Annotated in this window: 102 protein-coding genes and 2 pseudogenes (1 of these 104 running past the window's edge); 57 read left to right on the top strand and 47 right to left on the bottom strand. The window is 45.4% G+C overall.

The features are described from left to right. Both OSC7112_RS31520 and OSC7112_RS31515 read right to left on the bottom strand, forming a co-directional pair. A protein-coding gene (locus OSC7112_RS31520; RefSeq protein WP_015211690.1) for a hypothetical protein crosses the window boundary here: on the bottom strand, positions 1–125 show its start. It extends 415 nt beyond the left edge of the window; only the first 125 of its 540 coding nucleotides appear in the window; it begins with the start codon at positions 123–125; its stop codon lies off the left edge, out of view. A 47-nt stretch (positions 126–172) separates the two neighbouring features. Then, positions 173–424, bottom strand: coding sequence for a ribbon-helix-helix domain-containing protein (locus OSC7112_RS31515; RefSeq protein WP_015211689.1), 252 nt, complete (start codon positions 422–424; stop codon positions 173–175). Positions 425–592: 168 nt separating this feature from the next. Between OSC7112_RS31515 and OSC7112_RS31510 the strand changes: the two genes are divergently transcribed. After that, on the top strand, positions 593–937 hold the full coding sequence (locus OSC7112_RS31510) for a hypothetical protein (protein ID WP_190274464.1): 345 nt from the start codon (positions 593–595) through the stop codon (positions 935–937). A gap of 122 nt (positions 938–1,059) precedes the next feature. Here the strand turns inward: OSC7112_RS31510 and OSC7112_RS31505 are convergent, their stop codons facing one another. The 3 genes from OSC7112_RS31505 to OSC7112_RS31495 are packed head-to-tail and all read right to left on the bottom strand — an operon-like array spanning position 1,060 to position 2,390. Continuing rightward, positions 1,060–1,416, bottom strand: coding sequence for a hypothetical protein (locus OSC7112_RS31505; protein ID WP_051041626.1), 357 nt, complete (start codon positions 1,414–1,416; stop codon positions 1,060–1,062). Then, positions 1,404–2,144, bottom strand: coding sequence for a hypothetical protein (locus tag OSC7112_RS34900; RefSeq protein ID WP_015211687.1), 741 nt, complete (start codon positions 2,142–2,144; stop codon positions 1,404–1,406). The genes OSC7112_RS31505 and OSC7112_RS34900 overlap by 13 nt, the downstream gene beginning before the upstream one ends. Before the next feature lie 12 nt (positions 2,145–2,156). Then, positions 2,157–2,390: a ribbon-helix-helix domain-containing protein gene (locus tag OSC7112_RS31495; protein ID WP_015211686.1), complete on the bottom strand. Its 234-nt coding sequence runs from the start codon at positions 2,388–2,390 to the stop codon at positions 2,157–2,159. Between the two features lie 171 nt (positions 2,391–2,561). On the opposite strand from OSC7112_RS31495, the gene OSC7112_RS40440 reads away from it, so the two are divergent. The 8 genes from OSC7112_RS40440 to OSC7112_RS31460 all read left to right on the top strand — a co-directional run bounded on the left by OSC7112_RS40440 (position 2,562) and on the right by OSC7112_RS31460 (position 7,728). Then, the gene (locus OSC7112_RS40440; protein WP_015211685.1) at positions 2,562–3,098 is read left to right on the top strand and encodes a hypothetical protein; all 537 of its coding nucleotides are present in this window, start codon (positions 2,562–2,564) and stop codon (positions 3,096–3,098) included. A gap of 2 nt (positions 3,099–3,100) precedes the next feature. Continuing rightward, a complete protein-coding gene (locus OSC7112_RS40435) occupies positions 3,101–3,277 on the top strand; it encodes a hypothetical protein (RefSeq protein ID WP_015211684.1) in 177 nt (58 codons plus the stop codon). A 4-nt stretch (positions 3,278–3,281) separates the two neighbouring features. After that, positions 3,282–3,662: a hypothetical protein gene (locus OSC7112_RS31485; RefSeq protein ID WP_015211683.1), complete on the top strand. Its 381-nt coding sequence runs from the start codon at positions 3,282–3,284 to the stop codon at positions 3,660–3,662. Between the two features lie 62 nt (positions 3,663–3,724). Continuing rightward, positions 3,725–4,444 (top strand): hypothetical protein, encoded by a 720-nt coding sequence (locus tag OSC7112_RS31480; RefSeq protein WP_015211682.1) that lies wholly within the window; start codon positions 3,725–3,727, stop codon positions 4,442–4,444. Between the two features lie 18 nt (positions 4,445–4,462). Next, entirely contained in the window at positions 4,463–5,017 is a 555-nt protein-coding gene (locus tag OSC7112_RS31475; protein ID WP_015211681.1) for a hypothetical protein, read from the top strand. Then, positions 5,017–6,954, top strand: coding sequence for a hypothetical protein (locus OSC7112_RS34895; protein WP_015211680.1), 1,938 nt, complete (start codon positions 5,017–5,019; stop codon positions 6,952–6,954). The genes OSC7112_RS31475 and OSC7112_RS34895 overlap by 1 nt, the downstream gene beginning before the upstream one ends. A gap of 4 nt (positions 6,955–6,958) precedes the next feature. Continuing rightward, positions 6,959–7,219 (top strand): hypothetical protein, encoded by a 261-nt coding sequence (locus tag OSC7112_RS31465; protein WP_015211679.1) that lies wholly within the window; start codon positions 6,959–6,961, stop codon positions 7,217–7,219. Continuing rightward, positions 7,219–7,728: an ASCH domain-containing protein gene (locus OSC7112_RS31460; RefSeq protein WP_015211678.1), complete on the top strand. Its 510-nt coding sequence runs from the start codon at positions 7,219–7,221 to the stop codon at positions 7,726–7,728. The genes OSC7112_RS31465 and OSC7112_RS31460 overlap by 1 nt, the downstream gene beginning before the upstream one ends. A 193-nt stretch (positions 7,729–7,921) precedes the next feature. Here OSC7112_RS31460 and OSC7112_RS31455 read toward each other — a convergent pair whose 3' ends face one another. Genes OSC7112_RS31455 through OSC7112_RS40425 form a run of 4 tightly spaced genes read right to left on the bottom strand, consistent with a single transcriptional unit; the run spans position 7,922 to position 9,454 of the window. After that, positions 7,922–8,116, bottom strand: coding sequence for a hypothetical protein (locus OSC7112_RS31455; RefSeq protein ID WP_015211677.1), 195 nt, complete (start codon positions 8,114–8,116; stop codon positions 7,922–7,924). Positions 8,117–8,155: 39 nt separating this feature from the next. After that, on the bottom strand, positions 8,156–8,317 hold the full coding sequence (locus tag OSC7112_RS40430) for a hypothetical protein (protein ID WP_015211676.1): 162 nt from the start codon (positions 8,315–8,317) through the stop codon (positions 8,156–8,158). Next, positions 8,317–8,622, bottom strand: a complete 306-nt coding sequence (locus OSC7112_RS31450) for a hypothetical protein (protein WP_015211675.1) — start codon at positions 8,620–8,622, stop codon at positions 8,317–8,319. Before OSC7112_RS31450 ends, OSC7112_RS40430 begins: the two co-directional genes overlap by 1 nt. Continuing rightward, positions 8,612–9,454, bottom strand: a complete 843-nt coding sequence (locus tag OSC7112_RS40425; RefSeq protein ID WP_015211674.1) for a hypothetical protein — start codon at positions 9,452–9,454, stop codon at positions 8,612–8,614. Before OSC7112_RS40425 ends, OSC7112_RS31450 begins: the two co-directional genes overlap by 11 nt. Before the next feature lie 310 nt (positions 9,455–9,764). On the opposite strand from OSC7112_RS40425, the gene OSC7112_RS40420 reads away from it, so the two are divergent. The 3 genes from OSC7112_RS40420 (at position 9,765) to OSC7112_RS40415 (ending at position 11,703) form a co-directional block, all read left to right on the top strand. Then, positions 9,765–10,025 carry a hypothetical protein gene (locus OSC7112_RS40420; protein ID WP_041623817.1) on the top strand — a complete coding sequence of 87 codons (261 nt, stop codon included), beginning with the start codon at positions 9,765–9,767 and terminating at the stop codon, positions 10,023–10,025. 618 nt (positions 10,026–10,643) lie between these two features. After that, positions 10,644–10,988 (top strand): hypothetical protein, encoded by a 345-nt coding sequence (locus OSC7112_RS31435; RefSeq protein WP_041623816.1) that lies wholly within the window; start codon positions 10,644–10,646, stop codon positions 10,986–10,988. A 556-nt stretch (positions 10,989–11,544) separates the two neighbouring features. Then, a complete protein-coding gene (locus OSC7112_RS40415) occupies positions 11,545–11,703 on the top strand; it encodes a hypothetical protein (RefSeq protein ID WP_015211671.1) in 159 nt (52 codons plus the stop codon). 91 nt (positions 11,704–11,794) lie between these two features. Here OSC7112_RS40415 and OSC7112_RS31425 read toward each other — a convergent pair whose 3' ends face one another. Both OSC7112_RS31425 and OSC7112_RS42015 read right to left on the bottom strand, forming a co-directional pair. Beyond that, the gene (locus OSC7112_RS31425; RefSeq protein WP_015211670.1) at positions 11,795–12,046 is read right to left on the bottom strand and encodes a hypothetical protein; all 252 of its coding nucleotides are present in this window, start codon (positions 12,044–12,046) and stop codon (positions 11,795–11,797) included. A 192-nt stretch (positions 12,047–12,238) separates the two neighbouring features. Then, the gene (locus OSC7112_RS42015; RefSeq protein ID WP_263053638.1) at positions 12,239–12,364 is read right to left on the bottom strand and encodes a hypothetical protein; all 126 of its coding nucleotides are present in this window, start codon (positions 12,362–12,364) and stop codon (positions 12,239–12,241) included. A 29-nt stretch (positions 12,365–12,393) separates the two neighbouring features. Between OSC7112_RS42015 and OSC7112_RS40410 the strand changes: the two genes are divergently transcribed. After that, the gene (locus tag OSC7112_RS40410) at positions 12,394–12,606 is read left to right on the top strand and encodes a hypothetical protein (RefSeq protein ID WP_041623815.1); all 213 of its coding nucleotides are present in this window, start codon (positions 12,394–12,396) and stop codon (positions 12,604–12,606) included. A 554-nt stretch (positions 12,607–13,160) separates the two neighbouring features. Here the strand turns inward: OSC7112_RS40410 and OSC7112_RS31415 are convergent. Next, a complete protein-coding gene (locus OSC7112_RS31415; RefSeq protein ID WP_015211669.1) occupies positions 13,161–14,111 on the bottom strand; it encodes a tyrosine-type recombinase/integrase in 951 nt (316 codons plus the stop codon). Between the two features lie 1,164 nt (positions 14,112–15,275). Here OSC7112_RS31415 and OSC7112_RS31405 point away from each other — a divergent pair. The 4 genes from OSC7112_RS31405 (at position 15,276) to OSC7112_RS40405 (ending at position 17,630) form a co-directional block, all read left to right on the top strand. Continuing rightward, positions 15,276–15,998 (top strand): ParA family protein, encoded by a 723-nt coding sequence (locus tag OSC7112_RS31405; RefSeq protein ID WP_015211668.1) that lies wholly within the window; start codon positions 15,276–15,278, stop codon positions 15,996–15,998. After that, the gene (locus OSC7112_RS31400) at positions 15,995–16,378 is read left to right on the top strand and encodes a hypothetical protein (protein WP_015211667.1); all 384 of its coding nucleotides are present in this window, start codon (positions 15,995–15,997) and stop codon (positions 16,376–16,378) included. The genes OSC7112_RS31405 and OSC7112_RS31400 overlap by 4 nt, the downstream gene beginning before the upstream one ends. Positions 16,379–16,470: 92 nt before the next feature. Then, positions 16,471–17,463, top strand: a complete 993-nt coding sequence (locus OSC7112_RS31395) for a DEAD/DEAH box helicase (RefSeq protein WP_041623813.1) — start codon at positions 16,471–16,473, stop codon at positions 17,461–17,463. After that, entirely contained in the window at positions 17,463–17,630 is a 168-nt protein-coding gene (locus tag OSC7112_RS40405) for a hypothetical protein (protein WP_015211666.1), read from the top strand. Before OSC7112_RS31395 ends, OSC7112_RS40405 begins: the two co-directional genes overlap by 1 nt. A gap of 101 nt (positions 17,631–17,731) precedes the next feature. Here OSC7112_RS40405 and OSC7112_RS31385 read toward each other — a convergent pair whose 3' ends face one another. The 3 genes from OSC7112_RS31385 to OSC7112_RS31375 form a co-directional block, all read right to left on the bottom strand. Next, the gene (locus OSC7112_RS31385) at positions 17,732–18,442 is read right to left on the bottom strand and encodes a hypothetical protein (RefSeq protein WP_041623837.1); all 711 of its coding nucleotides are present in this window, start codon (positions 18,440–18,442) and stop codon (positions 17,732–17,734) included. 114 nt (positions 18,443–18,556) lie between these two features. Next, entirely contained in the window at positions 18,557–19,174 is a 618-nt protein-coding gene (locus OSC7112_RS31380; RefSeq protein WP_015211664.1) for a hypothetical protein, read from the bottom strand. A gap of 73 nt (positions 19,175–19,247) precedes the next feature. Next, positions 19,248–40,511 carry a putative Ig domain-containing protein gene (locus OSC7112_RS31375; RefSeq protein WP_015211663.1) on the bottom strand — a complete coding sequence of 7,088 codons (21,264 nt, stop codon included), beginning with the start codon at positions 40,509–40,511 and terminating at the stop codon, positions 19,248–19,250. A gap of 325 nt (positions 40,512–40,836) precedes the next feature. On the opposite strand from OSC7112_RS31375, the gene OSC7112_RS38870 reads away from it, so the two are divergent. The 3 genes from OSC7112_RS38870 to OSC7112_RS31360 all read left to right on the top strand — a co-directional run bounded on the left by OSC7112_RS38870 (position 40,837) and on the right by OSC7112_RS31360 (position 42,588). Next, positions 40,837–41,016 (top strand): hypothetical protein, encoded by a 180-nt coding sequence (locus tag OSC7112_RS38870; RefSeq protein WP_041623812.1) that lies wholly within the window; start codon positions 40,837–40,839, stop codon positions 41,014–41,016. A 303-nt stretch (positions 41,017–41,319) separates the two neighbouring features. After that, positions 41,320–41,520 (top strand): hypothetical protein, encoded by a 201-nt coding sequence (locus OSC7112_RS38865; protein WP_150111723.1) that lies wholly within the window; start codon positions 41,320–41,322, stop codon positions 41,518–41,520. A gap of 537 nt (positions 41,521–42,057) precedes the next feature. Next, a complete protein-coding gene (locus OSC7112_RS31360; RefSeq protein ID WP_223300935.1) occupies positions 42,058–42,588 on the top strand; it encodes a hypothetical protein in 531 nt (176 codons plus the stop codon). Between the two features lie 101 nt (positions 42,589–42,689). Here the strand turns inward: OSC7112_RS31360 and OSC7112_RS31355 are convergent, their stop codons facing one another. Continuing rightward, entirely contained in the window at positions 42,690–44,615 is a 1,926-nt protein-coding gene (locus OSC7112_RS31355; RefSeq protein ID WP_015211659.1) for a type IV secretory system conjugative DNA transfer family protein, read from the bottom strand. Positions 44,616–45,018: 403 nt separating this feature from the next. Between OSC7112_RS31355 and OSC7112_RS31350 the strand changes: the two genes are divergently transcribed. Both OSC7112_RS31350 and OSC7112_RS31345 read left to right on the top strand, forming a co-directional pair. Further along, entirely contained in the window at positions 45,019–46,710 is a 1,692-nt protein-coding gene (locus OSC7112_RS31350) for an IS1634 family transposase (protein ID WP_150111640.1), read from the top strand. A 406-nt stretch (positions 46,711–47,116) separates the two neighbouring features. Then, positions 47,117–47,830, top strand: coding sequence for a hypothetical protein (locus OSC7112_RS31345; RefSeq protein ID WP_223300934.1), 714 nt, complete (start codon positions 47,117–47,119; stop codon positions 47,828–47,830). A gap of 40 nt (positions 47,831–47,870) precedes the next feature. Here the strand turns inward: OSC7112_RS31345 and OSC7112_RS31340 are convergent, their stop codons facing one another. Continuing rightward, positions 47,871–48,143, bottom strand: coding sequence for a transposase (locus OSC7112_RS31340; RefSeq protein WP_051041625.1), 273 nt, complete (start codon positions 48,141–48,143; stop codon positions 47,871–47,873). 28 nt (positions 48,144–48,171) lie between these two features. Here OSC7112_RS31340 and OSC7112_RS31335 point away from each other — a divergent pair, with 28 nt between their 5' ends. Together OSC7112_RS31335 and OSC7112_RS31330 are read left to right on the top strand one after the other, a co-directional pair. Then, positions 48,172–49,584 carry an IS200/IS605 family accessory protein TnpB-related protein gene (locus OSC7112_RS31335; RefSeq protein ID WP_015211657.1) on the top strand — a complete coding sequence of 471 codons (1,413 nt, stop codon included), beginning with the start codon at positions 48,172–48,174 and terminating at the stop codon, positions 49,582–49,584. A 409-nt stretch (positions 49,585–49,993) separates the two neighbouring features. Continuing rightward, positions 49,994–51,016 carry a DUF5895 domain-containing protein gene (locus OSC7112_RS31330; protein ID WP_041623810.1) on the top strand — a complete coding sequence of 341 codons (1,023 nt, stop codon included), beginning with the start codon at positions 49,994–49,996 and terminating at the stop codon, positions 51,014–51,016. A gap of 222 nt (positions 51,017–51,238) precedes the next feature. Here OSC7112_RS31330 and OSC7112_RS31325 read toward each other — a convergent pair whose 3' ends face one another. The 3 genes from OSC7112_RS31325 to OSC7112_RS34890 all read right to left on the bottom strand — a co-directional run bounded on the left by OSC7112_RS31325 (position 51,239) and on the right by OSC7112_RS34890 (position 53,508). Then, positions 51,239–51,943, bottom strand: coding sequence for a hypothetical protein (locus OSC7112_RS31325; protein WP_015211655.1), 705 nt, complete (start codon positions 51,941–51,943; stop codon positions 51,239–51,241). 183 nt (positions 51,944–52,126) lie between these two features. Further along, the gene (locus OSC7112_RS31320) at positions 52,127–52,645 is read right to left on the bottom strand and encodes a hypothetical protein (RefSeq protein WP_223300933.1); all 519 of its coding nucleotides are present in this window, start codon (positions 52,643–52,645) and stop codon (positions 52,127–52,129) included. A gap of 50 nt (positions 52,646–52,695) precedes the next feature. Beyond that, a complete protein-coding gene (locus OSC7112_RS34890) occupies positions 52,696–53,508 on the bottom strand; it encodes a M23 family metallopeptidase (RefSeq protein ID WP_051041624.1) in 813 nt (270 codons plus the stop codon). 74 nt (positions 53,509–53,582) lie between these two features. On the opposite strand from OSC7112_RS34890, the gene OSC7112_RS31305 reads away from it, so the two are divergent. Beyond that, positions 53,583–54,649 (top strand): ISKra4 family transposase gene (locus OSC7112_RS31305; RefSeq protein WP_150111641.1). Its coding sequence is split into 2 segments (ribosomal slippage): positions 53,583–53,751 and positions 53,751–54,649, totalling 1,068 coding nucleotides; the frame shifts between segments, so codons are not numbered across the junction. Here OSC7112_RS31305 and OSC7112_RS31300 read toward each other — a convergent pair. Beyond that, the gene (locus OSC7112_RS31300; protein ID WP_223300932.1) at positions 54,641–56,194 is read right to left on the bottom strand and encodes a M23 family peptidase; all 1,554 of its coding nucleotides are present in this window, start codon (positions 56,192–56,194) and stop codon (positions 54,641–54,643) included. The genes OSC7112_RS31305 and OSC7112_RS31300 overlap by 9 nt on opposite strands. Positions 56,195–56,458: 264 nt before the next feature. Further along, the gene (locus tag OSC7112_RS31295) at positions 56,459–56,797 is read right to left on the bottom strand and encodes a hypothetical protein (RefSeq protein WP_015211653.1); all 339 of its coding nucleotides are present in this window, start codon (positions 56,795–56,797) and stop codon (positions 56,459–56,461) included. 361 nt (positions 56,798–57,158) lie between these two features. Between OSC7112_RS31295 and OSC7112_RS31290 the strand changes: the two genes are divergently transcribed. From OSC7112_RS31290 to OSC7112_RS31270, 5 genes are all read left to right on the top strand, one after another. After that, positions 57,159–57,839, top strand: coding sequence for a hypothetical protein (locus OSC7112_RS31290; RefSeq protein ID WP_015211652.1), 681 nt, complete (start codon positions 57,159–57,161; stop codon positions 57,837–57,839). A gap of 55 nt (positions 57,840–57,894) precedes the next feature. Beyond that, entirely contained in the window at positions 57,895–58,479 is a 585-nt protein-coding gene (locus OSC7112_RS31285; protein ID WP_041623832.1) for an SAM-dependent methyltransferase, read from the top strand. A 193-nt stretch (positions 58,480–58,672) separates the two neighbouring features. Continuing rightward, positions 58,673–60,469: a bifunctional 3'-5' exonuclease/DNA polymerase gene (locus OSC7112_RS31280; protein WP_015211650.1), complete on the top strand. Its 1,797-nt coding sequence runs from the start codon at positions 58,673–58,675 to the stop codon at positions 60,467–60,469. 127 nt (positions 60,470–60,596) lie between these two features. Further along, positions 60,597–64,046: a serine/threonine-protein kinase gene (locus OSC7112_RS31275; protein WP_015211649.1), complete on the top strand. Its 3,450-nt coding sequence runs from the start codon at positions 60,597–60,599 to the stop codon at positions 64,044–64,046. Continuing rightward, positions 64,043–65,554 (top strand): phospholipase D-like domain-containing protein, encoded by a 1,512-nt coding sequence (locus OSC7112_RS31270; RefSeq protein ID WP_015211648.1) that lies wholly within the window; start codon positions 64,043–64,045, stop codon positions 65,552–65,554. Before OSC7112_RS31275 ends, OSC7112_RS31270 begins: the two co-directional genes overlap by 4 nt. A gap of 102 nt (positions 65,555–65,656) precedes the next feature. On the opposite strand, the gene OSC7112_RS31265 is transcribed toward OSC7112_RS31270, so the two are convergent. Further along, complete coding sequence (locus tag OSC7112_RS31265; protein ID WP_015211647.1) at positions 65,657–67,243, bottom strand: AAA family ATPase; 1,587 nt, start codon at positions 67,241–67,243, stop codon at positions 65,657–65,659. Between the two features lie 322 nt (positions 67,244–67,565). Here OSC7112_RS31265 and OSC7112_RS42010 point away from each other — a divergent pair, with 322 nt between their 5' ends. The 4 genes from OSC7112_RS42010 (at position 67,566) to OSC7112_RS38845 (ending at position 71,372) form a co-directional block, all read left to right on the top strand. Further along, positions 67,566–68,267, top strand: a complete 702-nt coding sequence (locus OSC7112_RS42010; protein ID WP_015211646.1) for a hypothetical protein — start codon at positions 67,566–67,568, stop codon at positions 68,265–68,267. A 297-nt stretch (positions 68,268–68,564) separates the two neighbouring features. Then, entirely contained in the window at positions 68,565–68,999 is a 435-nt protein-coding gene (locus tag OSC7112_RS31255; RefSeq protein ID WP_015211645.1) for a hypothetical protein, read from the top strand. A gap of 231 nt (positions 69,000–69,230) precedes the next feature. Continuing rightward, complete coding sequence (locus OSC7112_RS31250) at positions 69,231–70,649, top strand: RNA-guided endonuclease InsQ/TnpB family protein (protein ID WP_041623809.1); 1,419 nt, start codon at positions 69,231–69,233, stop codon at positions 70,647–70,649. A 531-nt stretch (positions 70,650–71,180) separates the two neighbouring features. After that, entirely contained in the window at positions 71,181–71,372 is a 192-nt protein-coding gene (locus OSC7112_RS38845; protein ID WP_150111721.1) for a hypothetical protein, read from the top strand. A gap of 575 nt (positions 71,373–71,947) precedes the next feature. Here the strand turns inward: OSC7112_RS38845 and OSC7112_RS31245 are convergent. The 3 genes and pseudogenes from OSC7112_RS31245 to OSC7112_RS31235 form a co-directional block, all read right to left on the bottom strand. Further along, a pseudogene (locus OSC7112_RS31245) lies at positions 71,948–72,655 on the bottom strand (IS1 family transposase). Between the two features lie 74 nt (positions 72,656–72,729). Further along, positions 72,730–74,547, bottom strand: a complete 1,818-nt coding sequence (locus OSC7112_RS31240; protein ID WP_015211643.1) for an N-6 DNA methylase — start codon at positions 74,545–74,547, stop codon at positions 72,730–72,732. Between the two features lie 189 nt (positions 74,548–74,736). Then, positions 74,737–75,240, bottom strand: a complete 504-nt coding sequence (locus tag OSC7112_RS31235; RefSeq protein ID WP_015211642.1) for a DUF4258 domain-containing protein — start codon at positions 75,238–75,240, stop codon at positions 74,737–74,739. 118 nt (positions 75,241–75,358) lie between these two features. On the opposite strand from OSC7112_RS31235, the gene OSC7112_RS38840 reads away from it, so the two are divergent. After that, entirely contained in the window at positions 75,359–75,568 is a 210-nt protein-coding gene (locus tag OSC7112_RS38840) for a hypothetical protein (RefSeq protein ID WP_150111720.1), read from the top strand. A gap of 160 nt (positions 75,569–75,728) precedes the next feature. Here the strand turns inward: OSC7112_RS38840 and OSC7112_RS31225 are convergent, their stop codons facing one another. The 10 genes from OSC7112_RS31225 to OSC7112_RS31185 all read right to left on the bottom strand — a co-directional run bounded on the left by OSC7112_RS31225 (position 75,729) and on the right by OSC7112_RS31185 (position 88,097). Continuing rightward, positions 75,729–76,427 carry a M48 family metallopeptidase gene (locus tag OSC7112_RS31225; protein ID WP_015211641.1) on the bottom strand — a complete coding sequence of 233 codons (699 nt, stop codon included), beginning with the start codon at positions 76,425–76,427 and terminating at the stop codon, positions 75,729–75,731. Beyond that, a complete protein-coding gene (locus OSC7112_RS31220) occupies positions 76,424–79,603 on the bottom strand; it encodes a type I restriction endonuclease subunit R (protein WP_015211640.1) in 3,180 nt (1,059 codons plus the stop codon). The genes OSC7112_RS31225 and OSC7112_RS31220 overlap by 4 nt, the downstream gene beginning before the upstream one ends. Beyond that, the gene (locus OSC7112_RS31215) at positions 79,584–80,765 is read right to left on the bottom strand and encodes a hypothetical protein (RefSeq protein ID WP_015211639.1); all 1,182 of its coding nucleotides are present in this window, start codon (positions 80,763–80,765) and stop codon (positions 79,584–79,586) included. The genes OSC7112_RS31220 and OSC7112_RS31215 overlap by 20 nt, the downstream gene beginning before the upstream one ends. A 1-nt stretch (position 80,766) precedes the next feature. Beyond that, complete coding sequence (locus OSC7112_RS34885; protein WP_015211638.1) at positions 80,767–82,107, bottom strand: restriction endonuclease subunit S; 1,341 nt, start codon at positions 82,105–82,107, stop codon at positions 80,767–80,769. Continuing rightward, positions 82,100–83,167, bottom strand: a complete 1,068-nt coding sequence (locus OSC7112_RS31205) for a hypothetical protein (protein ID WP_015211637.1) — start codon at positions 83,165–83,167, stop codon at positions 82,100–82,102. Before OSC7112_RS31205 ends, OSC7112_RS34885 begins: the two co-directional genes overlap by 8 nt. Beyond that, positions 83,167–84,708, bottom strand: a complete 1,542-nt coding sequence (locus OSC7112_RS31200; protein ID WP_015211636.1) for a type I restriction-modification system subunit M — start codon at positions 84,706–84,708, stop codon at positions 83,167–83,169. Before OSC7112_RS31200 ends, OSC7112_RS31205 begins: the two co-directional genes overlap by 1 nt. A gap of 765 nt (positions 84,709–85,473) precedes the next feature. Beyond that, entirely contained in the window at positions 85,474–85,845 is a 372-nt protein-coding gene (locus OSC7112_RS36530) for a ubiquitination-like system serine protease family protein (RefSeq protein ID WP_015211635.1), read from the bottom strand. Between the two features lie 3 nt (positions 85,846–85,848). Continuing rightward, positions 85,849–87,267 (bottom strand): ThiF family adenylyltransferase, encoded by a 1,419-nt coding sequence (locus OSC7112_RS31195; protein WP_015211634.1) that lies wholly within the window; start codon positions 87,265–87,267, stop codon positions 85,849–85,851. After that, positions 87,264–87,644, bottom strand: coding sequence for an E2/UBC family protein (locus tag OSC7112_RS31190; RefSeq protein WP_041623807.1), 381 nt, complete (start codon positions 87,642–87,644; stop codon positions 87,264–87,266). The genes OSC7112_RS31195 and OSC7112_RS31190 overlap by 4 nt, the downstream gene beginning before the upstream one ends. Before the next feature lie 3 nt (positions 87,645–87,647). After that, the gene (locus OSC7112_RS31185) at positions 87,648–88,097 is read right to left on the bottom strand and encodes a multiubiquitin domain-containing protein (protein WP_041623830.1); all 450 of its coding nucleotides are present in this window, start codon (positions 88,095–88,097) and stop codon (positions 87,648–87,650) included. A 110-nt stretch (positions 88,098–88,207) separates the two neighbouring features. On the opposite strand from OSC7112_RS31185, the gene OSC7112_RS31180 reads away from it, so the two are divergent. Genes OSC7112_RS31180 through OSC7112_RS31170 form a run of 3 tightly spaced genes read left to right on the top strand, consistent with a single transcriptional unit; the run spans position 88,208 to position 89,598 of the window. Then, entirely contained in the window at positions 88,208–88,570 is a 363-nt protein-coding gene (locus tag OSC7112_RS31180; protein ID WP_015211633.1) for a helix-turn-helix domain-containing protein, read from the top strand. Continuing rightward, positions 88,570–89,121: an ImmA/IrrE family metallo-endopeptidase gene (locus OSC7112_RS31175; protein ID WP_015211632.1), complete on the top strand. Its 552-nt coding sequence runs from the start codon at positions 88,570–88,572 to the stop codon at positions 89,119–89,121. The genes OSC7112_RS31180 and OSC7112_RS31175 overlap by 1 nt, the downstream gene beginning before the upstream one ends. Positions 89,122–89,130: 9 nt before the next feature. After that, positions 89,131–89,598: a PIN-like domain-containing protein gene (locus OSC7112_RS31170; protein WP_015211631.1), complete on the top strand. Its 468-nt coding sequence runs from the start codon at positions 89,131–89,133 to the stop codon at positions 89,596–89,598. On the opposite strand, the gene OSC7112_RS31165 is transcribed toward OSC7112_RS31170, so the two are convergent. Further along, positions 89,587–91,158, bottom strand: coding sequence for a hypothetical protein (locus tag OSC7112_RS31165; RefSeq protein WP_015211630.1), 1,572 nt, complete (start codon positions 91,156–91,158; stop codon positions 89,587–89,589). The two genes, OSC7112_RS31170 and OSC7112_RS31165, sit on opposite strands and share 12 nt — an antisense overlap. Before the next feature lie 392 nt (positions 91,159–91,550). Between OSC7112_RS31165 and OSC7112_RS31160 the strand changes: the two genes are divergently transcribed. The 8 genes from OSC7112_RS31160 to OSC7112_RS42255 all read left to right on the top strand — a co-directional run bounded on the left by OSC7112_RS31160 (position 91,551) and on the right by OSC7112_RS42255 (position 97,963). Beyond that, positions 91,551–92,180, top strand: coding sequence for a hypothetical protein (locus OSC7112_RS31160; RefSeq protein ID WP_015211629.1), 630 nt, complete (start codon positions 91,551–91,553; stop codon positions 92,178–92,180). 323 nt (positions 92,181–92,503) lie between these two features. Further along, positions 92,504–93,265 (top strand): ParA family protein, encoded by a 762-nt coding sequence (locus tag OSC7112_RS31155; RefSeq protein ID WP_015211628.1) that lies wholly within the window; start codon positions 92,504–92,506, stop codon positions 93,263–93,265. Continuing rightward, positions 93,255–94,181: a ParB/RepB/Spo0J family partition protein gene (locus OSC7112_RS31150; RefSeq protein ID WP_015211627.1), complete on the top strand. Its 927-nt coding sequence runs from the start codon at positions 93,255–93,257 to the stop codon at positions 94,179–94,181. The genes OSC7112_RS31155 and OSC7112_RS31150 overlap by 11 nt, the downstream gene beginning before the upstream one ends. A 752-nt stretch (positions 94,182–94,933) precedes the next feature. Next, positions 94,934–95,509 (top strand): hypothetical protein, encoded by a 576-nt coding sequence (locus OSC7112_RS31145; RefSeq protein ID WP_015211626.1) that lies wholly within the window; start codon positions 94,934–94,936, stop codon positions 95,507–95,509. Continuing rightward, complete coding sequence (locus OSC7112_RS31140; protein WP_015211625.1) at positions 95,506–96,585, top strand: hybrid sensor histidine kinase/response regulator; 1,080 nt, start codon at positions 95,506–95,508, stop codon at positions 96,583–96,585. Before OSC7112_RS31145 ends, OSC7112_RS31140 begins: the two co-directional genes overlap by 4 nt. Before the next feature lie 191 nt (positions 96,586–96,776). After that, positions 96,777–97,511, top strand: a complete 735-nt coding sequence (locus tag OSC7112_RS31135; protein ID WP_041623806.1) for a response regulator — start codon at positions 96,777–96,779, stop codon at positions 97,509–97,511. A gap of 95 nt (positions 97,512–97,606) precedes the next feature. After that, entirely contained in the window at positions 97,607–97,801 is a 195-nt protein-coding gene (locus tag OSC7112_RS42260) for a hypothetical protein (RefSeq protein WP_317623967.1), read from the top strand. A 12-nt stretch (positions 97,802–97,813) separates the two neighbouring features. After that, on the top strand, positions 97,814–97,963 hold the full coding sequence (locus OSC7112_RS42255) for a XamI family restriction endonuclease (RefSeq protein WP_317623966.1): 150 nt from the start codon (positions 97,814–97,816) through the stop codon (positions 97,961–97,963). A gap of 100 nt (positions 97,964–98,063) precedes the next feature. Here OSC7112_RS42255 and OSC7112_RS38835 read toward each other — a convergent pair. Both OSC7112_RS38835 and OSC7112_RS31125 read right to left on the bottom strand, forming a co-directional pair. Further along, positions 98,064–98,423: pseudogene (locus OSC7112_RS38835) on the bottom strand (IS4-like element ISSysp3 family transposase); the annotation flags it as partial. A 640-nt stretch (positions 98,424–99,063) separates the two neighbouring features. Next, entirely contained in the window at positions 99,064–99,309 is a 246-nt protein-coding gene (locus tag OSC7112_RS31125) for a hypothetical protein (RefSeq protein WP_041623805.1), read from the bottom strand. Positions 99,310–99,500: 191 nt separating this feature from the next. On the opposite strand from OSC7112_RS31125, the gene OSC7112_RS31120 reads away from it, so the two are divergent. The 11 genes from OSC7112_RS31120 (at position 99,501) to OSC7112_RS31055 (ending at position 108,438) form a co-directional block, all read left to right on the top strand. Beyond that, positions 99,501–99,815 carry a thioredoxin family protein gene (locus tag OSC7112_RS31120; protein ID WP_015211622.1) on the top strand — a complete coding sequence of 105 codons (315 nt, stop codon included), beginning with the start codon at positions 99,501–99,503 and terminating at the stop codon, positions 99,813–99,815. A gap of 121 nt (positions 99,816–99,936) precedes the next feature. Next, a complete protein-coding gene (locus OSC7112_RS31115; RefSeq protein WP_015211621.1) occupies positions 99,937–100,212 on the top strand; it encodes a thioredoxin family protein in 276 nt (91 codons plus the stop codon). Positions 100,213–100,270: 58 nt separating this feature from the next. After that, positions 100,271–100,759 carry a heavy metal-responsive transcriptional regulator gene (locus tag OSC7112_RS31110; RefSeq protein ID WP_015211620.1) on the top strand — a complete coding sequence of 163 codons (489 nt, stop codon included), beginning with the start codon at positions 100,271–100,273 and terminating at the stop codon, positions 100,757–100,759. Next, entirely contained in the window at positions 100,734–100,967 is a 234-nt protein-coding gene (locus OSC7112_RS31105; protein ID WP_150111718.1) for a hypothetical protein, read from the top strand. Before OSC7112_RS31110 ends, OSC7112_RS31105 begins: the two co-directional genes overlap by 26 nt. A gap of 424 nt (positions 100,968–101,391) precedes the next feature. Then, complete coding sequence (locus OSC7112_RS31095) at positions 101,392–101,751, top strand: ArsR/SmtB family transcription factor (RefSeq protein WP_015211619.1); 360 nt, start codon at positions 101,392–101,394, stop codon at positions 101,749–101,751. A gap of 116 nt (positions 101,752–101,867) precedes the next feature. Further along, positions 101,868–102,896, top strand: a complete 1,029-nt coding sequence (locus tag OSC7112_RS31090) for a PstS family phosphate ABC transporter substrate-binding protein (protein WP_015211618.1) — start codon at positions 101,868–101,870, stop codon at positions 102,894–102,896. Between the two features lie 101 nt (positions 102,897–102,997). Then, a complete protein-coding gene (locus OSC7112_RS31085) occupies positions 102,998–103,708 on the top strand; it encodes an MIP/aquaporin family protein (protein WP_015211617.1) in 711 nt (236 codons plus the stop codon). A 74-nt stretch (positions 103,709–103,782) separates the two neighbouring features. Further along, entirely contained in the window at positions 103,783–104,256 is a 474-nt protein-coding gene (locus OSC7112_RS31080) for a phosphatase domain-containing putative toxin (RefSeq protein ID WP_015211616.1), read from the top strand. Between the two features lie 30 nt (positions 104,257–104,286). Next, positions 104,287–104,946 carry an arsenical resistance protein ArsH gene (arsH, locus tag OSC7112_RS31075; protein WP_015211615.1) on the top strand — a complete coding sequence of 220 codons (660 nt, stop codon included), beginning with the start codon at positions 104,287–104,289 and terminating at the stop codon, positions 104,944–104,946. 64 nt (positions 104,947–105,010) lie between these two features. After that, the gene (gene arsC, locus OSC7112_RS31070; RefSeq protein WP_015211614.1) at positions 105,011–105,406 is read left to right on the top strand and encodes an arsenate reductase, glutathione/glutaredoxin type; all 396 of its coding nucleotides are present in this window, start codon (positions 105,011–105,013) and stop codon (positions 105,404–105,406) included. A 1,874-nt stretch (positions 105,407–107,280) separates the two neighbouring features. Continuing rightward, positions 107,281–108,438: a transposase gene (locus OSC7112_RS31055; protein ID WP_015211613.1), complete on the top strand. Its 1,158-nt coding sequence runs from the start codon at positions 107,281–107,283 to the stop codon at positions 108,436–108,438. Between the two features lie 35 nt (positions 108,439–108,473). On the opposite strand, the gene rppB is transcribed toward OSC7112_RS31055, so the two are convergent. The 8 genes from rppB to OSC7112_RS34875 all read right to left on the bottom strand — a co-directional run bounded on the left by rppB (position 108,474) and on the right by OSC7112_RS34875 (position 115,137). Continuing rightward, entirely contained in the window at positions 108,474–109,841 is a 1,368-nt protein-coding gene (gene rppB, locus OSC7112_RS31050) for a two-component system sensor histidine kinase RppB (protein WP_015211612.1), read from the bottom strand. Positions 109,842–110,045: 204 nt separating this feature from the next. After that, the gene (gene rppA, locus OSC7112_RS31045) at positions 110,046–110,735 is read right to left on the bottom strand and encodes a two-component system response regulator RppA (protein WP_015211611.1); all 690 of its coding nucleotides are present in this window, start codon (positions 110,733–110,735) and stop codon (positions 110,046–110,048) included. A 172-nt stretch (positions 110,736–110,907) separates the two neighbouring features. Then, the gene (locus tag OSC7112_RS31040; RefSeq protein WP_015211610.1) at positions 110,908–111,378 is read right to left on the bottom strand and encodes a DUF2808 domain-containing protein; all 471 of its coding nucleotides are present in this window, start codon (positions 111,376–111,378) and stop codon (positions 110,908–110,910) included. Positions 111,379–111,491: 113 nt separating this feature from the next. Beyond that, entirely contained in the window at positions 111,492–111,965 is a 474-nt protein-coding gene (locus OSC7112_RS31035; protein ID WP_015211609.1) for a DUF2808 domain-containing protein, read from the bottom strand. A 96-nt stretch (positions 111,966–112,061) separates the two neighbouring features. After that, a complete protein-coding gene (locus OSC7112_RS31030; protein ID WP_015211608.1) occupies positions 112,062–112,538 on the bottom strand; it encodes a DUF2808 domain-containing protein in 477 nt (158 codons plus the stop codon). Between the two features lie 571 nt (positions 112,539–113,109). Then, positions 113,110–113,280, bottom strand: coding sequence for a transporter (locus OSC7112_RS38830; protein ID WP_223300931.1), 171 nt, complete (start codon positions 113,278–113,280; stop codon positions 113,110–113,112). 39 nt (positions 113,281–113,319) lie between these two features. After that, positions 113,320–114,735, bottom strand: coding sequence for an RNA-guided endonuclease InsQ/TnpB family protein (locus OSC7112_RS31025; RefSeq protein ID WP_015211606.1), 1,416 nt, complete (start codon positions 114,733–114,735; stop codon positions 113,320–113,322). A 147-nt stretch (positions 114,736–114,882) separates the two neighbouring features. After that, positions 114,883–115,137, bottom strand: a complete 255-nt coding sequence (locus OSC7112_RS34875; protein ID WP_015211605.1) for a hypothetical protein — start codon at positions 115,135–115,137, stop codon at positions 114,883–114,885. Positions 115,138–115,343 lie beyond the last annotated feature (206 nt).

Below are 115,343 nucleotides of genomic sequence, written 5' to 3'. Positions count from 1 at the left end.
CCCATTACTGCGGATACGCTGACTGCACCCGCTCGGAATTCGCCGTTTGGCATCATGTACCCGTCAATTGACAAGGTATCGCTTAATTCGATGGTGGCGTTTATGGCTTTGATTGGTTCGGTCACTAAGTTTTTTCTCCTTGGCTAGACATTTACTAAATAGTTGCTAGACATTAACTAGCACCCTTACTTGCCTTGCCCCGCTTAGCTTTCGCTGCTGTTGCTGGCTTTGCTTGTGTTGGCTGCGGTTCAGGGGGGCGATCGGATGGGCGATCGGGAGTAGAGCGTTCTTGATAAGCTTGTCGAACAATCATCTCTATCAAATTTGAGAGAGTGCGACTTTCTGATTGTGCCCATACCTCTAAACCGTCCTTAAGACTTGGCTCACAAGTAAATGTAATTTTCGCTTTTTTAGTAACTCCCATAAGCTCCGAAGATATCAGATATCTTCAGTAAACCTCAGAAGCTGTCCTCAATGGGGATTCTCCGATAACTTCAGAAGATAGTTGACAGCTTCCGAAGCTATCTGCTACATTAACACACATCGATAGAAATCGTTTTTATCGATAAATGTCGTTTTTAAAACAGGCTGAATGATGGAATCCGAAAACCTTGCTGTAATTGACGTTGAAGCCGAATTATCGATTGACTCTGAGCCAGAGGATGCTGAAGAATGGTACTCCGCCCAACAAATCCAAGGGCTGCTGAAACTGAGCAAAGCGGGATTGCAGCAATCGATTTCCAAACTCCAGAGCATCTACGGCCTCGATATCGCAACCTTACGCCGTGGCGCTGCACGGGCCACTCAATACTCTGAGCTTGCCCTGAAAGCTTGCAAATTGCTGAATGCAGGGAAGCTTAGCGAATTGCGGAAATTAGTAGAAGCATCCCCCGCCGCATCTTCTCCCTCGATCGGCGGAATAGCTGAGACGGGATAGTCAGTTTTGCTGTTGCTGCCGCTCAGCCAGACTCATCGCCTGTCCCCGGAATTTTCCAAGGGTCGATGCCGTTTTCTCTAAGCAACCGTTCGTAGTGGTCGCGTTCGATTCTGGCTCGATCGTCAACAAGCGAATGCCTCTCGGATATCGCGCTCAAGCTGTTGAACTCGCTGACTGAGCAATTCGTCTCGCTCCTGCTCGGTGCGAGTGATGCTAAAAGCAGTGTCAAAGCGACGTTCTAGGGTTTCAGTCAGCAGCGCCCAAACTAAGCTCAATGCTTGTTTCTTTCCTTCGCCGGCCTGAGTAAGCCAGTAAGCAGTAGCCACTTCTAAGGGAAGGGCATTGAATCGACTTTGACCGCGAAGTTGATCGGAGCTTTCAATCTCAATAGTGTCGGGCGTATAACCTTGACCCAGTAAAGCTTTGATAGCTTTTGAATCCAAAAGTGTCGTTCGTTCGAGTGCGGTTATAGTTCCCATGTCAAAACAATGTTTTGTCTTTGGCAGTGTTGCTTAACGGTATCTAGGAATGACTCGTGACAGGTTCCAAAGAGATGAATTCGTTTTTCGTGCGATGGGTAATATGCACTGTAAACCAGGACTTGCCCAATCGCAGTCTTCCAGTTCTTGATATGCTTGACTTCGATTAGTTGAGAAGTCGTTAACAGGTCAATTGAACCAGCAGGAGTCAGGACTTCAGTTTCACCTCCAATCTCTACTTGAAGTTGGTTAACATACCACTTCTCGTAGTCTTGTTCGCGTTTAACTCGTTGTTTGGCAACTGAAACGACACGCATTCCTTTGAATTGTTCTAGTCCAGGTGTGACGTTGCGTGAAAGCTGGGTTAGGAGAGCCACAGCTTTTTGATTGCCCAACCTAACCTGATGTTGCCAATACTCGACAACTTGGTCGAATGAGACTGCCCGAATTCTCGTTGCGCCTCTTATCACACAAGGCGTTTCCACGTCAATCAACGCAAACGGTTTACCTTCAAGAAACCGCGAACTCAAAAACCGTCGGGCGTTAATTTCAGGTTTTCCAACACATTCCGCCGCCTGTGTCTGGCTCATGCGGTAATTGCCGTCTGGCAGCATGAACCCATCGACTGTGAGAGAGCCTATCTGTACTATGGCGCGGGTGGCTCTAACTGATTCGGTCACTAAGTTTTTTCTCCAATGCTTGACATTTGTTAGAGAAGCGCTAGACATTAACTAGCACCTCTAGTTGCCTTTCCGCTTAGCTTTCGCTGTTGCAGTCGGTCTTACTGTTGTAGACGCGACGGTTACTGTCTGCGAGTCTTGGCCGTTGCGTTCTCTTCGTTCCTCCAGCGCCCTTTTGACAAAAACCAGAACTAATTGAGGGATGGTGCGATATTCAGAATCCGCCCATTCTTTTAATTCTGCATATTCATCATCGTCAAAGCTGATGGTAGTTCGTGGCCTTTTAGTGGTCATTGCTTTGTGGTGTCTACATATTCACCATTATCCGCAAAAGTCTCCTAATACAAAAATTTAGCATCACTTACATCACTATTGACAAGTGATGTAAGCTGAGACTAAAATAGCACACATAGCGAATCGATTCCAAATCGATTCTGAATTGATTCTCCTAAAGCCGGCGAAACTATGGAACTTGAAAACCAGGCTGTGATTGACGTAGAGGTTACAGAAATCGATACTCCAAAGGAAGAATCGATTGAACGTTGGTACTCAGCGGCGCAAGTGCAGCGGATTCTTAATTTGAACAAGTCGGGACTGCAAAAGGCGATCGCTAAATTGCAGGGCATCTACGGCATTGACATCAAAGCCCTGCGACGCGGTGGTGCGAGAGCGACCAAGTATTCTCAAATTGCCTTGGACGCGATCGAACTCCTGAACGATGGAAAATTTACCGAACTCCGCAACTTAGTGGAAAAGACACCGGCCGCGCCATCTGTCTCAGCATCGTCAGCAATTGTTTATTTGGGGCAACATAACCAAATCGCTACCACTGCTGCAACTGTGGCTGACAGCAACCTGACCCAAATTGCTTCCTTTAAATCTGGGTTACTGAACAATTACCGAGAACTGGGGCGCGCATTAGGAAAACAGGCAGCGGCAGAGGTGCGGATGGGCTTTACCGAAGAAGTCAAAGCCGGCCTTGCAGACTTACAGGAGTCGTAATTATGGCTTTTTACAAAGTTCAAGTGCAACGCGAAAGCAACACCCCGCGAGTGTTTAATGTCAGTGCCAAGAAATCTCAGGATGCTGTTCTAGTGGCAGCCCAAAGCCTGAGAGAAGAAGGAATTACCGACGCGAAGGGGATTGAAATAATCGGACAAATTCAAAGCTTGAGGGATTAAAAAGATGAAAAATTCTAGCTACATAGATGCTCAGATCGCTCTTATCCCTGATTGCGGGGATGATGCCCTTTATCGGCTGGCCTCTTATCTCGAAATCTTTGATAATCTGGCCCCTGATACCCGCTTCTCTCCCGAACAGCGACAAACAATCGAAAATTTCATCATCGGCTGGCAAGCTATGCCAGAGGATGAATCCGAAGAGATGGACTTTCCTGAGTGCCAGTATGTCGCAGTTGGGCTCGACTTAGAACGTGCGATCGAACTTTCGGAAAGTTGGCGACGCGGGGAGTTTTTATCCCATGTCGGACACGAGGCAGCCGATCGAGTATCCGACAAGCTCAACCAAATGACAAATCAAAGCCAGCCGATCGCCCTAGGAAAGTAAATCGACTGGCTCGTAATTCTTCCCCTAGCTTGCGCTGGGGGACTCATCTAAGGACATTTTATATGGATTTTGGACGTAACAACAGCAGTTTGGCGATCGCCAATCCAGCCGCCGGACACAGCCCACACATTGATGAGAAAGCTTCAGAATGGGGCGGTGTAGAATCTGACATCATCTCCTATCTATCGGATGTTAGCCAGCTCGAAGCCTTTGCCGACAAAGCAAATAATGCTGAACAGCTTGCCTTAGTTCTGGAACCATTCTTAAACAACGCCCGCACCTACTTTGAAGCAATGGCGAAAGTTGCTGAAGGGCAAGTGACATGGACAGAATTACGGAAAACATTTGGATCTAAAGTTGCAAATGCCATCGCTAAAATACGCAAACTCAATGCGGAGTTTGGTTCCGAGATGGAATTGCTGGATGCCAAAGACCGGGCAACCATGCTCAAGATTGAGGACAAAAGGCAGAAGGGATTGACCGAAATTGCCCACGAACTCCAGCAAGATTTACAAGCTCAGATGTGGGCGCATGAGAACAAGATGGGGGCGATCGCCAACAGGGGGGCGGTTGCAGCAACACGTCAATCAATCCAAGAAGGGCTTAGGGCAAAGCGCCAAGAATTGCTAAATAGAGCAACAAATGGAACAAGCCAAGGTATTCAAGACAAAGTGCCAGTGATGGTTGGCGGGCAATCAAACCCAACTAACGGCGTGTCAGCAACTGGTACGGCTAGAGGGTTTGGGGGTTGGTTCGCAAATTTAATCAACTTCAACCGTTAAACAAAAGGGGACTGACTAATGCACGAATTCATCGGGTCAAGTCCCCTTTCCTTTACGGGAGGGGGCATTCAACAACAGCAACAGCCACAACAGTCACAACAACAGCAATATCGGCAAGCTACAGCACCGACTATTGACCCATTGCCAGAGACTAACGCCGAACGCAACTACCGAGATGCCGCCAATTTCTGCGAAGTCGCAGCACCCGCAGCACTAGGTTCGGCAGTGGTGTTTGCTTTTCACTCTATGCAAGTCGCGGGCGGGTCGGTATTCGCGATCGGACTTTATCAAATTTATCTGGCCGCCAAGATTACCGGGCAATCAGGCAACCGCTGGACTTCTGCAATTGTCGGACTGGGAGTAACTGGGGGCATGATTGCCAGCTTATCCGAACCTATCTCCGAATCGCAGCAAGCATCAGGGGCAAAAGCACGTATCACCACAGGCATTGAACAAATTAGGGCAGCGGGTAAGCCAACGAATCCGATGCTGTACCTGAACTACTTTCCCCCTCTAGCGCTTTCCATCATCGTTTTTTGTCTAGTTCTCAAACTCAAAGGAGGGCGCAAGTAATGGCACTAACCGCAAAACACGCTCAGTTACTTAAATCGAATCGCGCACTGCTGTTGACTTTTGAGGGATTTTCGGTAACGACCAAACTGTCGGCAGTTGGCGTAGCTCTAGCTCTCGCTTGCGGTGGCGGCATACAAGCTCTCAAGGGGACAGCAAGCGATACGGTACAAGTCTGCATCCGCAACAAACAGACACTGCAATGTGCCGACAAATCTGGCAAGTCCTACCTGATGACCGAGTACCACGCCCAACAGTGGAAAGCGGACGGCATCCCCGGTGAGGTAGTTTTTCGTAAGTCCATCCCCGCAACTAATCCCCATAAAGCGCTGTGGATGTTGCTTTCTGCCTGTAGTTTTGGTGCTGCGGGAGTGGGGTTGCGGAGCTTGCAAAACTCCGAGCGCCAACTTGCCGGCTATGAAGCCATCGCCCAAAAACGCGACTTAGCGAAAGGCGAAATCACGGCTCGCGGGGAGTTGTTGGAGGATTATCGCGGTGTTGCAATCTCTGAAGTTCACCTGCAAGCTGACTTAGAAGCTGCTGCGAACGATCGGGCCGTGGTACTCAAACAGTGCGAAGTATTAGGTGAGGCTGACATCAAAATCGCTCAACTAGATGCTGAGGAAGCCATCTTTGAGGCGGAAACGGCAGGACTGTCGGATGACAAAAAGCAAGAATATATGGAGTTCTTGCGGAATCAAAAGACTCCGTTCCTGTTGTCCCTGACACAAACTCTGGCAGGCATCAATAACCCCGGCGACAAAGTGGATCAGTCAGTCGCAGCACCAGCCATTGAGCCAAATCCCAACCTTGAGATATCCCGACAAATAGCCGCTAAAGTCTTGAATTCTTTAGCGGGCATCAATACATCAATTTTCCTAGCAGCTCCTACCCGGTGCGGCAAAACACACACTCTGCACAAGTGGTTAGGGGACTTGATAACGAGGTTCCCACGGTCTGACATTTACGTGATTTCCCAGAAATACGAAGACTTTCCAGGGGTTCGTAGCAATCGTCTGATGGTTTTTGACCCTATGCAGGTTGAACAGTCAATGCAGTTCCTTGATGAAGTTTACGAAAAGTTGTTGACCCGGAAGTCGAAACCTGCGACAGAGGAAACCTACCGCGACAGACCAATCAAATTAATCTTAGAAGATTGGTTTGCGACTCATCAATGTTTGTCCCAAAAAAGAAATGCTGCTATCTGGGAATCTGTCGCGACTAAGCTGGGAACGATAGCTACCGTCGGGGGGCAATACAATGTCGGCTACTTCATCTGTACGCAATCGTTCAACATCGCCTCTAGTGGTGTTGCTGACTGTAATATCCGGCTTAATTTAGCGCTGTTAGCTCAGGGTTTAGTGAGGACTACGAGCAATGATGAAGAGCAAGGCTCCTATGGTGTAATTGAGCAAATGTTAAACAACTCAAACGTCATCGCCAGTAAGGAAACCAGAGACAGATTAACGTCAGATTTGAGGCTGTTAATCGAGCCTTCAATGACTGAACAAACCCCAATTATTCTATCTACGATCGGGAATCCAGTATTAGGCTTGATGCCCAAAATTGACGTGCATAAGTCCGCAGTTGCCGATGTTCCGACGTGGAACACTCCCAACACTTCGGAAAACTCTGGAACACCCAAAACCCCGCTAGAGCCAGAACCGGAACAGCCCGGAAGCCTTATTGAACAAAGGGAACACCTTTCTGAGATGCTGGAACAGTTGTTAACCGGAACAGCCGAAAAAGCAGTGTTTGCCGCTGATTCTCCGCTGGAACAGGAGGACAAAATGAAGTTAGCCAAGCTCGTCATCGCGCAAGAATTAGGGCAAGAAAAGACTATCTGGCTATTGTGGGGAGTGCGTCGCGGGGGAAGGAATCACGCCCTATATACTGAAGCGCGGGCAATGCTCGATCGACTAATCAATGGGGAGGAATAAACCAATGACACTTAAGGAATTAATCTCGAAATTCATCCCCGATGGATTCTCACCGGAAGCACAGGAAATCATCACAGCAATGGTGCTTGAGAGCTACACAGAGAGCAAAGACTTAGGCAAGCAAGTAGAGGCTACTATCAAGCAATTTGAGGCTGAATATCCGGCACTTGCTATATGCCCTCGGTGTGAAGGATGCGGGTGCAATTACTGTGATTTTGATGGTCTTTACAATCCCGATGATAAAGAGCCGGATGGTACAAACTAATGATTAAATCTTCCCACACTTTCCTGATATCCGTACATCCGCGCTGGGCAAGAGCCTTCTTCCTTACCTACAACCCAAAGGCGATCGAACTCAGGAAAGGAAGTTTTGGAGCATCCCTCCAAGCTGGCGACAGTATAGTCATTTATTCGACTTTGCCAGTAGGCGAAGTAATCGGCACAGTCAAAGTTATCAAGCGTGAGTTGCTAGCTCTCGATCGACTGTGGCAAGAATCTCGGCAAGGAAGGCTGGCAAAAGTATCGCGCGAACAGTTCAAGACTTATTACACCAATCAGGAATCGGGTATTGGTGTTTGGGTTGATGCCGCCGAACTTCTGCCAAGTCCGATCGCGCTTTCCCGACTTCGGCAGAACTGGGGCCATCGCTGGCAGCCACCGCAGCAGATTCAACAGCTAACCCATGAACAGATAGCCACACTGAACATCGCCAACAAAACCGAGCGCTACCTTGTCACAGATGAACCGAGCCGGACTGTGTTGTCGGTGATTTGACAACAACAAACGAACACTAGCTCGAATAAAAAAGAAGCCTCCGGGAATCTCCGGGGGCTTCTTTTTTGGAATGTGTCGCCGCTGCTGAAACGACAAACCTATTGTACTGATCGCCCAAACTCCTAAGCCGCTACACTGTGGTTAAGTTAATTGGGGTAACACCCGTTGCCAATTACCAATTATTAATTACCCTTCATTTAGAAACCCCCGCCCGTGTGCCGGGGGTTTTTGTTGGGCCCAAAATACCGGGCAACACTTTCGCCGCCAATTGAGCCGCCGGACTGTTCTCGATTAAGTCAATCGGACTGGCCTTGCGAAAAAGACTGGGGTAGCAGTGCCGCTCAACCAATTCGAGGGCCGCTTCGATCGTCGAGAGTGCTACACCCATCCCGGCCACCGAGGCAATAGGTGCGGAGGATGGGGTTTGTCACCGCGTCGATCGAAGCGGCTCCATTTTTTGAGCTTGGTTGATAATCGCCGCTTCCCAAGTCTGGCGCTGTTTCAGGCTCCCCGTCGGTTTGGCGTTGAGCTGGTGGGCGATCGTTTTGAGCTCCTTAAAGGTTTTCTGTTCAAGTTGGTTCATCATCATCACTCCCTCCCCATCTCGTAGGCTTCGCGCTTATCTTGGGCTTTCTTCTTTTCGTACCATTCGGTAATTACCTCGCCAGCAAAGGCTTTTAGCTCTTTTTCGATAGTTTCCCAGTCGATGCCATCTTCGGCTGGCGGGGTGTTGTTGCCCAACTCAAACCAATAGTATTGATCTTTCAAGCTGTCGGCTCCACTTATTCCGGGAATATCGGGCCCATCCTCATCTAGCCGCCCGCTACCCCGCAGGCACTCAGCAAGCTTTGCCTTCTCTGCATCCATCCATTGCTCAAACTGTTTATTCGTCATCGTTACCCTCAAGGATTTCTAAGATTTTCTCAACATCTGCTAACTCTGCCTTAGATTTCTTACGTCGCCCCTTCAACTGATTGAGCAAGTCGGCTGGCTCTGGTAGTTCGCTGGCAGTGGCTGGCTGCTGTTTTTTGTAAGCGTCTAGCTCATCTTGCAAGTCGCCTATTTCCAGCCTCAAGGCGGACTCTGCGGGGTTAGGCTTGAAATTGTATCCCCGCTCCAATTCCCGCATCTTGTCCCCTTGCTTGAGAATGGTTGCTTTAGCGTCGGCTAGCTCAGACTTGGCATCAGAAAGTTCACGTTGCCAGCGGAGTTTCTGAGTCTCGATCGACCGTTCCTCCAGGTGAATCTCTGTCGCAGCTTCCTTAACTTCTTTCTTGAGTTGGGCTAGTTCATCCCGATCGGCCTGCACAGTTGCCAATTGTGATCGCGCTTCCTCTAATTCCTTCTTGAGATTGCCAATAGTAGCGGCTGAATTTTCGAGCAATTCCATATACTGCCGCTTGGTTTGGGCTAATTCCAGCCTGAGCGATTCGTCTTGGTTGCGATCGCGAGCGGCGGCGAGCTCCCCCAATTCCGCCCTCAGCTCTGACTTGATATTGGCTAGTTTGCCGCCTAGTACCTTGTCTAGTACAGAGGTGATTGCTGATTCTAAATCATCGGTTGGTGCAGGTCTAGCAGGCTTCATCCCTGCTTTTTCGGCCAGTGCCGCCACAACCCAAGCATTGAGGCTCAATCCTTCCTTTTTAGCCATGATTTTGATGGTGTCTAGCAAATCCTGCCGTCCGTCTAGTCGCAGGTTCAGTTGAAGGCGTTCTTTGTCTGCCATAGTTTTTACTTAATGTCTAGTTGGTGTACTAGCTCTAATCTAGCAGTATATTGGTATATTTGTCTAAATACAAAATAGACAAATGTACTAGCGCTAATCCTCACAAATACTAGACATTAACCGCTAATAATTGCTAGACAAATTGCTAGTATATAAATATAGCGAAACGGGAACCGACACAACCCGCGCTACATACACACTTCACACCACACGTAGAAACCATGATTAACTTACTCGCCGCCAAGTTCGCTCAAATTGCAGAGCGCGCTCGACACCACAAACGCTCAAATCACCGCGCCGACTGGCAAAATTGAGCGAACTGCAAGAACACCAGGAGCAACTACTATCAGTCGAACAAGCTTGCCAGTCGGCGCTCAAGCAGGTAGACACGGCGCTGATGATGTTGCATCACGTCGATCCGTCTCAGGTGGAAGTTTTCCAAGCGGCTAACGAGAGCAAATTCAACTCCTCGGCGATCGGCATTCTCTCCCCGGCCTTCGCAAAAGCGACTGAGCCGATCGAGCCGGAACCTACCGCACCGAATTGCGCCGGAAACTTGGGCAGAGCCTGAGATTGACCCGGCAATTGACGTTGAGGTTGCTGCTACCACGGAAGCGCCTTTTCGCAAGCCGACAGTCGCGACACCAATACCAGGGGCGGACATCGAGGGACTGCTTAATAAACTTTCGATCCCGTCGATTCGCTCGCCTGGCATCGGCTCCCGGAGCCGACACAAAAGGAACGCGGGCAAGCATAGCAGCGAGGTTAAAGGCGATCGTCACAGAGTCTGATATCCGGGCCGCTGGCTAACAGTTGCCCAACCGCTAGCGCACCATCCCATCGCTAGCGGTATCTAGTATACAAACTAGACAAATATACTCATACAAACTAGACAAATATACTCATACAAACTAGACTAATATACTAGATATTAGTTGGTAAAACGCTAGACATGGCTGGCAAAACGCTAGACATTGGTCGGGGCAAAACGCTAGTATATGTCTAGTACAGACAAAACCACCGCCCAAAGTTTCTGACGCCTAAAGCGGTGGCTAAATCCCAAAGGATCTAATCATGAACGTAACACAATCTGCCACACCGACGATCGACCGCCCCACAGCCTCCACGCTGACTTGCGAGCGTCTGTCCCTTTGCCCGCCTGATTGAGGATAACCGCTACGTCTGCCAAGTGTCGGAGACAGCCGCCGATGTTGTCAGGTGTCACTGGGAAGCGCGGACATCCTGCTACGAAGCTGTCAAAGCAGAAGCCACGAAAACTCTTGAACCTGTTGCCGCCGAAACAGCAGCGCCTTTTCCCAAGCCGACGCAATCGACACAACCGAAAAAACATTACGCCGCACCAACGACACCCGCAACCGCACCAACGACACCCGCACCAGCAGCAGCCATCCCCGTTACTGCTCCCGTAGTAACGGCAACACCAACTACAGCCACCGGAACCAACAACGGCGATGAACCGCCGAACCGGGGAGATAACGGACGCTCTTCCAGGTTCCGCCAGCCAAAAAACTAATGCTCTTGCTGGTTTCGGTCAAGCGCATCACGTCCGATATCCCGGCCTGCAACTTTGACGCGAACGAATTAGAAATCGCAGGGGAGTTGAGTTTGGCTCTTGGTGGCTTCGTAATTCCCCCGGTGTTACGGCGAGATGGCGATGGGTACAAAGTCATCTCTGGCCACTTTCAAGCCTCACGCCGCAGTTCTGGCACGAAAATTCAACCCTGCACGCCGGCGAGACGATACCGGCTCTAGTGCTTGAAAGTGAAAATCAGTCGGCGGTGCTGGCTCAACTTGGAATGCTGAAATTTGCCAGATACTTGACCCCATCTGCAAAGGATGGGGTTGCTTTTGACCTTAGTGTTCGCGTAAACTATCAATATATACTAGACGTTATGCTAGTACACAAATAGCTTTTTATCTAGCATCTTAATCGAGCTTTTTGTCTAGTGTCTCTGCCCTCACGTATACTAGACATCATGCTAGTATTTGTTAGAGCGAAACGGAAACGACACAAACCGCTCGCTACATACGCTTCACAATCAGCACACACAACCAAAGGACGAAGAACAATGACTCTGTTAGCCAACAAGTTCGTTCAAATCGCCTCAAAAATCGACGCCGCGAATGCCCAAATCGCAGCCCTACAAGCCAAGCGAGCGCGAGATCCAAGACTATCAGCAACAGTTGCCCGACCGCTAGCGAACCCTCCCATCGCTAGCGGTATCTAGTAGATTAACTAGACAAAATACTAGCGTTGGTTCATGAGAAATACTAGATACAAAAACTAGCTTAATTACTAAATGTCTACTAGGTATAGTGCTAGTATTTATTTAGTACAAACAAAACCAGTGCCCGAAAAAACTCCGACCGCCCCAGAACCGATCGCCACACCGACGCTACCGCGCCAACTACCCTAGCACGGCGCCGGCCGATCGCGCCAACAACGCCGGACATCGAGGGACGGCTTAATAAACTTTCGATCCAATCAATCCGCAAGCTGGCATCGGCTCCGGGAACCGACACAAAAGGGACGCGAGCAGCAATCGCAGCGAGGTTAAAGGCAATCGTCACAGAGTCCGATCTCCGGGACGCTAGCTAACAGTTGCCCGCCCCCAGCGATGGGAGGGTTCGCTAGCGGTATCTAGTACATAAGCTAGACAAAAATACTAGCATTGACTCGGGAGAAATACTAGACACAAAAACTAGCTTTATTACTAAAAATTTACTAGACATAATGCTAGTATTCATCTAGTACAAACAAAACTACCGCCCCAGAACCGATCGCCACACCGACGCTACCGCACCAACTACTAAGCCGATCTCCGCCTTGAAACTAATGCTGTCGCTAGTCTCGGTAAAGCGCATCACTTCTGATGTGCCAGTCTGCAACGTGCGTCCGGGCGAGCTAGAAATTGCTGGTGAGCGAGCGTCTGGCGAGCGGTGGCGGAGTAACGGGAGCCGGTGGTGAAGCTTGGCTGGCGACGGATTCTCTCGCCCTGAGCGGTTATTTTCAATTCCATGCGGCGGTTCTGGCACCGCGACTCAATCCGAAAGCCGACGAAACGATTCCTTTGCTAAGTCAAAGAGGCCGAAAATCAAGCGACAGATGCAGGCAAAACTTGGGAAACTAAAACTCCTAGCCGTTTAAACACCACAGCCCCGCCCCAAATCGACGCAACCTTTACCTCCATGCCATCGTAAACTTGGATTTTTAGAGCCTGCTGATATTTTAGGCGATGGATGGGATTTGGAGTACAGGCATTTTATTGTTCTCTGTTGGGCTGGAAACCTGACGGGTTTCCGAAATTCGTTAATGCGCGCTGTGGGACTTGATGCAAAGTAGTACGGATCAACCCTAGAGTTGAGCATTATACCCAAGTGGATAAAACCTAGGCGGGATAAAGGTTTGACGCCTTGACTGAAAGAATCTGGGAGTTAATTGATAATCAACGCCTGAAACCCTTGCTCCGTGACGGTTTGAGGAGTGAAATATTTTGTCTGTCTCTAGGGTTCGGCAGAATACTTTATAGGTGAAGTGGAGACGATGAACAACTACCCGTCAATAACGCAGTGATATTCAGCCGAAGCTGCCTTGTACATCGCTCTCATTCGCTCCGTCTCCCAGCTTCATCTATAAGCCTAGAAGTCAATTCGCACTCCCAGACTACGGTCGCTTGTTGGCAGTTCAACGCTTGTTCCGAATCGACAACAGCTCCACAGCGAGCCGCTTCCTTTCCTCTCCCCGGCGGTCATATTTAGCCACAATTGCAGGCGAAGAATGCCCCGCCAGCTCCGCCACAGTCACGATATCAACTCCAGCATCTAGCAAATCCGAGCAAAAAGTCCGGCGGAAATCGTGAGGAGAAAACGACTCCACCCCCGCCTCTATTGCCCGCTTTTGCAAAATCACTAATACCGCCTGCGGTGTTAGCGGTCTGATATGTATCCGACCCATCTTCCAGGCCGGACACAACAACGCTCCCGCTTCCCGACCCCGAACCACGAGCCAATCTTCCACCACCTTCACAGCATCGCCAGGAAGGTACACCGTGCGGTCTTTGTTCCCCTTACCGCCTCGTACCTTCATAGCACCCGTGCGAGCACTAAAGTCCCTCAATTCCAGCTTCACTACTTCAGCCCGGCGCAAACCCACCCGCAGAATCGCCAGCAGAGCCGCATCGCGAGCGCCTGCCGGAGTCGAGTCATTGTGGCACACCTCAAACAGAGTGGCAATTTCATCAGCGCTCAAGGCCCGCCCCCTGAGTTTGTCAGATGTCCTAATTTTAGGCAAATCGATCGCCTTGGCATAGTCAGTCGCGCTCATCAAATCCAGCCGCAGTGATTCTTTCAACACCCGCTTCAGAGCACACATCATCTTTTTAGCAGTAGCCGGAGAGTGCTGTGCTATCAATGCCCCTTGCACCGCAGCCGTGTGCTGGTAGCGCAGCGTCGCCCAATTCAGCGTCATCGCGTCGCACTGCCCCTCCGTCAGCAAAGACGCGATCGCATCAAGAGACTGCCGCATCGTCGGCTGTGAGCCGGGTGCCAACAGAGAAAGGTACACCGCCACCGGGTGACAAGTCAGCGGCAGAGGCTGTGGCAACAAGAGCGTTAAATCTGAGGTAACAGCGTTCAAAGGACGACCTATGAAATTGTCAGAACAGCAATTCTAGGAATTCCTCTTAATTGTCGGACAATTAGTGCAATCACAACAAAAAAAGTTTGACTGGCCCCTAGAAATTGCTGCAAGTGCGGGAGCATCAACAGATGCTGCCGTTTCTCCTTCAATTTTTGTTGAAGAGTGGAGCTTTTAAAGGAATTAATTAAGAGGGAGTTTAAGTAGGTAGGCGGAATTAAACTCAACTATGTAACTGTATGTAAACAGGGCTGACTTAGCCATGCTTAGGGAATTGGGATACTTTACAATCGTTTACATAATTGCGTTTTACAGCGCCTACTTAACTTAACGCGCCCGAAAAAGAAGTCGAATTTGCTTTCTCTGACCGTGCAACCTTCACCCTGAATAACATTATCTGCCATTCAACCTTGACCCTATACGATTGAGTTATCTAGGGAGAGCAGGCAGCCGTGCGATCGCGGATATCCTAACTGAGGGTGGTGCGATCGCCTCAAGAAAGCCAAGGCATTTGTTGAGCTATCAGCAGGTAGCACGGAGATCGCAGTTAACGGAACGCTATGCCCCAGCGCGACATCGCTTCAGTTGCCTGAAAAGCCAGTTATAGGATATTCATCTAAACAGCTAAAGGTATAATACGTTTAACTGTTTAACCAATTACGGCAAGCTAGCGATTGATCGTTTGATCGTTACCCAAAAGAGCAATCGCCCCAGTTGACTTTGGGTCTAACCAGTCAGACAAAAAACCCCAGACTATACAGCCAGCAGCAAATTGCAGGTTTATCCCTTTTTTGTAACTTTCGGGAAAGAATAATCTGGAATCCTTAGAGCATAAGGCTTTTATCAAAAATTTTGATTTCGCCATTCTGTTAGGAAATAAACGCTCAAATCCCCGCTTTATCTACAGTTAAAGTTTGGCTCTCACTTTGATTTTCCCAGAGTGACAGAAGAGGGTTATGAAGTACACCCTAGAAACCCGGTTTCATCAAGAAATGGGTTCCGCCTACCTACTTACCTCACTCGTGCTGTAACTGCCAATCTGCGGCTGACCTCAGACTTGTCATTAAACTGTTAAACCTATTAGACGTTTAACAGTTTATGAGTTTAACACTTAAGCATATAAAAGTGTTAAGCTAAAGGATGATTAGACCTTAATAGGATTTTATGTTAAAGGTCGCTATTTTCAATTTCAAAGGCGGTACGGGGAAAAGTACCACAGTTTTAAACTTAGGAGCTTGCCTCGCTGCAAGTAAGTGTCGCGTCCTGCTGCTCGACTTGGATGGGCAGCGCACCCTTAGTTTTGGGTTAGGTCAAGACGGTCAGCAGCCGACAGCTTTAGATTGGCTTCAGGGAGATAACGTAGAGCCATTAAATACAGAGGTAAAAAATCTGTGGCTGATTCCGGGGGATTTGGGACTGTTCCAGTTGCAGTCACCTCATGATTTATTCACCCCAGCCCTCTCTAAGCTTAAGGGGTTTGATGTGTGCCTGATGGACTGTTCGCCAGGGCTTTCCTCTGTTTCGGTACAAGCTTTGTTGGCGTGCGATCGCGTGTTGATTCCGACTCTGTGCGAACCGGCTGCTCTTAAAGGGTTGTCGGAAGCGGTGGAATTAATTCGAGGGGAGCAAACAGGAGTGCCAATTGAGGTGTTACGGACTCGCTATAAGTCGCGCCTGCTGTTAACCCAGGAAGCTGACAGTTTGCTGGTTGAGGCTTCTGTGGAACTGGACTATCGGCTGCTGCATACGGTGATTCCTGACAACATTGCTGTGGCAGAATCTATTGCTCAGCAAAAGCCTGTCACCGCCTATGCTGCCAAGTCCTCCGGTGCTTCATCTTATCGGTTTTTGGCCTCAGAGTGCAAAAAATTGTGGAGGTTGTCGTGAACAAACCCAAGAGTAAGATGGGGGGGATGGGAAAGCTGAGCCAGTTTTCGGGAATTAAGCAGTCACCGGCACCAGTAGATATTGAAGCTGATAGGGTACCCGCTCTTGACCCTCCGGTTGAAGCTGCGACTCTGGCTAATTCCAAGGAGAAACTGGTAGCGGTCAATTTCAAAATTACTCGCAACCAGCACGAATGGTTAGCAGATACAGCCAGACTTGTTAGGGACAACAACGCCCAAGCTGTGCCACCAGCAGAACGAGTGTATCCTCAGCATTTGATGGGGGTGGCGATTTCTCTGTTACAACAGGCTGATGTGGACTGGAGCCAAATCAAGAATGTTGAGCAGTTGCGTAAACAGTTAAACCTATTAGACCTTTAGATTTTTTTAGGGAATCGCAATGGCAGAATGGTTTATCTTTCCTATGAAGGATGAGAAATTAAAAACTGAAGGAACAGGCGCGAACAAATATTATGATTAAATTTTCAGCCAGTCCCAGAAAAGTTTGGGCAGTTGCAGAAGCAGAGCGTCTGGCCTACGGTTATTTATTTAATCCGACCTTCGCCACAGAAACCTCACTTATTGAACCCTTACCCCACCAGCGTATTGCAGTTTACAAACATTTACTGCAACATCAGCGACTGCGGTTTCTCCTTGCTGACGATGCCGGTGCTGGTAAAACCATTATGACAGGTCTCTACATTCGCGAAATGCTATCGCGTCGCTTAATTCACCGGGTTCTCATTGTATCATCGGCTGGGTTATTGGGAAACTGGCAACGGGAAATGAACAAATTATTTAGTCTGCCGTTTCGCATTGCCACTGGCAACGAAGCAAAATCTACTAATCCCTTTATTGGTGAAAATAGCAACCTTCTTATTGTTAGCGTTGATACTTTAGTAGGAGAGCGAATGTTTTCGCGTCTGCAAGAGTCGCCAGTAATTCCCTATGATTTAGTAATATTTGACGAAGCTCACAAACTCTCGGCCGATCGCGAACCAGACTTTTATATTCGCAAAACTAAACGCTACCAACTGGCAGAAGCTTTGGTCGGAATTAACGATGATGAAAACTGCCAATTAGAATGGACTTGTCAGCATTTATTGTTACTGACAGCAACCCCTCATCAGGGGAAGGATTTTCCCTACTATTATTTGTGGCGGTTATTAGAGCCAGAAGTCTTGTCAACTTATGACGCTTTTAACACTTACCCTCCTGCTTCTCGTCAGCAACATTTTATGCGACGCACCAAAGAGGAAATGGTGCGTTTTGATGGCACTCTCATCTATCCGATGCGAATTTCAGACACTCTGAGTTACGAACTCACTCAAGGTGAAATTAGCGAACAAACTCTCTATGAAAAAACTACTCACTCTATTGAAAATTACTATAACCGCGCTCAAATTTTAAATCGGTCTGCGGCTAAATTAGCAATGAGTGTATTTCAGCGAAGGAGCCTAGCCTGATGAGCAAGTTGCAAGCACCCGACAAAGAAGCGACGGTCAGGTTTACTGTGGATATGTCTGAATCTTTGCACCGCAAGCTGTCGATGTTGGCGGCTAGGACTGGGCGCAAGAAAGTGGATATCGTGCGAATGCTGCTGGAGGATGGGTTGAAAGAAGTGTCCGGGTAGGGACTCACGCCTTGGAAATCAGAGCGAACTGCGATGAAGATGGAGCGGTTGAAAGAAGTTGATTGAGGCTCCAATAGCTCACGCCCCTACCTTCTTATCTTTTACGCGGCAGACGGCAACTTTTCAACTTCTTTCACCCCCAAAAACCGCACGTTGACGATTTCCCTGTAAGCCTCTAAATCAGGCTGCCAATTTTCCAAAAGCTTGTACAAGTGTTGCAGTTTCTCGCCTTCTAATTCGCCTGCTATTTCGTACTGGAAACTACCGGAGAACAATACTGCGGGAGTTGGGTCAGCTTCTTGCAGTTGCAGCATAGCTTCGGCAACGCTCAAATTGAGTTCTCCTTGTTCCAGAGAATAAACTAAATTGACAGCAGCTTTTACGGGAGCTTTCCCCACATCAGACCAAGTGCCTTTCGAGAGTAAAGTGGAGGTGATGAACTCGCGGGCGGCATTTTCGTCTCCTGCTTCAAAGGTGATGAAGCTTCTGGGATTGATGCTTAAAGCTTGATAGTCGGTGCGGGGTAAAGCTTCGACGTACTTGCGGATGACGGCGGGAATTTTTACGTCTTCTTGTGATTTTGTACTCAGGGATTCGATGAAGGTGATGGCGTTCGATTGGGCGACGATGTTGATGCCGTTGGTGAAGGCAACTTGAGAGATTTGGGGACTGAAAACGGGGGGGCGGGCGAGTTCCCAGTCGGGGGGGACGATGCCGCTGTATTTGAGGAAGTCTGAGTTGAGGAGGGTGGGGGAGTGGTTTTTGGCTGTGAGGGCTAAGGCTAGTTCTTGGATGGTTACTTTAGGTGTCATGGTTGCTGGTAGAGCGATGTTTTGTTGTATTTTATACAGGGTTGGCTGCTTTTGTACAGGGGGAAGTTCATTTCCACTCAGCATCGAGGTTGTGCGAGCGTTCAATTTTTCCTTTTACGGTAAATTTTCCCAAATAGAAACCCAAGCCTGAAGAACTTGGTTTGGAGCTATTCGATTATTTTCTAATAAGGTTTTTATGATTCCTAAACGCAACTTTAATTTTTTTAAACTCCTGAGTTCCTCCATATCTGATTCAAGTTTTTGAGATATCGCTTCGGGGATATTATCTCTAAAAAGTTTTTTCCAAACAGAAGCTTTAGCTAGAGTATCTTCGTAAGAAAATTCTAAATTTTCAAAAAAACAACTTATAATTAGTGCCGGATCTAGAACAGGATCGTCAACCCTCGCTCCGAGTTGCAATATCATGTATAAACGCAAGTTCATTAACGATTCTATAAGGGATTCTCGAATAGCTCCATTAGAGCGGTTCCGAGCTAAAAAGTTATAGACTAAAACTGCTATCTGCGCCCAAATTAAACTTGACTGACGGTATTCCTCAGATTTAGATGCCAGATCGCTGGCTTTAAAGGCAGCAGTTTCGGCTAGCCCAAGCCAGTTAAAATTTATGGGCACTTGTTGTCGATCTTCCCAAACGCTGTTCAGCCAAGATTGCACTCTACTGGGTTCTTGTTGTAACAGATTGTTCAAAAAAATTACTGCTTCATCATTCATAGAACTCAAACCTATTTGCTAACTTAATTTTGTGAAAACAAATATTTGTCCGATTTGGGGATTTTTACTACTCTCAAATTCGATCAATTATTGTTCGGGGTGACAGATGCAATCCATTTAGTTCAAAAGCAGCTCTACCAATGTCTAAACTTATACCGTTAGGTAAGTAGTGACCGCTATGATTTGTTATTTCTAGGACAAAGTATTGATTTCTACTTCCCGCAATCATTGCCTCCCCAGCAGCCAAAACTGGTTCGCCGTTATTGATAACAGAATGTGCAATTTCTCGCCCATTTACTATTGCAGGGATAAAAAATAGTTCTCCCGTTTCTGTAACAGCCCATTTTACTTTTTCTCCTGTATCAATCATTCTATCAAAAGCAGGATTTCCTGCTTTTAAAGGTTTAACATTAAGCCGTCGTGCTAAAGCAAGCTCTTGAGGCAAATTATCAGGTAGAGTATTAGGAAAAGAAAGCTTTTTCGCACCCACACCTTTCCGTAGGAAAGATAGGGCAACTGGACCAGTGACTAAGCCAAAGCCTATCGCCATTGAAATAACTAAATCTGCCGTACTATAATCACCTTTGTTAATAGTAGCTCCGATTAGATGGCTACCACTCTCCCACTGTATGCCCGCTAAAGTGTTAGCAATATCCGCTGCCGCTTGAGCCTCACCCGCGCTAAACAAACCAGTCGGATCGGTATATGTAACCGGATTTGCATGAGCGTAAAGATACTTATGCAGCGACATCGGATCTTCAAAGCTGCCCTCATAAGTATCCCGCCGAGTAAACCGCCCCACGCTTTGGTTGTAATACCGCTCTCTCAAATAGTATTGACCTAAGTCTTCATCAAGCTGCTCTCCTGCAAACAAGTAGTCATTCTCTACATTACCAGCAGAAGCAATTAAATTGCCAAACGCATCGTAACTGTAAGTATCAGTCACCACACCCGACGCATTCGTCAGCCCCCTCGTACTCCCCAAGCCATCAACTAAATAATACGAATCATTAACTCCCCGTTCCTGACTAATCAAATCCAACCCATAAACGTAACTAGCAATCAAAGCATCATTAACAGATTCCTCTAACACCTGAGCGTAAGGAAGATTCTTATCAACCAAATACTCAGTAGTCACCCCATTAACAGTCTTGCTAACCCTCACCCCATCCGCATCGTAAGCATAACTAATATTCTCGCCCGTCGGAGTTTGAACGCCAATCAAACGATTCTCTTGATTCCAAGTATAAACCGTCTCTTGAGTACCGTTCTCAATCTTGCGAGTAGTATTCCCATTCGCATCGTAACGATACTCAGTCGTCTTAACCAGCACCCCATTCGGCCTCAATTCCTCCTTCAACAACCTATCATTATCATCATAACTATAAGTCGTCACCCCACCAACAGAATCAGTCTTACTCAACCGATTCCCCACAGCATCGTAACCGTAACTAACCGTCCTCTCAACCGTTCCCCCAGGTGCAAAGATTGTCTCTGACCTCAAGCGGTACAAATCGTCGTATTCGTACTCAACCTTGCGCCCGTTCTGTTCGGTAACAACTCGCCGATGCCCGACAGGATCTAAGCTATAATCAAAACTTTGAAGCGTCGCACCATTCCTTTGATAAGTCAACAACTTCAACCGATTCAACTCATCATAAGTCCGACTTTCCACCACCCCATTCGGTAACTGTGTTCGTTCTAAATTCCCCTCAGCATCGTAGAAATACTTCGTTTGGGCCAAATCCGGGTCAATCACTTTCTCCAAACGATTTTGCTCGTCATATTCGTACTGAGTCAACCCAGCAGGAGTTCTCACAGAGGTGCGATTGCCCGCAGCATCGTACCCGTACTCAATCGTCGCCCCGCTTGCCAAATACGGGCCATCTGGGTCAATTCTCGATACCAACCTTCCCAATTCATCGTAATTAAAAGTAGTCGTTTCCTGCCCTTTGACAACAGTCTTAATCTGCCCGCCACTCGTGTAAGTAAACGTAACGGGAGATTCCCCACTAACAGAAAACTGTTTGTTCGTCAAGCGATTTTCAGCATCGTAACCGTAGGTAATAGTATTACCATTAAAATCAGTAACACTTTGAACATTACCCGCAGCATCATAAATCGTACTCGACCTTTGATTTAACGGCAACTCAACAACAACCCGACGACCGTTTTTATCGTACTCAAACTCAGTCCTATTATCTTCAGCATCCTCCTGCCAAATCAACCGCCCAGCTTCATCGTAACCGTACTCGGTTCTAAGATTAATTGGGTTAGTTCCAGCTTGGTTTAAAGTCTGCACTACCGCAGTTAACCGTCCCAACGCATCGTACTCGTACTTGACAGTTTTACCCGCAGCATCAGTAGCAGAAATGCGCCGTCCCAAACTATCGTATTCGGTGCGATTTGTCGGATTATCTAATAGATTGTTGGGACTAGAATCGGGATAAACAGTCTTCACCAACCGACCTAAACTATCGTACTCGTAACGAGTCACCCTTCCCAACGCATCAATACTAGCAACAGTCCGTCCCAACTTATCGTATTCAGTACGACTTCTCGGATTATCAGAATTATCAGGCGTAGCATCAGCATAAATAACCTCTTCAAGCTGACCGTTAATATTATACCGATACTCAGTTCGATTTCCCCTTTCGTCGATTTCAGCTTTGACATCACCATTCTTGTAATACTCAGTCTTGCTTCTGGGATTGTTTGACAAGAAAACAGGTGCGATGTCGGGATAAATTACCTGAGTCCAATCAATTGTAGCAGGAGTTTGATTTGGCGCGACTGCTTGAATTAATTGCGCTAGTGTATCGATTTTATCCTGGTAAATCGTTTCAACTAACCGCCCAGCATCGTCATAATTGTAGTGAGTTACCGAATTATCCCGGTCAACAGTAGCCCGCAAACGACCGCCCTTATCGTAAATGTTAATCGTTCTCGGATTGTCAGCCGGATAGCTGAGAGTATTGTCGGGATAAATTGTTTCAACCAACTGACCTTTGCTATCGTAGCGGTAATCAGTCCGACGATTCAAAGCATCAATTACAGCAACTTGATTCCCATTAGCATCGTACTCGTATTTGGTAACTCCATTTAATCCATCAGTTGTTGACTTGACTTTACCGTTACTGTCGTAAGTTGATTTAGTAACTAAAGTTTGCACGCCCGAAGGAGTAGTTACCGTGCGAGTTTCAGTTAAACGATTCCCACTGCTGTCGTAAGTGTAAGTTGTTGTATTTCCTAAAGCATCCTTCAGTGACAGTACGTTACCCGAACCATCATAAGTAAAGTTAGTAACTTTGTTAGCAGTATCGGTAAGGGTGAGAAGATTTCCCCTCATGTCGTAGCTGAACTTACTAACATTCCCCTTTGCATCTTTAGCAGTCAGCAAATTGCCACTCGGAGAATAAGTATAAGTCGCAGCATTCCCCAGGGCGTCGGTTTCAGTTAAAACCTGCCCGCGACTGTTGTAAGTCCACCGCGTAACATTACCCAAAGCATCTTTCTCAGTTAACTTATTCCCCTTCGCATCATAAGTCCACTCAGTCTTCGACTTCACCTCAACCGAATTGCCAGCAGCATTTAACTCAGTGGTAATTACAGTCTCAGTCAGAACGTTATTATCCCCATCAAAAGTCCTATCAACCCTCTTCCCTAACGGGTCAATCTCAGTTAAAACATTCCCCCGACTGTCGTAAACGTAAGTAGTTTCCTTCCCGAAAACATCCTTAACCTTCTGAATCGAATTATTCGGGTCATAAACCAACTCAACCGCCGACCCATTCGCATCAATCATCTGTTTGAGGCGACCTTTCTCGTCGTACTCAGTCTTAACTCCACTCCGTCCCAACGAATCGATAACCTCAGTCAAAAAGTGCGGTCTGTCCTCATCTTCATACTTAAAAGTCGTAGTATTATTCTCCCTGTCTTTTACAGCAACCAAATCCCCTTTCGCATCGTATTCGTACTTAACCTTCTTGCCATCCGGGTCAACAACACCGACAATCCTCCCAGCAGCATCCCTCTCAAAAGTCACCGACTTACCCGTACTGCTAGCAATCCCCGCATCGCTAAAAGATAGCTTATTCCCATTAGCATCAGTAGCAGTCAGCAAATCCCCAGTTTTAGCATCAATCTCGTAAACCAACCCTTCCTGAGTCGTCAACACATAAACCCCACCAAAAGCAGGATTTTCGGGATTGAAGGGCTGCCCGTTCACCCCGTAATACTCGCCGTACTCATTCCGTATCAAATTCGCGTCCTTAACCGTCAGAGTCACCGTCGAACCCTTTTGAGATTCAAAAGCCGGCTTGTACATCGCAGCCCCCGGCCCAGCAGCCCCTAAATACTGATTCAAATGATGCGGAGTCGGCTTAAAAGTAAAGGTTTCCCGCTTACCTCCGGGTAGGGTGATGAATACCTTAGTCTTGCTATCAAATGCTACGGTATTGATGCCCAACTCCTCATAAGTCGGGTCAGCCTTCAAAGAAGTCTTCAAATCAGTATCCCGGAACTCCATCCGCCAGCCGTAGCCGAAATCATCGCTATTATTCGCATTCAAAGAATCGTAAGTCCGAGTCACGTTAATCGGAATACCCGCCACCGGAACCGTCAAATCGGTAAACGACAACCGGAAATTGCCCAACTTCAAATCGCCCGCAACATTCACCGTCCTTTCAGTAGTCGAACCGTTACCGTTGGTATCTATTGCAGTGAACTTGAGAACGTAAGCGCCGTTAGCCAAAACAGTCGGGTCAAATGTCGCAACCGTTCCGTTGCTGACAGCAGCAGTTCCCCGATAAACCTCCTTAAACCCTCCGCCATCGCCCGGAATTTGCCCGCCACCAACCGGGGCTACTTCCAATGTATAGTAAGCTAAATTGCTGTCACTAATCGTGCCGGTGATGTTGAAGGGCGCGGTGATTTCTGCATCATCTTCCAGGGCGATATTTATAACAGGCGCGTTGACATCGGTGGGGTCAATTGCTGCTACTGTTTGAGTCGCAGTTCCGGCATTTCCAGCACTATCTTTAGCTGTTGCAATTGCCGTGAAATTGCCTAAATTATTTACCTTGACAGATGCTTGACCTTGTGCATCCAAAACTACAGGAGTGCCGTTGATAGTCAAACCCAAAGATTCAACTTTCACGTTATCGACAGCATTGACGGTAAACGTGACCGAATCTCCGAGATTAGCTGTATTTTTGCTGGCAACAATATTGACTTTAGGTGCGGAAGTATCCGCGACAACACTTAAATTGTAAGAAACAGAAACAGTCTTGCCAAAAGTATCGGTGATAGCAACTTGCACCGGCCCCGTCGTACCGACATCAGTTGCTTGAGGCATCCAACTAATGCGGCCGAATTCATCAACAGTCATTCCAGACGGCGACTGTATCAGAGAATAAGCAAGCAAATCCCCCTCAGCATCAGTCGCCCTTAAATCGTAACGATAGGTAGAACCAACAACCGCCGACTGAACAACAGGAACAGCAGGAACAATCGGTGTAGAATTTGCCCTTGCAGTTAATGTAAAACCTTGCGCCGCCCCCAAACCTCCAGCATCCGCAGCGCCTACAACTATTTGATGGTTTCCAGCAGTCGGGTTATCCCAAGTCAGCAATCCAGTTGCGGCATTAATTGCCATCCCCATCGGGGCTTTTAATAACTGATAAGTTAAACTGCCACTTTCCGGGTCAGTTGCTTGTACCGGATAGCTGTACTGAGAACCCAAAGATGCTGCAAATACAGGAGTTGAAACTACTGTTGGAGGCAGGTTGATTGCAGCAGTTCCCACAGACACCGCAAACTTCTGATTCCCTACCCCACCTTGGGTGTCAGTTGCTAAAACTTCAACAGTATGAGAACCTACAAAATTAGCACCCGGAGTCCATTCAATTAAACCAGTTCTGGCATCAATCTTCATGCCATCCGGTTTGGTTCCCAAACTGTAGCGCAGGGTATCGTTTTCTGGGTCAGTTCCAAATACTTGATATTTGTATGTTCCGTTGACTCCAGCAATCGTGACTGGAATGGATACAATCGCAGGCGGCGTATTAATTCCCGTTACTTTTAAGCTGAATTCTTGACCTGTATAGGAACCCAAACTATCAGTTACCCGGACGGCGACTGTATGTTCTCCTATTTGTTCGCTGGTTGGTTGCCAACTCAAACCCCCTGTTTTTGTGTCGATTACCATACCATTGGGCGCACTGTCAAGACTCCAGAGCAAGTAATCTCCATCGGGGTCGGTTCCTGTTAGCTGGTAGCGGTAAACTTTTTCTAAGTTGGTAACGGTATCCGGTACTGAAGTAATGCTGGGAAGTCGGTTGGCGGTGGAATTCGATACGTTGACAGTCCATGATTGGGTGTCGGTTCCACCTTGTCCGTCGCTAACCGAAACAGACACTGTTTGCGGGCCTGTTTGGGCAGCAGTCGGAGTCCAAGCTACCAAACCTTCTGAGTCAACGGTCATCCCAGCGGGTTTGGAAACTAATGTAAAGCTGATGGGGTTGCCGTCGGGGTCAGTTACAGCGAGTTTGTAGAAATAACCGCTGCCGGTGCGGGCTGAAGTGCGGGGGTCAGAAGTAATGTCCGGCGGGCGGTTGGGAATCGCCTCAATTACCCGCAGCGGCACTTCTAGCTTGGATTCGCCACCCTTTCCATCCGTGGCTTTAACTGTGAAAGAATTCGTTCCCAATTGTCCGGCTGTCGGCGTCCAAGTTACCAATCCGGTAGTTGGGTTGACTGTGATACCAGCAGGCGCGTTCGGTAACAGCGCGTAGGTAATAATGTCGCCGTCGGCATCCGCGGCTACTGCGCGATACTCGAATCGCTTACCGATTTGAGGTTGCAAGTCCGACGGCGGTATGGAGGCAAACAGCGGGGGATTGTTGGGCGGTATCAATTCTACTTCGACGTACTGCAAAGCTTGACCGCCTTTGCCGTCAGTGGCGCGCAAAACGACATTGAATTTCACCGTAGAGGGTGCCGCTTCCGGGCGACCGAAAGCAATCAAGCGATCGCGCGTCGCCCGCAGTTCTTTATAATATTCTTCGACCTGCGCTGCTGTCGGAGTCCAAACTACAGTGCCGTTTTTCGGGTCAACGCTCATTCCTGGAGGGTTGAGAACTAAGCTGTAAGTCACTTCGTCGGCATCGGGGTCGGAGGCCAAAGCCCTGTAAACTAGGGGTTCCCCGGCTTTGAGCCCGAAGGGAGGCGCTACTGTCAGGAAGGTGGGGTCGGAATTCACAGGTTCTTGCGAATCTTTGTGGACGCCGAATAAATGAGTGAATGTTTGTCCCGCAGCCGTGACTGTATCTGTAAAAACTGAGGAACTGGGTGCAGTTTGTATGTAGTCGCTTGGCGCTACAGCCCGCACTTTGTAGGTACCGGGCACTAAGTTGTCAAAGGTAAACTGATAGTTTGTTTGACCCAAAATTGACTCGGAATCGTCCTTTTTGGTCAATTGCTTCGGTTCGTCTGGATCTAGCACTCCGTTGTTGTTAAGATCCAGATAGACTGGCACGTTTTCCATTAAGGGCTCGATGGTGTAGCGGGGGTCGAAACCGCCGAAAACGCTGCTTAACTGGTCTATATCGCTCAGTATTACTGCTTCTGGGTCGAGTTTTTTGATGGTATCCAGGGTTGAATATTGGCCGATACCGAAGGCTGTCAAGCCGATGCCTTTGGTTGTGAGGTCTGCCCTTACGGTCGCGGAGACTGTGGCATCGAGGGCGCCGTAGCCGTCGGACATGAAGATAATATTTTTGTCTCCCGGCATATAGGGGACTAATTGGTCGATAGCTTCTACGGCACGAGTAAAATCGTTGTGACCGTTGGGAATGGTGTAAGTGTCACTTGCCAGGATTTCCCGGATATCGGGGATGCCGTTGTTGTTTTTATCTGCCAGGGGCGTCGTGTAGGGCTGAACCCCAGGCGTTGCGGGGTCCATATCTTGAATTTGGGCGGTGTATTGATGGGGAATCAAGCCGATATTGACTCTATCGCCCAAACCTTGAGCTATTAATGTATCGATAAGAGTCAGGGTAGCGGCGACTTGAGCTTTGAGAACGTCATCAACCCCAGCAGGGCCGGCAAACGGGGCTGCGGTACTGCCAGAAACATCGATCGCCACTATAATAGCTGGATTGTTGCCCTTAACTAATTTAGAATCGCGGAAGCCGTTGCCGTTTAAGTCGTCAAATACGGCCCCTTGAATTTTACCCAAAGCGCCGTAAGCATCCACGGTAAACTTTTGCAAGCCCTTGCCGCCGCGCGGGTCTGCCACCTCCACGGTAAAGTCAGCTTTGCTCCCGGCCGCAATATTTTCCGGGAACCACAGCAACTCTCCGCTATCGCCGTTAATCAATGCTCCCAGCGGGCCGTCCACCAAGCGGTATTTGAGTCGGTCGCCGTCCGGGTCAACCGCAGCTAACTGATAGCGGTAAATTTTATCGTCCAGTCCGAAGCGGACTACGGGGTCGCTGACGATAACCGGATTGCTGTTGGTCGGGTCGGGCCACACCCGGATGCTGTATTCTTGCAAGTCTTTGCCGCCCTGACCGTCTGACGCTTCCAACTTCACGGGATACAAACCGGACGAACCAAGAGAATTGCTGCCCGTTTCTCCCGTCCCCGGAGTCACGATATCGGCTGCCGTTTTCTCGTAGCGCAGAGCCCGGAATTGGTAATTGACCGGAGCGCTCGAAGTCCCGCCCTCTATTAACAGAGCGTACTCTCCAGTAGCCGGCAGTTCCACTGGCAAATCGCTGCCGAGCCAATTATAAGTAACCTGCTTGTTGTCAGGACCGATTAGCTTCCAGTAATTTGAATAATTACCGACAATAGAATCGAAGAACAAGCGATCGCCCTTATTGCCCTCAAACTTGTAGAATTTGCTTTGCTGCCCGGATGCTAAAGTACCGGTCACCGGCAAGTTGAACGGCATGAAGCTGGCTCCTGACAGTTCTAGGAGTTGGAACGAGTAGTTTTGGTTGGTTGCTTGCTGGCCTTCGATTACCAGTTGGTACAAACCGTTCTGAGTCAGAGTAAGCGGTTCGACATCGGTGTACTGGAAGTTGGGTTTAGTAAATACTGCTTTCCCGGTCGGGTCGTATAAAGTTGCAGAAACATTAGTTCCCACCATGCCGTTGAAAGCTACCCGCAGGCCTTCCACGCCGTCAAAAGTGTAAACTTTAGCTTCAGCCCCCGAAAGCGTTCCAGATACAGGACTGCCTATTTCTAAGTAGTTAGTTATCGGGCTTCTGAGGCTGTTGGGTAACTCAGCAACGCGCAACTGATAGCTGCCAGTTGAAGAGGTGTAATAGCCGTATATTTGTAGAGTGTATTCTCCTGTTTGCGGCAATACTTTTGGCAGGGTATTTAGGCTAGTATCTTCGTTATCGAATACTCTGCTGCCGTCAGGGGCTATCAGCCTTGCTCTGATTTGCCAGTTATTATTGTTGATGCTGTCCAAGAAAATTTGAGTGCCAGCCGACGCGGTGAATGTGTGATTTGTAACGCCCCCGGCCGTCAGCGTACCGCTAATTATAGAATTGAGTCCGGCGCTAGTTTGTGGTGCTGGCGTGTTATCAGTCGCGCTAAAATTATAGCTGACGGGTGAAGAGTTGTTTCCGGTAATAGCTAGGGTGTACAAACCTGCTGTCGGCAGCGCCACCTTAAAGTCTGGTGAGTTCCAAGGCGGAGAAACTATTGCTTTGTTATCGGGTCCGTAGAGCACCCAATTTCCACCGTTGCTCCACGCAGCAGCGCTTAAATCGAAGTTTAATACTTGACCCTGACGGCCGGTAATTTTATACAAGTCAACTTCTCCTATTTCAGCAGTGCCGATATTGGGCGCGGTCAAATTTAGAGGAGAAGAGTCGGCTAAATCGCTCAATTTAAAACTGTAATTGCCCGTGTTATTGTTGGTGGCATCAACTACCAGGCGATAAGTTCCGCTGGCATTCAAAGTTGGCGGCTGCCAGTCAGCGCTCGTATTAACACTCGAATAGCCCGACGTGCCAACAACTGCGTTGCCAAAAGGATCGTAGAGTTGCGCCGACAAATTGCTGTTCCCAGTTAAACCGTCAAAAAACAGCTTTTGTCCGACCTTACCATCAAAAGTATAGGTATCTTTTTCGCCTGCTTTGTCGATGCTTTGACTGACAGTTTGACCGAGAGTTAAAGGCACTGTTGTTAACTCGGGCCTTACCACTTTAAACTCGTAATTGTTATTAGGTCTGTCCTGACCTGATAAAACTAACGAGTATTCGCCAGTAACGGACAAAGGTTGTTCGGGATCGTTCGTCAAGCCTCCAGAGGTCAGGCGCTTGCCGTATGGGTCGTAAAGGTAGTAGTAATTGTACGGATCTCCGGCAGTCATATCGAAGTAGAAAGAGCTGCCTGCTGCACCTTGAAATTTGTAGGTTTTAGCTTCGCGCTTGCTGGTGCCGAAGTTGCCAGAAATCGGAGCATCTAAAGTCAAAGTTTCGCCTTCTGCCAAATCGAGCAATCGGAAACTGTAAGTATTTCCCGCACTGTCAGCAGAACCATCTACAATTAGCTTGTAATTGCCTTCTTTGGTAAGGATTACAGGTTCTCGATCGTATGAGGCATATTGACCGTTATACCACTCGCCAAAAACCGTTACTCCATCCGGGTCTACCAATTTTACTGTCAGAAAAGTTGATGAATTTTCCAAGCTGTCAAACCACAGCTTTTGACCTATAGTTCCTCGAAAAGCATAGATATCCTGTTCCCCAGCTTCGCCAATCGTACCGCTAACTGTATCGCCCACAGTGTAAGGTGTCGTAACGATATCCGGCGTTACTATCCGCAGGTTGTAGTTGTTGTTGGTAGCGTTTTTGCCCGACAAAATTAGAGTGTATTCGCCCGAAAAAGGCAGCGCTGTTTTCTCATTGTCAGAACTCAAACCCGCGTAATCAAAAATCTGCTTTCCGTAGGGGTCGTAGAGAAAATAATTGTTAGCAGCATCGCCAACCGTAGAATCAAAATAAAGAGGCTGACCTTGAGTGCCGTTAAAGCGATAGGCAATCGCTTCCCGCTTGAAAGTGCCGAAGTTCCCCGCAATCGGAGTATCTAAAGAAGTAACAGTTGCCGCTGCCGAGTCGAGGAAGCGGAATTGGTAAGCACCCGTATAATCGTAGGAACCGTCTACTTTTAAGGTGTAAGTTCCAGCCTCAGTTAAAGTCAATAAATCTGAGGAATTTCTATCGTCGCCAAGATTGTGACCGTTCAACAGAAGTTTGCCTGTTGGCGAATACAAGTAAGCGGTAATGTTGCTGCTGGGGAACAAGCTATCCAACCACAACTGTTGACCGGGAGTTCCAGTAAAAGTGTAGGTATCTTGTTCTCCTGGTTCGCCAATCGCACCCATTATTGTATTTCCAATTGTGTGAGGTTGGGTGACGAGATCGGGCGTTACCATCCGCAAATTATAATTGTTATTAGTTTGACCCGTCCCGTTAAAAACAAGAGTGTACTCGCCAGAACTAGGCAGCTTTGTCGGTTCAACGCCGTAATCGTAGGAGTAAGGATAGGGAGGGTCATAAGACAAGTCCTGATAGAAAAAGCGCTGCCCGTCGGGACTGTAGACGGAGTAGTTAGACCCGCCTCCCTCAATGCGATCGAAATAGACATATTGACCCCCAGTACCCGTGAATTTATACACGACCGCATCGCGCTTGCTCGTGCCAAAATTGCCGGTAGTATTTGTATCTAAAAAGGTGGTTTGTGCGGCAGCAGCCAAATCGAGAAGGCGGAAGCTGTAGCTGCCGGTAGCGTCACCAGAACCATCTACTACAAAGCGGTAATTACCCGTTTCTTTAAGGGTAGTAAGAGCAGCGGGTTCGAGATCGCTTCCCAAATTTTGACTGTTCCAGATTATAGCGTTGGTGGGGCTGTACAAAGTGCCATTAATATTACCCGCAGCCAGGAGGCTGTCGAACCACAAACGCTGACCTTCCGTACCCGCAAAAGTATAAGTATTTTGCTGGCCGGCTTTGCTAATTTCCCCATTCACGGTATTGCCGATTGTCAAGGAAAATGCACCATCTGTTGGTGTGACGAGCCGCACGCCGTAATTGTTATTAGTTTGGTTGTCACCATCAAAAGCGAGCACGTACTCGCCGGAGCTTGGCAGTTTTTGTTCGTAATCAGAGACACCGTATTGATAGAAAAGCTGCTGGCCGTTGGGACTGTAGAGCCTGTAGTAGTTGTAAAAATCCCCATCAAGGCGATCGAAATAGAGGGTCTGGTTTTCTGAGCCTTGAAACTTGTACAAAACAGTTTCTCGCTTGCTCGTACCGAAATTGCCGGATACAGTTGTATTATCCAAGCTGGTTAAAGTTGTTGCGCCCGTATCCGTATTGTCGAGCAGTCGGAAGTTGGCTGTAGTTTGCGATGTATTATTTGATTGCAGCACCAAATAGTATTCGCCGTCAGCTTCTAAAGTCTGCAATTCAATATCGTTTGATAAATCTCCGGTATAAGCAACTTGCAGCCCGCTCGAATTCAACAACTTTGCCGTAACGTTGGTACCGCTAGTATTTAAACCGTCCAACCAAACTTTTTGACCGACTGTCCCCGTGAATTTGTATGCTTTCGTTTCCCGAGGATTTAAGGATACATTGATGGGGGCATTTAAGGCGAGCGTTGGCGATGCTTTGAGGTCAACCAATTGGAAGCTGTAATTGCCCGTGGTAGTGGCAGGGTAACCGTAAACTTCCAGCTTGTAGGGGCCTGTTTGCGTTAGTTGATAGGCGCCGCCGTCGCTCTGGCTGTCAAGATTGTTAAAGACAAAATCATTAGTGCTGTTTGGCTTTAAAAGTCTCACCCACCGCCCTGGAGCGTTGCTTTGACCGTCAAAATAAATTAGCGTCCCGGCCTTGGCTGTGAAGGAGTTTTCATCCACTTCACCCGGTGCTGACAGCGTACCGCCGTAGGGCATCCCCAACCCGCTGTTGGTTGTAGCTGGCGGTAGGGTACTGTTGGCTTGGATGTTGCTGTAGCTGACCGAATTTGCCGAAGGATTCCGCAGCGCCAGGATGTAAGTGCCGTCAGCGGGCAGGGTGGAGGTGAAGCCAGTGTTAAGGTTGGCCGAGCCGACCCTGTTGTTTTCGTAGTAGTAGCTTTCAGGGTTCAGCAGGTTTTGAGGAGCGTACAGCACCCACTCTGCACCGGAACTCGCGCTAGAGCCAGCGAACGTCAATTGCTGTCCTGCCGTGCCGTTTATTTTATACAGGACGGTTTCTTTTGCAGCCAGAGATCCGCTTAGCGGGGTTCCCAACGGCAGTAGCGGCGCTGCGTCAGAGAGAATGAAGCTGTAATCTCCAGTTTTACCGTAAAGGCCGTCAACTGTCACCTTGTAAGTGCCCGCTTCGGTGAGGGTGAAGGGCGGGCGGTCTGTACCCGTGTTGCCATTCAAAACCTCTTTACCGCTGGGACTGTAAATTTTAACGGTGATATCGCTGTTGCCGATGCGGGGGTCGAAGTACAGCGTTTGACCGACATTACCCGTAAAGGTGTAGGCATCTTGTTCTCCCAGCTTGCTGATGCTGCTGGTAACGGGGGCAGAAAGCGTCATCGGGGCGGGGGGTGAAGTCGTGGTAATTAGCTGAATTTGGTAGTTGACGGGCGTGCTGTTTTCTCCCCTCAGCATCAGGTAGTAAGTTCCGTCTCCCTCCAGGGGGTATTCAAAATCGGTGGAAAGATTTACGTTGTTAACAAGTACGCCATTGTTGGAGTTGTAGAGGCTCCAGGCGGCAGTGCCTGAGTTTTCTTGACTGTCGAAGTAAACGCGATCGCCTTTGGCTCCTGTAAATTGATAGAACTGTATCGCTCTCCCAGGATTTAGCGTGCCGGAGGTCGGGCTGGTGGCGTCTTTTTGCAAGACTGGCACGTTGCTGGCATCTACCAGGCGGAAGCTGTAAGGGTCAGTTGTTTGGTTGTCACCATCCACAGTCAGCGAGTAGGTCCCGTTCTCCGGCAAAATGACAGGACTCCGCCAATAAGAGTCTGACTCCATCGGCGAGTTGTTGATGACTTTGGTGCCGCTGGGGCTAACTAATGTGGCTCGGTTATTGGGCGTCTCCATCAGCGTATCGAGGAACACCCGCTGTCCTTTGGTGCCAGTAAAGGTGTAAACGTCCTGCTCGCCTTTTTCGCCGATGGAACTCGAAACAGGGACATTAAATGCCAGCGTCCCGGCTTGCACGTCGGGAGTAATTACTTTGAACGAGTAGTTGACCGGGGTGTTGTTGTTGTAGCCCCTGATTGCCAGCGTGTAAGTGCCGGAGTTCGGCAGTACCACTTCCATGTCGGTATTCTGGGAAGCGTCACCGCCGGGAACCACGTTATTCCCAGAATCGTAAAGAGTCCAGTTTGTATTTACAGTTCCCCCCGGCGTATCGAAAAAGAGGCGCTGGCTTTTCGAGCCTGTAAACTGATATAAATGCGTTTCCTGCCCTGGGTTGAGGGTGCCGCTGATGTCGGTATCCAAGTTCAGGAGTGCTGCCAGTCCCAAGTCGAGAACGCTAAAGCTGTAAGTACCCGTGTTTTCTTCAGTCCCGTCAATTTCTATGCGGTAAGTGCCGCTTTCTTTTAAAGTAATCGGATTTCCGTCATAGTTGTATTCGAGATTGTAAATCGGCAGAGCGGCACCGCTGGGACCGATCAGTTTTGCTGTGTGCGGCCAGTAGCCGTTCGGGATATCTTGCTTGTAGAACAGCCGATCGAAGTAAATGCGCTGTCCGACTTCTCCGGTAAAGGTGTAGTAATCTGTTTCGCCTTTTTCCTTGAGTTCCCCGTAAACGCTGTTGGGCTCCGCGTTGCTGCCGGGGACGATGGGTACTGTGATGTCGTCGGGCGTGACAATCTCGAACGAGTAATCGACGGTGCTGGTAAAGCTGGAGTTGCCCCTGATGGCGAGCACGTACTCGCCGTCCTTCGGCAAGTACAGTTCCATATCTGCTTCCGAGCCGCGATACTTGGCTTCTTTGCTGTCGGCCGAGTAGAGTATCCAGTTGAAGCCGCCGCTGTTGGTTTTGTTGTCGAAGAACAGCTTTTGACCTTTGCTGCCGGTGAAGCGGAATAAGTCGTCTTCCGAACCGGGGCTGAGAGTGCCTTTGATGGTTGTATCGAAGGGAACGGCGGGTACTAAGCCGAGGTCGATAACGCTGAAGCCGTAGCTGCCGGTGGCGTCGCCGTTGGTTGACGTTACGATGCGGTAATTGCCGGTTTCTGTCAGGTTGAGGATTTTGTTGCTGTCTAAGTTCGTTGATACAGTCTCGCCGCTGGGACTTTGGATGTCGAATTTCCAATTCCCAGCAGCACCGCTGTATTGCAGCGGGTCTATGTAAATGCGCTGTCCGGCCGTGCCGCTGAAGGTGAATTCGTCTCTTTCCCCTGGCAAGCTGATTTTACCCAGTACCGTATCTCCCAGCACGAGAACGGCCGGCGGCGTCCATTCCACCAGTCCCGTATTGGGGTTAACTTTCATGCCTTCAGGGCCGAGAATCAGTTTGTAGCCGATTGTATCGCTGTCGGGGTCGGTGGCGTCACTGTCGTAGCGGTAGGGTGTATTTATCCAAGCATCCACCACGGGTGTCGAAGTGAAAATCGGCGGCCTGTTCGGCGGTTGGCTGAGGGCCGACAGGGTGTAGGTAAGTGTGGTAATTCCCCCGTTCCCATCATCCGCTTGCACCGTCACCGCGTGGTTGCCGATATCTCCCGCCACCGTCGGCCAAGCAATCCTTCCCGTTACGGAATCTATCTCCATTCCGTTCGGTTTTTCTAACAGGGAATAGGTAATTGCATCTCCATCCGGGTCAACAGCAGCAGCGGTATAAACGTAAGGTTTTCCAATTACTACTTCCGTATCTAAAGTTCCCGAAAACTCGGGCGGTCGGTTCAATTCGCTCAAAAATACTAAATCGTAACTGAATAGAACGGACGAGGGATTGTAGAATTTTAACGTGCCTGGAAGCGTCGTTTCTCCCGGTTTTAACAGGCCGTCCCTGGAGAGTGAAGTTGCGTCGTAATAAACAATTCCATCCGGCGTAATTCCCGAGGCATCCAACAGCCTGACTGTCGGGTCGCTAATGTTAGTTACTCCCACCAACAACCTGTCGCGCAGCGGGTATTGTCCGATATTTTTTAATGCTAAATCGGCGTGCAGAACTTTGGTTGTAGAGTTGAACGATGTCTGCCCGTACTCGGTTTCCACGCCCCCGGAAACATCCCTCAAAGCAGCGAAGTCAATCGGGGTGTTATCGGGGATTGTTCCGGAGGGTGTTGTCGGTGTTGGTGGCGGTGCTGCACCGGCTTGAACGTTAATCGAGGCGATGCCGACTTTGGTTGCCGCGTCGCCGTCGTTGTTGACCAATCGCACTTGCAGAGTAGCGGCGGTTCCGGGCGCGATTTGCGACAAGTCTATGCTGATTTTGCCACCGTTAAAAGTGACGCCCGGTGCTAGTTGGGGCGGCAGACCTTCAGTAATGTTAAAGGAGGCGTTTTTGCCGCTGGCAATGGTGCCGATTAAGGATTTCCCAGTCCCATCCACTAACGATATTTCAAAGGCGTCGTTAATCGATTTTGGGTTGGTATCAGAGGTATCGAAATTGAGTCCGACAATGCCAATATCGAGGGTTGAAGGAGATGCTGGGATTGTTAAGGTTTGCGAGTAAGTGTTGGCAAATGTCGTTCCTTCTACCAACCAAATTGTATCGGGGTTCGGTTCAGTTGGCTCTACCAAACTGTTGGCGTATTCTATCAGTTGCTGTCCTAAAGCTGTATTGCGCCATTCTCTGTCAGGGTCGATGACGGAATCCAGCAGCGGTGCGTTTCCTGTTGCCCCAAGCACTGTGAAGATAAGGTCATTGTAGTCGCTGTCAGAGTTAGCGGCCGACATATCTTCCATCGCAAAAGTGTTCCCCGTTCCGGTTGTGTCGGCTAGAGGCAACACGTAAGATGTATCGTTGGGATTGGCATTCGCAATACTGAATAAGGGGCGACTGCCGGAATACACGTTTTCCGAATAAAAGGAATCGAGCGATGACTGTACTGTATCGTCGGGGACTAACATGACGGCAAAGGTGTCGCCTGGGGTCATATTGAAAGTTTTGATACCTTGATATTCGCCGCTGTTCCGCGAACCGTCGAACGGCATCGCACCGGTGAATTTTGCTCCTTCTGTAGCATCGCTGATGACAACGTGTCCCTCGGTGGAATTGCTTAAAACTCTACGCAATGCTTCGGTAATGAATTCTGGAGTTCCTGGTGTAAGCCCGGACATTCCTGCCAGGCTGAAAATTCCGAGTTCGCCTTCAAAGGAACCGCCGTCAAATACATAGTCAAATCTGACTTGTCCTTGGTTATCTACAAGAAAAGTACCGGGGATTGGTGGTAAATTGGCTGTTGTTGTTATTGATAAATTTGTTGGGGGATTTGTATTGCTTTGGAAGTCGCCCGTACGCTGTGTTGAATTGGGTTGACTGTCTGCAATACCGTCCGAAAATTGAGCCGGTTCTTCTGCCTCTAACGGCAACAAACCGCTTGTTATATCTGCTCCTTGGGGCGCAATTTCGGTATCTGAATATGCGGGCTGGGCGGCGGCGGTTTCTGTTTGAGTTGAATTGCTATTATAAGTGTTTGAATTTGGTTCGGGTGGGGATTTAAGAGTTGAGGGTGAAATGCTGGTTTCGACTGAGGCTATCTGTGCCGTACCTGCTGCTGTTTCTGATGGAGTTGAGAAAAGTGCCGGTATAGGAGAATCGGTTTGTACGCTAGAGTTTGAGGGAGAAATTAGCGGGTCGGGTTCGAGAGAATTAACGACAGTTGCCGGGGAGTTTTCAGTCTCTAATTCTGCGGTGAAGGTGACAGCGATGTCCGTATCAATTGTATCCGCAGCGAATTCTGCAAAAGCGAAATCGTCTGTTTTTGATGGCAATTGTTGGCTTTCAACTTCGGCTGTTATTTCAGCAACAGGGAGTTCGCGTTCAACCGTATCATCCGCTTCTGGTGTATAAACAATTGATTCGGTTTTTGTCACCAATTGTTTTGTTTCAAATTCGGCTGTTATTTCAGGGAAGGCGGTGTCATCTTCAATTAAATCGGCAACCTTTTCTGTTTCTGTAGCAATAATCTCAGCGGTTGTTGTGGGAAATTGTTCTGTTTCAAATTCGGCTGCGGTTTCGGTAACATCCCGGTCATTTTCTTGGGTATCAACAGCCTTGGATGCGGGAATAACCTCAGTAATTTGGACCGGCAATTGTGACGCAGCATTAGGAAGATTGTCGTCGGTTTCTCTTGGCAATTCTTCGCCCAAATTATCGGCAATCTCAGATGTTTTTGCAGGAGGCTGTGACGCGATGGGAGTGGGAATTAGCAGAGTTTCAGCGGTTGGTGGAGAAGCAGCATTATTTACAGCATAGTCGGCTGAAGCCGGCAATTGAGGAATGCGATTAGTTGCAGTTGTGTCGGTTTTAATTGATTCAGTATCTGCTGACTGGCTGACAATAAATTCTGCTGATACTGGCAGTTCACTTTCTGAATTTAATTCATTAGGGATAACACTGGGTGTCTCTGGGGGAGAGGCTGTTTGTTCTATTTGTTGCGATTCTTGAGTATCTGATTTGCCAACTGTTGATGTTGCTGTTGGTTGCGCTTCTTCAGTATCGGATTGGCCAACTATTGATGTTTCTGTGGCTGGTGATTCTTGACTATCAGATTTATCAACTGTTGATGTTGCTGTTGGTGGCGATTCTTGAGTATCTGATTTGCCAACTGTTGATGTTGCTGTTGGTGGCGATTCTTGAGTATCTGATTTGCCAACTGTTGATGTTTCTATTTGTTGCGATTCTTGAGTATCTGATTTGCCAACTGTTGATGTTGCTGTTGGTAGTGATTCTTGAGTATCTGATTTGCCAACTGTTGATGTTGCTGTTGGTGGTGATTCTTGAGTATCTGATTTGCCAAATGTTGATGTTGCTGTTGGTTGCGCTTCTTCAGTATCGGATTTGCCAACTGTTGATGTTTCTGTTGGTTGCGATTCTTGAGTATCTGATTTGACAGCAATTGATGTTGCTGTTGGTAGTGATTCTTGAGTATCTGATTTGCCAACTGTTGATGTTTCTGTTGGTAGTGATTCTTGAGTATCTGATTTGCCAACTATTGATGTTTCTATTTGTTGCGATTCTTGAGTATCTGATTTGTCAACTGTTGATGTTTCTGTTGGTTGCGCTTCAGGGCTGTCTGAGTTAGCAACTGTTGATGTTGCTGTTGGCTGAGGTTTTTGTTGGTCGTTATCAGCAGTTATCGATGGTGTTTCTCCCTGGGATTTATCGCCGGAATTAGTAACAGTTGATTCAGCGGTAAATTTCGGTTCTGATTTATCCGATTCACCCTTCAGTTTTTGAACTAACTGGGAGTGAATTGATGCTGATAAGGGGTCAACTAATTGACTGAGGGGAACGATTTTAGATGTAGCGCCCGTGACTCGGAATGTGATATCATCGTAATCGCGATCGCTTCCTTGAATCAGCCCCATGTCTTCCATGACGAAAAGTTTGCCTTCGCCTGTAATATCGGCAATTTGACCGATACTGAAGCCGTCGCTGGGATTGTCTGTAGCTATTGAAAATAGGGGTTTTTTGTCGCCGCCGATTGCGGGGTTGTCGTATACTTGCTGTACGGTGCCGTTGGGGACTAGCATGAAGAAGAATTTGTCCCCAGGCGTCATGGCAAATGTTTTTGTGCCGAGATATTGCCCGGAATTGAGGTTTTCTGAGCTGTTAGGGTCGGTGTAATATGCGGATTCTAAATCGTCATTTATTGCGATGTAGCCCTTTGTCGAGTTGCTTAAAGCTCGACTGGCTGCTTCAAAGATGAAGGCTTCGGAACCGGGAACGAATTTTTCCATTCCGAGTAGGCTGACGATGGCTAGTTGTCCGCTATACCAGCCGCCGTCGGATGTGAATTGTATGCCGATTATTCCTTTTTCATCGACAGTGAATGCGTTTGAGTCAAAGTTGATGTTGGTTGGGGGAGTTGAGGTTCGATCTGGTTCTGGGGTTGAGGTTTTATTTGGTTCTAAATTAGTGGCGGTCTCTAAGTTGTTGGTGGTGGAGATTTCGGTAGGTGAGGTTTTGTTGGATTCTGATTTGTCAGGAGTTGATGCAGTTGCAGGTAATGTTCGATCTAGTTCAGGGTTTTCAGCGGCTGATGCAGTTGCAGGTGATGTTGGATCTGGTTCTGATTTGTCAGGAGTTGATGTAGTTGCAGGTGATGTTTTGTTGGATTCTGATTTATCAGTCGTTAATACAGTTGCAGGTGATGTTTGATCTGGTTCTGATTTGTCAGGAGTTGATGCAGTTGCAGGTAATGTTCGATCTGGTTCAGGGTTTTCAGCGGCTGATGCAGTTGCAGGTGATGTTTTGTTGGATTCTGATTTGTCAGGAGTTGATGTAGTTGCAGGTGATGTTTTGTTGGATTCTGATTTATCAGTCGTTAATACAGTTGCAGGTGATGTTGGATCTGGTTCTGATTTGTCCGACGTTGATGCAGTTGCAGGTGATATTTTGTTTGGTGATGACTCGAAGAAGAGTGTAGTCCCTGATGATAAGGGCGTTTGGTGTTCTTCAGGTTTGGAAGTCGTTTCAGCGGTAGCGGGTAATGGCGTTTTCTCCGAATCTTTTTCGCTTGCGGTAGATGCAGTTGCAACGGGTAATGTTTTGTCCGAATCTTTTTCTGATTTTGTGGAGGCGGTTGGCGATAATTGTGTTTTATTTTCCACCAATTCATCTGAAACCGCGGTTGTAGCTGCTGTGGTTTTATTTAGTTCTGAGTTGCTGATTGAGGAGTTGAGAGGTATGTCAGTCGCAGATTTATTAGAATCATCAGAAACGTTATTTGATGCAATTTGATTCGGGTTTATTAGGGGGTCTCCTAAGTCGGAGTCGAGTTTACCAATTAGGGGATCAACTTCAGAATTTGTTGTATCCCTGAGAGTGCTGTTAGTTATCAGAAGGCTGGTGTTTGCAGAAGATATGCTGTTAAGATCGGAGGGTTTATTAATAATAAAAGCATCAGTTTCTGTTAGACTGAATTCGGATGCGGGTTCGCTTGCTGGTTCTATTAAGTTTAAGTTAAGCTGTTCGGATTCGGATGATTCTGCCGGAGCTTGATATAATAAAGGTTTTGAGGTTTGAATTCCCGGCAGCAGAGGGGGCTTTGTCGGGGCAAGTCCGGGAATTAAGGATTCCTGTTTTTCTATTAAAGGTTCTCCAATCGGGTCTGTTAAAGGCACTCGCTTGCACTCCTGATTTGAGGGTTAAATTATAGTTTTGGTAAGCTTGGATGCGTCACTTATTTTTTTGAGGAGATGCGAGTTGCAATTATGTTACCCGCTTTGGTCGAGACGCCTGTTTGAATGGAGTTATAAGGCGAATCCGTACTCCTTAAGCGACTGTAGCCCGCCTTCGCTATTGTTACTCGCTTTCGCTATTTATTGAGTCAAGGACTCAATTTATTCAGTCAAGGGCTCAATTTATTCAGTCCTCGATTCAACGGGTCAATTTTGACACTATCTGTAGCGGTAAGGCGGGGAGCGGCGCATCATACAAGTAGAGTCTATGCGTCCAGGACTATTATTATTGATTGTTTTGCTTGATGTTCGAGCTCTCAAACTGTCTGTTGTAGGATTGACAGTCAAGGTAGGGGTTGCCAAATTTGTGCTTTTGCTACTTTTTTGGGGAAAAGGCAATCGAAACGGCTTTGTTAAAGTCATGGCTGCACCCTGGATTTTTAATTGATTGATTTGGCGTTGAGCAAGTTCGAGGAATCTTTACTTACGCTTATTCCTACGACTGCGCTCGACTTGTTGCTCGTCCTTATTATCGGCTAGACTCGATTATAAATATATTAGTTACAATACTGAACTTTATAGTTTTTGCTGCTGCGAGTCAGAAAATAATTCTGTATATTTACTGAGAGTTGTTTGACTTATGTTAAGTCTTTATAAAAGTAACTGTTTTCCTGCGCGAAAATACTTAAATCAGGCCGGAAAATACTTAAATTAACTTTTCCACTCCAAGCTTCCTCTAGCTCGTTTCCTCTTGCTCGGCAGCACCGCTTGGAAAGTCATTCACTGCTCGGACACCCGACTCGACTCCGGGCAAATCCAGCAGTGGCGGCGGTGTCAGCAACCTGACTCTCAACTAGAGCGAATTTTCTACGCGGGAGCGATCGCTCAAAAAGAGGCATCCTCGGTTCGTGGAGAGCCCGCTCGCTCTGAATGCAGCATACACGCTTGGTAAGAAGATAGCGATACCTTGAATCCCGCAAGCTCGCTCGCTGCTTTGATAGGATTGCTTGAAAAAACTGTAGCGTAAAACTTTACGATTATCAATTGCTGAGAGTTTGGAGAAAATCGAGCCGGGAAATACCGTTGCTGTTGGTACAGTTGCAGGCATTTTAGAATCAACTGATTCCCTCGGCAATTTGCCGACCGGCGACTTATAGTTTAAGGAAAATTCCTCCGGGTCATTCGCTGGCGATCGCTTAAGAGAGGAAAGGCTGATTGTTTCTGCAACTGATGCTGCGTTGAAGCGGTATGCAGCTGATAATTTAGTAACGCTTTCTCCCAACAATCCTGTTATTTACAAATATTTTATAACAAAAATGCTCATTATGAATCAACAGCGTGCAGGCGACTAACGTCGCGCCCTCTGGGTAAGCTGTAACTGTTTTACCCACTTATGCAATTAATCACCCTCACTGATTTAAGTTTTCTAACCAATCCGACACAACTAGCAGTTCCCCTTGAATTGAAACAAGAGGAATTTCAACTAATAATGAAACAAACTTTATTGAAACTCCCCACTGAACCTCTGCTACTTGCGAATCCCAAAGTGGATAAGTGGATTATGGAAGTTAGTTTGCTATTTCCAGAGGTATTTGAATGGGAATCTCCTACATTCTTAGTCGATACTCAGTTTAGCGCTAGGCTTAATAAAAATGTATGCGTGCAAATCAACGCCAATGCAGCTTTTCTTGAACCTCAATCCGTCCATTTAATTGAATGGGCAATCCGCCATCCTGCATTAAATTGGTGCGATCGAGTAAAATTGTGGACAGCAGCCGAATCTCTCTCGCTGCCGCCAGAAAATATCAAGCTGACCGTGTTAGCACTGCACCCAGCCCATCCGGGGACGAAGCGCGAACTCAGTTGGGACAGCCGGCAACACACACAGACAAGAGATTGGCTTGCGTCCGCGCTGGCAGGACAGGCGAGATCGCCTGTTGCTGCTCGAAGAACATCACCGCCTGCGATCGCGTCCCTCACTCATTTCGACATTGAGGGAATTCCAGAGGTAGAGATTTAAGTGCGATATGCGATCGCGACGCTCAGAATCCGAATCGATCTCAACTTCCAGGTCAAGGCCAAAGGCCAATGGAAAATTTTCCATTGGCTGGCACACTCCCGCTAGCGCTTGCCAATACTGCCAGTGGCAAAAACCCGCCTGGAACGCCCAGTTTTACTGACAACTGAGTCTAGCGGGTCAGAGCCAAATTTCTTACCTGAAGTTGGCGGCGTTGGCGATTGGGATGGAACGTTACCTCCGGCGTCTGGCAGAGGCAGCATCCGTTCTGCTTCCTCAATGCGATCGTACAAAGCGGCTGTGAGTTGGTCAAGACTTGCAAGTTGCGCCCGACTCTGGAGCCGGAACCTCACCTCTGCATCCCAGAGAGCTTCGCTCTCACTTTGCCGCTGCAAATCAGCTTTGGGAATGGGTATGGTCAGCGCGTAAGGAATTGACCCCTCGCCGCCGGAACTGTAGCCGGGGTTCGTAATTACACACCGTCCCTGGGGGAACCGCAAAATTTCGTCCACCGAAAACAGCGGCATTTTTTGAAGCGACTCGTTCCAACTAATAGATTGATTGCTTTGAGATTGGCCGCCCATTGAACGGCTGGTGGACTTGCTTTTGAGCAAAACTTCTTTTTCTCCGTAGCGATCGGAGTATTTTTTTGCAGTATCAGTGTTACCCGGATTGAATAAAATATGAGTGCTGCAAGCAGAGGCGATCGCCGCCCCCATTTTCTCTCCGTACCCTTCGTACAGTTGCTCCAAACTCTGAATTCCTAGAATGAAACAAGCTCCATTCGAGCGATATTCGTTAATCCACTGCGGCATTCGATCCAATCGAATGGAGGGAAATTCATCGAGTGAAATAACCAGTGGATCTTTCCGAGGGCGACTTAAGTTGGAGACAACGAGGAGGTGAATTGCGGCTGCTAGCAGAGGCCCCACGACGGAGCGTCGCTCGTCATCTAATTTGAAAATAATCATCTGTCGGCCTTCTATTTTCGTTGGGATGTCCGACTTTCCCAAAAATGCTCGCAACAGGTCAGCTTGGATAAAACTGCTGAACGTTCCGGCCGCCGTCGTCAGAATTCCTGAAATAGTTTTTTCTGCTTCCTTAGCGCTCAAAAATTGATTGAAGCTGGTAGCGACCCACTCATCAATTCGACGGGATTGAACCGCATAGTCAATCCGCTTTACCAAATTTGGCAACCTCAAAATTGCATAGAGCATTGCCATGTCTGGATACGTAGAACCTTTGACTAATTGAAGGAGTGCTTTAGCCAATAAGTCTCCGGCTTTAGAGAAAAACTCATCACTTTTTCCATTGCCTGCACTCGCATTTCTATTAATAACCTGACCGATTTCCCCAGCCATGACCGAATCTTGAGGGGACTTCATAAAGTCGAGGGGATTAATGATGCCTGAATAAGGTTCTCCCGGTGCAAATACCGACACTTGGTAGCCATACCGCGCTGCCAAAGGTGCGTGGAGTTTGAGCTGAGATCCTTTCTTATCGTATAGAATAATCGGAAATCCTTGCACCATTGCACTTTCTAGCGCCCTATCAATTGTAGAAAAAGTTTTACCCGACCCAGGCGCTCCAATTACTAAAGTTGACCGTTCTGCATGAGGGAGCCAAACAGTGGGAGGAGAACCAAAAGCTGTCTGAATAGTGGTAACAAAACCTTTAAGTTTTTTCCCCTTCCACCAATAGCGAGGACTGCCACACCATAGCGTGACTTTATTATGCTTGCGTTCCTTAATTTGTTTCAAGGCAAGCTGAGTGGCTGCCATTTTTTCGGAAGTTCCGCACACTTTGCCAGTGGTAATTTTGCCCTTTCCATTTCCTAGAAACCGAGACAGTAAGAGGAGGAATATCAGCGCTCCTATTGTTAGATATCCATCCGGGTTATTGTATTGTTGGAAGAGACCGCCTAAGTCAATTGACGATAGGGGTGTGGGTTGCTGGGTTCTCCTCTGGGCTTGAGCGAGAACTGGAGTAGAGTTAGCCTGTGCTATCAAAAATTTAATCTCAAAATTCATAAGTATCTATCTGAATTCAATATTTTGTCTATCGCTCAATTAACTATGACCTCAGTTGTAGCTACAACTTAGTGTTTGCAGACAAGTAAGCTTAAATCAAAATTACTCAGTGTTAGTTCAGTCTTGGGAACGAGCAATTACAGCCAACAGTTCTAACCCACATTCCGCACCCTCAACTGGCACACACGCAGTTGGGGTGCCCCGTCCGAGTCGATCAGTCGGCTCTAGATGAGTAGAAATACTCTCGCCTGCCGTGTCAGGTGATCGAGCAAGCGATCGATTCAGTTGGAAAATGTACGAGCGTGTAAATTAACAACAAAAACCAATTATCCCCCGTGCGACGCGGAGGATAAAAATAGTCTAAACTCAAGTAGCAAACAATTCGCTCGATCGAATGAAACCCGTGCATCAAGCAACTGAACTCGCCGTCTCTAACCTCGACCATCTTGGTTTAATAGCAGGTCTAGTTGATGAAATAGAAATTGTCCAAAAAATCAATGAGTTAGTAGGGGAACAACCGGGTGAGATTGTCAGTCCAGGTCTAGCAGTCAAAGCAATGATTATCAATGGGTTAGGGCTTGTTTCCGCTCCATTATACTTATTTCCTAAATTTTTTGAAGGCAAAGCGCTCGAACATTTAATGGGTGAAGGTATTCAAGCATCACACCTGAATGAATACCGTTTAGGTAGAGTATTAGACAAGCTATATTTAGCAGGCAGCAGCCAAATATTTACAACTATTGCCGCTTCAGCAGCTCAAAAATTTGAGCTCGATACAGAGACATCCCATTTAGATTCAACTTCCTTTCACCTGCATGGCAAATACGAATCCGAGCTACCATCTGTATCTGTTATCGAGCCAGAAACGGCGCTAGATAGCGAAGATAGCGAAGATAGCGAGTCAACTAAACCCGTGTCATCTGCCGTGCCAATTAAGATTACCTACGGCTACTCCCGCGATCGCAGACCCGACTTAAAACAATTCATTTTAGATTTAATTTGTAGTAGCGATGGAGATGTACCGCTATTTTTACGGGTGGGTTCGGGAAATGAATCAGATCGAGCCATATTCGCATCAATTTGTCAGGAGTTTAAACAACAGTTAAACCTTGACAGTTTAATGGTTGCAGATAGTGCATTATATTCAGCTCCTAACTTAGAAATGTTAACCAATTTAAGATGGTTAACCCGCGTACCGTTGAGTATCAAGCAAGCGCAGCAACTGGTATCTCAGTTAAATGAAGCAGAATTTACCCCCAGTTCTGTGAGTGGATATAGCTGGTCAGAACACAAAAGTAATTATGGTGGAATTGAACAAAGATGGCTAGTAGTAGAGAGCAGTTTGCGACGCGATTCAGACCGACAAAAACTCGAAAAAAAACTCAAAAAAGCCCAGGCTGAAGCTGAGAATAAACTGCAAGAACTCTCAAAAATTGAATTTGCTTGTGCCGCCGACGCTGCCGCCGCAGCTCATCGCTTATCCAAACAACTAAAATTTTACAATATCACCCAAGTTAGTAGCAAAGAAATTACAGTAAAGACTAATACTAACGATCCAAATGCTCGCGAGAAATCCAGCTCGAAACAGAGATTTAAAGTTCAAGCAAAACTGGAACCAGATACAGGTGCGATCGCCAAAGAAACCAAAGCCTGTGGCAGGTTTATTCTCGCCACTAATGTGCTGGAAACTCAGCAATTAGAGCCTGACGATATGATTGTGAAATACAAAGAACAGCAGTCAGCAGAAAGAGGGTTTGGGTTCTTGAAAGATCCGCTGTTTTTTACGGACAGTGTATTTCTCAAGTCGCCGGAAAGAATCGAAGCTTTGGCATTGGTAATGGGTTTGTGTTTGTTAGTCTATACTTTAGGTCAAAGGTTACTGCGTCACAGTTTGCAACGCACTAATTCCCAATTGAAAAATCAGTTGGGCAAACAAACTAATCGACCGACGCTCCGTTGGATTTGCCAGATATTTCAATCAATTCATCTGGTGAGCCTACAAGGGATTCAACAAATTTCTAATTTAACAGCCGAGCGAATGGCTATATTGAACTTGCTGCCGCTCTCCTGTAAGTCTTATTATTTATTAATCTGAGATCGAGCAGTTTGTTTGATGAGCAAAACTGACAGAAATTTCATAAATATTTGATTCAGTAGTGATGTGTAATTATCAGGCTGCTGGAAATATCTGCTGTCGATTAATAGTTAATTATGACGGATGAAGGTGTTGTTAGATATCGAGAATCTAGGATTTGCCCGAAAGCAGTTAATTTTCAACTTGCCCCAACAGGTCGATGCGATTGTGACCCAACAGGTCGCGGGTATTTTTGATTATTATCTCGGACGAGAGACTCGGACGGAGCACCCCAACTGCGTGTGTGCCAGTTGAGGGTGCGGAATGTGGGTTCTAACTTTCGGTAGAAAACAACCAGCACTTGATATTATCCCTGCTAACGCAGTCAACAGGATAGGAAGCAAAATTATTGAAAGATATTTTTACCGTGAACAAGAAACAAAAAGAGTGGCTGTCAGAGCTTTTGAAGAGACACCCGGACTATGAAATTTTAAAACGCAGCACCATCAAACTAGGAAGAGGGGACATTTCGCTAACTTTAGAACGTACAGAATGGATCTACATGGGAGCCGTTGAAGTAAAATATTCAGGAGCCTATCTACCTGGATTAAAGTGGCATTATCTTAACGCCAGACTATCCAGAACGGGCAAATTGCTTTCCGACTTAACCTACAACTCTAAAGTCGTGTCTTACCCTCACTGTCCGCTGGCGCCTGACTGGTTGACAAAATCTAACTTAGAAGAGGTGAAAATTCAGGAAGGAGAACAGATGAATCTCCCCTTTCACGAAGCTGTACTGATGGTAAGCCAGCCCCCATTATTGAAAGGGAGTTTTTACCGAGCCAAGCGGTGGCGTAGGCGCAAACCAGAACGATCGCCTGTAACAAACAGTCGCCCCACTCCAAAACCTTTCCAGCGCGAACTGCCTTTTTTGAAGCCAAAAGCCCTAGCTCCCGATACTAAATTTGTCCCCCTTGCCTGTATTGATGGCGCTCTCGTACAGGTTCCTGAATATCTAACAAAGTTGTTAGAAGAAGCGAATGCTAGTCTATCCGAACAAGCAGATGCAGCTTCTTTGTACGCGATCGCGGGTTTGAACGAAATAGTTGAGCGCAGTCCCCATCTAAAATCTTTGATTTAGATGGGGTTAGCGAAACAACACCAACTTTAGCGTTGCAACCTTAGTCTGGCTTTTCCTGATTTTTTACATATTCAATCAGTCGATCCAAGGTGGCTCTATTACTGACTGTAATTAAAGCGTAACTGCTAGCCCAAAACATAGGTTTTGACGACCAGTAAAACCGCTTCAGATACTGCTCATATTCTTTTCTCATCAACCGATAGGAGACGGTTTTTAGGTTGTTAGCCAGCCGAGAAAGTTCGATGCTGGGAATAGCTTCAAACAAGACGCAGAACTGAGTTGACAGCCAAGTATCATTAGAGTAGAGTAGCATGATATTTATCCAAGCCGAGGTCGAAGCTATGGTCAAGAAAAAATCTCAGAAGCAGACTAAGCGTAAAAATACCCCAAAAGAGTCAAACATCAGAACCGATGTTTGGCAATTGGTAATGACGCAAGAACAGCGTAAATTAGCACTTCTTACCGTAGCCCAATACCGACGTTTCCTAAAGCCTTTGGTACTCATTAGCTACTGGAATTGGGGGCAACTTTCTCAGTTAACCAGCCAGACACGAGTGAACACTCTAGAGAAGCTGATTCACAAGACAGTAGATAACCCCAATCCTAGATACCATTGGTACTTCCAAAAAGCCATCAGTAATCATCCCTCATTTCTGAAGTTTCCCAGTTACCTAAGACGCGCTGCTATTGGCGATGCCTTGGGCATTGTTAGTAGTTTTGTTACTCGATGGGATACCTGGAACAGAGGAGAGCGAAAACATCGGCACGACAAGCCACCCAGACTGACGGTGATGTGCAACAGCTATCCAGCCCTATACAAAGGTCAGCAAGTTAAATATCATTCCAACTTCGCTTTTGTAGAGCTGAAAATCTGGAATGGTACTGACTGGGTTTGGATGGAAAACATTCCAGTCAAAAAGCATGGGAAGAGTCGGCATATCAGAGAGGGGGCAAAACTCTTGTCTCCATCTTTCATTGCTAATAGTAAACGCGTGCATCTTTCCATGCCAGTTGAGGTTAACCCTCAACCTTTACCAGATGCGGATTATGTTTGTGCAATTGATATTGGCATAAACACAATAGCAACTTGCTCAATAGTTGGCAAGGACGGTACTGTAAAAGCAAGGCAATTCATTAACCCTGCTAGAGACATAGACCGTCGCGACCAGCGAAAGCAGCGAATTGCTACCAAATCAAAACTAACTAGGAAAATCATCAACCAAGACTTGCCCAAAGGCTTCTGTCAGGGGTTGTATCGAAAGTCCAAAAATATCAACAAGCACATTGCTCAAACAGTTTCAAGGCAGATTGTTGATTTTGCATTAAAGCATGATGTCGGTGTAATTGTATTTGAGGACTTATCGAACTGGAAAGCCAAGGCTGGGAAACATGGTTCTTTGCAAAAACAGAGATTCCATGAATGGTGCAAAGACAAATTGGTTGAGTTGACCATTGAGAAATTCTCCGAGTTAGGCGGAAAAGTCAGCAAGATTAACGCTAAATACACCAGTGCTTACGCTTTCGATGGCAGTGGCAAAATCAATCGGAGTAATAAGAAATATTCCCAAGCCATATTCCCCAATGGGAAGCGATACAATGCCGATCTATCAGCTTCCTATAATATCGGCGCACGATACTGGTACGCTGTATTAACCAATAGCAAATTTACTAGGGTCTGGGAAGGCAAAAGTTCCTCTCACACACTGCGAACGCCAGTGACGCTCAGTAGCCTTTGGAGACTGAGCAAAGCCTAGCATAAGAATCCCCAGCTAGAATTTTTAATTTAGCTGGGGTGCGTTCAAAGGAGCCATCAACTTTGTAGAAGGACTGCCTCTACTGCGGACAATAGGAATAAACGCTTTACCGAGCGTCGATAGCGCCCAATATTGGCAGCGAGGAAATTAAAAGCATTGTGAGTGCTTGATTCTGATAATAGCGCAACTTCAGAAATTGCTGAAGCTGCGCGAGCGCTTTCACAATCGTTCTTTTTTTTGCACACTTAATTAGTCTTCCTCACGATTCGGTAGTTCTGTACTACCAGTTAATTTTTTATGATTTTTTTATTTTTTTGACCAAATTACTAGGCTTAACTGTGCTACCTCTTACCCTTTTTAAAGGTAAGGCTACCGCCTTGCAGGGACTGCAATGTCACAAACTTTTAAAATGGTTAAAACCAATAGTAAAGCTAAAGCAAAAAGCTCAAATAACGCAGGAATGACTGAAAGTACAATCCCACATCAGTCAGAAGACCTTGATTTTGAAATTGACCCCGAACTCCTAGAACCCGGTCACAATCAAGTAAGGCGACCAATTCTGCCCTATGGCATCGTCATCAACGAACAAGTGGCAGGAATATTAATTCCAGAGGATCAGCTAGAAAAAGCCAATTGGTTTGTCATGCCAACAGAAGAGGAAATGACTACAATTGGACTAACAGAAGATGTTACAGGCCTGCTGTTCTCTAAATGCCGCTTATGCGTGCTGGGATTCGTCCCTGAATACATTCGTTACAAAAATGACGTTCCCGATCTAGGCGGTAGTGTTGTCGGGCTGTACGAAGAGTATAAAGCTCAACTCGATAAAAAGATAATGGATGTTGTTAGCGAACACGCCATTGTCTTCTTGGATGAAAACAATCGTCCCAGACACAGCACGCCTATTGTCATCAGATTTAAGAATGTTGCGCTTTGGAGCTTTAAAGCAGCCAGAGACGAATTCTACCGTTTGTTGGAAAAAGCATTCGCCGACTATTTCCAAATTCCTTTCAGCGGGAAAACCGATAAATGGCGAAGCCTTGGTATCCTAGAGGTGGAATTCAAAGGAGTTAAAGAAGGTGAAGGCTCTAATAAGAGCTACTGTTGCAAAACTGTCAGCTATACTAAGCCAACCGCTGATAATTTCCCCTTTCTATATCTGGGACGCCCGCAGCATAAAAATGCGATTTGGGGGCTGCACGATATCATTGCCGGATTCACTGAAACTCCTGCATTACCAGGTACAGCCGAACCGCAAATTCAAGTGCTGCCACCCGCTGCTCGTAAAATAGAAAATGGAAAAAAGCAGACCGCCAATCATAAATCCCCTCGGAAAATTGCCGCTGAAGTAATAGAAGAAGAGGATGATTTCGACGATTTAGATGAAGAAGAGGAATTCGACGATGATTTTGATGCGGAAGCAGATGACTAACAGTCTCGGTTAGTTACTTTTGAAGAAGTGCCTCATATCCAGTTAGGGAGCGAGGCATTTTTTTATTATGCAAAACAGGAGCTCGCTAACAGATAGTCAAGCTCAAATATAACTTTTCTCAGTAACATGAGTTACGCTCGCAGATAGGGCTGACGGGCTGACGGGCTTGCCTCCATTCCCGCCTACCTCACTTTATTGAGAACTGCTATACTTTAAACTCGCCTATTGCATTTTATGGGGAAGCTCAATCAAGGAACTGTTAGCTAACTGGTACTGGCGACCGTTGAAGCAATAAAACAACTGCCGAATACCATTTTGTGAGTGCTGCTGTACTTGCAAGCAAGGCAAATCAGAGGTTTTTGAGGGGTCACTTACTACTTGAAGTAGCGGTTTATTAGGTGGCAACTTGTCGTTTAAATAACTAGCAAATACACGAGTAGTAGAAACGTTTTTTATGAATAAATACCCAGCATATAAGCAACCTCCTGCTCCACAAACTCCAGGGCTGTTAAAATTAAAAATAACTAACCTGCCTGCTGGTTTGTTTACAGCCCAAGCCAACACATTTGATGCTGAATCCTGGGGGTTAAGCTCAGAATTTTCGGCAACTATGCCTTGAACATTTTCAACAGGGATGAGTCTAGTAGCAGGTGTCCATGAAATCGTTGTAGCACTCGCGGTACAACCAGTAGTTCCTAACAACACTGATAGCAGCAAGAACAAGACCACTCCAAAGCGGAACCACCGCCCAATAAATAAAAACGATGATACTCTGGACCCCGAATTATTGAGGGAATTAGAAGCGGGGTTTGGGAGTTTCTTCTGAGAAGGTTGAGAAAACAGTAATAATTTTTTCTTTCCAGCTATGATTTGTGGCTTCCCTATGTGTTCTGAACCTGAAGTTAGTTGTTGATTTTTGCTAAACATTGATTTGACCTCCGCGAACTATTTTCTATGTAGATGTCATACCAAATCCGGTTATGACAGACACCTTGCAGATTTACTAAATCCGGTTATGACAGACACCTTGCAGATTTACTAAATCTGCTTTGAGCAAAGGTTTTATTGTTGCTTGTAGGACTCTTACCTTCATCTGATTTGGTATCGGTATCAGTTCTTTGGGCTGGTTTTACTAAGTGGAGGAACAGTAATGCCAACCTGCTTAAATGCCCAAAGCTCTTCTTCCGAAAATCGCCAAGTGGGTTCTCCAAAATTCGGCTGCAAGGTAGAGCGGAACTTATCAATACTCCCTGCCTTGTTGATGGAGTAACGCAATTCCCCCAGAGCGATTTGCCTTGCTATCGGCAGCTTGACAGTGCGGCTGTAAGGATAAAAATCGTTCGTCGGGTTGGAATAAAGCAAGCTACACTGCGTCTCTTGGAGAGAAACCAATACAGAAAATGGCACGGCATCTCCCTGCAAATAGGCATCGAACAAGCGATATTGAGTGCGGCCATCTGTTACTTCAGTTACAAACTCTGTCCTGAGAGTCCCTAGACCAACTGGAAGGCAAGCTGAAGGGAAATCAGCGTTCCGAGTCGGCTGGCTAAAAGCTGGGGGATGGGTGAATAAACTGCTCAACAAATAAACCAAAAAAGCTGTTAGCAAGCCCCAGGTAAATTTCAACATAATTGTCCGTTTTTTCAAGGAAATCATGGTGCAGAACATCTCCGTTTAATTCAAATTCCTTCTTGAGATGGGTTAACAGCCGTTCCATTAATGCGGGTTTCAAAGTGCAAGCTAGGGTCTGCCGTTGTTCCAGTGCTGCCTAGTCCGCCTATGACCTGACCTTGAGAAACGCGATCGCCCACTTTGACTTTCACTGAACCCTCGCGCAGATGAGCATACCGAGTTGTGCGACCGTTGCCGTGCTCAATTTCGATCCAGTTGCCGTAGCCACCGCCGCAGTTCTGTAACCCTTCCTGGCAGTTAGACACCGCTGTCTTGACAACGCCGCTGCCAACAGCTTTTACCGGACTTCCCATTGGGCCGGCAATTCCAATGCCGTTATAGATTTTCCGCACCCCGGAAACCGGACGAGTTCGCATCCCAAAGCGGCTGGTTACTGGCCCATTCGCAGGCTTGATATACTGACTCGTGGATGAACCGCCGCCGGGGGCAGCACTCGCAGAATTAGAGGATTGCGCCGCACTGGAAGTCGGAACGCAAGCAGCAGCATTCGACTCCGCGATCGTCCTACCTCCCTCTCGATAGCGCCTCAAAACATCCTGTCCGTAACTTGAGAGAGTTAAACGACCGAATGTATCGGTTGAAGAGCCGTCAACTTTGGAGTAGTCGCCCCCGAAATGCTTTTGAGCTACTCGCTCAATTAGGCGATCGCCACTAAAAAAACTTCCAGTAGTAGGGTCTTTTTCTTGAGAGGTGGCATTCAGCTTAGAAGCGAGACTTTGAGCAAAAACAGCTTCTCGATCTGCAGGCGGAAAAAATTGAAAAAGTTCTGCTTGAGTGGGTTGATAACGGGTGCATCTCACTTTTGCGAATGTGTCAAAAAAGAGTTAAAATGAAAAAGCTAGTAAAATCGTCAAATAAAGATGAGGTAAATAAAATGACACCCTCAGACCAACAACAACTAAAAGCCCACTTAAAAGCGGTAGCAAAAATTCTTTACAGAAATACAGAGCCAACTGAGTTAAAAACTTTTGAAAGTATAGAAAAAGCAGTCCGTCAGAAAATGTTATCAGAGGTTGGTCCAGAAATAGGTAGCTTTTTTTTTCAGCAGTATCAGGAATTCAAACAGGAAAACCCCGAAAAATAAAATCAATAATCGGATCGCTCGACATTACAGATAATCAGGCAAAATATTTTGGCTTAAAAGCTTACAGTCAATTTAGTCCCCTGATGGAAAATTGCTGTCTTTTAATCAGTGCTAACGAATCTTATCAAATGGCAGAAAAAGATTTGGAAAAATTTACTGGGATCAAAATTTCTCACAGTACATTACAAAGATTAGTCAAAAGACAAGAATTGGAATTGCCTACATCTCAACAAGGAGTCAAAGAAATTACATTGGATGGCGGTAAAGTCAGACTACGCAACGCAACCAAGGGCGAGAGCTGTTACTGGAAAGACTATAAAGCCGTGTGTTTAGATAATATTTATGCGGGAGCGTTTTTTCAAAATAATCAAGATTTAATTGATTGGACTAATAGCCAAAAATTACTACATCCTATGTATTGCCTCGGAGATGGCCATGCCGGAATTTGGAACATATTTAAAGAAATTGGAGACAATGAACAAAGACAAGAAATCTTAGATTGGTATCATCTGAAAGAAAATCTCTACAAGGTAGGGGGTTCAATAAAACGATTGAAATTAGCCGAAAATATGTTATGGCAAGGCAAAGTTGATGAAGTTATAAATTTATTTAAAGACTTTAAAGGTCAAGCATTTAAAACGTTTTGCAATTATTTAGATACCCATCGCTGCCGAATAGTAAATTACCAATACTACAAAGAAGAATCCATAAGTTCGATTGGTTCTGGAACAGTGGAATCAACAATAAAACGCATTGGATTAAGGGTAAAAATATCGGGAGCGCAATGGAATATTGAGAACGTTTCCTCTATGCTTGCTCTTCGCTGTGCTTATCTCAACGGTCAACTTTCAATTTGATGTATGTGCCAAAGTGAGATGCACCCGTTGATAACCGCCTCGCAGTTTGGCTAAAAATTGCGTACCCCCTGGTTTAGATGAAATTGAACTAGCAGCGTACTCGTCATAGTTTATAAACTGGTACTTGCCCAACGGAACCACACAATTATTGCCACCATTAGCGCAAGCATTAACGCCGACATTCTCGTAAGAACCGCTGCTTTCAATACTGGCGATCGCTTCCGACAAAGCGGGAACATTGACTCCTTGAACATTGCCAACTGACACGGGCGCTGGTGCGGTGCTACCCGGAGGGCAAGGAACATTAATATTAGCTGCTGTAGTTACGCCTTTTGTAACAGGAGAAGATACTCCGTCGCGAACTGCCGCAGTTGGTACAGAGGAAGAGCCGCCAGAGGACGATCCCAGCGCCCCAACGAAAATGGGAGAATTAACCCGATAGGTGAAGAAAGGTACTGGGCCAATGAAATAAGGAGAGCAGCCGCAAGGCGAACAAAAGCGGAAGAATAGAGCAGTATCAACGGTATCGGTTTGCTCGTCCGGTTCCATGACCACTACCTTAAAAGCACTGCCAAAAGGTAATCTTCCCGTCGGTTCCTTGCCGCCGTTGACACCTTTAAGACAGCCCGATCCGCCCTCGACTTCCTGGTACTTACCGCTAATCCATTGCTTGCCTTCGAGCGAACCGCGAGCGTTCCGACCCGAATTCTCCAGATCGTCTAGTTCGATGTAAGCGCAATCATTTTCTTGGCAGTTAACTGAGAATCCCTGAACGTCGGAGCCTGATATCGTCTTAGTTCGCCGTCGCTCGGCGGGACCATAAACCGCATCAATTCTCATTACTAAATTGCCTAATTCTGCTATTGGATTGGGAAAACTAGACAGAGGTAAAGCATTCAGCCCAGGTACGTCTTTAATTAAGGTTGTTTGCCAATCTGAAAACGCGCCAAGTTGAGCGCTGCTTAAGTTCGGAATCGAAGATATTGAATACTGAGACAGGTCAATTTCTCCCAGTTTCAACTGACCTAATTGTGGATTGGAACTGAGAACCAGCTCTAGAGTGCGATCGGCTACATCAATGCCAGCAGCTTTTGTGGCTAGAAGTCCCGCCACCGGCGCAATCTCTGCGACTTTAAATTGACCGAGAAGAGGGATAGCCTGAACTAACTGATTTAACGACTGCTTGGCAACTAAAGTAAATGCGCTTAAAGCTACGCTATCTAAATTCAGACCAGCTTGCTGCGCGACAAAACCGAACGATAGCAATTCTGGTTGCAAAGCTTGGCTGATATCGCCCAACATGATGTACTGGTCAGGAGTTTGCCCTGCTGTCCAACTTCGGCTCAAATCATAGCCAACTGCCTGCTTGTACTCTCCCGCTGAAAGGCTTCCAGATTGACTGATGGGTGGCATTTGAGAAAAAGAAATTTGTGTCCAATCTGGCAAGAGGGCGTTAACTGAAGTAGGATTTCCTTGCCTGTCCATCCCTGGTATTTCTAAAATTTTGGTTGGCATTTCAGTTGTATCAGCAGGGGTTCGTGCCATAGCAAATATTGGTTGCTCAAACAAAATGGAAACTATTAAGACTAGAGAGAATAACGATACTGATAATTGCCAGAATCTTGTTGATAATATTCTTCTCATGTTTGTGCAAAAAACTTTGGTTATTGGTTGAGGATACTGTACAAAAGTTAAGCAATTAAGTGGGAGAAAGGAACCCACCGAACTTGATGAGGCTGCAATTGCGCTTCTTAAAATAAATGAAGCAGCCTACCGAGGCTTTACATGGAGCAGCCTCGGCGTAAAACACTACAGCTCTAAGTCACCGCCGTCGAAATGAGAAGTAACTGTTTGATTTTGATAGGAATTAGCGTCATTTACCCCTCCCTCAAAATAAGGGTTAGGGTTAGCAGCCGTCTCCGTCCACGGAGTATCTGCTAAATTCAAATCGCCTTCAAAAACGTTTTCTCGATAGCCATCAGCAAAGTAGTCGGGAGCCCCGTACCCCTCTGTTTGCTGACTGCTATAACCGTTGCTTTGATATCCGTTAAGGGAGGACTCGCACGGGTTACTTTCATAGCCGCTAACAGCATAGCCATCAGCGCTGTAACCGGGTTCATTGCCATAGATATTGTTTTGCTCGTTCATAAATCCTGTAGCTACAAAGTAGTAAGAATCAACAATTCAGCATAGCTAGGGATAACGAGTGGGGGTTTCATCCGATAGTCGTAATTAAACTACCGCCTATCGGCGGATAGGCTACGGCGTCTTAGTCTATCTGCAAACAACCAAGACCTACTGCTATTGCACGAAATAAAATATAGCGCTGGCATCGCTCTTAATTTCGCCCGCCTTCCATCTAGCAAGGTGAGTAAAAATTACTCAGAAATATAGAGGCGCGTATCTTTGCCGAATTGTTTGCCCAACAGACGGCGCAAATCCCTGTAACTGAATTCGCTACGCGATTTTTCTGACCTTCATTTGTCCCATAATTATCCTTCAAAAAGATATGACTCAGCTAAATCTGTTAACGCCCGAATTACTTGAAGAAATTACCACTCACCCTGTAAAACCTCAGTCCGGCATTTTGGAAAAGCTGAAGCTATTAGCCCAGATAGGTATGCACCGCGACTTAATAGCCGTGCTACTGGAATTGACCGGAATTCCCCTTCCCCTTTTACGTTACTATGCAGGCCCATTAGTTTTACACAAAACTCCCTGGTCAGAAAGCATACCTGACTGGTTGAAAACGGCTTGCTTATCCGATAGGCTCGATTTGATTGTAGAGGAGCACAGCAACAGAATTGTAGGGAATTACTGCACTTCCACAGAAGTCGTGGCTTATATGATGGGAGCTACATTTGAAGCTCCTCTGCACCACAGTTATTACAACGTCTATATGTGGGCAGCACAAGACACATTGACAAGACATAATCGGCTACCAAATGGTTACAACTTGTCCGAATTAGCTGAATTTTCAGCCGTGAACTTTGACAGCATCCAAAATGATTATTACCATCTAGCTAGAGCAATTAGGAAAAGCGTTGTCCGCCATGCAGCATCTCAAGGCTGGGGCAAACGTAAATTGTCCCAAGATAAAAGCGCTGATGCAGATTTACCGACAGAAATGGTAACAGCTAAGTCACCAAAAGATAAGTCAAAAATTGAAGGGCAATTGACTTTATTTTAACACGGAAAAAAAGGCAATGTTCGCGAATTATAGCCCGAATAGCAGCACAATTAAAATGAAAGATACTTCATCGCTTGCAGAAATGCTATATGAGCGAATCCGAGAAGCTCCACCTTATTCTTGGTTCCCGTCTCCCCCAGAGCTAATTGAGCTTATGATTGAAGAAGCTCAAATCATTTCAGGAACCTACGCCTTAGAACCAACAGCAGGAGACGGCTTATTGGCGCAGGCTATGGTTAGAGCGGGTGCGATCGTTGATGTAATTGAAATAAACCCGCTGCTACAACAACTTCTGTTTCAAAAAGGGTTCAATCTAGTTGGAAGTGACTTTTTAACAACTGAACCGCAGAGGCGATATAGCAGAATTTTGGCAAATCCCCCATTTTCTACGCCCCACATCAAAGGAGTTGATTTGGATATCATACAACGTGCCTATAACCTTTTTTTAGGCAATTCTGGACGCCTGGTAAGTGTTGTTAGCAATTCCATGAATGTCCGAGGCGATCCGCGATCGCAAGCATTTCGAGCCTTTCTTAAGCGCACGTCTGCCAAGTTAATCGAACTTCCCTTAGAAATCTTTTGGGGGAGCGATCGCCCGGTTACTGTTGAGAGCTACCTAGTCGTAATAGACAAAAAATAGACGATTGCTTCCCCGCTATACCGTTTTATTAGTGGGGACAGCACAACTTACCTTTCAACAAATTACTATTACTTTTTTTCCAATAATTATTAAAATATAACTTAGCCTTCTATACCGAATATCTGCCAAAATATCTCCGCTAGTTCTATCAATTTTACGACTAAAACTATTACCTTAAAACCCCTCTACTCCCATGAATAATTCCCCACACTTTGCCCCAAATCCTATTGTGGAATACGAGCTGATTACAAACTTTTCCAGACTAAATGATGTTCTCTCGCCTTTAATAAAAGCTCGTGTTATAGCCATAGACACAGAAACCACCGGGCTAGATCCACTTACAGAACGCATCCGACTTATCCAAATAGCTGTCCCCCACCGCCCAGTGATAATTGTCGATCTAGCTGCTTTTGCCGATCGCGAATTATCGCCTTTAAAAGCCCTTCTAAACAGCCGTGCGCTCAAAATATTTCAAAATGGTAAGTTCGACTGGCAGGTACTAGAAATAGCTGGACTTAGACCGTCTGGCCCATTTTTTGATGTCATGCTAGCGAGTCAGGTGTTGCGATCTGGACTCAAGAAAGACCACGATCTACAATCCCTCGCTCTTGAATTTTTAGGAATCAAACTTGACAAAAGCCTACAGTCGAGCAATTTCGGAGGTAAGTTATCAGCTCCTCAGTTAGAATACGCCGCTTTAGATGCTGCTGTCCTGCTGAAACTTAGAACGCGACTCATCTCAAAACTTCAGAATGCTGGGTTACTAGAAACCGCCCAAATTGAATTTGAAGCGATGCCTGCTGTAGCCCAAATGGAACTAAATGGAATGTTACTGGATGCAAAACACTGGCATTTGGTGGGCGAGGAACTGGAAGCTCAAAAGCAGACTACGCTGGTGGAATTAGTGAAAGCCGGTCTTAAACCAGCCCCTAGCGCACAACTTTCGCTATTTCCAGAGATGGTGGAAACCATAAACCCCCGTTCGTCTGTACAAGTTTTAAGTGCTCTTCAGGCTCTCAACATTCCAATTAAGTCAACAAGTAAGAGCGAACTTATTCCTCTAGCTCGTCAATACCCGATTATCCAGTTGCTACTGAATTATCGGAAATTAGCATCTTTGTGTTCCAACTTTGCTGAGGCATTGCCCAAACACATTCACCCGATAACGGGGAGAATTCACCCCAGCTATCGGCAATGCGGCGCTCGTTCTGGACGCTTTAGTTGCAAGAAGCCAAACTTGCAAAACGTTCCCAGGAATTGTACGGCAAATGGGATGCGTGCGTGCTTCATTGCCGCTCCCGGATATCAAATTATTAAAGCAGATTACAGCCAAATCGAGCTAAGGATTGTCGCTGAAATATCTGGCGATCGCCGAATGCTGAATGCCTACGCTAAACGCGAAGATTTGCATACTTTAACGGCTTCTTTGATTACGGGAAAGCCGTTAGAGGAGGTAACGGCAGAGGATAGACGGATAGCTAAATCAGTTAATTTCGGATTAATTTATGGGATGGGTGCTGCCAAACTGCAAGCTTATGCTGAGGAAAAGTACGATGTTTTTTTAACCTTGAACGAAGCTAAAGAGTTCAGAAGACGATTTTTCCAAGCTTATTCTGGAGTCAGAAGATGGCACGACAGCATCAGGAAAACGGTGTACGTCAAAGACATCAAGCAAATCCGTACAATTGGCGGACGCAGAAGACGGTGGGCAAAGAAACCCCGACTTTCTGAGTTGCTAAATCACCCTGTTCAAGGAACTTCGGCTGATATGTTGAAAGTGGCGATCGCTCGTTTGTTCAAACTCCTACCCAAGACTGGAGCAAAATTAATCGGTGTGGTACATGACGAGATTCTGTTAGAGTGTCCGCAGACTACTTTAAAAAGAACCAGTCGCATTCTCAAAAAAGTGATGGTGGAAGCTGGAGAGCTATATTTGCAGCAAGTTCCTGTAGAAGTGGAAGTAACTATTTCCTCGTCATGGGCAAGTTAAACGCATTAGTTCCTGCTGTGTTTGGTAAAGTGCATGGAAATCTAAGCAATAGATAATTGCTAAAAAACCAGCCTAATTGGGATTTGTGTTACAAAAAGAATAGAAATATTCTATGGGTAGCTAAGTTATGCCAGCTCGCTTGATAAACGATCGCTATGCTATATCCCCCAACCCGCGATCGGGCGGGATGGCTGATGTCTATCAGGCAAGCGATATGCTTGATGACCTCCGGCGGGTGGCAGTAAAAGAATTCAAACACGGGCAGATTGAAGCAGATATTCTAGCCGAGTCTTTCAGACGTGAAACCCAAGCCCTGCAAGAGTTGAAGCATCCGGGAATCGTGGAACTTCTCGATTCTGGCAAGGATGAAACTACGGGTAACTATTTTCTCGTCTTGGAGTGGATGGAAAAGGATTTGGCAACACTTCTGAAAAAATCTCCACCAGACGGTTGGGATTCTTTCTGGAAAGCGGTAGCGTTACCCGTGTTGGAGGCTCTGGCTTTTTCCCATAATCGCAGAATAATACACCGCGATATCAAGCCCAGCAACATTTTAGTGGGGAGTGACGGTAAACTCAAACTTGCTGACTTTGGCATATCCAAGCTTAAGGGCTATTTGCAACCAAGCATTACTCTCAAAGACTTTGTATCGCGTACATTCACTCCGCCAGAAACCGACGATGGTTCCTATACCTACACCCGCGATATTTTCAGTTTTGGTGTATTGGTTTTGAAGTGCCTGACCAATATTGAACTCACAGGTCATAATAGTATCCCCAGCGCAATGAAAGCGTTTAATGCACCACCTGAAATCCTTGAAATAATCGAGCGTGCTGTTTCCCTCGACCCCGCAGAGCGTCAACCTAATGCAGAGGTACTACTAGCTGAACTTAATGCTATTCAAGCGAAGACAAAAACAGGAGCAATTAAGAAGCCTCCTTGCTTCCTTAAGCTTATACCAAAGTGCTTGAACAGACTTAAAAGTGAAATTGAGATTTCTTCTGAAGTTGAGATCGAGAATCTTATCCTTGACGATCTCAATAATGAATCGGGTTGTGGGATTCGTCCCTATAAATTTAAGGACGACGCAGACGATCCATCTCGTGAAGATCATTACGAAATTTATGGTGTTTCCTATCGGTATCACATGAAGGTGGATCAAAACCGAGGAAATCACCTAGTTATTTTCAATGCTTGGTCTACTCCCTACTCCCAACTGGAACAGCGTCGAGATCGTGCTTGGAATCTATCCTACGAGTTCAAATTTGGAACGCCACTGAATTTATATGAAGCAAAAGAGGTTATTCAGAAGCTACAGGATGCAGTTATAGAGCATGAAGCCAACTTAAAAGAACAAGAAGATGAAAAAGAAAAGCAACGGATATTCCAAGTTTGGTGGGATATTCTCAGAGCTAAAACAGATTGGGAGAAAAAACGAGAAAAACCGATTAAATACACAAGCGTTACTCGTGACGGAAACCGCGTTACCTTTGAACTATCAGAGCTTCCAGAAGATGACTTAGCTGGACAACCCCACCATGTGACAAACCAAAAAGGATTTAGCATTTTGGGGGGAGATGTTGAACAGATCATCAGTGACAGATTGACTCTTTATGTTAAATATGGAGAACCAGACAGACTCCCACAATCTGGTGAGTTACGCTTTGATACTCGTGCTGCTGAGGTTGCCCTAAATCGACAAAAAAATGCCCTTGATGCCATTCGATTTGACCAGGGAGTACGGTCAGACATTCGCCAATTACTCGTCAATCCTCAAGAAGTCCGTACTCCTGACGTAGAAGTAGATTTACAGTTTATTCAACCTCTCAATGAATCACAGCAGGAAGTTGTTAAAGCTGCACTCGCAACAGAAGATTTTCTGATTGTCCAAGGTCCACCAGGTACAGGAAAGACAACATTTATTACAGAAGTTGTTCTGCAAACTCTTAAAGCTAATCCTGATGCTCGAATTTTGCTCAGTTCACAAACTCATGTTGCACTAGATAACGCCCTAGAACGGATTCAAGCTAAAAATCCTAACTTGAAGTTGGTGCGACTTGGTAACCATGAACGGGTATCAGAGAATGTTCATTCGCTCTTACTCGAAGAACAGATGGAACAGTGGCGAGAGGGTGCAATTGCTAAAGGACAGGAATTTATTGATAATTGGTCAGCGCAACGAGGTATTTCTCAGCATAACAGTGAAATAGCCACCCTATTTCAAGAAATGAAAACTCTGGTTACAAAAATTGAAAGTCTCAGAGGAGATGTTAATATCTGGAAAGAGGATTTGGATAAAATACTAGCAATAAATTACAACCCAGAAAACCCAGATTCATTGTTAGAAACTAAAATCCCCAAGGATAAGCTAGAGGAATGTCAGAGTATTGAAGCTGAAATTAGTATCCTGCGTAAGCAATTAAAAGAAGCACGAGAGCAACAGAAGGAAAAAGCAAAGCGTCTTAAAGAATTAACCGAAATCAGTATCAATAAACTTTTGAGACTTTCGGTTCAGGAGATAGAAGAGCGGATCAATAAACTAATAGATCCAAATGCACCCGATGCGAAAATGCTCCAACGGCTGATAGCTATTCAGGCGGAGTGGTTCGATCAGTTTGGTCGAAATGAGAAATTCAATGCACCTTTGATTAAGCGATCGCAAGTAGTAGCCGGAACTTGCATCGGAATTCCTAGAGATATTCAAGACATAGAATTTGACCTGTGTATTGTTGATGAGGCTTCAAAAGCTACGGCGACAGAAGTGTTGGTTCCAATTGCGCGATCGCATCGCTGGATACTCGTAGGCGACCCCAAACAACTCCCACCATTTCGAGATGAAGCCAGTAGAGATTCTGACTTTTTGGAAAAATACGAACTTAATCAGGATCATATTCGAGAAACTTTATTCGATCGACTGCTCAGAACACTCCCAGATGGGTGTCGCAAGATGTTAACAATCCAACATAGGATGGTAGCACCAATCGGCAATTTGGTCAGTGAGTGCTTCTATGATGGTCAGCTAAAAAGTGCCAGGACTGACTTAGATCAGCATCTTCGCAGTGTTTTACCACAACCTGTGACTTGGTTAACAACAACCAAACTTCCGAATAGTCGCGAACAGTCTGCCAATTCTAGCTTTAACAATATTTGTGAGGTCAACGTCATAGTTCAGTTTCTCAAACAGCTAAACCAGACGGCAGTAAAGGCGCAGAAAAAATACAGTGTCGCCGTATTGAGTGGGTATGCAGCACAGCTAAAGTTGCTCGCTCGCAACCTTGCCTCAGAATTAAACAATTGGCAAGCATTAACAGTTGAGTGCAATACAGTGGATGCCTTCCAAGGACGCGAAGCTGATATTGCAGTGTACTCTGTGACTCGTTCTAACAAAGAAGGTAAAGTGGGTTTTCTGCGCGATGCAGAACGATTAAATGTGGCTTTATCCAGAGGGAAAGTTGGCTTAGTCATCGTGGGAGATCACCACTTCTGTAGAACCTCACATGACAACCCATTACACCGAGTTTTGGATTACGTTGAAAGTCACCCTAAAAATTGCGCCATAAAGGAGCCTAACTTATGAGTTCAGAAGAATCAGTTTTTCTTACTCCAGAAGAACTACGCCGCTATGACAATCGTACAGGCTTCGATTTAGTTAGCTGTAAAGAAGTCGGATTGCCAGTTTATAAAATCACTGTTCAAGCTCTAACCCAACTCCGTAAACCCATTCCCCCGATCGAAGAATATGTCTTGAAAGCTATTAATGCTAGTTTATCCTCAGAAGTGGATATTGCTGGATTTCTTGGTCTCGAACCGTCTATTATCAGGGATGCAATGATAAATTTAAGGATGAGTGAGGATATTGACCTCATAGCTCCTGATGGCTCTCTGATGCAAGTTTGGAAATTGACTAAGAAAGGCGAAGGAACGCTCCGCGATGCCAAAATTATTGTTCCCGAAGAGCGAACATTTGATATAAATTTTGATGGGCTTTTACGGTGTCCTCGCTGGTATGGGCGATTGGAATCACGTTTACTCAAGCAAAAAGACTTGCGTAATCAAGAAATCATAGAAATTGAACCATCTCCGAAAAAGCCACCCGAACTTTCCGATCTTAAACTCAAAGATGTGGACGCAATTATTCGCCAGATTGAGGGAGCAAGCAAAGCTAAATTCAAGCAAGATAGAGACCTTTTAGCCTTGAAAGCTATTGAGCGCAGACAGAGATTTTTTCAACCTGCTTTGCTCCTAATTTATAAAGCAAAAGATAGTGATGATATTCAGGTTACCTTTGCTATCGATGGTGTTCTTTCTAATGAACATGAAGCAGCTTTTGCTCGTGCTAATGGTGTCAAGAAACTTCGCTTACTAGAAGCATTGAGGGAAAGCGCACCCAGAAAGTTAGCAGAAGAAGTTTTAGGGCATGAATTTGTTGCTCAAGCTCCCTTACAAGAAGCTGAAGCACTGAAAGAAGAGGTATCTTCAGCTCAAGCTAAAATTGATACGGATCGAAATAGCGTTGCAGAGGCTGAAACGGATGAAGACAAGGCTGCTTTAGAGCAAAAAATTATTGAGCAAGAGCAGGAAATAGAAATTCTCAAACAGCGCTTGAATTCATTTCAAATTAGTTACCTAGAAGTTTACGACCACCCTGAGATTCTCAAACAGGCTATTCAAGACAGTCAAAAACGTTTGATGATTATTTCTCCTTGGATTCGAGCTAATGTTGTAAAGAAACAGTTTATTGAACAGCTAGAAAAACTACTTAAGTGTAACATACAGCTTTTAATTGGGTACGGTTTGGGAAAAGATGAAGATGATAAAAAATACCCATCCGATATCCAAGCTGAGAAAAATCTTAAAAAATTAGCGAATCAGTACAAAGATAATTTTATCCTTAAGCGTTTGGGAAATACCCACGCCAAAATTCTGATATCTGATGCGAAATTTGCTGTAGTAACAAGTTTCAATTGGCTTTCCTTCAAGGGAGACCGCGATCGCACGTTCCGGGATGAGCGAGGGACGCTTGTATCTGACCCCCAGAAAATTGATGAACTGTTCGATAGCTATAGGTCGCGATTTAACGATTGAATTTGAGGACAGAGCAAAAATGACTTATGCAAAGGGGGAAGGGTGAAATTGTGTCATTTTCAAGTTCACGATAATCCTTCCCTCCCTTTCCTCTGGTGATCGCTAACCAAACAATTCCTGTAACGGAATAGAAAATCGCGATCGATCCTCTCCACTAGCCGATCGAGCATAAGTCGCTTGATTGCGAATCGCTAAAATTTGCTCTTCATCGCGCAGCATCGACGGCGTAAACTGATAGCGCTGTTGTCGGAGGTCGTTCAAAGTCACTTTCAATTCATCCGGTCGTTTCCCTTGTACCCGATCGCGATAATATATCTCCTCAGCACATTTTCTCACGGCATTGCCTATTTCTGCTGGCGTACAAAGCCTGTAATCTCTCAATAAAATCCGCCACTCATCATCCGTCCAAGGCGAAATACAAGCATTGCGGAACTCAGGAAAATATTTTTTGAGATGAAGATTAAAAATTTCATACATCGCCCCTTCGTGAGGCAAATCCACAAAGAAAATATCATCAAAGCGACGAATTAATTCCGGCGGTAACATCCCCAAACGGTTAACTGTCGCCACGATATAAATTGGGTATTGATGCTCTTGCATCCACGTTAAAAGCTTCCCCGATAAGCGCCTAGAAACTCCGCCATCTGCATTAGAATCCCACCCTGCAAAACCTTTATCAAAATCATCCCAATAGAGAATTGTAGGACTTAAAGCCTGAGTCAGTTCCAGCAATTCGCGCAAAGCTAAATCTGGTCTGGAAGAACCGACAATCGAACCCCAATCAGCCGCCAACAGCGGTACTCCCATCTTCTTAGCCGCAAGCTTAGCACTCAGACTTTTGCCCGTACCCGGCGGCCCCCAGAGAATCATTCCCTTGGGAAATTTGAGTCCGTATTTCTCTGCTTCTGGACTCAACAGAGAAGCCACCTTTGACAGCGACTCGTCTAGCAAGTCTAAACCACCTGCATCCGGCACATCTGCCTCGGCAATAAACTCTAGGCCTCGCCCCCGCAGCTTGTTAACCTTGTGGTCGAGCACCAACGGCGCCATTTCCTCCACAGTCGAAGCAAAAGCTAGCGATCGCTCTAAAATTAACTCGATCTCACCTTGGGGCAACCCCTGGCAAGCTCGAACCAAAGCACCTTGCAATACCTCATCACTTTTGTCATCAAGCCCAGGATGGCGATCGCAAAACAACTCCACCACCTGTTGCGCTGCAACTCGGGATGGTAATGGAGTCGTCAGTACGGGAATCAACGGCTGCAAGTTCACCGGCAATTGTATGTAGTTTTCCAGCATCACCCAAAACTGAGGAACCGCAGACCAAGATGAGTGATAGTAAGCATTTGCCAGTTGAAACCCCAGACGCGAACTCACCTGACCGGATTCATCAAAATCTAGCACTCCCTCAAGAATGTAAATTCCCTCTCTCTTACTCTCTAATAGAAACTCAAGCACGTCAGAATCTCGGTGCAAGTCAGTATTTTGCAAGATGCACTGACCGTCCCGACTCACAATTTCCTGCAAGCAACTGTACCCAGAGTTCCAAAAGAAAACAGGCAACTGCAGTTCCTGCCCCCAATTGTGGAACTGTGCTAACACTCTGATTCGGTCAGGCGTGTAATACTCCAGCCCGACAATCTTAATACCTCTTTGGGCCAGAGCGAGCCAGTCATTAATGGTACGCATAAATTCAAGGGTAAGAAATATTCAAAGGTACTCTTCTCATTGATATGTTACGGTCGAGCGTTGCCATCAGCCAACAGTTCTACAGCAGCCAAACCTCCTCTTAATTCTTAGGAATTATTTACCTAATTTCCTACATATACATAATTATGTATATCCGTTGATCGGGAAAAAATCTACCGAATTATTACATAAATTTATTTCAAAGTAACAATTTTATAAATAATTATTAATAGCCATAAAAAAACTAATTATAAATTTGATGAAATTTGAGAGCGCCTAACGGCGCTGTTAGCCGTGAAGTAGTTTAATTAAATCAAACTTCATGGCTACAACAACAGCTAAAAACCATAACTCTCGTCCATCCAATGGAGCGGTGACTTTGAATGGCAAAAGCAATGGTGCTGCTAAGTCAAAGAGTCCAGCAACAGCTACCCAATCACAGGTCAGTCGCCGTTCGACACTCACTGTAGAAGAGCAAGCAGACGCACTTCTAGACCGCGTGCGAACTACCATCCTGAAAAAGTTTGGAGTCAAAATTCAACTGCGCGAAAAACGCCTCCAAACTAAGGTAGGTCACGCTACCAAGGAAAAACTAGGTTTGGATATTGCTGCACAGTTAAAAAAACGCGGCAAAACGATGAACTGGCAGCGTTGGAATAACGAAGTGTTTCCAGCTCTATTTGGTCAACCCGATGCACTGCGCCACGATATGGAAGTCATTGCGCTTGTGATGGCAAAACTATACGACGTTTTCGAGCTTGACCCGCAAGAAGCAATTAAAGGTCTTGTCAAATTCAATCAAGAATCGCTTGCTAAACGCAATAGCTATAACAAGCAGGATGAATCCGATGATGAAGATGATGATGATGTGGATGACTTAGAAGATGAACTTGATGCTGATGAAGATGAGGAAACAGATGAATCCGAAGAAGACTTGGATGAGGACAGCGAAGATGATTTCGATACCGAGGAAGAAGATGAGGAAGATGATGCTGATGAAGATGAGGACGAAGATTTAGAATAATCTTTCACCCTCGCTCAAATTTTACAGCTTCCTTCACCGTCGCTTTTGTTGAATATGTAAAACTCTGCTCTACCTAAAAACGGTAGAGTAGAGTTTTTTATTTTATTCATCTTATAAGTATTTTAATTAAATTTCACTTTTCATGGAAATATTTAAAGTATTAATTGCTTTCAACTTAATTAGTTTTAAATACAGTTATTAATATTTTATTGGAAAGTTAAGCCCAATAATTAAACTTAAAGAGGCAGCGATTGCTGCTGTGTATATGAACAAATTTGAATTCAGGAAGATTGAGAAATGAGAGTCACTGAAAAAGTTCAAACGACTAATGCAAACCCTACCGATAAAGCTCATAAGACTCAGATAAAAGCCCTCGACAAGTGCATTAGTTACAACGATAAACTTCGCCTAATGGTACTAGAAGTTTTGAGAGAAGAATCAGGTCGGGAACTGGCAAGTGTTGCTCGCTTTAACGGTGGCGAATTTGATTGGGAAACACATAATGCCCAATTTCGCGCTGACTACAGTGAAACACCTTTAAAGGAATTAATGCGTGCTGGTCGCATCCTATACGGATTGACCGACATGGATGCAATCCGCGATCGCCGCGCCAAGCATCGGGGCATTCGCAATCAACGGCTCGCCCGCCAGAGTAGCGGAATTGCTTCAAGCTCACAAAATGTGTACCAAGAAGTGGATGTTGCTGACGACGACATTGATGATTTGGATTGAGTCGCTTGAGCAACTAAGAATATCAAAAATTGCCTGTTAAGGGCAACTTCCCTACTCCTCATTATTCTAGGAGTGGGGAAGCTTATAACACAGCCCAAGCGGAAAACTCAGAGTCTTTAGAACTGAGATGAAAGCGGGACGCGGTTTTAACCGCCGTGAATCTTTCTTAGTTCTTAATGTATATTCCCTGAGATGGATGCTATAGTATTAGCCAGGAGGTAAGGAAACCGAGTGCTAACAAACTACGTCTATAAACTACGCCCAAATCAAACCCAAGACATAAAAATGTCCGCTTGGCTTGATATGCTGCGAAGTCAGTACAACTGGAGCTTAAATGACCGAATAAATCAGTACAATCAGCAGTTTATTCAAGGGGATTACTGCGATCTTAGAACTCAATCCAAAGCTTGTCCCTTAACCTGCTTTGTGAGCAAAAATGGTGCAACAGGCAACCCATGGAAAGACTCAAAAGTAGATAAGGAAGGTAAGATAAGAAACCCGCGTAGAAGTGCCGGAGATATTCAGATAACTGCGTTACCTGAATTGAAGGTTTCTCGCCCTTGGTACGCGGGTATAGATTCGACGGTTCTGCAACAGAACGTTAAACGCCTCGACACAGCCTATAAGAATTTCTTTGACGGTCGAGGCTTTCCCAGTTTCAAAAACCGCAGTAATTTTAAGTCCTTTACTTACACAATGGGTGTGAAAATCCAAGGCAATAAAATTTACTTACCTAAGCTGGGATGGATGCGCTTTCATAATTCGCGTTCCATTCCCAACGGTTTTACCATCAAAGCTTGTACGGTAAGAAAGCGTCAGAATGGTTGGTATATTTCTGTCAGAATCGAAGACTCAACTATTCCTGAACACACACCCAAAACTATCGGGGACAAGCCCAAAGTTTTAGGTATTGATTTAGGGCTTACTAAACTGGTTCATCTCTCCGATGGCTACCAAATAGACAACCCTAAGTTTTCAACCAATAAGAAAGCTAAACGTACTCTGAAGATTAGACAGAGACGGGTTATCCGTAAAGTTAAAGGCGGTAAGAACCGCAAGAAAGCAGCCATTAGAGTCGGTAAGTTCCACCAAAAGATTAGCGACAAGCGCGAAGCCTATCAATGGAAGGTTGCCCACAAAATTGCATCTCGCAAAGTGGATATCATAGCTATTGAAGACTTGAATATTTCTGGGATAATGCGTCGCTGTAAAGCGAAAACCGATGAGAAAAATGGAAGATTTCTGAAAAATGGTCAATCCAGAAAGAAAGGTTTAAATAGAGCCATCTCTGATGCGAGTTGGGGTAATTTGGGGTTGAAAGTCGTGTATCTAGCTGCGAAGCAGGGCAAGACAGTAGTTAAAGTTAATCCTAAATATTCCAGCCAAGAATGCCGGAACTGTGGACACACTGAAAAAGCCAACAGAGAAAATGAAAAATTCATTTGTAATCAGTGCGGCTATCACGAACACGCCGATATCGGTGCGGCAAAAACCATCAGGGATAGAGCTTTGTCAATAGTACGCGGGGACTCCGCGAAACTTGGCGCATCGTCGCCTAAACGCCCAAAAGATATCAGTACGCTCAAATCGAGCAAACGTGCTGAGTTTGGGAACCCTAGCAATAGGGATATTAAGAACGCAATTTCTTAAGAATCTCAGCGGCTTCAGCCCTGAGAGTGTCAATGCCACCCACCCACCCTTTGATTGAGAGCTATTTTACTTTGTAAAAACCGTATTTGACCTGGATGCGGATTTTAGAGGGCTAAAAAAGGAGGAAAAAAGAGGAAAAAACAGCACATTTTTTACTCATTACACCTCCTATTTCCTACTTTTAGCCTCATTTTAAGTATAAATGCTTATCATTTTTTGTAAAGAATTGTTGCTTTTGGCGTGATTTTCTGTACTCCGACACCTCTTGAATCCTCCTAAATCCTCGTAATAAGTACGGTAGTCGCATAGCAAGCCATGTCAAATAGACGTTATAGGGGGGTAAAAATGATCAATTTATGGTTTTTATGGTTTTTGCAAGAGTGCCATAGGAATTCTTGGGAGTTGGAGTTAGCTCACGCTCACTCTGGGAAGCCTTGAGGAGAAAGTTTGACTCGCTCGCTGTTTGGATTTTGACGCCCGCTGTACGCTCGCTCGCGTGAATCGATATTGAAGCCAGGAGCGAGCCAGTTGGTGTACAGGACAGCCGCCTTTACGATGGAGCCGAGCATCGCACGACGCATTCGAGTTGGTGCTGTTGAGTATCGGCGGCGGATGCCTGACGCGATCGCACCCAGCTATTCTGTTTGCGATTTTGCAGTCAGTAAAGATGTCGATGCTCGCTGTGACCGTTCGTCCAACAGCGAGCATCAAGTTTGGACTTAACTCGCCATGAGGCCGATCGCTTTTGCTTGTAGGTCGGGTTGATGCCAGCAAATCCAACATCGACCATAGCTTTATCAGTCACAAAGATAGCCAGGAGTCAAAAGTTGGATATTGGCAGTTTAGATTTCAACAGAGCACAAGCATGAGCAAGTGAGTCGATAGAATATTTAGTTAACTTGTAGTACAAATAGCTACATTTCTTATTGAGGCTTAAGAAAGTATTAAACCTGACCTTGAGGTTAGGATGCCCCATTCATAAGGGTGCATTGTTTTTGTTTTAAAATAATAAATAAAGCTTTGTCCGGACAAAACCATTGCTTGCTACTAATCAAGAACAGCCATAACCAGTCCCAACACGTTAAGGCATGAACAGCACAAAAAGGCAGTAATTTGACAGGAAATTGCAGGCGTTTGCAGGACATTTTCGGATAAAAACAGGTATGATTCAGTCCCTGCAAAAGCCTGCATTCTACCTGTTTTTGTACAGCAAACACCTGACTGTATACTGCAAATGCCAGACTTTAACGCTCCACACTAGGCGTTGCACAATTGTGGTAGGCTACAGGGAGTCTTTATCAAGAAACAAAAATATTTTGGGTAGGAATAAGCACGGTTTTATGCTTCAAGTAATAAATGACTAATCGAATTGACATGGCCAACATCAAGACAGACTTAGAGTAGCAAAGAGTTTTTCTATGCAAGCGTGCTAAGTAATGCCTTAAACGGGTATTTTCTCCCTCAACGCGGGTCATATAACTTTTACTAACAATGTGGTCAGCCTCGTCAATAAACTTGGGATAAACAGCATAACCATCCGTAGCAAAAAAAAACATTTCCACCCTTTAATAATTTTCCATAAAGGCTTAAATGTTTCTGCCGAGCGGTCTCCTATAGTCATCGCCAAAATGCCTGCAAATCCCTTATTTACTGAGGTCCCGAGCCAAATCTTGTTTTTTTTATTACCTACAAATGTCTGCAACTCATCAATTTGGGCTACTTCCGGAATCTCGTCGTAATCAGGCTGTTCACACAAGCTTAATCTAGGCGCTTTAACCCAGTTAATAACAGTATTATGACAAACACCTGTTAGTCGCTCTATACGACGAAAGCCATTTCCTTCAACATACAGATGCAGGCAATGTTTTTTGACCTACTCTGGATATCCCCGGGGAGAGTAGTTATCAATAAACTGATGACCACAGTCTGAGCAAAGATGATTTTGTTTCCCTCTCTCTTTTGTGGACATTTATCTTAAATTTTGTAGATTGACATTTAGGATAAATCCTAGCCGGATATTTTTTAACTGTTCGTTTTTAGCATACCACAACTGTGCAACGCCAAAAATTTTGGTCTACTACTAACCTCTAGTAGATGAAGGGATATCCCAGTGGACTTTACTCAAATGTTGTAGCTGTTCCTGAAGATGGTTGATTTGATCTTGTATCTGAACCTGTTCGTTAAATGTGCTAATTATGCTTTCTTGTTTGGCTCTATCGAGAACAATAATCTCTACGTCCTTTAACTGCTGTAGCTGTATGAGAGGCACAGTTGCCCCTGAAATAATCCCCTTAAGGAGCGTTTCTCCAACATCAGAACAGAGGTACATAAATAGAAACCGTGGATCGATGATGCTATCCTGTGGACGCATAATTAACGACGACTGATTTGCTACCCAAGCATTAGGGCCAACCGGAGGTACATTGTCGGGAGTAATAGCGAGTTTCCCTGCGCTTCCTTTTACCAAAATAATAATGTCACCTGGGCACAGAAAGCTTTTCTTTTCTTGTGAATTAAAGACTTTTGGTGACAGCAATACCTGCCTCTTAGGAGTTGTGAGGTAGCCATAGTTGGGAAAATCCGAAAGACCCACCTCAAGCGCTAGAATTCCTTCGGTTTCATTTTTTGGGAGAGGTTTTGATGGACGAAGAAACTCAACAAGGTGAGAGAGTTTGCGAGTCTCATTTCTGCTCAAAAGATGCCGAACTACCTTTTGTGCTGGAGGTAAGAGATAGTGAGAAACTTCAAGATTTGCATCGTTTTCAAGGATATGTATAGTTGGAATGTTAGCTACGATGGCCTCATCGTTGCTCTTATGAAAGGTCTCGATCAGTAATTTCCAGTTCACAAGCTTAGAGCGGTTCCTCCCATCTCTAGTTGAAAATTGCTCTGCTGCTCCATCAACAAAGCGCACTGTGGAGGCTTTATCCCGAGTATTGAGTATGAGAATTGAAAATGGAATTGCGGTGAAAGGCAGTAGGGCTGGTGGCATACTGATGACCGCCTCAATCATTCCTTGATTGAGTAGATCTTCTCGCAATGAGTGTTCAGCCCCACGACTAAAGAGGATGTTACCTGGTATCGCAACAATGGCTTTTCCTTCTGTTTGAGCGATTATGTGCCGCAATGTAAGAACAGAACCTGATGAGGTTCTTTCTTTAAATCTGTTGAAGAAATCTCTCTCAACGACTTCGATATCAATTTTTTGTCCAAAAGGTGGAAATGCAATGGTGAAATCAAACTTTTGAACATTGCCTTCCTTAAGAAATTCTGGTCTTTGAAGAGGATCGCTGCTGACTATAGTGTGGATATTTGCATCCGTAAGGATGCTTATAAGCCAAGGGATAGGAGACACCCAGGGAGTTTCTATTGATGGAATTCCACCTTGCTTACCAACTTCACGAGCAATAAGGCAAAGGGAGTCGTAGGGGCAGTAGACCGTCTTTTCTTTCAGCTCTCCAGCCAGAGCAGACATAACTTTGATTACTTCTATCGGCATGGGTGATCCATGAGATAGAAAGGAAAGATAAAAGTCTTCAGGAAAGTCGAAATAGTTTAACAGATTGTTCTTTGCGGAATCAAGCGCGAAATCGATCGCGTCTACAACTACGCCCCAAGAAACATCCCTATGCAGCAAATAAGCGATATCCTCGAACGCTGCTTTGTTCTCACCAAGTTCTGGGTATTCACTCAGCTTCTTAAAGCTATTAAAAAGTTCTGGAAAAGTGGTGAGTTGGGACTCTTTAGTCAGTTGTAGATCGGAGGGAAGCCTTTCGTTTACCGAAAGCTTTGCCCATGCCAAAATCTGCAGAGCCACTTGAGTAGAGTCGTATTTCGTAAAATGAGGGTGGCGTCGAAAGATGTTGAGCATCTGCCAGAGTATCTTTTCACTTTTCATGGTATTTTTTTTATCAGGACTTAGACAAAAATTAAGGTTAAAATGGCTTAAACCCTAGATAGAGAAAGACTTTTAGCTTGAACGAGGATAAATCTAGTTTTTCAATAGTTTCAGAGCTTTTTATTAGGTCATTAGCCTCTTTCCCTTGCGAGAAAGAGGTTTTCACCCCCTAAAGGGGCTTTAAAATATCTAAGTTTTATTATGAAATCTAAACGCCCGTTCGATCTGGTTACATGAACGGAATCTATTTTTCTTTCCTCCCCACTTTCTACTCTTCTTCTGAGAAGCGCAGTTGTATGTAGTAATGAGGATAGTTTCATCAAAAATGATGGTTCCCCCAAGAATTACACTCTCATCGGAAGAAGCGGTCACAACGGTAAGACCGCCTTTGTCGAGAACTTTCTTGGCGATTTTCATCTGGCGCTGAAGTTCGGCGATAAAGCGCGCTGCTGCATCTCGGCTTAAACCTGTTTCCTCAAGTTTCTTGGCGATTTTCATCTGGCGCTGAAGTTCGACGACTAAGCGCGCTGCTGCCTCTCGACTCAAAGTTCTTACCTCATCTTGAACTTCTCCATATTGAATCGTGAGTTCGATCATCTCTTTCGTAATGCCACGGTGATTCATTCGTTGACCGGCATGATAGGTAATGTGCATAGCGTTTTCCTTAGCAAAATAATCTTCTGTGTAGCTCATACTATAAAAAAGTAGGACGTACTTTTTTATAGTATGAGCTATACCTAGGAATGTGTCAAGGTCAAATTCAAGACAATATTCGTTTTATGTGCAGAGCCATAAATATTTGTGTTTTCTATTGACTAATAACTTAGGGTATGCTAAAGTTAGCGCGCAAGTTTTCCAGCACTGTTGCTCCCAGTCGGATGCGAAGTTGATATTCGTGTGGCTGCATGGACGAGCGCAGGAAACTCAGCGGGCTTATCGGGGAGACGTTGCCCATTTCACGGCTTTTATTAGTCGTCAGAGAGAATGGGAAATATTACGCCAGATGGCTTTTCGGTTGTAAGTGCCTCGGCCCTATCACACAAAAAGCTCACCAAAATGTGGGAGAGCTAAAGGTGGAAGCGAAGCTTTGTCAAATGCAGTGTGAACTCATCGGCTTCTCAATGCTAGTTTTCTGACTTCGTGGCACCAATCTATAGATAGATACCGTCGTCTGTGATTCGCTAAAGGTCATAATTCACCCCATTCTCAGCTAACCAGCGCTTACGTTCCTCGAAATCTGGCAAAATCTGCTCGACTCTATCCCAAAACGCATGATTATGGTGCGGTTCAATCAAATGCACCATTTCGTGAATCGCCAGATACTCAATCATCGATCGCGGTAGCATTGCTACTCGCCAATGAAAATATAAATCTCCCTTGTGTCCGCAGGAACCCCAGCGATAGCCTAAATCTCGCACTTGCACGGAACGGGGAGAAACTTCGAGGCGATCGACCAAAACAGCAATTTGTGTATCTAAAATCGACGAAAGGCGATCGCCATACCATCGAATAAATACTTCTCTCCCCTGCGCCTGCGCTTCTCGCTGCAATTCAAAACGACTTTGATACAATCTCAAAGGTGGCTTTCCCTCCACGCCATCCACCAGTTTGAGGCTGTAGCTGCGTCCCAGATAGTAAAAACTTTCCCCGGAAACGTATTCTTTAGCAGGGGTGGGAGGATTGAAAGATTCTTTCTCTATTAGTTTACTGTGAATCCACAACCGCTTATCGTTGACGACTTTTTCTAATGTTTCCATTGGCACTTCTGGGGGGGTTGCCAAAATTAATTGACCGTCTCGTTCGACAGTAATGCCGATCGTGCGACGTTTGGCACTCGGGCGTAATTTAAAGGAAAGGTCGCCAAAGGTTACTGTTGTCATAAGATTAGGCGAGATCGATTTTTACGGGCAAGTTGTACCAGTTTATCTGCTACTGATTCTAATTGTTCGTAATTGACTGCATCCTGATCATCTAAATACCCGGCTATCCACTTTCTTAAATCTTCTTGAACGACAGGTCTGTCCCAATTTACCCGTCGAAGTTCTTGCCTAATGTGGTTGACAATTTCGACGGTTAGTGCTGCAATTTCGGTGAGGCTTTTGTCAGAATGTTCGCCTAAAATATTCAGAAATGGCAGTTGAGTTTTCGGGTCTAACCCGGTTTCATCGGTCTGGCGACCTGTTTGGATTTCTTCGATATATTTCCGCAAAGCTTCTACTTTTTCTTGCCAGTTTTCTGCCAGAGATTCGAGGATTTCTTGCAGTTTATCACTCAAGTTTTTGTAATAAACTGGATCTTCATCATAGTGGATATCAATGTGGTGGCGGGCGGCGAATTCCATTTCGGCTGCTTGGGCTTTAATTGACCGATGCCGCTGGACGTGAGTTTTAAAGTCCAGAGACATAATATCAATAGGTGGAACTTTTGGATCGATTCCTTGGGATTCAATATATTGGTCAATTAATGCCCGGACTTTCTCTTTGGCGCTGACAATGTTTAGTTTTTGATCTCGATAAAGGTCAGCAACAGATTTTTTAATTAAACCTAATTTCTTGGCATCTCGAACAAAGTTATAAGGAGAACGGGCTTCGGTACGGGGTAAAATTGTGTCTAAGGTGTCGAGAAAGTCTTTAAGATAATTGTTGAACTCGACTCGGAGGATCTCGTCTCTAAGCAAGTCAACACAATCATCTAAATCGTCTATTGTGCAACCGCTTTTGCTGAATAACTTAATGAGTTTGTCGTGTTTATCTCGCAATGAAGGCAACTCTTCCCGAATATCAAACCAAGCGGCTTCTGTATCTACTTTTTCGTAAATTGCTAAAGCTTCTGCTAGATTCACGCCGTAATAATCTACGACTAAACCATATTCTTTAGTATCATCATAAACGCGGTTAACGCGGGCAATAGCCTGTAATAGTTCATATTCTTTCATTCCTCGGTCTAAATATAAAACTTGTTCTAAGGGCGCATCAAATCCCGTCAATAGCATACTTTTAACAATTAAAATTGCTAAACTGTTTTTGGCTAAAGGATCTTTAAAATTGGCAATATTGATTGCTTGTTGACTCTTATCAGTCCACTTTTTCCAGTTGGGGTCGTCATCTTTATCGGCAGAAATGACGGCGGCGAATTCTAGGCTGCGGATTGTTTCTAAATGTGGTAATGCTTGGGCGAGAAAGCGAGTTTCTGCATCCTCCAGGTTTTCTAGGGTTTCAGTGTCGAAAGTTTGCAGGATGGGGGCGCGAGTTTCTAGTTGTTGCACCAGTTCTCTTTGTGCTTCTAAAAATGCTTCTTGATAACGGACGGCGGCGAGGCGAGTTGAGGCGACAACTTGTGCTTTGAAACCTCCGGGAAGGATACGATCGCAATAATGGCGCAGCATATCTTTAGCTTTGGCTTTAATCAGTTCTCGCGCTTCGCAGACTTGGGTTTTAGTCGCGTATTTAGCTTTAATTTGCGCCCGTTCTTCTGGGGTTTTATCCTGAAATACGATTTCAAATAGTTTATCTAGGTCATCGCCTTGGGTGACTGTACCTCTGGCTTCTAAACCTTCATAAAGAATGGGTAAAGTAACTTTATCTTCTTGAGATTGGCGGATATTGTATTGGTCGATAAAATCACCAAAAATTTGCTTGGTCGTTTTCTTGGCAGATTGAACGATCGGAGTACCAGTAAAACCAATTCGGACACAATTGGGTAATGCTGTCAAGAGGTTCGTGTGGAGGGTGCTGGCGTGCGATCGGTGCGCTTCATCAATTAGCACTAATATATATTCAGAAGAATTGAGATTTTTCGGCATAGGCTCAATTTTTTCTTCTTCTTCTGAGTCTTCACCTCCTTTGAATTTTTGAATCATTCCGAAGACTAAGCCCGCACCGGGTTGTTTGAGGTAGTTTTCTAGCTTTTTGACGTTTTTCGCTTTTTGTAAGGGTTCGCCTGTCAGGGCGGCTGTATCGGACAGTTGTTTTTCTAAGTCGGTGCGGTCAGTAACGACGACTATCTTGAAGCGGCGCAAGGCGGGGATGGTGCGGATTTTCCGTATCAAGTACACCATTGTCAGGCTTTTGCCAGAACCTTGGGTATGCCAGATGATACCGCCGCGCTGGTCATCGGTGCCGTGTTGCGCGTGGGTTGGGTTGTGCAGGAGTCGCCTGATTGCTTCGTGGACTGCCCGATATTGTTGGTAACGGGGGGCGAGTTTAATCGTGCGTCTGTCGCTAGTTTTGAAGAGGGTAAAGTTTCGCAGGATGTCGAGGAGGTTGGCGGGTTGTAGCATCCCGGCGATCAGCATTTGGCGCGAGTTGAGTTCGGTAACGCCGAGTTCTGCGGCAATTTCGGCTTTGGGGCAGGGAGTGGTGTCTTTCCACTCGACATAATGCTCGTAATTCGCGCCAATGGTTCCTGCTGCTGCGCGTCCTCTAGAGGCGGCTATCATTAACTGGTTGTAGTGGAATAGCTTTTCTGCGCCTTCGGGTTGGCTGCTTCCCCGTTGGTTGGAATATTGCAACAAATCGCGGATTGCTTCGGTGATGGGGTTATCGAGGTTGGGGCTTTTGCACTCGATGACGACGAGGGGGATGCCGTTGACGAGTAGCACGATGTCCGGGACGATAAACCCCCCTTTGCCTGTTGCCCAAGGGGGGTCTACTCGGTATTGATTGATGGCTAGGAATTCGTTGCGGTAGGGATGCTCGAAGTCGATGAAGTGGACGGTTTGGTCTTTGCCGTCTTGTCCCTGAACAGTGGTGCCTTTGAGGAGTAATTTTGTAGCGGCTTGATTCGCTTCCATTAGTCTTTGTGCGCCCAGATGCTCTAATTGACTCACGGCGGCATTCACTTGGGTATCATCGAGCCAAGGATTGCCGTTATCATCTAGGTTGATGCGCTTGATGGCGGTTTTTAGACGATCGCCAATTAAGACTTGCTTGAAGTTCTCGCGATCGGTAACTTGGGGATTATCCCAACTGCCTTCGATATGCTGCCAACCCATGCTGATAAGTTGGTCGATGGTAGGCTTTTCAGAGTAGAGGTATTCAGGAGTTTGTTGAAACATTGAAACTATTTTTTAGATACTCCAAATAAGTAGATTTTACAATTAGGAATAATTGTTCATCTTCAAAAATAAATTTTATGTAATTGGATTTTTTATTGCTAGAACGTAGAGGTTTACATATAACCTCAGCTCCAGAAGGTTGTTCAGGTTCTATAGTAACAAGAAACAAATAGTTACAATTAAACTCGGAATTTATTAAATCGGGGAGTTCTTGTTGTTTAGGCATTTCAAACATTTTATCTTTTAAATTAGTATTAAGAGGTAAAATATGGTAGAGATTGATTGTAGTAGGAAGAAATTTTATATATTCCTCGGAATCGTAGCGACCAACAGTTGGTTCTTGTAAAAAATTAAAGTCAATAGTATAAACAAATAATATATTATCCACATATGCGACCTTAAATATTTTAGATATCAAACTAATCTTAGGCTTTATATTAATATCTTGAACTATCCAAGTTAAATAGGTAATATCATTTATTTTTTTGAAACTCTTCTCTTCCTCTATATAAGTAGCAACTTCATATGCTCCACCGTAATATTGTAATAAACTTCTGGAAGTTGACATCTCATCAGCAAAGAACCATCCGCACAACGTAAGTAACTCAATCACAACATTATCAAAATTTGTTAGGTTACTATTTGAATAACGTCTGGAAACTTGCTTAAGTAATTGTTCCATATCATATGTTCCAGACCCACATATTTTTATGTTTCCATATCTAGGAATATTTAGTTCATGAATTAGAACGCCATTAAACGAGTGACTAAACGAATGGAATCCCTCCGAATCTTTAATATATCCAATAAAACCAACTTCTTGTTTTGCTATCCATCTGTTTATATCATTATTGATTTCAATAAAAAATCTTTCAAGAGACTCTTTTGTAAATGATTGGCTAGAATGTCGATTTTTTAATTCGGATACAATTACCCTAGCTGCTGGAGGGCTACCTGCCCAACCAATAATCAAATTGTTATCAATAATATTAACTTTTTGTTTTAAGTCTGTAATACTCCAGCCAGTGCGTTCTGGGAAAATTTCATAAATATCACCAATCGTTGGAATAGATAGAGGTTGCTCTAATTCATATCCAGATATTAATACATCTCCTAAAATAGCTGGAAGCTCATTTATCATCAAGGCAACTACTAAAGTCATTCTACTTATCTCCTAGACAATTAACTCGCACTTTTCCGATTAGTAAGTCGTTCATAAGTCCTTTTTTTTGAAGTTTGAGCTTGTTGTGGTAGGCTTCTTCTATGCGGATGCGACTATCGTGGACGTTAAAAACATCTGCTATAAGCTCCTGTTCTGGTAAGGGAGGAAGAGGTAACCTCAGTTTCCTCAAAATCCCAATAGATACCTCCGGTCTAGTTGTTCCTACTACTACCTGCTCAAGTCGTTCTTGAAAACTTGGAGCAAGTAACATTTGGCGCACATACTGTGGCGAAGCCAAAGACTTTAACCTGATACGTGCAACGTCACGACTTATGTTTCCAATGAACCCTGAAGGTACAATACCAACACGACCAATAGTGCCTTTGACAGAGAGAAGAAGATCATTAGAACAAACTCTACTGCGAGCATAACCGCTTTCAATTGCTTGTGCGCTTTTGTGAATGTTAGTTCGATAATCAGTATTAAGGTTTTGAATTGCAATAACAGGAATACCAGACTCTATATAAGAGCCAGGTTGAACAATTCCATAACAAATAGGAGCATCATCAACTGTGACTTCTTCAAATGTGGGAGTTTCCCAATCTTTTGGAATTTGCCCCAGTGGTGAATCTTTGAACTGTTCGGGGCGTTGCGTCGCATCCCTCAATTCCCCATTCTCATCTAACCCCCGCGTGAGCAAGTCGTGCAGCAGTCCAGCCTTCATCTGCTTGAGCTTGGCGATGAGGGAGGAGGTATGTGCGATTGTCTCATCCATTGTATCCAGAATTTCCGTAACGCATTCTTGCTCCTGTTTACTTTCAGGTATAACAACTGATATTGCAGCAAACTCAGGTTGAGTAAATGAAGCTTGATTAATAGCTGGTTTAGTGATTAGCTGAATCCAGTGCTGGACATGATTGGACTGTAACAAGCGCCAGAAAAACTTCGTTGTTACTTTGTTGTTTGGTTTAATCCGAAAAATATTAGTTGTATATATAGCTGGTCTACCTAAGTCTCTGAATATACAAACTTTGCCAATTTGAGAAACGCTGTTGATGAAATTTAAAAGTATGTCACCGTCATCTAGTATGTAATCAGCTATATTTGCCCCTTGTGGATCTTTCTCATACCAATATTTCAAATCAGTGGCATCTAGTTCACTATCAACGAGATTAGCTGATGTAATTACAGGCACTCCAATATCATCAAATGTAATGGCTCTGGAAAGACCACTCTTGATGGAATTCATGAGTTCACTGAGTGAATAAACCTGCCAACCACTTGGTATAGATTCCCCAGACGAATCTTCAAACTCCTCAGATTTAACAATAGTCTTACGCATATCCCAACCCACCCAAAAACTCACTCAACTGCTGACACGCCGCATCCCGTTCCGTTTCAATATCCTGCAACGTCACCCGATACTTATCCCACCAATTCTCTACCGCCACAATCACCTGCTGACGGTGAGCCGTGACATATCGCTCCAACTCAGCAATTAACCCATCCTTGAAAATCGCCAACACCAACCCCTGACAATCCTCATCCGTCAACGCCGCACGTTTAGCCGACAAACGCTTCTCCACTTCTTTCTTCAGCCTCCTCAGTATCCCCTTCGCTTCATTCAATTGGTTTTTAATGTCCTTATAGGGTTCCAGTTGTTTCTCAATCTCGGCAACTTCTGCCTCCATCGGCTCAACCGTCGCCTCAAGTTCAGCGATTTTAGCCGCATTCAACAGCGGCAAATTCTTCTTTAAATCCTTAATTTCCTTCTTCGGCTCCTTAATCGAACCTTTCAGAGTCTTGAGCCTTGTCTCCAATTCCTTAGCAAAATTAACCGCCTCCGCCTCCTCCTCACTTGCTTCTCCCTCCTGGGCCTCTTCCCCCCCTTCAAACGCAACCTTAAGCTGCTCTAACTCCGCAATTTTCGCCTCAGCATCAGCAATTTCCTCCAGATAGTCCGGCATCAACCGCACCACCAGCTTATGATTGAGCGGGTCGAACTTCGTCTGATTTTTCTGCGTATCATCATCCTGTTCTAAAGCATCCCGAATCGTATCCACCCAACTATCAACCAACCCGCCAAAATCCGATTCTGACAGCGTTCTGAGTTCATACTTCACCTCATCCCACCAACTCGCCACCACTCCCGCAACCTTGAAGCGGTCAAGTAACCCCACAGGTTCCAGGCTATCAACAAACGAATGCAAAAACTCCCCTCGCAGTTCCATCACTTTCTTCGTTTTCGGCAACTTGCCCAAATCTGGTGCATGAAGTTGCCACCAAGCAGCAAACACACTATAAAGCTTACCTTCTTGTTGTTCAACGCCAGCATCAGATTCAATAAAATTTTTAATCTGCCCTCTTTCCGTAATAGAGGCAATAAAATCTAAATAATCCATTAACAATGCTCCACTAAAATTTTAGTTGGATCGAATCCATGCGCCTCTAACAATGGACGCTTTGCCTCTACCTCAACTTTAGGAATTCCTCCCAATAAATGTGCTTTCACATCCTGCGGTTCTGGCGGTGGCGCATTGTCCGCATAGCGGCGAATATTGCAGTTATAATCATTGTCTGCTAATTCCTGCTTTGTCACCACTGCCGAATAACCCGGTAAAGCCTTAAAATTTTCAAACACCCAGGTAATCTTTTCAATGTGTTCGGGGCGCAAATAATTCTGAGCGCGACCTGCATAAAATTCCGCATCGGCATTAATAAATAATACCTGATTTTTACGTGCCGCCGGTTTCGCATCTTTACTGCCACGCATCACTAAAATACAAGCAGGAATCCCCGTTCCATAAAATAAATTTGGCGGCAAACCAATCACCGCTTCTAAATGATCTTTGTCAATCAAACTCTCGCGAATTTTCTTTTCTTCACCCCCCCGAAACAGCACCCCATGAGGCATTACCGTCGCCATCAGCCCATTATCTTTTAGCACCGCCATCATGTGCTGAGCAAACATTAAATCTGCTTTTTTCCCCGTGTCTGGACAAAACCCATGCGTAAACCTTCCCTGAAATGCCATCCCTTTACGGTCATAGTTTTGGGAAAAAGGCGGGTTGCTAATTACTCGGTCAAACCGCATGAGTTCCCCGCCTTCAATATGTAAGGGATTAAATAGCGTATCATCATTGTGAATATCCGCGTCCCGAATCCCGTGCAGCAGCATATTAATCTTACAAATTGCCCACACGCCGCCGTTATTATCCTGCCCGTAAAGCGCTAAATTTCTGGCATCGCCGCCACACTCTTCAACATATTGCTTTGCTAGAATTAATATACCTCCAGAACCACAACAAGGGTCATAAACAGACATCCCTGGTTGTGGTTTCATGAGCCTCACCATCAACTGCACCACTTCACGTGGCGTATAAAATTCGCCCCCTTTCTTCCCCGCCGAATCAGCAAAATCTTTAATCAAATACTCATAAGCAGCACCCAATAAATCGGGAAAGACCAAATCTTCATTTCGTAATTGATACTTACTAAAATGTTGAATTAGTGCGCGTAATTTAGGATCAGAAAGCTGAATCTTTCCCCCCACTTGACGATTAAATTTAATGTGACTAAATACTCCTGCTAAAGCTTGGTTCTTATCTTCCAAATCTGCTAAAGCTTTATTCAATCCCTCGGCTACTTTTTCATGTAGTTCATCGCGAATATAAGCCCATCGCGTTTTTTCCGGTACAAAAAAAGCCTCTTGATAACTGATGGGATTTTCCGCCCTCATTTTCGCATCTTCTGGTGTGCGTCCCCGTACCAGATTGTCTTGTAGAATTTGGTCATAACGTTGCTCAAATACATCCGAAGCGCGTTTGAGGAATAGCATCCCAAAAATATACTCTTTGAACTCCGAAGCATCCATATTACCCCGCAGGATATCAGCGGCGGCAAACAGATGTCGTTCCAGTTGTGGCAGAGTTAGCTTACCCATGAAAAAATAGTTAATTTTAAGTAAAAAATATTCCTGATAAAGGCGATCGCACCCAACTCACCAGCTTACTAGCGACCTCTTGATGAATCTGATCTAACCAGACAGGAATTACAGGCTCACCAGATTTTAAGGATGCGATCGCACTCTCCTAATCAAACTCTACCAGTTTAAGCGATCGCTTTTTTGAATTCCAGCACAACATAAACCACCCTAGCGAAACCGAATTTGTAAATTCCGGTTCCCTCCCCTTCAGCCGTTGCCGCATCATCGCCGCCACCTCAAAACTCAACCCCACAGACAGACAATACTCTATCGTCGCCAACTCCCCGACTTGATGGCAGGCAAAAACAAGCTCTAATCAACGAATTACTGATCCAAGCCAGTAAAAACATCAAAACATAGAGTCAAGCTTTTCGGTAACGTCTTGTTGGTCGCGGCCCCGGTTGTCGTCATATATCATGAGAGTGTCTAGCTTTCTGTGCCTGCTGAGTTGCGGAATGTGGGTTCAAAAAAAAGCTGCACCCTGTGGACTAAGCGTGCAGCTTTTTGCAGCCTGGCGGATACTACTTCTTAGAAGAACCTGACCTCTTTCGTAATATTGGTGGGGTTAGTACCTGAATTAGTAAGACAATAGAACGGATTAGGAAGGGTATGGCTACAATGAATTCAATTTCCGTACCCAAAAACTGAGGCGGTATACTTGGTGGAATTTCGCTCGGTACAGTAATGCAATTTCAAAACAATCCAAATTGCTGTTCCGAACAACTAGGATTTCCTTTGGGCTATAGCTGTATCGGAACACCATTCAACAGAGCCATGACGAACCCAGAAATGGCATTTACACTCATTAAGCTGCCTAACCGAGGGATGAATCGTCGGTCGTCCCAACCAGTCTATAGTAACCTTCCACGAAGGATGCTGCGTCTGCTTTAAGGACAACAAAATCGCCTCTCCGCATTCACCGGGACATCGAAAACAAGCCCATTTCCGATACCGGGCATCACCAACAACGAATACCTGTTTCGGTATAATTTCTTCAGGTGCTGGATGAACTTTAACTATCCGTGCTGACAAGTCTGGTTTGTCAATTACTTTGAGCTTGATGAGAATCCATCGAATTAGATTGCGAAGAAACATAGCTCACTCCACCAAATCCAGAAATGGAACAATATCGCCTTTGCCCCAACAATCAGCAGTACCGCAGATAGGGCAATGCGACTTGGAATCAGCAGCTTGTTTTCGATCGGTCATCAGGTGAAATTTTCTTACTCTTTGGGCTATCGCACCGTTCTCGCCTCGAAATCCTTGAAGGCGGTGTACCAACTCTTCAATCGCCATAATCGCAACACCTGTGGTGAAGAGTACCACTGCGGGACTTGGATTTCCTTCGCCTAAAACGTAAGCCTCTGCTTTGCGCCGCTCGTACTCTGCCGGATCGTTCCGCTTCAAAGCCTCATCCCGCGCTGCCACAGGATTGATAACTTCTCGGCACAACAGGCAGGTGTGGTTGGGTACCAGTGCCGTTACTCGACCATCTAGCGCTTTGATTTCTGGCGGTTCAGTTGGAGATACCTCGATGGCAAGCCCTCCATCGAAAACAGGAGTCAGGTAATAGTAGGCAAAGCGGTTAAGCAGCAACCGTCCGGCATGATCGTCCGTGCAACCGAAGACTATATCGCAGGATTTCAGGGCATCTCGGCAATCTCGATCACCTATCCACGATTGATAGGACTTTACTTGCACTCCCAGCCCTAACTCCGAAAGCGAGCGCGCTACAGCAAGAACCTTCGGGCGCTTTGCTTCAGCGTCTTCCCGAGTCGCGCCGTGAAGCCGGTTCAAGTTACTCTCTTCAACTACATCTCGATCAAATAGCGCGATCAGGCGTACCCCCATTTTGGGAAGCAACATGGCGACTGCGCTGCCCGTACCGCCGCAACCTACCACTCCAACCCTGAGCGTCGATAAATCCTGAGTAAGTGCTTCCCCAAATGCGAGCGATTGTCGGTGAAAGACTGACGAAGGTATGCCCTGCCCCCGTCCCGTGTAGTGGAGCTGAATTGCTTTTCCTACAACACAAATCAGTTGTAGGGGAATCGACTCCTGCTGGCTCATCCACAGGCGACCGACAAGCTCTCCTGAGTCTGTGATAATTACGCTCGGGAGTTTTGTCTGGGGCCCGTTTCTGTTTTGGGCAAGCTGTGCAAGGTCAGGCTCGTTTCTATCATCCTGTTCGGAAAACGCAGCGATACCTCCCGGATGGCTGTGAACGAGAGCCACTGTCATCCCCCTCGTTTGAGCGAGCTTCAATGCTCGAACAAAAGAATTAGTTTTCCAGGTAATATGCCGATCTGAACTCGAAACTATTTCATCTTCAGGTACCGCGAGGATTTCATAGGAAAGATATTTCCTCCGCTGCTGGCTATCCCAAGGATCGGATTCAACGACTACCTCACCGCAGAGCACGTAAGCTGCCCGTTCTCGTCCATCTGCGCGGATCAGGCTTTCTTGGAGATATTTAAGGTGTTCCTCCTGCAACACCATACTGGCACTAAAGCTCATGCAGCCACCTCCAGAGCGTGTTCCACGCGCTTGAGCATCGTCCAAATACCGTCAGTACCAGGACGCCATTCGTTGTTGTGCCGTGACCACCGCTGCCAGGATATTCCATTGAACCTAAAAGCCTGGTCTGCTGCTGTTGGGTAACGGTTGTTCGCTTCAAGCTTCACCCAGGGTTGCAAGTAAAACATATCTGGTGGGACATCTGGGTAGCCTGGCGGAAGCACAATCAATACCTCTGCCTGGTGGACATCGTACTTGTTAGACGGCAACCTAAAGCCAGGGAGAATGACCCCTTTGTGACTCCCGTCTATAATTTCCTGAAAAACAATACCTTTGCTTTCAAGATATTCCCGCTCTCGCGACGGTAAGAAGCTCATGGATTAACCCTCCGTCGTAGTCTTCTTACCGGTGAAGAAGCGCTCGACTCCGGGAGCTTGGAGATCGATCGACTCCGCATTTCCAACCGGGCGGTCTTCTCCGTCTCGTACCTCCAGCCAAACTCCATAAGACTGCGAGTCAACTCCAGCAAGTTGTTTGAGCTTCAGTCCGGTAATCAGCGGTATGCCCCACTCAAATTTCCGACCGTCAATCACAAAACGGAAAGAGCGATCGCTGCGCCAGGTGATAAACGCCTCTATACCCGGTTTCCGCAGATCGACCGTTTCATCAGGCCTGATTTCCTCAAGCTGCCCGTTCTGCAACCGCTGAAAGATGAGGTATTCATCAGATGGCCTCTTCCCTGCCGTGTCAAGAAGCTGAAGACCGGCAATAACTGGATCGTCCACTTCATAAGAAGTCTCATCAATTTGAATCCGGTAACTTTTTGACATAATCACGCTAAACTCCTCAATTGCGATAGTGACCACTGATTGCGTAAGTGCAATTATCTTCATGTTACACAACTGACTTAAAATTGCAAGGTAGCAATCGGAGATGGAGGATGGCTAAGGTAGAGTTCGATGTAGAGTCCTTTTACGCAGCGTTAGACAGTCAGCGACAATCGCAGCGCCTAACGTGGAAGCAGGTAGCGGCACAGTCTGAGGTAAGCGCATCCACTTTGACCCGCATGGCTCAAGGAAGGAGGCCTGATGTGGATAGTCTCGCAGCACTGCTAAAATGGTCGGGATTGCAGGCTGAGTCCTTTGTCAAAGGAGCTCGGGATACTCGGACTGAATCAGACCCGCTTACTCAAATTACTGCGTACTTGCGGGCCGATCGCAATCTCACGCCAGAAGGAGCAGCAGCTCTCGAAGCTATTCTCAAAGCAGGTTACGAGCGTCTACGCAAGGATCGAATAGATTGATGAAACAGCAGTTACGCCGCGGGTTCAAATCTGAAGCGGATGCTTATGCTCGGAAATATAGAAAGGAACTGAGTCTCAGACCTCATGACCCCCTTTGTCCCTGGAGATTGGCCCAACACTTAGAAATCCCCGTAGATCCCCTATCGGCTTACACCGAAATACAAGAAGCGGTTGCCCATTTTATGGAACAGGCTCGGGAAAGCTTTTCGGCTGTCACCATCATTGACGGCGACCGACGGCGTATCATCCACAACGATTCGCACGATCTCCTCCGACAGGCTTCAAATATCGCTCACGAACTCGGTCACAGCATTCTCGGTCATATCGCGCGTCCTGTACTCGATAAGCACGGCTGCCGCCACTTCGACGTGGAACAGGAGGATGAAGCGAATTGGTTAGGGCCAGCGCTGCTTATTTCAAAAGAAGCAGCCTTTCACATCGCTAAAACTAAGATGAGCGTGGTGGAAGCAAGTAGGGTTTATCTGGTTAGCGAGCAAGTCATCACCATGCGCCTCAATATGAGTGGAGCGCGCAAGATATTTACCAAGTAATTGACAAAAATGAAAGACTTATTCCCCGGCTATTATTCCCCATCTGACGAAGATTTTTTGGAGCTTTGGCAAAAGTGCATCTTTATTTTTGATACTAATGTTATTTTAGATTTTTATGAACATCGTAATGAAACACACGAAGATTTTTTTAAAGTTTTAGACGCTATAAATTTTAAAGTTTTAGACGCTATAAAAGATCGTTTGTGGATTCCTCATCAAATTGCACTTGAATATCATGAAAATAGAATTAACAGGATAAAACAAGCAGAGTCCAATTTTACTACGGCTAAGAAGTTATTAGACCAAACCACAGAAACTCTTTCCCAGAATTTCAACTCCCAATGTTTTCCTCCCGAAGTTGTCCAAGAAATGAGAGAAAATGTAAAAAAAGTTTTTGATACTTTTTGGGATAAATTAGCATCTTGCAGAGAGGAGCTAATTCAAATAAGGGGTATTTCCAGGGATTCAGCCCCCTAAACCACTTTGACTATCTGGTTCCGATCGCTCCAAATCCCTATTCCTCGCCTCTATCCGATCTAGCTGCTCTGCCACAACTGCCCAAAAGTCAATATCTTCAGGGGAAATCCCCTGAGCTAAAACCAATTTTTCTCCGCGAACTTTGATTAATTCCCCTCGGACAGAAACAGTCAGAGAAGACACCGAAACCCCTTCCGACTCTCCCACGATCAGATCGTACAAATCTCCTACCCGAACGCGGGTGTACTCATCAGTTTCTTCCACGCGATCGGGAGCATGATTGAGTAAATACTCAAAAACTCTTTGAGCTGTTGGCAGGATAGACTCAGCCAATTTTACCTGCTGAATATCCATTATGGCTGCTGGGGGTACTGAATCAGCATTCAAATTATCTGCTGACAGGTTTTCAATTATCGGCTCTAACCAGTTAGAGAATATAGCCAAATCCTCTGAGTTTTCTTTAACAGTTGCACCCAATAGCTCTGCGTCGCCATAAGATAGAGCGCTTTGCACTTCACCCTCTAAAGTGATCCGCAGCACAATGTGGCTGTCTCGATCGGAAATCACCCTGATTGCTTCACCCTCCTCTAAAAATGCTGTCCAATCTTCTATAACTTTACGTTTTCCTAGCTTTAATAGTTGACAACCATCTAATAAAGTGCTGACTAGCAAATTCTCTAGCTCTAAGCGCTCCTCTTCTAGCAGCTTTACTATCTCTTCTTTAAACTGTTCTTGTACTTGCTCTTCACTTTCAGTCTGGTATTTTAAAAGAGCCGGATTGCTTAAAGTAAGAGGTACGATTAGTTCGCTGGAATTAGAGCGATCGCTCTTTAAATCTTGCTCCTGTATTTCAGCTAAAGCCCCCGCTTCTGTCGATCGCGAATCAGCTTCATCGCCCTCTCCTTCACTGCCCAGCGTCCCAACTTGATTGTCGCCATCGAGTTGCGACAGCCCAACCAGCAAATTTTGTTTTGGTTGCCTGTCTTGGATCTTTGAGGAGGATAAGCCTTTGAGATCAAGAACTCGGCGTTCCCAATCTTTGTTTAATTCAATGAAATTGGCGGCATTAGTTTTTACCAGACTGATTTGAGCATAAGCATATTTCTCACCTGCCAAGGACAGAGCAAAATCAATAGCAGCGAGGCAGCCGTGATAGAAATCTTGAGTCTCGCCGATGCAGACACACTCTTCTATATCTGGTTCACAATCGGTTTCTCTTCCAATTTGTCTAAGTTGAGAAATGGCTCTAACAGGCAACCTAGAAATGGATAGCTTACAGTCACCTTCTACTGAACTCGAACTTAGAGGTTGTTGGGATGAGCCATCTTCCTGGATAAAAGTTGCTATTTTAGCTTCTAAAAGGCTAAGCGTTTGTACTCCACTTTCTTCGTCTATTAATTTAACTGCCTGATCCAATCCCGCCAGCAATCCCTGGTAAAAATCTTGAGTTTCTCCAGCTATTGCTCGGTCAGTTGCTATCTTCTCAAAAAAAGCCAGCCCTATTTGTTTTAGCCTCAAGATATAGTCAGGGGAAAATCTCTGTATGGTGTTTAAAAGCATAAGTGTTCTACCATCTAAAAGCGCATCGATCTTTTAGCAATCAACCTATCATGCGCTTTTGTCGCTCTTGGTACACTTTCAGTCGTAACTAACTTTAGTTCTCAAGGCAGAGAACATTGAACCAGTAATTGTTTTATCAAAAAGTATTGTCCGGAAATAAGCCATTGAACAAATGCCTTTTCCCTATTGCTATTACTAGCTGGAATTACAAGAAACAACAGCCATTCAGACGATAGTTTTTGCCTCTGGATCGCGTTTTAATAGTCCGCAAGATGAATTTTGCCGATGAGTTTTGAGGTGGAAAATTAGGAGGGAAGGCGGATTGAGTTTACAGCCTTTAGCTTTTAGCTTAAAGCAGTAACTTTTACTGTTAATAGGAGAACGGCGTTCCCATGCAGTTTTACCATCAACACAGCTCTCGACAGCCTGCACCCGTCGCCGATCCACTTCGGCACCACAGGAGGCACATACTAGCATCTGTCCTATTGCTACTGGACAGCGATCGCACTTTTGCCGACTGGTCTCTCCCCCAACTGCCCCACGTATCAGGGTTTACCTACAAAGGAAATCGCTTTTTGGTAGCAACTCACAAAGAGGCTGAGCAGATAGTTTGGGGGTGGCTCGAGGATAATTTATGGGCAGTAACCAATACTGATGAAGATATGGACTTGCTGCTCCAGCACTTGCAAATTTCCCCATCTCTAGTTGAAGCATTTAATGGACAAGCTGCTATCAATTACCTTCGGACAGTTCATCCTAGAAAATTTTGCAAGCTTCTGTCTCCTGCCATAGCCAATCCCACCCAGTTCGTGCAAGCTCTGTTTGAGAACCGCAGCAGACCGGGACTGGTTAAACGCGCCATTTGTGAGTCAGCCCAGTTCTCGCCTTTGGCTTGGACAGAAGTAGAACGGGCTGGATATCTCATTTACTGCATTGTTAATCAACCAGAGGTACTTCCTGGCTCGCTCAAACTAACAATCAACTATCCTTATCCCTACAAATCAATGAAAGAGCGAGCTTAGAAGTATTTAGCGTCACCTGCCAACATTTATACCTGACCGCATTGCCGTTGTCTTTTACAGCAACGGCATGGTCACTGTTGCCAATTGCTTTTCCGAGGGGGAAAAAATAAAAAAATTCCTAATGCGCCTTCAGAGATATCACCGTGATATGAGAGTATAACTATAGTTTTTTTACAAAACGGTCGGGGATAGTGACGGTTCATACCTAAAGTACAGACATTCCCAAACTTCAACAATAGTGCAAATATGCTTACAGTTTTAACCGCCGCCTCCTTTTGCACGCAAGAGTGGAACTATGGTGGCACGCTACCGGAGGGCAATTCATGACAAAGATAATCTCGCTGTTCAACCAAGCCGGCGGTGTGGGGAAAACCACGATCGCGCTCAATCTCGGCTACCACCTCTCTAAGCGAGGCCACAAGGTTCTTCTTATCGATATCGATCCTCAAGGTTCTCTGACGCTCTTCATGGGGGTTGACTCTCAGAATTTGGATAAAACAGTGTTTGATGCCATTGTCAATGAGGAGCCTATGTCCATCCACACAGGCATTCACGGTATGGATTTGGCTCCTACCAATATCAACCTCAGCGCGGCAGAGATTCAACTGGTTAACATGGATTTTCGGGAAGTTCGCCTCAAAGATGCGATCGCCCCAATTCAGGACAACTACGATTTCATCCTCATAGATTGCCCTCCCAGTTTAGGGTTGCTCAGCTACATCAGCCTGGTAGCCGCTACTCACGTCCTAGTCCCCGTTGAGACTCATTACAAAGCCTTTGAGGGCACCAACCTCCTGTTGCAAACAGTAGCGAGAATTAGAAAGAAAGGAAACCGCTCTTTGCAGATAGCTGGTTTTGTTCCCTCCCGCTATGCTGCTGCCAACTCTCAGGACAAGCGGACTCTCAAGGCTATGAGCGAACAGTTTACGACCTTCGGCCCCGTTTACACTCCCATCCCGCGCATAACTGCTTTTGCGGATGCTTCCGAGAAACAAGTCCCGCTTGCTGTTTACGAACCTAAAAATCCCGTTGTCAAAATATTAGACCAGCTATCCGCCAAGATGGAGAAACTTAATGTCAAGTAAGAATGACCAGCCCTATAAAGGTAAGGCAAATTTGAGCGTTTTGTTTGGAGATGATGAAGTAGCAGAACCAACGGCAGAAAAACTGCTTTCGATTGAGTCGATAAAGCTTCCATCTTCTCAACCTCGCCGATACTTCGACACCCAAGCTATGCAGGCTTTGGTTCTGTCAGTAAAAACTGATGGAATTCTCCAACCTTTATTAGTCCGTCCTTTGGGAGAGGATAAATACGAGCTAGTAGCAGGCGAAAGGCGGTATAGAGCGGCTAGAGAATTAGGATTAACAGAAGTCCCTGCGATCATTCGGGACTTGACAGAACAGCAAGCTCTGCGCGTCGCATTAGTTGAGAACCTGCAGCGGGAAGACCTCAACCCAGTCGAAGAAACGGAGGGGATATTGCAACTGCTCTCCCATCACCTTGAATACGATCTAGAAGAGGTGGTGCGACTGCTCTACCGGATGCAAAATGACGTACAGAGGATGAATGATAACGTTATCATTCATCATGAAATGCAAATAGTTGTCAAGGTTTTTAGCGAATTGGGGCGGATGTCATGGGAGTCTTTCGTCAGCAACAGACTGGGACTGCTGAAGCTGCCGACAGACATTCAAGAAGCCCTGCGCCGGGGTCAGATAGAGTACACAAAGGCGCGAGCGATCGCCAAAGTTAAAGACGAGCAGGCAAGAAAGTCGCTTCTAGAAGCGGCGATCGCTCTTAGTCTATCTTTAACTCAGATTAAAGAACGCATCGCGGATTTAAAGGCAGGTACTTCGGGAGAAGAACCGGAAGAAAATCTGAAAACCCAAATAAAAGGAGCTTTAACAAAAGCGAACAAGTCCAAAGCTTGGAGCGATCCAAAGAAGCAGAAGCGCCTCCAAAAAATCCTAACAGAGCTAGAATCTCTCTTAGCAGATTAGAAAAAGTAAGGGCGATAGCGCATCCACCTAATCGCTACAACCGGAGTCTAGACAATAATTTGAGCCATTGAAGGTGATGGTTCTGCCCATTCAAAGGCAGAAGTGAGAAGACACTTATGATCAGTTAAATATCCGGCTTCTAGCTTCTACCTTCATACTTCGGTCTTCGGATGTCTTCTGCGTTTGTTTTGTAAGACTAAGAAGCATTATTGGTGCAAGTCATTGTACAACCGGACTCCTAAAAACCTATTCAGGACTAGACGCAATTGTCACAATTAGTAAGGTGTGTCAGATATCTAAACCCTCAATAATCGTTCGATCAATTTACCTGACGCACCCTACAACTTGATTTTAGTATGCCAGTTGCGTCCCGTCCTGCGATTGTTATTTGGGTTTGTTTCTAGCTTAACGCGCAATCGCGCTGCGTACAGGCCTTGATATTATTTCTGCGCTGGCTGTTGGGAGGCAAAGTTTAAGTTTTTGTAACGGATGCCCTGTTAATCGAGAGGACATTATTTTTTGGCGAGCGGTCTGATGCAGGCGCGCGCAGGAGAACACAACTATTTCTGTAAAAAGAAAAGTCGCGCATACTAACAATAATTATAACTAAGAGTGGCAGTGAATGAAAAATTAGCTTTGCGACAGTGAATGAGAAATCAGCTTTTAGGTAGAACTCGCTCAAGCTTGGCAGTTGATAGGTTAGAGATATAGAGATGAAACCGAAAAAAGCAAACTCAAACCCTGTTTTGCTTATGTTGACAGTTATGCCGCAAACTCACACTCTTTCAAACCGCAGCCGACTTTCACCACCGTCAAAGTATCAAACCCTGTTAGACTGTTTTTTGGCAGATTTTCAAAAGTCGCTAAATGCTTTTGCCCGCGCTTGGAATAAGTACCAGCCCAACGATTCGCTCTCAAACGACAGAAAACAAGACTTAGATTGGCTGGAATCGACGCTGCAAGAATACAAGATTTCCATCCACACTTCAACTAACAGCCAAGCGTTTTGGAGAGGTTGCAAGGATGGAAAACATAGCAGGAGAACAATTTCTGACTTCCACTCGCCAATGGTCGCACAAACCTTACTCAAAGCGATCGCGAATCCAAAAGCAACTCAAATATACGAACTGGGGTTTCAAGTTGGTTGGCGGTACGTTCGCCTCAAAGACTACTTGCTGCGAATCAGAAAACAGCGAAAGTTGGAAGAATCCAAGCAGCTTCAAGATTATCAACAGTTTTTAAGTTTTATCCGCCAAAAGGCTGACTCAGAAGATATGGACTCGTTCGTAAGCTTTGGATGGAGGCGGGAGAGAAATCCAGGGAAATGAGAGATAAACGCAGTAAAATCTTGGCGGTTGATGATACGACTGACAACTTATTTATTATGCAGGCTATCCTCTCCGAAGAAGGCTACTGCGTCAGTACAAGTTCTAGCGGACTTGATGCTTTAGCTTTAGTTGAGGAGTCGCCCCCAGATTTACTCCTGTTGGATGTAATGATGCCAGAAGTAGACGGTTACGAAGTGACTTACAGAATTCGCTCAAATCCTCAACTTCCCTTTATCCCCATCCTGTTAATTGCGGCTGACAACTCAACAACCATAGCAGATGGACTCGACTTGGGGGCTGACGATTTCGTTTGCAAGCCCATCCAAGTAAATGAGTTGCTGGCTCGCGTCCGCAGCCTCCTCCGGCTCAAACATAGTATAGATGCGATGCAGGAAGTGACAAAGGCGCGAGAGGATTTTGTGGCTCGTCTTACCCACGACTTGCGGATTCCCCTAGTCGGCGCTGATAGAATGCTGACCCTACTCCAACGAGGGAAATTTGGTGAACTGCCCGTTCAAGCGGTAGAGGCGATCGCAACCATCGGCAGCAGTAACCAAAATTTGCTTTCGTTAGTTAATACTTTACTAGAGGTTCACCGATTTGAATCTGGTTGCAAAACTCTGGCGCGCGCCCCCTTTGACCTCAAAAAACTGGTCAAAGAAGTCGTTAAGGAACAGGAGGCTGTGGCTATTGATAAAGGACTTGTCCTAACTTTCGACGACTCTGACCCACAACCACTGCGGATTGAGGGCGATCGCCTCGAACTCCGCCGAGTCATCACCAACTTAGTGGGAAATGCCATTAAATTCACCGATTTTGGTTGTGTGAAAATCGTTGTCCGTTCAGATATCAAGTCGGTAAGCATTAGCGTAGAAGACACCGGCCCCGGCATCAGAGCCTCAGAACAAGCCTCGCTGTTTGAACGATTTCGCACCGGAAACCATGCTAGAGCAGGTTGCGGCTTGGGGCTGCATTTGTCCCACCGGATTGTAGAAGCCCACTCTGGCAGCATTGACGTGACATCAACGGTGGGTCAAGGCAGCACATTTACTGTACGGCTCCCTATCTCGCTCTAAAAGTCTTGTTTGGATACAAAAAAGCGCATAGGTTATAAGCTGTTCAGCATTTAAATAGGGTGTGAGGATTTAGTGAAAGGGAACAGGGAACGGAAAACGGGGAACAGACCATATGTAATTTAAATGCACGACAGCTTACCTTGGACACACTCGTGTCGCTGAAGTACAATTGTCCTTTTTTTAAACAAACCATGAATAAAATTAGCGTTGCCTTAATTGAAGACCACCACCTGACAAGGGCCGGAATCAAAGCAGCTTTAGAAGACTGCGAAGAACTCGAATTTATCGGAGAGGCAGCTAACGGCCTGCAAGGGATAACTTTACTGGAGAAAACCCGGCCTGACGTAGCGATCGTTGATATCGGACTACCGGGGTTAGTAGATGGGATTGAACTGACAAAAAGGTTCAAAGAATACATACAAACTGCCCAAACTCCAAGCGTGGAGAACCAACCGAAAGTATTGATTTTAACGATGCAGGATAATGAGGAATCCGTGCTGGCAGCTTTTGCAGCGGGAGCCGACTCTTACTGCATGAAAGATGTCAGTTTTGAAAAGTTAGTGGAAGCTGTTGTTGAGACAAATGCTGGTGAAAACTGGATCGATTCTTCAATTGCTAGAATCGTTTTGGCTCGCATGAATAACCCTTTCAAGGAAGCTGTTAACAAAGCCCCCATTTCCACTGTGTCAATCAATGGAGTTGAGCCAGAATACAGTCAGTTGTTAATGGCAAACCCTTTAACAGAACGAGAAAAAGAGGTTATAGAGTTGATTGTCGAAGGGTGCAGTAATGAGGAAATTTGCAAGCAGCTATACATTTCCCTCGGTACTGTGAAAACTCATGTGCGTAATATCCTTAATAAGCTGTCTTGCGACGATCGCACTCAAGCTGCTGTCAGAGCCCTTCGCGCGGGTTTAGTTGACTAAATCCGTTTCAAGAGCAACCGCTTGGTGGATAATACAACAGAGACGTTCCAGCAATGTAAGCTATTTAGGCGAGGGTCGCGATTAGAGGAGGTGCAGTGCCAGTTAATGCCGACAAACCACACTTGTGGAAACCCGATATTGCCCTGTCGGTAGACTTCTATAACAATTGGTTCATGCAGTTTGCTCCAAAAGCCTATCGCGACACTCGCATTGCTACAACTCAACAAGTTGAATCTGCTTCTTCTGAGACAGCCAATCTTACCAACATCACGTTCGCATTACTGCGATAGCATCCAGAGGTTTTGCCCATTTTACGCATGGCGGCAGCGCCGCCAATTGCGCGCGATCGCCCGATCAGTTTAGCAGGAGTGTCGCCAAACCTGGTCAAAAATATGGAAGAGAACAACGAATTCCGCCCCGGCCAGACATTGCAACTCTGGATGCTGAACTAACAAAAATCGGCGTTGCTGAAATGAGGTATGATCGAGGGGGCGAGTGAAAGAGCGAGAAAATAATGAACATTAAATCAGAGTATCGGCTTAATAAGTAGGGCTACCGTGTACACTGAAGTTGATTCTGAGCTAGTTTCCATCCCAAAAAGATGGATTCAAACTGTCGGAGTCCATGAACAAGGGTAGGCATTCCGGGAGGTCTCTGAGAACTATAACCAGACCAACCCCCAAGTCGAGCAATCAGCCAAGTAGCCCACGGTAAGGAGGCGGGAGGATAGGGATTTTGCAATTTTTTCGTGCGCCCTTGAAGAGATGGTTCAATCACAGACAAGCATTGCTGTTGAGAATCAGAGAAAGTCAGGGAAACTGGTAAGTCGGCACGCTCGCGCCCTTCAATCATTTGTAGGGTTCGCACGGCAACGCCTAAAGCCAAGACAGTGAGTCGTTGAATGGCAGCTACGAACCTCCTCTAAGATATGTAGTTAATCACTCAAACGAACGCGACGTAACGACATGGCATTGATTACCCCAAATGTAGCTGCTTTGATTTCAAAACGGGGCGGTGAACACACGGGAACAGTGTTAGGAATTCAAAATGCCGCCAATAGCCTCGGACAAGTTGGAGGATCAATGTTAGGGGGCGTTTTATTTGCATGGTAGGTAAGCGCCCCTTATAGCTTTGCTGGCTTTTTACTAATGGGAACTGGCTTAATGCTGGGTTGGATGCAGAAACATCAGCATTGATGATTCAGGCACAACACTACCTCACGTCTGGCATCAAGCTTGAGTTAGTGAGAAAAATTCAGGTTCAGGGTTACTGACTAAACTCCCGCTTTGGAACCTCAGAGCGGAACAAAGAAATTGCCGCGACGGTGGCTAACACCTGAACAGCGACAAAAATTCTTAGATTCTTGACTGCTTGTTTGAAGCCTTCTGGTGTGAATAGATTTATATTAGGATGCTGCAATCACCAACAAAGCAGTTAAACTGTTAGGGCGACACCGTTTTTCTGATTCCAAAGAACGCCTTGTCTGTTAGTTCTTTTCACAGCATCCTAAATATTTCCCAAAAGACGATCGCATGGCGATCGCCATAACCGTCTATCTGGAGGGGTTGCTTTGATTTCCTCTCATCCCAGGCATACCAGGCATATTTTTCATCATATCCTTGCAACAGCTACATCCGCCTTCAGTAGGCTGCTGCGGAGCCTGATTGGTTTGCGCTATTGTTTGACTAGCAGTCTGGTTGTGAGTGTCTGCAAACGAGGAATTAGCTGTCAAAGCTAACAACGTTAAGCCAGCTATAGTTCCACCGATTACTGTTTTAGCAAGTGTGAGCATACTCATCTTTATCCTCAATTGAGTGACTAATTTTCTTAGAACTAAGTCCATACTAAACTCTCCACCAGACTAGAGAGTCAAGGCCTAATTCAGAAATTTGAGTAAATATGCCTGAAGAATGATCTTGACTTTTCTAATTGACTCTCTACTTGACTGGAGAGTTTAAGATAATAGAAATAGAAATTCTGGTAAAGATAATGAAAAAACGTCTAGTTGAGATTTTTACGGGCAACTGTCCACTTTGCGACCAAACAGTTCAGTTGGTGCAAGAAATGGCTACCTCAAGTGATCAGGTAAAGGTCTACAATCTAGGACAAGGGCAGGAGGGATCGCAATACTTAGAACAACAAGCCGAAAGATATGGATTGAAGGCAGTGCCTGCGATAGCAGTAGATGGAGTAGTTGTCTTTACGGGTAAACCCAGCTATGAGCAACTTCAGGGGGCTGGGTTTGGTCAGCCTACGATCTCCCTCCCTTCAAGCGAATATCTTTATGCGGGTATGGGCATATAGAGCGTTTATAAACAATTCACTTTTTGCTAGCGCTGTAAAAAAAGTTTCTCATCCCCCTTGACATTGAAGTCAGGTTCAAGGTTTAAGCTACTCTTATAACTCTTCAAACAAGGTTAAGAGAATGACCAAACGTATAGTCGAAGTCTTCACTGCTGGGTGTCCCTTGTGTGATGAAGCCGTTAAGTTGGTGAGGGAGTTAGCTTGCTCTAACTGTGAGGTGCAGGTTTACGATCTGCGTGAGGGTTGCGCTACCAATGAGTGTCGCGAGAAAGCAAACCAGTACGGCATTAATCGTGTCCCTGCTGTTGTTGTCGATGGTAAACTTGCTGAGTGTTGCTCTCACCAACAGCCAGTGTCCCGCGAAGCGCTTATAGCTGCTGGTATTGGGCAAGGATAAATTACTGAATGGGAGGGGTAATCGCCCTCCCATTCTCAATTAAAGAGGTGGCAAAAAAGTGAAACAGGGATTGTTTATCAGCCAGTTAAGCCGTCAACTGGGTATACCCGTTCCGACAATTCGCTATTACGAACGCTTGGGACTACTCAAGCCACCTGAGCGAACACAGTCACAATATCGTATCTATTCAGAAGAAGCGTTAGAACGTCTGCGGTTTATTCAAAAAGCTAAGCACTTCGGACTTTCCCTAGATGAGATCAAAAAGCTCATTGACATCAGCGCCCAAGGTACTCCTCCCTGTGCAAGCCTTAAGGCAATGGTAAAGCAGCATTTAGATGAGTTGGAGTGCCGTATTGAGGAAATGGTTAAATTTCGCCAGGATTTGGCTAATCGGTATTCAAAGATTGAGGCTTTGGTTGAAGAAGAGTCAACCACACCGAACAATGTCATCTGTGGTAGCACAATCTGTCGGCTGATTGAGCAAGAAAACGATACCCACCGAAACATTACCAGCGAAACAGTTGTTAAAGAGCGTCTTAAGCGTTGATATGCGATCGCACTCATGGATTTTGGGCATGGCGGAGGTTTTGAGGTTTTGGTTTGGGTTTAGTTTCCCAAAAATTGAGGTGTTGGTGGCGATCGCGAACGCTGTTTTGCTTAAGATACCGCAGCGTTGTCTTTGTCAAGGATACGCTGTGAAAACTGGACTAATTCAGCAAAGCAACCGGGGTTATTTTCAAGCAACCATTCCGTGAGCATTACTGAGTGTTTAGTTTTCCTAAACTCGACCCGCGCGTTAATATTTTCATCAACGTATTGGGGATTTGATAACTCCTCTGGAGTAATCCTTTTAACTCAAATCCATCCAATCCGCTAGATTCCTTGGAGCAAGAAGTTGAGGAGCAAGGCCAAGAATTGCCGAGACAGTACCACCCAGCTACTAAAAAAACTTTGCAAAAAGTCTTTATCATCCTGGTAGTTGTTGGGGCAATTCTTGGGGAATTTTATCTATAGGGGTGATTTCGCTGATGAAAAAGGTCGGACTCACTGATGTGCCGGCGCAGGTACAGAATCCGAAGTAATCAAGTCCGAAGAATCTGTCGATGCTGAATGCACTGATTTTCTGGGATGAAGCTTGAGAAACTATAATGTTTTGTATGGATGTTTTCTAAATAATTGATGCTTAAAAATTCTACGGCTGCGCCCGATCGCATTTCACAGCGACAGATTTCAGAAAAACTTGTCTCCTCCGGCTTTCATGCTCTTTCTGACCCCCTGCGGATTCAGATTTTGGAGTTGCTGCGAGAACAGGAGTTGTGCGTTTGCGAATTGTGCGATCGACTTTCTGTCCCTCAGCCTAAACTGTCTTTCCACCTCAAAACCTTGAAGGATGCAGCTTTAGTCCGCAGCCGCCAAGAAAGTCGCTGGATTTACTACAGCCTCAATTTAGCTCAGTTTATCGCCCTCGAACAGTACCTCGCCGAATACCGCCGCTTCAGCCAGATCCTACCGGCCCGCCCTTGTTCCGACGCAGATTAACCTATCAACATTTCTTAATATGTTTATTGCCTGTTTGTCTTCCCTCATACTTGACATATCAAATTTTATTGATATGATTCCAGTGTACCCCTTAGTTATGACATTGGGTGAGGTCAATGAACCCAGCAGAAAAGCCCAAGGTTTCCGCACTAAGTATAATTGCTTTGACCATAGGTGCGATCGGGCTGCTCAGCTCCTGCGGACAAGTCCAGTCGCCAGAATCGCAAAGCATTAAAATTGACGGTTCCAGCACCGTGTATCCAATTACGGATGCGATGGCAAAAGAATATCAAAATACGAATCCCAAAAAAGCATCAATTACTGTTGAATTCTCCGGTACAGGTGGAGGATTTAAAAAGTTTTGTGCTGGCGAAACTGACATCAGCAACGCCTCGCGACCCATCAGCCCAGGGGAAATGGAAGCCTGCAACAAAGCTGGCATCCGCTACTACGAATTACCTGTCGCATTTGACGCGCTCACAGTAGTAGTCAATCCCAAAAATAACTGGATAAAAGACATTACTGTAGAGGAATTGAAAAAAATTTGGGAACCCGCCGCCCAAGGAAAAATTACCCGCTGGAATCAGATTCGACGCACTTGGCCGAATCGACCTATAACCCTCTACGGGGCAGGCAAAGATTCCGGTACATTTGACTACTTCACAGAGGCAACAGTAGGTACTGCGAAAGCCAGCCGTACCGACTATACAGCTAGTGAAGACGATACAGTTTTAGTGCAAGGGGTTATTAAAGACGAAAATGCTTTGGGTTACTTTGGATTTTCCTATTACGAAGACAACCAAAGTCAATTGAAAGCTGTAGGTATTGACAGAGGCAAAAGAGCAGTGTTGCCCTCCCGCGAAACTGTAGAAAAAGCTCAATATAACCCCCTTGCACGACCTCTATTTATCTATGTCAACTACAACTCTGCTCAAAATAAAATAGAAGTACGCAATTTTGTAGAATTCTACATGAAGAAAGCTCCGACCTTAGTTAGTTCTGTAGGTTATATTCCTTTACCAAAAGAAGGCTATCAACTAATTTATAACCACTTCTACAATGGCAAGGTGGGGACAGTTTTTGGTGGCAAAGCTCAGCTTGACTTGACTATTGGCGAGTTATTGCGACAGCAGGCCAATTTTTAGGTATCAGTGCTCATCTGTCAACTGTTGTAGGTTGTTAGCTGTTAATCTAGATTGGTAACTAAACTATAACAACCGAGGTAAATTTATCACGGATCTACTCAATGTTCAAGTCAATTTCTAAAACAGTGAGAAGCTTGTTTTCACCGGAGTGCAGCAGAGAAGCGCTCGCCGAATTTCTGGGTACATTTACTATAGTTTTTGCAGGCACGGGCGCGGTGATGGTTAACAAAATTAGCCAGGGTGCTATTACTCATTTAGGCGTCAGTTTCGTCTTTGGAGCGGTTGTAGCCGCGATGATTTATGCTACTGGTCATATTAGCAGCGCCCACCTGAATCCTGCTGTAACATTAGCTTTCTGGGCTAGCGGCTTTTTTGTAAGCAAACGTGTTTTGCCTTATATTCTAGCGCAGTGTGCGGGCGCGATAGCAGCTTCCACACTGCTGCTAATTACTTTAGGAAAAGTGGCAAATCTCGGTGCAACTGTTCCTCTGAATGGTAACTGGTTACAGTCTTTAATTCTAGAAACAGTATTGACTTTTATCCTGATGTTTGTTATTTTAGGTTCAGGATTAGATAGGCGCGCTCCGATCGGTTTTGCCGGGATAGCAATTGGGTTAACTGTAGGGTTAGAAGCTGCATTTATGGGGCCGATTACCGGAGCGAGTATGAATCCGGCGCGGTCATTTGGCCCAGCAATTGTAGGAGGAATTGGGCAGCACCAGTGGGTTTATTGGGTTGCACCAATTTTAGGAGCGCAACTAGCTGTTTTGGTTTATCGGATAATATCCGACGGATTTCGCGATATCAAGTAAGCGAGGAAAATAAATGAAAAGTGTGATGTTTATTTGCAATAAAATTTCTACCCCTGTCGGATGAGGCGACTGCAATGGACGAACAACAAGCGCAACCAATTTCAGAGAATTTGTGGTGGGTGATTCCAGGTCAACTGGCAGGGGTGCGGAAGCCAACAGCAGAGGAACTCTCTACGCTTCAATCAGTAGGTATTGGGGGGATCGTCTCTGTAATGGACGATGCTTCCAATCTGGATTTGTATGAGCAGGCAAACATTCCTCACCTTTGGTTGCCAACGAAAGGCGGTACTGCACCCAGCCAGGAACAGATTCAGCACTTGCAAACCTTTGTGGATAGCCAGAATCATTTTGGGCACGGGGTTGCAATTCACTGCACAAGTGGCAGACGACGAACCGGAACGATGCTGGCTTCCTACTTGATTCAGGCAGGTTCATCCTATGACGATGCGATACTCACTATTCTGGATGCCAATCCCAACGTTGAATTGAGAGAGGCGCAAACCGCTTTCCTGCAAGAGTTAGCAGGAAAACAAACTTATTCTCAATAGCCCCATTCTTATAACTAATTAACGCTACTCATGACTCGTTTTGACCATCCTCCTCGCATCCTGTTTTTGTATGGCTCTTTAAGAGAGCGTTCTTACAGTCGCTTGTTGGCAGAAGAATCTGCAAGAATTATTCAGGATTTCGGTGCTGAAGTTCGGTTTTTCAATCCTCTAGAATTGCCGATTTACGGTAGCGTTCCTGATACCCATCCCAAGGTTCAAGAATTGCGGGAATTGAGTTTGTCGTCGGAGGGTCAAGTGTGGTCTAGTCCAGAAATGCACGGCAATATTACGGGCATTATCAAAAATCAAATTGACTGGATTCCTTTAAGTATTGGGGCTGTCAGACCGACTCAAGGCCGAACTTTGGCGGTGATGCAAGTCAGCGGCGGTTCACAGTCTTTTAATGCTGTCAATACTTTGAGAATGTTGGGCCGCTGGATGCGGATGTTTACAATTCCGAATCAGTCTTCGGTTGCGAAGGCTTATCAGGAATTTAATGAAGATGGGACGATGAAGGATTCGCCTTATCGCGATCGCGCGATCGACGTAATGGAGGAACTGTACAAGTTTACCTTGCTGTTGCGGGAGCAAACCGACTATTTGACCGAACGCTACAGTGAACGCAAAGAACAAGCGGCCAAAGAGGCGATCGCAATAGCAAATCGCGCCCTTGAATTACCGGACGCTTAGAAACCGCCGGAACCCCGACAACAACCCATAACCAACAACTAACAACTAACAACCAACAAAAACCATGAAAAAAGTAATGTTTGTTTGCAAAAGAAACTCGTGCCGATCGCAAATGGCAGAAGGATTCGCTAAAACCATCGGAGCCGGCAAGATTGGAGTCACCAGTTCCGGCTTAGAATCAAGCAGAGTTCATCCGACAGCAATTCAAGTCATGTCAGAAATCGGCATCGACATCACCGATCAAACATCTAACCCATTAAGCGAATTCAATGCTGAAGACTACGATGCAGTAATTTCTCTCTGTGGCTGCGGCGTGAATTTACCCGAAGCGTGGGTATTGCGAGAAGTGTTTGAAGATTGGCAACTCGACGATCCCGACGGACAACCCATCGAAACTTTTCACCGCGTTCGGGATGAAATTAAAGGACGAGTTAAAACATTAGTTGACTCTCTAAAGTAAGATTAATGCTGTTGCATTGGCTTGAGCGCGATTCAAGATTAATAGTTGGGAAGACCAAGCAGATTGTTATACCAATTCTGAAAAATCTGGCAACAGGAATAGTGGTAGGTTGGGTTTCACTTTGTTATATTACTGTGAATCAAGTCAAAGTTCTTATTTTTCAGAAGCATCAGTCCACGAACATTCCTATTTGCTATTGCTTTGATTGGAGTTTGCAAAGAATTCAAGTCGAAATAAATGGAGCAAACAGGGTATAGTCATGCTGTTAAATCAATTACAGAACATATCAAAGCTAGGTTTTATGCTTGCGAAGTTAATAATCCTCAAGGTTCCTGTTGCTTGAAAAATGTTAAGCAAGCAGTTCAGAAACTAATAACGATATAATCAATGCCTTTCTTCTAATTCAGGTAAGGGAATTGTAACGCTATTAGACTATTTCTGTCTCTGAAAATTTACCCATCTACGACGCATAAAAAGTAATAATTGGGAAACTAAGACCATAATAGAGAGTTGGATAAGTGGTTCAATAGCCAAAACAAGGGTAATCAAAGGACGATTAGGAAAAACAGATGTAGCGATCGCTAATGCAAGGGGTGAATTGCGTGCAAGGGTTATACAACTAAAGCAAGCAAAGTCCTCATAACTAAAGTTGCCGAATCGTGAGATTACTTGAGCCAGTAAAAAGGTAATTCCATAGAAAATAAAGATAGCTGGCAACATTTTTAGCAGCACATCTGAACGCTGAATTAGGGTTTACCCCTACGAGGCCAATACCGCTGTAATTGCCAAACACAGAAATAGCGTTTGCCCTGCTGCTATTTTCAATGGAATTTCACGCCAAAACCTGTTTACCTTTGGTATTAGCCACTTAGCGATAAACGCTAAAAGCATAAGAACAGCTAAAACTAGCACAATGCTTTCGAGAAAAACTGCTGCATCAATCTGCACCAATTTTCTAACAAAAACTAACAGATAGACGGGTAGAAGAACCACTTACAAAATCATATTCCAAGGAAGGAAGGCCGTAGCTAAAGGAACATTTCCTGTGGCAATCCCTCTAAAAATGCTATTCGCTTAGCGATTATTATAAAGTGAAGCTGCCGTTAGCAAATTTTTGTCGAATTTAAGCAAGTATGGGTGCCGGGAGGGTAAGCTTTCCAGGTTGATTGACATTTCCATCAAAATTCATTTGCATTCCGAATTCTAAGTTGTAAGTATTCATATGCAAATGTTGAGTTTCTGCATCAGCTTTAATTAAAATATTGAACCAAATGAGAGGGCTAATATTGCAGGAAATAATGCTTTTTATAGCCTGTATAATATAATCGTCTTACCAACAGTTTTTATGGTCGAGTAAAGGGAGTAATAATGAAAGAAGAATGGGAAGAAAACCATGCTTAAAAAGATAGGATTGAAGGAGCAACTTATCCAAGATAATTGGACAAGCTATAGACCCTAAAAAATCATGTGCGGTCGAGTTTAAAAAACCTTTTTGTATCTGTTGGCTAGCTCAAAGTCCAAGGGTGGGAGAGGAGCAAGTTCATATTTTCTGTATATGCTCGCAGATGGTAATGCACGGGTTTTGATCTATTTCACCTGTTTTTCTTGCACCATTACTACCTTTCTTCGTCCGAAAATCCATACAGTGTTTACTTGAACCACTTATTCAGCAAGCCCTAGTTAGTTAAGTATATTTGTCCATCATACCATAAATGTGCAACGCGTAATGCCCAAGTTCTAGGATGTGCCGATTCCCTTAGTGGTGCAGAAAACTCCTGAGATGCTTAAGGAGCGTAGAGAATCATAGTTAATGGAGAAAAGGGGCTTGCGCCGTGGTTCGATAGTTTTAGCGAAAAACAAATCCACGTAAAATAATGGCTACACCCCCACTCTATCGTCAACTACTCGGACAACTTGGTCAATGGATTGTCCCCAAAGATTTTCGCCATCTGAAGAACTGTGCAGAGATTGTAGCAGCAATATTAGAATCGGAAAGTGCTTGCGCTTCCCACTGGATTCCTTACCTCAGCCATCGGGACTGCCAAGCCCGTAGCCATATGGAGCGACTTAGCTACTTCATGAATAATCCAGCAATTAGCGCTCAAGTGTTGTATGTGCCATTGATTAAACAATTTCTCAAAGAATGGACAGGGCAAGAACTAATTCTAGTCATAGATACCAGTATGTTTTGGGACACTTATTGCCTGATTGAAGTATGTGTGGCGTGGGGCGGTCGCTCTATCACTCTGGCTCAAACTGTGATTAAACATGGTAGTTCTACAATTAGTTTCGAGCAATATCTACCCGTGTTAGAAGCAGCTAAATCTCGACTACCAACAGACGCAAAGCCAACTTTACTGGCTGACAGAGGGTTTGAACATGGAGAGCTGATGCGGTGGCTCACAGCACAGCAGTGGAACTGGGGCATTAGAGTCAAATCTCATCTCCAAATCACCTTGGCGTCGGGCAAGACACAATCTTTAAAGGAACTATTTCCACCTAAAGACCAAGTGTATTTATTTTCAGGAGTTAAAGTGCTTGGTGATGTAGAGTGCAATTTAGGAACGGCTAACTGTCGTGGAGTGAAAGAACCTTGGGCCGTACTAACAAATACACCCTTATCACTACAAACATTCCAACTATATGGCAAAAGATTTGGCGGAATTGAACCTCGATTTAAAGATTATAAGTCGGGCACGTTTGATATCTTACGGTCGAAAATTAGGGACGCTAAAGCTTTGAGTAATTTATTAATGATGATAGAAATTGCTGAAATATTAGCAATTAGATTGGGATTAATAGTGATAAAAACAAGATCCAGAAGTAAGATAGATTGGCATGGTGAAAGAGGTTTAAGCCTTTTACAGCTTGGTATCAGAGCTATGAAAAGTTTATGTCATCAAGCTCGTTTAATTCCACTTCTCACGCCCATTCCTTGGGTGAAAATTCCTCCCGCTTGTGCTTCTATCAAAAAACTAGCGAAGTTAGAGCGGCGGATTGAATTTTCTAAAGTTATGTCATTTTCTTATTAACAAAAATAGTTTTCTGCACCACTAAGGCCGATTCCTCAATGATTCAGGGCATCATTCACCAACGCCGCATTTCTTTCTCGAAATCGCAGTGTGAAAATGCTACCCGTACCCAATTTGCTCTGCACAGTCAGGCTACCGCGATGTGCTAAGGCTATAGCTTGCGCTATCGCCAACCCCAATCCCGATCCGCCAGTAACGCGATCGCGTGAACTGTTAACTCGATAGAAACGGTCAAAAATTTGCCTTTGATCTTCTGCTGCAATCCCACACCCTGTATCTTGAACATGAATCACAACTAAATGGTCACTTTTCTCTAAAATAATATTTACTTTGCCACCAGGTGAAGTGTATTGAATGGCATTGACAATTAAATTAGAAACTAAGCGGTAAAGCTGGTTAGAATCACCGATAATAGTCAATGGCTGATGCACCCGCAATTCCGATGTTAGCGCTACCTCTCTTGCGATCGCCATTGCTGCCAATTCCTCGACTAAATCGCTAACCAGGTCATTCAAACAACACAATTGAGGGTGATAGGGTATCGGTTGATTATCCATGCGAGCCAGCAGCAGCAAATCAGCCACTAACTGAGTTAGTCGTCGGTTTTGGCGATCGATCGTCCGCAAAGTTTCCCGCGCCTCTTTTTCATCCAATTGAGACGTCAACAGCGCTGATTCTACTGTCGCCTGCGAAGCAGCTAAAGGCGTTCGTAATTCGTGGGCAGCATCCGCTGTAAACTGTTGAATTCGTCGGTAAGAAGCATAAATCGGTTTCATTGCCAATCCTGCCAATAACCAACTAGAAAACCCGACCAAAATCAATGCTGTAGGCAATCCTAATTTCAAAACCCATTTCACTGTACTGAGATAATCATTAAAGTCTTGCAGGCTCCGCCCCACTTGAAAATATCCCCAATCTTGCTGGCTTTTAGTGTGCAGTTCTACAGAAATTTGGTGATAAACGTTGCCTTTGGCGTCAGTTATTGTTTGCCAGCGTTTGGAGTCAAACACTGGTGGTAATTCGGCTGAATAAGCGCCTGCTATAGCAATCAATTTCCCGGAATAATCAAACAAACGAATATAGTAATAGCCTTGGTTGATAGCGCTTAAAATATGGCGGCTTGGCAACTGTTCTTTAATGCCGTTAACTCCAATTAGGCGGAGGTTGGGCAAAAGTTCGTTTACTATTGGCTCTAAGCGTCCGGGCTTCTGCAATTTGAGTTCTAGGCTGTCGTGTAGCGTCCCCGCTACCGATTCTAATTCGCGGTCTAGGGCTACCCAGTGAGCGTGGGCGATCGCCCTATATACGCCAAATCCCAACAAGCTTAAAATCAAACCCATTACTGCTGCATAGGAAATGGCTAATTTCCAGCGAGTCCGGTTAAATAGTTTATTTTGATTCATTTTTCATAACTTGGTAATTGGTAATTGTTAATAGGTAATTGGTCAGGACTTACGCATTTCAACGTAATTCTGTCATTCTGAGTGTACCGAAGAATCTCACACAGGCTTCACTACACTGTGTTGCGTTTGACTCATGACAGACACAATAGCTGCGTCCAGGACTGTTGGTAAATAAAAGGGGTTCTGAACAATGCCCACCCTACTTTAATTTCTCATCCGGTATCCTACGCCGTGTACAGTTTCAATTAAATTCGCGCCGCCAACCGACTCAAGTTTGCGCCGCAGCAAGCGCACTTGAGCTGCTACGACATTGCTAAAGGTATCTGCACTAACTTCCCATAGCTGATTCCGAATTTGGTCGGTGGTGACAATTTGGTTCGGATGTTTCATAAAATATTCTAACAGTTGAAATTCTTTGTTGGTCAGCGAAATTATCTGGTTTTTGCCGTTGCGTTCGAGATGACAAGCAGTGCGATTTCCGCAGTCGAGAACGAGATTTCCTACCTGTAGCTGTTGCGGTTGAATTTGGGGCGATCGCCTTTGCAAAGCCCGCAATCTTGCTAACAGTTCCGCCATCCCGAACGGCTTCACTAAATAATCATCAGCCCCCGCATCGAGTCCAGCCACTTTATCTTCCATTCGGTCTTTTGCTGTCAGCATCAAGACTGGCAATGCGCTATTTTTGGCGCGCAATCTTCGCAGCAGTTCCAACCCTGACAATCCTGGAAGCAACCAGTCAAAAATAGCCAAGTTATATTGAGTCCAATGACTTTCTAAGTATTCCCAAGCTTCACAGCCATCCTGGGCCCAGTCAACGATATATTTTTCTTGCTTCAAAGTGCGATCGATCGCTTTTCCTAAATCTGGCTCATCTTCAACTAGCAAAACTCTCATAACTCTAATTTATAGCAGTAAATCCCTTCAAAACTTGACTAGCAAACAGATAGTAGCGCCTAGAGTACCCCCAATTTTCGCCTTTGAATGACAAATAGCAGATTTTAAATTGCAATTTTCTCTAATTTATTCAAGTTACTTGCAATTTAAAATCCCAAAATGCCAGCTACATTTAGTAGGTTTGAATTAAAACTGTACCGAGTGGTATGTCTGCGTTTATTCCCACCATTTTACCAGTGAGTGCGTACCCCCAATTGCGACTGTAACCAGGAGTGTGAATGCCTCGCAGATCGATCGATATGGTGGTGTCAGGAGAAACAGGTTGGGCGAAAACCACTGTCGCTTTTCGGTTATTAACAGAAACTTGAGACTCGATTTTTTGACCCGATTGATTTGTTACCTCAATTCCGCTACGCATTTTGACATCCTCCGGCAAATCAATTGCAAGTGCTGAAAGAGATATTCCTTGAACGTGAACTTCAAAATGATGGGTAGCACCCTGAAAGCGAGCGCTATTGGGATGGGCGCCGCTGTGCACGAGGTGAGAAATATTCGCATTTCGCATTGCTCCTCCTGCAATAGTAGCGGGGGCATTAGATGCCAGCATGACGGTGAATGTAGCAGCGTAAATTAACTTTTTCATGGCGATGCTCCTCAAATAATTAACTCAATGGACTCGGCATTAATTGGTTTAAAAGCCCTGAAATAAGTCCAGGTAAGATGTCAGTCGTTTAAAGACTAAACCTCCAAAAGCATTTACCAGCGCGGGAGAGTTTGAATATTAGCCGTACCAACTTTTCTGTCTGAACTCTGACCCACTTTCTTGGCATAAACGCGGTAGATATAATTACTCGGGTAGATTGAAGCCTCAACCTCAAGCACAGAAATTGTCAGCACAGTGCCGGCAACTACAGGTTTGGAGAAAACTACGGTTGCTTTTCCACCTTTAACAGAAGTTGTTGCTTCAATTTTTTCACCGGATTGACTGCTTACTTCAATACCCTTGACTCGCACTGGTGGCAACTGAATTGACAGTTCTGAAATAGCTTCCCCTTCAACGTGAACGTCAAAATCGTGGAAGGCTCTCCAAGTTGGGTAGTCAGGATAGGAACGGCCTCCGACAATGTGAGGAGATTTGGAATCTCCCGGTATTCCTGTTGCTTCTGCTGCGGAGATAGAAGAGGCAAGAATTAAGGCAAATGCTGCACCACTGCTAATTAATTTTTTCACGATTGCACTCCTTGAAAACTAACGTTTGGCTTACTTCTTAGTTTGATAGGTATGAATGAAACCAGGATGAAAGATCGGTCGTTACACCTGATTTTTTTATAGATAGCTGCGAACCCGTGCCATACCGAGGGGGATCTCTGCATCGTCGCCAACGAATTTAGCAGCAACCTGGTACAGCCAAGCGGTAGAAACTCCAGAGATTCTTACTTTATTCATGGCAATTTTGATTGTGGTTCCGGGAGAGACAGGTTGGGAGAATGTTAGTATGACTTGATTGCTGTTGACAGAAACATTAGTGTCAATTTTCCGACCTGAATGGTCAGATATACTGATATCATCCCTGACAATTAATCCCGCAGGAACGCTAATTTTTAATTGAGAAATAGCCCTACTTCCTTGAGGAATCTTCAGCCGGAAAGTGTGCCTGACAATTCTTGCCTTAGTTTCAGGGAATTGTACTGAACTATCAATATGAGGAAAATTTTCGGCACCTGTTCTGGTGTTCGCATGGACAGCAGGAACTAAAGCTGTGGCTGACAGAGCCAATACAGCAGCGTAAATTAGTGTTCTCATGGTCTTGACTCTCTAAGGAATTAACTGCGCCAACCCAACATTCATATTTGAAGAGTTAGCTTCTTATTACCTAGATTGACAATTAATTATGAAATCAAGATGAAAAATTAGATGGGGGGGTAATTTTTTTGCCACTAAAGATGAAAAATTAGATGGGGGGGTAATTTTTTTGCCACTAAACAGGACGAGTGCCAAAATCACCAACTGGATAGAGCAAGGGGCAGCAATCAAAGCTAAAATGAAGCTAAGCGGTAAGATTGAGAAAGTTACAAGGCACGTAATCTCTTCGGAGGTATTGAGATATAGGTAAGTTGTTCCCAGAGCGATCGCCAGTAAAATAATAAACACTGAAGGCATCTTCAGATCCTCCCTTATGACAAGTAAAAGCGCATTAATTAATGACTAAGAGGGGTTTTTAATAGAACCCATCTTAGTCAGAACCGTCAATCTATTCGTCGAGTCATACTGAACGTGAGGAGCTGTTATTAACTAGATTGACAGCTAATAATGAAATCAGGATGAAATGTCAGGTTTCTGACTGCGATATTTGGGCGATCGCCTTTAAACACAATTAAAAGCGTACTGATACGCCCATAAATGGCTGAATGTCGTCAGCAGCCTGTGTTAACCCAATGTTTACACCTGCATCCAGTTGGATATTCTCTGTCAGCAGATACTTGAGACCAGTGTCAAATGTGGCAACAAACTGCGAACCTCTCTCAGTAGTCTGCTCGGTAAACAACTCGAATTGACACTCTCAGGGCTGAAGCCGCTGAGATTCTTAAGACATTGCGGTCTTAATATCCCGATTGCTCAGGTTCCCAAACTCACCACGTTTGCTCTGCGAGCGTGGTGATACCTTTTGGGCGTTTAGGTGCCGGGCACCAGGTTTCGCGGAGTCCCCGCGTACCATTTTTAAAACTCGATCTCTAATCGTTTTTGCAGCGCCAATATCGGCGTGTTCGTGATATCCACATTCCACACAGATGAACTTTTCTCCATCTCTGTTGGATTTGTCAATATGACCGCAATTCCTGCATTCTTGGCTAGAGTGTTTAGGATTAACTTTAATTACGATTTTTCCTTGCTTCACAGCTAGATACTCAATCTTTAATCCCAAATCACCCCAACCTGCGTCAGCGATAGCACGATTCAATCCCTTTTTTCTGGATTGCCCATTTTTTAGAAACCTCCCAGTTTCCTCATCACTTTTCACCTTGCATCGGCGCATCATCCCAGAAATATTCAAATCTTCTAAGGCGATTACATCAATGCTTCGAGATACAATCTTATTTGCAGTTTTCCATTGATGCGCTTGGCGTTTATCACCAATCTTTTGATGGAACCTGCTAACTCTGATAGCTGCTTTTTTGCGGTTTTTACTGCCTTTTGTTTTGCGGTTAACCCGTCTCTGTCTGATTCTCAGAGTGCGTTTAGCTTTTTTGTTGGTTGAAAATCTAGGGTTCTCAATTTGGTGCCCATCAGAAAGATGAACCAGTTTAATGATTCCCAAGTCGCAGCCGATTACTTTGGGATTACTACCGAGAGCTTTGGGGCTGTATTCGGGTACAGATTTATCCTCTATCCTGACGGAAACATACCAGCCATTCTGTCGTTTTCTAACCGTGCAAGCCTTGATAGTAAAACCACTTGGGATTGAGCGAGAGTTGTAAAACCGCATCCATCCCAGTTTGGGTAGGTAAATTTTATTACCCTTGATTTTCACTCCCATTGCGAAAGTAAAGGATGTGAAGTTGCTGCGGTTCTTGAATTTAGGAAATCCCCTACCTTCAAAAAAGTTTTTGTAGGCAATGTCTAAGCGTTTAACATTCTGTTGTAAGACTGTTGAGTCGATTTTGCTATACCAAGGTCTAGCTATTTTTAACTCAGGCAATGCTGTTATTTGAATGTCGCCAGCGCTTCGACGAGGATTTTTAGCTTTACCCTCTTTGTCAAGCTTGGAGTCTTTCCAAGGATTTCCAGTTGCGCCACTTTTGCTTACGAAGCAGGTCAATGGTGAAGCTTCGCCTTTCGCTCTGATGTCACAGTAATCGCCTTGGATAAACTGCTGATTGTACTGACAGATTCTGTCACCCAAGCACCAATTATACTGGCTTCGCAGCATATCTATCCAAATCGACATTTTTGATGATTGTGTTTGATTGGGACGTAACTTATAAGCATAGTTTGTTAGCAATCTGGTTCGCCTCCTTGTTTATATCTTAACTTCTTTATCTGTTTCTAAATATTAAGAATCAAGAAAGATTCAAGGCGGTTGAAACCGCCCGTGTCGCTTACATCTCAGGACTGAAGTCTCTGAGTTTTCCGCTTCCCGAATGTTTTTTTATAAGTTGTATTGACTTTTGTCAGGTTCAGGTTCAGTTTTAGCTTCGCCACTCTTGGGTTCCTGATTTTGGACTGAGGGGGAATTTTCAGATTGGGGCGATCGCTCCGTAACAGTCTGCGATATCTCGTTTGTGGCTGCGGGGTTGGATAAGTTTGCCGATCGACCCTGAAGCTGAAGGTCGCTAGCGTTTTGGCTGTAGGGAGGAGCCGTTAGATTGGGCTTTTCAGTAACCGCCTCTGAGGTTTCCGACAAATCAGACGGCTGGGAAACGGAAGTTACTTCAGCCTCTGTATCAGACTCTTGATTATGGGGCTGGATTTGCGCTTCTGGACTATTGTTAGCGGGTTGGTCTGCGACTGGAACTAACTCAACTAGATCCGTTGCGATCGCCGGAGCAACAATATTAATGATACTGATCTCGGTAATGAAGTGAAATTGAAAGGGAATTGATGAGAATT

Origin of the sequence: Oscillatoria nigro-viridis PCC 7112 (assembly GCF_000317475.1) — a bacterium.
GTDB classification, from domain to species: Bacteria; Cyanobacteriota; Cyanobacteriia; order Cyanobacteriales; family Microcoleaceae; genus Microcoleus; species Microcoleus nigroviridis.
The sequence above is the reverse complement of the archived record's forward strand: the minus strand, read 5'-3'. Positions and strand labels throughout refer to the sequence as shown.

Coding starts and splice junctions, on each gene's coding strand:
- OSC7112_RS31515 (WP_015211689.1), bottom strand. CDS start 424: ATGGGAGTTACTAAAAAAGCGAAAATTACATTTACTTGTGAGCCAAGT.
- OSC7112_RS31510 (WP_190274464.1), top strand. CDS start 593: ATGATGGAATCCGAAAACCTTGCTGTAATTGACGTTGAAGCCGAATTA.
- OSC7112_RS31505 (WP_051041626.1), bottom strand. CDS start 1,416: ATGGGAACTATAACCGCACTCGAACGAACGACACTTTTGGATTCAAAA.
- OSC7112_RS34900 (WP_015211687.1), bottom strand. CDS start 2,144: ATGTCTAGCGCTTCTCTAACAAATGTCAAGCATTGGAGAAAAAACTTA.
- OSC7112_RS31495 (WP_015211686.1), bottom strand. CDS start 2,390: ATGACCACTAAAAGGCCACGAACTACCATCAGCTTTGACGATGATGAA.
- OSC7112_RS40440 (WP_015211685.1), top strand. CDS start 2,562: ATGGAACTTGAAAACCAGGCTGTGATTGACGTAGAGGTTACAGAAATC.
- OSC7112_RS40435 (WP_015211684.1), top strand. CDS start 3,101: ATGGCTTTTTACAAAGTTCAAGTGCAACGCGAAAGCAACACCCCGCGA.
- OSC7112_RS31485 (WP_015211683.1), top strand. CDS start 3,282: ATGAAAAATTCTAGCTACATAGATGCTCAGATCGCTCTTATCCCTGAT.
- OSC7112_RS31480 (WP_015211682.1), top strand. CDS start 3,725: ATGGATTTTGGACGTAACAACAGCAGTTTGGCGATCGCCAATCCAGCC.
- OSC7112_RS31475 (WP_015211681.1), top strand. CDS start 4,463: ATGCACGAATTCATCGGGTCAAGTCCCCTTTCCTTTACGGGAGGGGGC.
- OSC7112_RS34895 (WP_015211680.1), top strand. CDS start 5,017: ATGGCACTAACCGCAAAACACGCTCAGTTACTTAAATCGAATCGCGCA.
- OSC7112_RS31465 (WP_015211679.1), top strand. CDS start 6,959: ATGACACTTAAGGAATTAATCTCGAAATTCATCCCCGATGGATTCTCA.
- OSC7112_RS31460 (WP_015211678.1), top strand. CDS start 7,219: ATGATTAAATCTTCCCACACTTTCCTGATATCCGTACATCCGCGCTGG.
- OSC7112_RS31455 (WP_015211677.1), bottom strand. CDS start 8,116: ATGGGTGTAGCACTCTCGACGATCGAAGCGGCCCTCGAATTGGTTGAG.
- OSC7112_RS40430 (WP_015211676.1), bottom strand. CDS start 8,317: ATGATGATGAACCAACTTGAACAGAAAACCTTTAAGGAGCTCAAAACG.
- OSC7112_RS31450 (WP_015211675.1), bottom strand. CDS start 8,622: ATGACGAATAAACAGTTTGAGCAATGGATGGATGCAGAGAAGGCAAAG.
- OSC7112_RS40425 (WP_015211674.1), bottom strand. CDS start 9,454: ATGGCAGACAAAGAACGCCTTCAACTGAACCTGCGACTAGACGGACGG.
- OSC7112_RS40415 (WP_015211671.1), top strand. CDS start 11,545: ATGACTCTGTTAGCCAACAAGTTCGTTCAAATCGCCTCAAAAATCGAC.
- OSC7112_RS31405 (WP_015211668.1), top strand. CDS start 15,276: ATGTTAAAGGTCGCTATTTTCAATTTCAAAGGCGGTACGGGGAAAAGT.
- OSC7112_RS31395 (WP_041623813.1), top strand. CDS start 16,471: ATGATTAAATTTTCAGCCAGTCCCAGAAAAGTTTGGGCAGTTGCAGAA.
- OSC7112_RS40405 (WP_015211666.1), top strand. CDS start 17,463: ATGAGCAAGTTGCAAGCACCCGACAAAGAAGCGACGGTCAGGTTTACT.
- OSC7112_RS31385 (WP_041623837.1), bottom strand. CDS start 18,442: ATGACACCTAAAGTAACCATCCAAGAACTAGCCTTAGCCCTCACAGCC.
- OSC7112_RS31380 (WP_015211664.1), bottom strand. CDS start 19,174: ATGAATGATGAAGCAGTAATTTTTTTGAACAATCTGTTACAACAAGAA.
- OSC7112_RS38870 (WP_041623812.1), top strand. CDS start 40,837: ATGCGTCCAGGACTATTATTATTGATTGTTTTGCTTGATGTTCGAGCT.
- OSC7112_RS31360 (WP_223300935.1), top strand. CDS start 42,058: ATGAAACAAACTTTATTGAAACTCCCCACTGAACCTCTGCTACTTGCG.
- OSC7112_RS31355 (WP_015211659.1), bottom strand. CDS start 44,615: ATGAATTTTGAGATTAAATTTTTGATAGCACAGGCTAACTCTACTCCA.
- OSC7112_RS31340 (WP_051041625.1), bottom strand. CDS start 48,143: ATGCTACTCTACTCTAATGATACTTGGCTGTCAACTCAGTTCTGCGTC.
- OSC7112_RS31335 (WP_015211657.1), top strand. CDS start 48,172: ATGGTCAAGAAAAAATCTCAGAAGCAGACTAAGCGTAAAAATACCCCA.
- OSC7112_RS31330 (WP_041623810.1), top strand. CDS start 49,994: ATGGTTAAAACCAATAGTAAAGCTAAAGCAAAAAGCTCAAATAACGCA.
- OSC7112_RS31325 (WP_015211655.1), bottom strand. CDS start 51,943: ATGTTTAGCAAAAATCAACAACTAACTTCAGGTTCAGAACACATAGGG.
- OSC7112_RS31320 (WP_223300933.1), bottom strand. CDS start 52,645: ATGTTGAAATTTACCTGGGGCTTGCTAACAGCTTTTTTGGTTTATTTG.
- OSC7112_RS31300 (WP_223300932.1), bottom strand. CDS start 56,194: ATGGCACGAACCCCTGCTGATACAACTGAAATGCCAACCAAAATTTTA.
- OSC7112_RS31295 (WP_015211653.1), bottom strand. CDS start 56,797: ATGAACGAGCAAAACAATATCTATGGCAATGAACCCGGTTACAGCGCT.
- OSC7112_RS31290 (WP_015211652.1), top strand. CDS start 57,159: ATGACTCAGCTAAATCTGTTAACGCCCGAATTACTTGAAGAAATTACC.
- OSC7112_RS31285 (WP_041623832.1), top strand. CDS start 57,895: ATGAAAGATACTTCATCGCTTGCAGAAATGCTATATGAGCGAATCCGA.
- OSC7112_RS31280 (WP_015211650.1), top strand. CDS start 58,673: ATGAATAATTCCCCACACTTTGCCCCAAATCCTATTGTGGAATACGAG.
- OSC7112_RS31275 (WP_015211649.1), top strand. CDS start 60,597: ATGCCAGCTCGCTTGATAAACGATCGCTATGCTATATCCCCCAACCCG.
- OSC7112_RS31270 (WP_015211648.1), top strand. CDS start 64,043: ATGAGTTCAGAAGAATCAGTTTTTCTTACTCCAGAAGAACTACGCCGC.
- OSC7112_RS31265 (WP_015211647.1), bottom strand. CDS start 67,243: ATGCGTACCATTAATGACTGGCTCGCTCTGGCCCAAAGAGGTATTAAG.
- OSC7112_RS42010 (WP_015211646.1), top strand. CDS start 67,566: ATGGCTACAACAACAGCTAAAAACCATAACTCTCGTCCATCCAATGGA.
- OSC7112_RS31255 (WP_015211645.1), top strand. CDS start 68,565: ATGAGAGTCACTGAAAAAGTTCAAACGACTAATGCAAACCCTACCGAT.
- OSC7112_RS31240 (WP_015211643.1), bottom strand. CDS start 74,547: ATGAAAAGTGAAAAGATACTCTGGCAGATGCTCAACATCTTTCGACGC.
- OSC7112_RS31235 (WP_015211642.1), bottom strand. CDS start 75,240: ATGAGCTACACAGAAGATTATTTTGCTAAGGAAAACGCTATGCACATT.
- OSC7112_RS31225 (WP_015211641.1), bottom strand. CDS start 76,427: ATGACAACAGTAACCTTTGGCGACCTTTCCTTTAAATTACGCCCGAGT.
- OSC7112_RS31220 (WP_015211640.1), bottom strand. CDS start 79,603: ATGTTTCAACAAACTCCTGAATACCTCTACTCTGAAAAGCCTACCATC.
- OSC7112_RS31215 (WP_015211639.1), bottom strand. CDS start 80,765: ATGACTTTAGTAGTTGCCTTGATGATAAATGAGCTTCCAGCTATTTTA.
- OSC7112_RS34885 (WP_015211638.1), bottom strand. CDS start 82,107: ATGCGTAAGACTATTGTTAAATCTGAGGAGTTTGAAGATTCGTCTGGG.
- OSC7112_RS31205 (WP_015211637.1), bottom strand. CDS start 83,167: ATGGATTATTTAGATTTTATTGCCTCTATTACGGAAAGAGGGCAGATT.
- OSC7112_RS31200 (WP_015211636.1), bottom strand. CDS start 84,708: ATGGGTAAGCTAACTCTGCCACAACTGGAACGACATCTGTTTGCCGCC.
- OSC7112_RS36530 (WP_015211635.1), bottom strand. CDS start 85,845: ATGTTTCTTCGCAATCTAATTCGATGGATTCTCATCAAGCTCAAAGTA.
- OSC7112_RS31195 (WP_015211634.1), bottom strand. CDS start 87,267: ATGAGCTTTAGTGCCAGTATGGTGTTGCAGGAGGAACACCTTAAATAT.
- OSC7112_RS31190 (WP_041623807.1), bottom strand. CDS start 87,644: ATGAGCTTCTTACCGTCGCGAGAGCGGGAATATCTTGAAAGCAAAGGT.
- OSC7112_RS31185 (WP_041623830.1), bottom strand. CDS start 88,097: ATGTCAAAAAGTTACCGGATTCAAATTGATGAGACTTCTTATGAAGTG.
- OSC7112_RS31180 (WP_015211633.1), top strand. CDS start 88,208: ATGGCTAAGGTAGAGTTCGATGTAGAGTCCTTTTACGCAGCGTTAGAC.
- OSC7112_RS31175 (WP_015211632.1), top strand. CDS start 88,570: ATGAAACAGCAGTTACGCCGCGGGTTCAAATCTGAAGCGGATGCTTAT.
- OSC7112_RS31170 (WP_015211631.1), top strand. CDS start 89,131: ATGAAAGACTTATTCCCCGGCTATTATTCCCCATCTGACGAAGATTTT.
- OSC7112_RS31165 (WP_015211630.1), bottom strand. CDS start 91,158: ATGCTTTTAAACACCATACAGAGATTTTCCCCTGACTATATCTTGAGG.
- OSC7112_RS31160 (WP_015211629.1), top strand. CDS start 91,551: ATGCAGTTTTACCATCAACACAGCTCTCGACAGCCTGCACCCGTCGCC.
- OSC7112_RS31155 (WP_015211628.1), top strand. CDS start 92,504: ATGACAAAGATAATCTCGCTGTTCAACCAAGCCGGCGGTGTGGGGAAA.
- OSC7112_RS31150 (WP_015211627.1), top strand. CDS start 93,255: ATGTCAAGTAAGAATGACCAGCCCTATAAAGGTAAGGCAAATTTGAGC.
- OSC7112_RS31145 (WP_015211626.1), top strand. CDS start 94,934: ATGTTGACAGTTATGCCGCAAACTCACACTCTTTCAAACCGCAGCCGA.
- OSC7112_RS31140 (WP_015211625.1), top strand. CDS start 95,506: ATGAGAGATAAACGCAGTAAAATCTTGGCGGTTGATGATACGACTGAC.
- OSC7112_RS31135 (WP_041623806.1), top strand. CDS start 96,777: ATGAATAAAATTAGCGTTGCCTTAATTGAAGACCACCACCTGACAAGG.
- OSC7112_RS31125 (WP_041623805.1), bottom strand. CDS start 99,309: ATGAGTATGCTCACACTTGCTAAAACAGTAATCGGTGGAACTATAGCT.
- OSC7112_RS31120 (WP_015211622.1), top strand. CDS start 99,501: ATGAAAAAACGTCTAGTTGAGATTTTTACGGGCAACTGTCCACTTTGC.
- OSC7112_RS31115 (WP_015211621.1), top strand. CDS start 99,937: ATGACCAAACGTATAGTCGAAGTCTTCACTGCTGGGTGTCCCTTGTGT.
- OSC7112_RS31095 (WP_015211619.1), top strand. CDS start 101,392: ATGCTTAAAAATTCTACGGCTGCGCCCGATCGCATTTCACAGCGACAG.
- OSC7112_RS31090 (WP_015211618.1), top strand. CDS start 101,868: ATGAACCCAGCAGAAAAGCCCAAGGTTTCCGCACTAAGTATAATTGCT.
- OSC7112_RS31085 (WP_015211617.1), top strand. CDS start 102,998: ATGTTCAAGTCAATTTCTAAAACAGTGAGAAGCTTGTTTTCACCGGAG.
- OSC7112_RS31080 (WP_015211616.1), top strand. CDS start 103,783: ATGGACGAACAACAAGCGCAACCAATTTCAGAGAATTTGTGGTGGGTG.
- arsH (WP_015211615.1), top strand. CDS start 104,287: ATGACTCGTTTTGACCATCCTCCTCGCATCCTGTTTTTGTATGGCTCT.
- arsC (WP_015211614.1), top strand. CDS start 105,011: ATGAAAAAAGTAATGTTTGTTTGCAAAAGAAACTCGTGCCGATCGCAA.
- OSC7112_RS31055 (WP_015211613.1), top strand. CDS start 107,281: ATGGCTACACCCCCACTCTATCGTCAACTACTCGGACAACTTGGTCAA.
- rppB (WP_015211612.1), bottom strand. CDS start 109,841: ATGAATCAAAATAAACTATTTAACCGGACTCGCTGGAAATTAGCCATT.
- rppA (WP_015211611.1), bottom strand. CDS start 110,735: ATGAGAGTTTTGCTAGTTGAAGATGAGCCAGATTTAGGAAAAGCGATC.
- OSC7112_RS31040 (WP_015211610.1), bottom strand. CDS start 111,378: ATGAAAAAGTTAATTTACGCTGCTACATTCACCGTCATGCTGGCATCT.
- OSC7112_RS31030 (WP_015211608.1), bottom strand. CDS start 112,538: ATGAGAACACTAATTTACGCTGCTGTATTGGCTCTGTCAGCCACAGCT.